This window comes from Candidatus Hydrogenedentota bacterium (assembly GCA_035450225.1).
Lineage (GTDB): Bacteria > Hydrogenedentota > Hydrogenedentia > Hydrogenedentales > SLHB01 > DSVR01.
In genome coordinates this window covers 1-93,090 of the sequence record DAOTMJ010000016.1, presented here as the reverse complement: position 1 = coordinate 93,090, position 93,090 = coordinate 1, and the positions used below count along the sequence as shown (strand labels likewise).

The 93,090-nt window shown below is 59.3% G+C and carries 75 protein-coding genes, 3 tRNA genes and 1 pseudogene; 40 read left to right on the top strand and 39 right to left on the bottom strand.

The genetic code is table 11. From position 1 onward, the window contains the following. Positions 1 to 169 precede the first annotated feature (169 nt). From P5540_10750 to P5540_10740, 3 genes are all read left to right on the top strand, one after another. The gene (locus P5540_10750) at positions 170 to 1,093 is read left to right on the top strand and encodes an NAD-dependent epimerase/dehydratase family protein (protein ID HRT65292.1); all 924 of its coding nucleotides are present in this window, start codon (positions 170 to 172) and stop codon (positions 1,091 to 1,093) included. A gap of 348 nt (positions 1,094 to 1,441) precedes the next feature. After that, entirely contained in the window at positions 1,442 to 2,437 is a 996-nt protein-coding gene (locus P5540_10745; GenBank protein HRT65291.1) for a prepilin-type N-terminal cleavage/methylation domain-containing protein, read from the top strand. A 31-nt stretch (positions 2,438 to 2,468) separates the two neighbouring features. Beyond that, positions 2,469 to 3,302, top strand: coding sequence for a DUF1460 domain-containing protein (locus P5540_10740; protein HRT65290.1), 834 nt, complete (start codon positions 2,469 to 2,471; stop codon positions 3,300 to 3,302). 15 nt (positions 3,303 to 3,317) lie between these two features. On the opposite strand, the gene P5540_10735 is transcribed toward P5540_10740, so the two are convergent. The 8 genes from P5540_10735 to P5540_10700 all read right to left on the bottom strand — a co-directional run bounded on the left by P5540_10735 (position 3,318) and on the right by P5540_10700 (position 8,639). Then, complete coding sequence (locus tag P5540_10735) at positions 3,318 to 4,193, bottom strand: phosphodiester glycosidase family protein (GenBank protein HRT65289.1); 876 nt, start codon at positions 4,191 to 4,193, stop codon at positions 3,318 to 3,320. A 43-nt stretch (positions 4,194 to 4,236) separates the two neighbouring features. Beyond that, on the bottom strand, positions 4,237 to 4,689 hold the full coding sequence (locus P5540_10730; GenBank protein HRT65288.1) for a MazG nucleotide pyrophosphohydrolase domain-containing protein: 453 nt from the start codon (positions 4,687 to 4,689) through the stop codon (positions 4,237 to 4,239). 7 nt (positions 4,690 to 4,696) lie between these two features. After that, on the bottom strand, positions 4,697 to 5,407 hold the full coding sequence (locus P5540_10725) for a C4-type zinc ribbon domain-containing protein (protein HRT65287.1): 711 nt from the start codon (positions 5,405 to 5,407) through the stop codon (positions 4,697 to 4,699). Positions 5,408 to 5,673: 266 nt separating this feature from the next. Continuing rightward, positions 5,674 to 6,150: an acetolactate synthase small subunit gene (ilvN, locus tag P5540_10720; GenBank protein ID HRT65286.1), complete on the bottom strand. Its 477-nt coding sequence runs from the start codon at positions 6,148 to 6,150 to the stop codon at positions 5,674 to 5,676. A gap of 15 nt (positions 6,151 to 6,165) precedes the next feature. Beyond that, the gene (gene pth, locus P5540_10715) at positions 6,166 to 6,714 is read right to left on the bottom strand and encodes an aminoacyl-tRNA hydrolase (protein ID HRT65285.1); all 549 of its coding nucleotides are present in this window, start codon (positions 6,712 to 6,714) and stop codon (positions 6,166 to 6,168) included. 85 nt (positions 6,715 to 6,799) lie between these two features. After that, positions 6,800 to 7,501: a 50S ribosomal protein L25 gene (locus P5540_10710; GenBank protein HRT65284.1), complete on the bottom strand. Its 702-nt coding sequence runs from the start codon at positions 7,499 to 7,501 to the stop codon at positions 6,800 to 6,802. A gap of 33 nt (positions 7,502 to 7,534) precedes the next feature. Continuing rightward, positions 7,535 to 8,482, bottom strand: coding sequence for a ribose-phosphate pyrophosphokinase (locus tag P5540_10705; GenBank protein HRT65283.1), 948 nt, complete (start codon positions 8,480 to 8,482; stop codon positions 7,535 to 7,537). Positions 8,483 to 8,563: 81 nt separating this feature from the next. Beyond that, positions 8,564 to 8,639, bottom strand: a tRNA-Gln gene (locus P5540_10700). Between the two features lie 213 nt (positions 8,640 to 8,852). Here P5540_10700 and P5540_10695 point away from each other — a divergent pair. The 5 genes from P5540_10695 to P5540_10675 all read left to right on the top strand — a co-directional run bounded on the left by P5540_10695 (position 8,853) and on the right by P5540_10675 (position 13,542). Beyond that, the gene (locus tag P5540_10695) at positions 8,853 to 9,602 is read left to right on the top strand and encodes an MBL fold metallo-hydrolase (GenBank protein ID HRT65282.1); all 750 of its coding nucleotides are present in this window, start codon (positions 8,853 to 8,855) and stop codon (positions 9,600 to 9,602) included. Between the two features lie 268 nt (positions 9,603 to 9,870). Continuing rightward, positions 9,871 to 9,959: transfer RNA gene (locus P5540_10690), tRNA-Leu, on the top strand. A 224-nt stretch (positions 9,960 to 10,183) separates the two neighbouring features. Next, a complete protein-coding gene (locus P5540_10685) occupies positions 10,184 to 11,131 on the top strand; it encodes a polysaccharide deacetylase family protein (protein HRT65281.1) in 948 nt (315 codons plus the stop codon). Positions 11,132 to 11,174: 43 nt separating this feature from the next. After that, entirely contained in the window at positions 11,175 to 12,407 is a 1,233-nt protein-coding gene (locus tag P5540_10680) for a mandelate racemase/muconate lactonizing enzyme family protein (GenBank protein ID HRT65280.1), read from the top strand. Between the two features lie 313 nt (positions 12,408 to 12,720). Then, positions 12,721 to 13,542 (top strand): flagellin, encoded by an 822-nt coding sequence (locus tag P5540_10675; GenBank protein ID HRT65279.1) that lies wholly within the window; start codon positions 12,721 to 12,723, stop codon positions 13,540 to 13,542. A gap of 239 nt (positions 13,543 to 13,781) precedes the next feature. Here the strand turns inward: P5540_10675 and P5540_10670 are convergent, their stop codons facing one another. The 4 genes from P5540_10670 to P5540_10655 are packed head-to-tail and all read right to left on the bottom strand — an operon-like array spanning position 13,782 to position 17,455. Next, a complete protein-coding gene (locus P5540_10670; protein ID HRT65278.1) occupies positions 13,782 to 14,516 on the bottom strand; it encodes an NAD-dependent deacylase in 735 nt (244 codons plus the stop codon). Beyond that, the gene (serS, locus tag P5540_10665; GenBank protein HRT65277.1) at positions 14,516 to 15,790 is read right to left on the bottom strand and encodes a serine--tRNA ligase; all 1,275 of its coding nucleotides are present in this window, start codon (positions 15,788 to 15,790) and stop codon (positions 14,516 to 14,518) included. The genes P5540_10670 and serS overlap by 1 nt, the downstream gene beginning before the upstream one ends. A gap of 23 nt (positions 15,791 to 15,813) precedes the next feature. Next, on the bottom strand, positions 15,814 to 16,704 hold the full coding sequence (locus P5540_10660) for a ParB/RepB/Spo0J family partition protein (GenBank protein HRT65276.1): 891 nt from the start codon (positions 16,702 to 16,704) through the stop codon (positions 15,814 to 15,816). Next, on the bottom strand, positions 16,697 to 17,455 hold the full coding sequence (locus P5540_10655; protein ID HRT65275.1) for an AAA family ATPase: 759 nt from the start codon (positions 17,453 to 17,455) through the stop codon (positions 16,697 to 16,699). The genes P5540_10660 and P5540_10655 overlap by 8 nt, the downstream gene beginning before the upstream one ends. 180 nt (positions 17,456 to 17,635) lie before the next feature. Here P5540_10655 and P5540_10650 point away from each other — a divergent pair, with 180 nt between their 5' ends. The 3 genes from P5540_10650 to coaBC all read left to right on the top strand — a co-directional run bounded on the left by P5540_10650 (position 17,636) and on the right by coaBC (position 22,166). After that, positions 17,636 to 20,551 (top strand): DUF1854 domain-containing protein, encoded by a 2,916-nt coding sequence (locus tag P5540_10650; protein ID HRT65274.1) that lies wholly within the window; start codon positions 17,636 to 17,638, stop codon positions 20,549 to 20,551. 204 nt (positions 20,552 to 20,755) lie between these two features. Then, on the top strand, positions 20,756 to 20,977 hold the full coding sequence (gene rpoZ / locus P5540_10645; GenBank protein ID HRT65273.1) for a DNA-directed RNA polymerase subunit omega: 222 nt from the start codon (positions 20,756 to 20,758) through the stop codon (positions 20,975 to 20,977). Beyond that, positions 20,955 to 22,166 carry a bifunctional phosphopantothenoylcysteine decarboxylase/phosphopantothenate--cysteine ligase CoaBC gene (gene coaBC, locus P5540_10640; protein HRT65272.1) on the top strand — a complete coding sequence of 404 codons (1,212 nt, stop codon included), beginning with the start codon at positions 20,955 to 20,957 and terminating at the stop codon, positions 22,164 to 22,166. The genes rpoZ and coaBC overlap by 23 nt, the downstream gene beginning before the upstream one ends. Before the next feature lie 278 nt (positions 22,167 to 22,444). Here coaBC and P5540_10635 read toward each other — a convergent pair whose 3' ends face one another. The 10 genes from P5540_10635 to P5540_10590 form a co-directional block, all read right to left on the bottom strand. Next, positions 22,445 to 23,812 carry an OFA family MFS transporter gene (locus P5540_10635; protein ID HRT65271.1) on the bottom strand — a complete coding sequence of 456 codons (1,368 nt, stop codon included), beginning with the start codon at positions 23,810 to 23,812 and terminating at the stop codon, positions 22,445 to 22,447. Between the two features lie 87 nt (positions 23,813 to 23,899). After that, positions 23,900 to 25,903, bottom strand: a complete 2,004-nt coding sequence (gene acs, locus P5540_10630; GenBank protein HRT65270.1) for an acetate--CoA ligase — start codon at positions 25,901 to 25,903, stop codon at positions 23,900 to 23,902. Between the two features lie 221 nt (positions 25,904 to 26,124). Continuing rightward, positions 26,125 to 27,291, bottom strand: coding sequence for a M20 family metallopeptidase (locus tag P5540_10625; GenBank protein ID HRT65269.1), 1,167 nt, complete (start codon positions 27,289 to 27,291; stop codon positions 26,125 to 26,127). Between the two features lie 66 nt (positions 27,292 to 27,357). After that, positions 27,358 to 29,790 (bottom strand): glycoside hydrolase family 38 C-terminal domain-containing protein, encoded by a 2,433-nt coding sequence (locus tag P5540_10620; GenBank protein ID HRT65268.1) that lies wholly within the window; start codon positions 29,788 to 29,790, stop codon positions 27,358 to 27,360. 120 nt (positions 29,791 to 29,910) lie between these two features. Further along, positions 29,911 to 30,642 carry a sugar isomerase domain-containing protein gene (locus P5540_10615; protein HRT65267.1) on the bottom strand — a complete coding sequence of 244 codons (732 nt, stop codon included), beginning with the start codon at positions 30,640 to 30,642 and terminating at the stop codon, positions 29,911 to 29,913. Between the two features lie 188 nt (positions 30,643 to 30,830). Further along, complete coding sequence (locus tag P5540_10610; protein ID HRT65266.1) at positions 30,831 to 31,751, bottom strand: BadF/BadG/BcrA/BcrD ATPase family protein; 921 nt, start codon at positions 31,749 to 31,751, stop codon at positions 30,831 to 30,833. Positions 31,752 to 31,760: 9 nt separating this feature from the next. Further along, positions 31,761 to 33,506 (bottom strand): trehalase family glycosidase, encoded by a 1,746-nt coding sequence (locus P5540_10605; GenBank protein ID HRT65265.1) that lies wholly within the window; start codon positions 33,504 to 33,506, stop codon positions 31,761 to 31,763. Between the two features lie 36 nt (positions 33,507 to 33,542). Then, complete coding sequence (locus P5540_10600) at positions 33,543 to 35,795, bottom strand: hypothetical protein (protein HRT65264.1); 2,253 nt, start codon at positions 35,793 to 35,795, stop codon at positions 33,543 to 33,545. A gap of 8 nt (positions 35,796 to 35,803) precedes the next feature. Beyond that, a complete protein-coding gene (locus P5540_10595) occupies positions 35,804 to 36,796 on the bottom strand; it encodes an ABC transporter permease (protein ID HRT65263.1) in 993 nt (330 codons plus the stop codon). A 129-nt stretch (positions 36,797 to 36,925) separates the two neighbouring features. After that, the gene (locus tag P5540_10590) at positions 36,926 to 37,927 is read right to left on the bottom strand and encodes a sugar-binding protein (GenBank protein ID HRT65262.1); all 1,002 of its coding nucleotides are present in this window, start codon (positions 37,925 to 37,927) and stop codon (positions 36,926 to 36,928) included. Positions 37,928 to 38,085: 158 nt separating this feature from the next. Here P5540_10590 and P5540_10585 point away from each other — a divergent pair, with 158 nt between their 5' ends. From P5540_10585 to P5540_10575, 3 genes are read left to right on the top strand one after another with little or no spacing between them, the layout of a single operon-like run. After that, positions 38,086 to 38,679: an HD domain-containing protein gene (locus tag P5540_10585; GenBank protein HRT65261.1), complete on the top strand. Its 594-nt coding sequence runs from the start codon at positions 38,086 to 38,088 to the stop codon at positions 38,677 to 38,679. A 6-nt stretch (positions 38,680 to 38,685) separates the two neighbouring features. Next, positions 38,686 to 40,140 carry a radical SAM protein gene (locus P5540_10580; protein HRT65260.1) on the top strand — a complete coding sequence of 485 codons (1,455 nt, stop codon included), beginning with the start codon at positions 38,686 to 38,688 and terminating at the stop codon, positions 40,138 to 40,140. Position 40,141: 1 nt separating this feature from the next. Further along, positions 40,142 to 40,375, top strand: coding sequence for a DUF2905 domain-containing protein (locus P5540_10575; protein ID HRT65259.1), 234 nt, complete (start codon positions 40,142 to 40,144; stop codon positions 40,373 to 40,375). Between the two features lie 9 nt (positions 40,376 to 40,384). Here the strand turns inward: P5540_10575 and aspS are convergent, their stop codons facing one another. Then, positions 40,385 to 42,169 (bottom strand): aspartate--tRNA ligase, encoded by a 1,785-nt coding sequence (gene aspS / locus P5540_10570; GenBank protein HRT65258.1) that lies wholly within the window; start codon positions 42,167 to 42,169, stop codon positions 40,385 to 40,387. 310 nt (positions 42,170 to 42,479) lie between these two features. Here aspS and P5540_10565 point away from each other — a divergent pair, with 310 nt between their 5' ends. The 3 genes from P5540_10565 (at position 42,480) to P5540_10555 (ending at position 44,581) form a co-directional block, all read left to right on the top strand. After that, positions 42,480 to 42,950, top strand: a complete 471-nt coding sequence (locus P5540_10565; GenBank protein ID HRT65257.1) for an HD domain-containing protein — start codon at positions 42,480 to 42,482, stop codon at positions 42,948 to 42,950. A gap of 142 nt (positions 42,951 to 43,092) precedes the next feature. Then, complete coding sequence (locus P5540_10560; protein ID HRT65256.1) at positions 43,093 to 43,677, top strand: flavodoxin family protein; 585 nt, start codon at positions 43,093 to 43,095, stop codon at positions 43,675 to 43,677. A 19-nt stretch (positions 43,678 to 43,696) separates the two neighbouring features. Next, positions 43,697 to 44,581, top strand: a complete 885-nt coding sequence (locus P5540_10555) for a radical SAM protein (protein ID HRT65255.1) — start codon at positions 43,697 to 43,699, stop codon at positions 44,579 to 44,581. Between the two features lie 65 nt (positions 44,582 to 44,646). On the opposite strand, the gene P5540_10550 is transcribed toward P5540_10555, so the two are convergent. Both P5540_10550 and P5540_10545 read right to left on the bottom strand, forming a co-directional pair. After that, positions 44,647 to 45,540, bottom strand: coding sequence for a DUF2817 domain-containing protein (locus P5540_10550; protein ID HRT65254.1), 894 nt, complete (start codon positions 45,538 to 45,540; stop codon positions 44,647 to 44,649). 24 nt (positions 45,541 to 45,564) lie between these two features. Beyond that, a complete protein-coding gene (locus P5540_10545) occupies positions 45,565 to 46,938 on the bottom strand; it encodes a hypothetical protein (GenBank protein HRT65253.1) in 1,374 nt (457 codons plus the stop codon). Between the two features lie 646 nt (positions 46,939 to 47,584). Between P5540_10545 and P5540_10540 the strand changes: the two genes are divergently transcribed. The 3 genes from P5540_10540 to P5540_10530 are packed head-to-tail and all read left to right on the top strand — an operon-like array spanning position 47,585 to position 49,952. Then, positions 47,585 to 48,295, top strand: coding sequence for a tetratricopeptide repeat protein (locus P5540_10540; protein ID HRT65252.1), 711 nt, complete (start codon positions 47,585 to 47,587; stop codon positions 48,293 to 48,295). Positions 48,296 to 48,323: 28 nt separating this feature from the next. Further along, on the top strand, positions 48,324 to 49,217 hold the full coding sequence (locus tag P5540_10535) for a dihydrodipicolinate synthase family protein (protein HRT65251.1): 894 nt from the start codon (positions 48,324 to 48,326) through the stop codon (positions 49,215 to 49,217). 18 nt (positions 49,218 to 49,235) lie between these two features. After that, positions 49,236 to 49,952, top strand: a complete 717-nt coding sequence (locus tag P5540_10530; protein ID HRT65250.1) for a glycosyltransferase family 2 protein — start codon at positions 49,236 to 49,238, stop codon at positions 49,950 to 49,952. A 9-nt stretch (positions 49,953 to 49,961) separates the two neighbouring features. Here the strand turns inward: P5540_10530 and P5540_10525 are convergent, their stop codons facing one another. Together P5540_10525 and P5540_10520 are read right to left on the bottom strand one after the other, a co-directional pair. Then, the gene (locus P5540_10525; protein ID HRT65249.1) at positions 49,962 to 51,020 is read right to left on the bottom strand and encodes a M42 family metallopeptidase; all 1,059 of its coding nucleotides are present in this window, start codon (positions 51,018 to 51,020) and stop codon (positions 49,962 to 49,964) included. A 2-nt stretch (positions 51,021 to 51,022) separates the two neighbouring features. Beyond that, positions 51,023 to 52,699, bottom strand: coding sequence for a ribulokinase (locus P5540_10520; GenBank protein ID HRT65248.1), 1,677 nt, complete (start codon positions 52,697 to 52,699; stop codon positions 51,023 to 51,025). 531 nt (positions 52,700 to 53,230) lie between these two features. Here P5540_10520 and P5540_10515 point away from each other — a divergent pair. The 3 genes from P5540_10515 (at position 53,231) to P5540_10505 (ending at position 55,774) form a co-directional block, all read left to right on the top strand. Beyond that, complete coding sequence (locus tag P5540_10515) at positions 53,231 to 54,205, top strand: prepilin-type N-terminal cleavage/methylation domain-containing protein (GenBank protein ID HRT65247.1); 975 nt, start codon at positions 53,231 to 53,233, stop codon at positions 54,203 to 54,205. Positions 54,206 to 54,429: 224 nt separating this feature from the next. Further along, complete coding sequence (locus tag P5540_10510) at positions 54,430 to 54,657, top strand: hypothetical protein (protein ID HRT65246.1); 228 nt, start codon at positions 54,430 to 54,432, stop codon at positions 54,655 to 54,657. Further along, the gene (locus P5540_10505) at positions 54,650 to 55,774 is read left to right on the top strand and encodes a TIGR04133 family radical SAM/SPASM protein (protein HRT65245.1); all 1,125 of its coding nucleotides are present in this window, start codon (positions 54,650 to 54,652) and stop codon (positions 55,772 to 55,774) included. Before P5540_10510 ends, P5540_10505 begins: the two co-directional genes overlap by 8 nt. Before the next feature lie 156 nt (positions 55,775 to 55,930). On the opposite strand, the gene P5540_10500 is transcribed toward P5540_10505, so the two are convergent. From P5540_10500 to P5540_10480, 5 genes are all read right to left on the bottom strand, one after another. Further along, positions 55,931 to 56,332, bottom strand: a complete 402-nt coding sequence (locus P5540_10500; protein ID HRT65244.1) for an RNA-binding protein — start codon at positions 56,330 to 56,332, stop codon at positions 55,931 to 55,933. 111 nt (positions 56,333 to 56,443) lie between these two features. Then, on the bottom strand, positions 56,444 to 56,674 hold the full coding sequence (locus P5540_10495) for a hypothetical protein (protein HRT65243.1): 231 nt from the start codon (positions 56,672 to 56,674) through the stop codon (positions 56,444 to 56,446). A 28-nt stretch (positions 56,675 to 56,702) separates the two neighbouring features. Beyond that, entirely contained in the window at positions 56,703 to 57,518 is an 816-nt protein-coding gene (locus tag P5540_10490) for a FadR/GntR family transcriptional regulator (protein ID HRT65242.1), read from the bottom strand. A 90-nt stretch (positions 57,519 to 57,608) separates the two neighbouring features. Continuing rightward, the gene (locus P5540_10485; GenBank protein HRT65241.1) at positions 57,609 to 58,286 is read right to left on the bottom strand and encodes a hypothetical protein; all 678 of its coding nucleotides are present in this window, start codon (positions 58,284 to 58,286) and stop codon (positions 57,609 to 57,611) included. Positions 58,287 to 58,547: 261 nt separating this feature from the next. Next, on the bottom strand, positions 58,548 to 60,215 hold the full coding sequence (locus P5540_10480; protein ID HRT65240.1) for an AarF/ABC1/UbiB kinase family protein: 1,668 nt from the start codon (positions 60,213 to 60,215) through the stop codon (positions 58,548 to 58,550). 207 nt (positions 60,216 to 60,422) lie between these two features. On the opposite strand from P5540_10480, the gene P5540_10475 reads away from it, so the two are divergent. The 5 genes from P5540_10475 to P5540_10455 all read left to right on the top strand — a co-directional run bounded on the left by P5540_10475 (position 60,423) and on the right by P5540_10455 (position 69,741). Then, the gene (locus P5540_10475; GenBank protein HRT65239.1) at positions 60,423 to 61,553 is read left to right on the top strand and encodes an aldose 1-epimerase family protein; all 1,131 of its coding nucleotides are present in this window, start codon (positions 60,423 to 60,425) and stop codon (positions 61,551 to 61,553) included. A 246-nt stretch (positions 61,554 to 61,799) separates the two neighbouring features. Further along, entirely contained in the window at positions 61,800 to 62,576 is a 777-nt protein-coding gene (locus P5540_10470) for a hypothetical protein (GenBank protein HRT65238.1), read from the top strand. A gap of 467 nt (positions 62,577 to 63,043) precedes the next feature. Further along, complete coding sequence (locus P5540_10465) at positions 63,044 to 66,487, top strand: S8 family serine peptidase (GenBank protein HRT65237.1); 3,444 nt, start codon at positions 63,044 to 63,046, stop codon at positions 66,485 to 66,487. A 940-nt stretch (positions 66,488 to 67,427) separates the two neighbouring features. Continuing rightward, the gene (locus tag P5540_10460; protein ID HRT65236.1) at positions 67,428 to 69,026 is read left to right on the top strand and encodes a hypothetical protein; all 1,599 of its coding nucleotides are present in this window, start codon (positions 67,428 to 67,430) and stop codon (positions 69,024 to 69,026) included. Between the two features lie 322 nt (positions 69,027 to 69,348). Continuing rightward, the gene (locus P5540_10455) at positions 69,349 to 69,741 is read left to right on the top strand and encodes a PilZ domain-containing protein (GenBank protein ID HRT65235.1); all 393 of its coding nucleotides are present in this window, start codon (positions 69,349 to 69,351) and stop codon (positions 69,739 to 69,741) included. 41 nt (positions 69,742 to 69,782) lie between these two features. Here the strand turns inward: P5540_10455 and P5540_10450 are convergent, their stop codons facing one another. Continuing rightward, positions 69,783 to 71,792 (bottom strand): alkaline phosphatase family protein, encoded by a 2,010-nt coding sequence (locus P5540_10450; GenBank protein HRT65234.1) that lies wholly within the window; start codon positions 71,790 to 71,792, stop codon positions 69,783 to 69,785. Positions 71,793 to 72,106: 314 nt separating this feature from the next. Between P5540_10450 and fliD the strand changes: the two genes are divergently transcribed. Beyond that, positions 72,107 to 73,822 carry a flagellar filament capping protein FliD gene (gene fliD, locus P5540_10445; protein HRT65233.1) on the top strand — a complete coding sequence of 572 codons (1,716 nt, stop codon included), beginning with the start codon at positions 72,107 to 72,109 and terminating at the stop codon, positions 73,820 to 73,822. 20 nt (positions 73,823 to 73,842) lie between these two features. Then, entirely contained in the window at positions 73,843 to 74,286 is a 444-nt protein-coding gene (fliS, locus tag P5540_10440; protein ID HRT65232.1) for a flagellar export chaperone FliS, read from the top strand. A 7-nt stretch (positions 74,287 to 74,293) separates the two neighbouring features. Here the strand turns inward: fliS and alr are convergent, their stop codons facing one another. From alr to P5540_10425, 3 genes are all read right to left on the bottom strand, one after another. Then, the gene (gene alr, locus P5540_10435; GenBank protein ID HRT65231.1) at positions 74,294 to 75,415 is read right to left on the bottom strand and encodes an alanine racemase; all 1,122 of its coding nucleotides are present in this window, start codon (positions 75,413 to 75,415) and stop codon (positions 74,294 to 74,296) included. Beyond that, positions 75,412 to 76,026: a CDP-diacylglycerol--glycerol-3-phosphate 3-phosphatidyltransferase gene (gene pgsA / locus P5540_10430; protein HRT65230.1), complete on the bottom strand. Its 615-nt coding sequence runs from the start codon at positions 76,024 to 76,026 to the stop codon at positions 75,412 to 75,414. Before pgsA ends, alr begins: the two co-directional genes overlap by 4 nt. A gap of 268 nt (positions 76,027 to 76,294) precedes the next feature. After that, entirely contained in the window at positions 76,295 to 78,208 is a 1,914-nt protein-coding gene (locus tag P5540_10425; GenBank protein ID HRT65229.1) for a tetratricopeptide repeat protein, read from the bottom strand. Between the two features lie 236 nt (positions 78,209 to 78,444). Here P5540_10425 and P5540_10420 point away from each other — a divergent pair, with 236 nt between their 5' ends. Genes P5540_10420 through P5540_10410 form a run of 3 tightly spaced genes read left to right on the top strand, consistent with a single transcriptional unit; the run spans position 78,445 to position 83,484 of the window. Then, complete coding sequence (locus P5540_10420) at positions 78,445 to 79,092, top strand: CerR family C-terminal domain-containing protein (protein ID HRT65228.1); 648 nt, start codon at positions 78,445 to 78,447, stop codon at positions 79,090 to 79,092. A gap of 7 nt (positions 79,093 to 79,099) precedes the next feature. Next, on the top strand, positions 79,100 to 80,374 hold the full coding sequence (locus P5540_10415) for an efflux RND transporter periplasmic adaptor subunit (GenBank protein ID HRT65227.1): 1,275 nt from the start codon (positions 79,100 to 79,102) through the stop codon (positions 80,372 to 80,374). Then, positions 80,374 to 83,484: an efflux RND transporter permease subunit gene (locus P5540_10410; protein HRT65226.1), complete on the top strand. Its 3,111-nt coding sequence runs from the start codon at positions 80,374 to 80,376 to the stop codon at positions 83,482 to 83,484. Before P5540_10415 ends, P5540_10410 begins: the two co-directional genes overlap by 1 nt. 21 nt (positions 83,485 to 83,505) lie before the next feature. Here P5540_10410 and P5540_10405 read toward each other — a convergent pair whose 3' ends face one another. Beyond that, the gene (locus P5540_10405; protein HRT65225.1) at positions 83,506 to 84,717 is read right to left on the bottom strand and encodes a M20/M25/M40 family metallo-hydrolase; all 1,212 of its coding nucleotides are present in this window, start codon (positions 84,715 to 84,717) and stop codon (positions 83,506 to 83,508) included. A gap of 134 nt (positions 84,718 to 84,851) precedes the next feature. On the opposite strand from P5540_10405, the gene P5540_10400 reads away from it, so the two are divergent. From P5540_10400 to P5540_10370, 7 genes and pseudogenes are all read left to right on the top strand, one after another. Next, positions 84,852 to 84,928 (top strand) — tRNA-Val (locus tag P5540_10400). Positions 84,929 to 85,078: 150 nt separating this feature from the next. Further along, positions 85,079 to 85,450, top strand: coding sequence for a response regulator (locus P5540_10395; GenBank protein HRT65224.1), 372 nt, complete (start codon positions 85,079 to 85,081; stop codon positions 85,448 to 85,450). Positions 85,451 to 85,480: 30 nt separating this feature from the next. Beyond that, positions 85,481 to 86,899: a hypothetical protein gene (locus P5540_10390; protein ID HRT65223.1), complete on the top strand. Its 1,419-nt coding sequence runs from the start codon at positions 85,481 to 85,483 to the stop codon at positions 86,897 to 86,899. A 110-nt stretch (positions 86,900 to 87,009) separates the two neighbouring features. Next, a complete protein-coding gene (locus tag P5540_10385) occupies positions 87,010 to 88,233 on the top strand; it encodes a glycosyltransferase family 4 protein (GenBank protein ID HRT65222.1) in 1,224 nt (407 codons plus the stop codon). Further along, complete coding sequence (locus P5540_10380) at positions 88,230 to 88,712, top strand: hypothetical protein (GenBank protein ID HRT65221.1); 483 nt, start codon at positions 88,230 to 88,232, stop codon at positions 88,710 to 88,712. The genes P5540_10385 and P5540_10380 overlap by 4 nt, the downstream gene beginning before the upstream one ends. Before the next feature lie 284 nt (positions 88,713 to 88,996). After that, positions 88,997 to 89,893, top strand: a pseudogene (locus P5540_10375) (extracellular solute-binding protein). Positions 89,894 to 90,325: 432 nt separating this feature from the next. Further along, positions 90,326 to 91,240 (top strand): sugar ABC transporter permease, encoded by a 915-nt coding sequence (locus P5540_10370; GenBank protein ID HRT65220.1) that lies wholly within the window; start codon positions 90,326 to 90,328, stop codon positions 91,238 to 91,240. 116 nt (positions 91,241 to 91,356) lie between these two features. Here the strand turns inward: P5540_10370 and P5540_10365 are convergent, their stop codons facing one another. Further along, on the bottom strand, positions 91,357 to 92,238 hold the full coding sequence (locus P5540_10365; GenBank protein HRT65219.1) for a hypothetical protein: 882 nt from the start codon (positions 92,236 to 92,238) through the stop codon (positions 91,357 to 91,359). A 67-nt stretch (positions 92,239 to 92,305) separates the two neighbouring features. After that, complete coding sequence (locus P5540_10360; protein ID HRT65218.1) at positions 92,306 to 93,034, bottom strand: WYL domain-containing protein; 729 nt, start codon at positions 93,032 to 93,034, stop codon at positions 92,306 to 92,308. Positions 93,035 to 93,090 lie beyond the last annotated feature (56 nt).

The window sequence follows — 93,090 nt, the reverse complement described above, 5'->3', positions numbered from 1 at the left end:
GTATGCCCGGTGGTGTGAGAGGGGGAGAGGGGCAACCCCCCCCCCTACTCGATTTCCGCCTGTTGAACCGCACGGCAGATGCACTCCGCATCCCGTTTCGGGTATGATCGTTTCGTACCTCGATATTCCTCGCGGGGAATGGTGTTTTGTTTTGACGGGAGAATTTTCAATGTCCAAGGTACTGGTAACGGGCGGCGCGGGCTTCATCGGTTCGCACGTTGTGGATGCGTTGATAGGGCTAGGTCATGCGGTCGTGGTTGTGGACGACCTGTCCGTGGGATCGCATGATTCCGTCCATGCGGCCGCGGAGTTGCATGTTGTGGATATCTGTTCGCCGGATCTGCGGGAGGTGTTCGCGAAGACGAAGCCTGAATGGGTCTTTCACCTGGCGGCGCACATAGATGTCCGCCGCAGCACGCAGGATCCGCTGTTCGACGCCCGCTCCAACGTTCTTGGCTCCATCAACCTGCTTGAGCAGTGCCGCGCGTTTGATGTGCGCAAAATTGTGTACGCCTCGACCGGCGGGGCGATTTACGGAAATCCGGACCTGCTGCCCGCCGACGAGTCGTGCCCGCCCAATCCCCTTTGCCCTTACGGTGTCAGCAAGTATGCGGCGGAGGAATATATCCGTCTGTACAGCCGCCTGTACGGGCTGCCTTACACCATCCTCCGGTTCCCCAATGTCTACGGGCCCCGGCAGGATCCCCATGGGGAAGCCGGGGTCTGCTCGATTTTGATTGACAAGATGCTGCGGGGCGAAACGCCGACTTTGTACGGGTTCGGCGAGCCGGTGCGGGATTATATCTATGTGGGCGACATCGCGCGCGCGTGCGTCCTTGCGGCCGATCGCGCGGACGGGGCAATCGTCAATTTGGGTTCGGGATCCGGAACGAGCGTCCGGGAACTCTTCGATACGATACGCCGGCTCATTGGCTTTTCCGGCGAGCCGCGCCTCGAACCGCTTCGCCCTGGCGAGGTTAGCCGCATCTATACGTCGGGGGAAAAGGCCGCCGCGCTTTTGGGCTGGACGCCTGCCGTTTCCCTGGAAGAAGGCTTGAAGAAGACCATCGCGCACATTCGGGCCGCCGGCTGATTGTGCAAGGAGCATTCTGTCGGCATAATGGATTCGGGATTCCTCCGCACGCAGGAAGGGCCGTACGCTTGCCAACGCGCCTGAAAGCCGACAAGGATGCCGCTTGCGGAGAGACGACAGTATCGAACGAGACCACGGAAAAGCGGCAAGATGCCGCTTCCGCGGTGGACACGGCATCCGTGCCATGCTCCTTGCGTGAGGATGGTCAAAGACTCTTGCGGTTTTTCAGGCAATATGACATACTACGGCCATGAGGACCCGATGTCTGCGGTTGCTGCATTATCGTAGTATTATCGAAGCGTTTTTTATATGGCGATTCAACAAAGGTTCTTGGGGAGGTCTTATCGCATGAACAGAAAAGGTTTTACACTGATTGAACTGTTGGTTGTGATAGCAATCATCGGCATTTTGGCGGCTATCCTGCTTCCGGCGCTGGCGCGTGCCCGGGAATCGGCCCGGCGCTCCAGTTGCCAGAACAATCTGAAACAGATGGGCATCATCTTCAAGATGTACGCGGGGGAAAACCGCAATTTGTTCCCGCGCGTCCATTCCGATCAAAGCTGGGGCCAGAACACGAATGCGCCGTACGCGGGCAATTGTGAGGGGGGGGTAGATAATCCTGTCGTCGCGCCGGATTCGCGTGCGCTGTATCCCGAATATCTGACGGATCCGAATGTGCTGCTTTGTCCATCCGATCCCGAAACGGCCAAGGCCAACATTCTGGGCATCGTTCAGGAAATTCCGGGCCATGATTGTCCCTATAAAGGCCAGATTTCGGATCCCAGCGTCAGTTACTTCTATACGGGATTTGTTCTGGACAAGGTGGAAGACACATCGCCGACGCTGGATGCGACGGGCGTGGCGCCGGGCGTTACCGGTCCCGTTCCTTCGCAGATCGGCTATGTTTTCCTGTGGATGCGTTACGATTCGGCGCTGAACCCCAACGGCGCCCTGGGCGATTTCGACGCATCCAACGACTGGAAACTCGACCAGGATATCACGGGCACGACTTCCGTGGCGTATCTGCTCATCAGCGCGGGTTCGCAGCCGACAGGTGAACCGTTCTGCAACGGCGACGGAACCACCATCTACCGTTTGCGGGAGGGCATCGAACGTTTTCTGATCACCGACATCAACAATCCGGCGGCCTCCGCATGGGCGCAAAGCACGCTGCCGATCATGTGGGATATCGTTTGCCAGGTTGTGGGCGGCAGCGGCATGCAGTTCAACCATATTCCCGGCGGGGCGAACACGCTGTACATGGACGGCCATGTCGAATTCAACCGGTATCCGGGCAATTTCCCCGCATCCAAGCACTTCGCCAACTTCGCCAGTTTCTTCTGATTCGAATCCTTGCGGACGAATCCGGCAACCCATGCGAAGCGGGCTTGTTTCGGCGATCGCGGTCACGATGCTTATGGCCGTTTCCCTTCAGGCCGGCGGCGAATCGCCGGGGCGCGCCGGTCTCATCGCGGAATTGGACCCGGCCGGCGTGGATGCCTACCTTCGCAATCTTCAGGCCCGCGAGCCGGATTTCGGCAAACGGATTATCGCGATTGCGCGAGACAGTCTCGGCACGCCTTACGCCAACGGCCCCTTGGGCGAGGGGCCGGGCGCTCCGTTCGACGCGGACCCGTTGATGGATCTTGCGCGGGTGGATTGCGTGACGTTTATCGAGCAAAGCATCGCGCTCGCGGCGTCGCATTCCCGGCAGGAAGCCCACGATCGCCTGCAGAAGATCCGTTACAAGGACGGAATCGTCGCGTTCGAGCATCGCAATCATTTCATGGAGGCCGACTGGGTTGTGAACAATCGGTTCTGCCGCGATGTTTCCCAAAAACTCAAAACCGCCACGGTGGACGCGACACGCATCATCGGACGCAAGAAATTCTTCGAATTGTCGAAGGCCCCGGATCTCGCCTCCAAAACGCCCAATCAAACGCTGACGCTGACGTATGTGCCGGCGGCGGAAGCCCGCAAGGCGGCCAAACGCCTGCCCAGCCCCGCGATCATTCTGTGCATCGGCAAGCAGGACTGGCTGTTTGTCCTGCATTGCGGGCTGTTCATCCGGGAAGCGGACGGGCGCCCCATGCTTTACCAGGCCAGTTCCACGGAGGGAAAGGTTGTGGCCTCCGACTTTGTGGACTTTTTCGCGAACAGCGGCCGTTATCTCGGGTTTACCGCATACGCCATCGGTAAACCGTCGTAAGTTTTCCCCGGGCGGTTATTTGGGCCGGCCTTTGCGAAGCATTTCGGCGAAGACGCCGAGGTTGTTGCCGTTGACGCGCTCCATGCCCGGGATGTTGTTGTGAATGGGGCGGTTGACGATGACGGGATTGCCTTGGCCGTCGTCGAGGACCATTTCGGTCGAGCCGCCCCCGTCAAGGTTGATGGCATTGAACGCGCCAAGTTGCCGCATCCATTCGGCGGTTTCCTGCGTCGTGGCGCCGACACTGTAACCAGGCTGGCGGCCGTCTATGACCAAGAGGTAGAGATAACGTCCATCCTGCGAGACGCCGGCGGCCGTTCGCGGATGCCGCGGTCCGCCCGATCCGGTATTGACGCCTTCCTTGAGCAGCATGCCGAAACCGCTCACCGCGTCGTACACGCCGGCCGTATCGTCCAGCGTTTCGACAAACGACACGACCTTCTCTTTCGAGATGAGCATCGCGCCATGCCCGCTGTGCGGCCGTGAATAGACATCACCCCGCGACGCCGACAAACCGAGGATGTCCTTGGGTTTTCCCTCGCCTTCCTCGACAGGCGAAAAAGGAGAGGCATTGATGGCCAGTTGACAATGAAATTGCCGTAGAAATGTGCTGGTCTTGCTTCCGTCGGTTTCCTTGGGATCCTCGCCGTTGGACGGCGTGACCAAAAACGAGACCTTGGGTTCCCGGAGCGAAATGCGCGCCGCATAGCATGCAAGGGGTTCCGGCGGCGGTATGCGTCCCTGGGCAAAATCAACGCCCTTGAAAAGGGGCTGCCATGCCGGGCGATAGTCTGCAATCCGGGCCGCGACCGTAATTTCCGGCAATTGATCCGCATGGGTAACACATCCGGACAGGGGAACAAAGGCCATCCCAATCAAGACGGCCGACATGCACAGGCAAGTTCCTTTGTTTATGCCGTTGGCACGACGCCTGCTATTGGGCGGATTTAGGCGCATGGCGCTGGGCTTTTTCCTCCGATTTGATGGCGGCCCACATTGCCGCCACTTCTTCCGGCGAGCCGGCCTCGCGTCCGCCGAAGATATGGGCATGGCGGCGAATCAACTTCTCATGTGCGCCGCGCATGGCTTCACCCACGTTCAGAACGCCTTCCTCTTCGGCGGCGGCGGCCACGGCCAACAACGTAAATAGGGTGTCGCCCCATTCCTCCGCCACGCATTCCGCGTCGCGGTTTTCCAGCGCCTCGATCAACTCTTCGGTTTCTCCGCGAACATATTCGGCAAAGCGGATGGCGGTTTGTTGGCGATCCCACGGGCAACCCTGCGGTCCACGAAGATGCCGGACCAGCGCGAGCAGCGCAGCAAACCACTCGCTTTCCGATTCCGGCCTTTTATGCAGCCCGGGAGGACGTTGGGACGATTCTTTCATGCCGGCGTCAGTTCTGTTGGAAATTGTCTTGGTGATACAACAGCCGCCCGCAATAGGCGCACGTATGCTGGCGCAGGTTGCCGAGCACCTCGTTGGCGATCTGCGGCGTAACTCTCATGTGGCATCCGGTGCAGGTCTCATTGACAAGCGCAACGACGGCGGGCCCCGTTTTTTTATTGGCCCGAATCCGCTTGTACTTGTTCAGCAAATCCGGGGGGACCTGCCCGGCCAGCGGCGCGCATTCCCGTTCCAGTTCCTGGCGTTCCCGAATGGCTTCGGCAAGTTCCGCGTCAATGGCGGCGCACTGGCGATCGATGTCTTCCAGTTCCGCCTTGATCCGCTTTTTATCCTCTTCAAGCCGCGCCTTGGCCTCATCCAATTCGACCATGATGGCGATGATGCGCTCTTCCTTGAGCCCGATGTGCTTTTTCAGCATGTCAATTTCATGGAGCAGCGCCTGGTATTCTTCGTTCTTTTTCACGGCAAGCAACTGCTGATCATATTTGCGGATCTGAGCTTGTTTTTGCTCGATTTCACCCTCGCATTCGCGCTGTTCAAGGGCCAGCGCCTTGCAAATCTTTTCGCGTCCGGCAATTTCATCCGCCAGCCGCTTGCGATGGATGTCAAATTTGCTCTTTTGTTTTGGGATTTCGATTTCGCGGGCCTTCAGCGCCTCGATGCGCAAATCCAATTCCTGCAACTGCAACAAATTCTTCAAGACTCGAACCTCCTTGTCCGCGGCGCCTGATTTCTTCCGGCGCGGCCGGTTGCGTCGAAAAACAAAAAAACGCCGCAGCCGAAGCTGCGGCGTCTGGGATAACCTTCCGGGTGAACCCGTCCGCGGCATGGCGCACGGCACACGGTCGCGGAGACCGGATGCCATCGCCGGATCCTTTTCGGACGGCGGCCGTCATGGAGCGGTACAAACTCATCTTGCCTTTTTCCAATGCTCAACTGTCCGGCGAGAGGGCGTTCGCCCGCGCGTCATGATGCGCGAGTAATGGCGATCTCGCCTGTTCGCACAATTTCCCGGATGCCGAAGGGGCGCAGCATGTCAATGAACGCCGATACTTTTCCCTCCGACCCCGTCACTTCCAAGATCATCGAATTTGCGCTGCAATCCACCACCTTGGCGCGGTAGATGGACGCGATTTCTACAACCTCGCTGCGTTGTTTGCTTCCCACGCCGACTTTGATCATCACGAGTTCGCGTTCCACAAAGTCCTCGGATGTCAAGTCGCGTACTTCGATGGTGTCCACCAGTTTGTTCAACTGTTTGATGATTTGTTCCAGTACGCGGTCGTCGCCCCGAACCACGACCGTCATGCGCGAGACGTCGGGCCGTTCGGTCTCACCCACGCAAAGGCTGTCAATATTGTAGCCGCGCGCGCTGAACAGGGCCGATACACGCGCCAGCACGCCAAAATGATTCTCGACCAATACGCTGATGGTATGTTTCATGGATCCTTCATTTCTTCAATTATACAACGCCATCGCCCTTGCGAGGCCCGATTCCAGGCAAACCTCCACGCCGTCGGCGGCCCGTGCCAGCATGGCCTCGCATGTCTCCCGCTCATCCGGCGCAAACGTACCCAACACATGCCCGGTTAGTTCGGCGGATTCGCTACGTCCGACACCCAAGCGCAACCGGGGAAATGCCGTGGTGCCCAGCGCCTGAATGATGGATTTCAATCCATTGTGGCCGCCATCGCGGCCCTCCGCGCGAAATCTTAACTTGCCCAGCGGGAGATTCACATCGTCTGTCACCACCAGCACCTCCGCGGGATCGCTGTTCGTGTACCGAACGGCCCGCGCCACACATTGGCCACTGAGGTTCATGAATGTCAACGGCTTTACCAACAGGACCGGACCGCCGTGTAGCGCAATGCGCGCAATCAATCCGCCGTATTTTTCACTATCAAAGGACACCGCCCGGCGCCGGGCCAGTTCATCCACTACCCGAAAGCCCACATTGTGCCGCGTAAAACGATATTCCGCGCCCGGATTTCCGAGTCCGACAACCATTTTCACGCTGCATGGGGCTCCATTTGTCGCCAATGCGTCTGCCCGGCGATGGTTCATCGTCAGGGCGCCGGCTGCCTTGGCCGACTTATTTCTTCTTGCTTTCCTTGGACTCCTTGGCGTCCTTGGCGTCCTTCTCTTCTTTTTCTTTCCGTTCGGTGATCACTTCGGGCGAGGCCGCTTCGCCCTCGGCGGCTTCACCGGCCTCGGCCGTTTCCTTCACGACCCGCGGCGGATGAACCGCCACGACCGGGCGCTCGGGATCCGAGATGATTTCGACGTCCGGCGGTACTTGCAAATCGGAAACGTGGAGGGAATCGTTCACATGAAGACCCGAAACGTCCACCACGACCTCGTCGGGAACGCTCAGCGCCAGACATTCGATTTCGAGTTCCCGCAACTGGTGATCGAGCACACCGCCCTCGGCGATCCCGGGCGCCTGCCCGACCAGCCGGATCGGGATGACCGTTGTGATTTTCTCGTCGAGCCGGATGCGCAGGAAATCGGCGTGTGTGGGGGTATTGCGCAGCGGGTGATGCTGCACCGCCTTGACGATTGCCGGGGTGTTGAGCGCGGCGTTATCCTCAACTTCAAGTTGAACGAGGGCGTGTTCGCCGCCTCGTGCATGATGGATAAGCGCCTCGAACGCGCGCAAATTCACCGAAAGCGACACCGGCTCCCGATCGCCGCCATACAATACGCCGGGCAACGAACCCGCCGCGCGCACTTTCCGCGCCTTTCCCTTGCCCTGCGACTGGCGCGTGGCTACCTTGAGAGTTTGCAATTCCATGTGTCACTACCTCCGGTTGACCAAGTCATAATCCTAGACGAATAAACTACTGACCGATTCTTCCTCGTGAATGCGGCGGATGGCCTCGCCGAGGTACGCCGCAAAAGACAACACGTTCAATTTGGGCTCGGCAAGGCCGGCCTCGGTCAAGGGAACCGTGTCGCCCACGAGCACTTCGTGCATGGCCGAATCGTGAAGACGCGCAATGGCTTCCCCGCTGAGAATGGGATGTGTCGCGCAGGCCATCACGTCAATGGCGCCGGCGTCCTTGATGGCTTTGGCGGCCTTGACCAGCGTGCCGGCCGTGTCTATCATGTCGTCGAAAATCAACGCATGCTTGCCTTCGACGCTGCCGATGATATTCATGACCTCGGCGACGTTTTCCTTGGGGCGGCGCTTATCCACGATCGCCAACGGGGCATCGAGCCGGTTGGCGAATTCGCGGGCCCGCATGACGCTGCCCGTGTCCGGCGAAACGACGACAAGGTTCTTGATCTTCCGCGCCGCCATGTAGGTCCCAAAGACCGCGTCGCCGCGCAGGTGATCCACGGGGATGTCGAAAAAGCCCTGAATCTGCCCGCAATGAAGGTCCACGGTCAGGAGACGGTTCGCGCCCGAAGCCACCATCAGGTTCGCCACCAGTTTCGCCGAAATCGGCACACGGGGCTTATCCTTGCGATCCTGCCGGGCATATCCGAAATACGGCATCACCGCCGTCACCCGATCCGCCGAGGCGCGCCGGGCCGCATCAATCAGGATGAGCATTTCCATCAGGTGATCATTGACCGGCGGCGAGGAACTGTTCACAATAAACACATCGGATCCCCGGACATTCTCGCCCAGCTGAACCTTGATTTCCCCATCGCTGAATCGTCCAACCGTGGCCTTGCCAAGCGTCAAATTCAGATGGGAACAAATCCCCTGCGCCAACGCAGAAGAGGCCGTTCCCGAAAAAATCTTGATATCTTTGCTATAAGGCATTCCGGTCACCCGTAATCTGGTTTCACACCTGCGGATACCGACGCTTCCACAACCCGCGATCCATTGCCTGCAGCCTGAAATTGGCTGGGGCGGAAGGATTCGAACCTCCGAATGCCGGGACCAAAACCCGGTGCCTTACCGACTTGGCGACGCCCCAAGATCGTTCAATGCAGGATTAGCCCCATGGCATAAACGGCCATCAAGGCGCCATTGAGTATATCAATCGTTCGCGAGCCAAGTCAATTTGGTTTCAATTGGATCCAAGTTCAAACATCAACATCAAACGCAGGTGCAAACTTTATGGGAGCGGTGTAAAATGAGTGAAAAGGGTGTCGAGCATGATGCAACGCAGCGGAAAGGAGCACGGCGCATGAGAGAAAACAGGGCGTTCTGCACGATACCGGCGCTGTTGGCGGCATCGTGGATAGCAGCGCTGGCGGGCGCCGCGCAGGGCGAGGCAACGGCGGACAATGGAAAAGGAGAAAAGGCGATGAAATCCTTTGCGGAATCCGACATACACTGGCTGGGGCATGACGGTTTCATGCTGGCCGGAGAGAAAACCATTTACATCGATCCGTACAAGATAGATGGCGGCGCCACCGCCGACATCATCCTTATCACGCACGATCATTTCGATCATTGTTCACCCGAAGACATCGCGAAAATCCAAGGTCCCCAGACCACGGTTGTCGCTCCGCGAGACTGCCTTGGCAAGATACCGGGCAACAAAAAAGCCATCAAGCCGGGGGAATTGCTGACTTTGGACACTATTGTGATCGAGGCCGTTCCCGCTTACAACATCAACAAGAATTTCCACCCCAAAGCCAACGGATGGGTCGGCTACGTGGTAACCATGAAAGGTTTCCGCATCTATCATGCCGGCGACACGGATCATATCCCGGAAATGAAAACCATCAAGGCCGACATTGCCCTGCTGCCCGTTTCCGGAACCTATGTCATGACCGCCGAAGAAGCCGTCCGCGCCGCTCTGGATATCAATCCGGCCATTGCCATTCCGATGCACTATGGAGCCATCGTCGGCCAGCCGGACGACGCCGTGCGCTTTCGGGATCTGCTGAAAGGCAAGGTGGACGTCGTCATCAAAAAGAAAGGAGCGTAGACAAGCCTGCCCCCGTTGTTTCCCGCGGGGTTGATACATCAAAGGCTTCTCAAAATGCCGTTTTGGGATTTCTTGTGCCGGCGGTTGGACTTGAAAAAGGCCGGGAGGACGGAAAGTTGAATCGCCGTCTGTACGGATTGGAGAGTGTGCGGGGAAAAACTGGCAATCCGCCGTTTTTTCGTGGACCCGACATTCGGGCGGCATCCCTTGTGTGTATAACTCGACCATTTGACAAGCCCCGCCCAATCCGGTAAGATTGTTGAATAGTGCCCGGGTGGTGAAATTGGCATACACGCTAGGCTAAGGACCTAGTACTCGTAAAAGGGTGTGCGGGTTCAAGTCCCGCCCCGGGCACCATTTCCGGTTCGTGGCGCGGGATCCCGTCTTTTCCTCTTTGGGCCTTGGGCGGCTTTTTCTCTTGTGAATCGGTAACAACGCAACCGTTTGCCGGTCGGAATGGTCCAATGGATTGCGGGTCGTTGTCGCTTTTTGCCTTTTCCGCGCCGGTAAAGAGTTGCAAACGGGTCGCGGCCTTTGATAATGGACGGACAGAGGAGATTGCGGCGATGAGGATTTGGGTCATGGCGGGGTTGTTGGCGGGTCTGGCTTGTTGGGCATCGGCGTCCGGGGAAGAACCGACGTTCGCGGAACGGCTGGGGTGGCCCGCGGGTTCACGTGTGGTCATTTTCCATGTGGACGATGCGGGCATGTCCCATGATTCGAACGTGGGCACGATCGAAGCCATGGAAAAGGGCGTGGCGACATCCACAAGCATCATGTTTCCGTGCCCGTGGGTGCCTGAATTCGCGCAGTATGCGAAAAAACATCCCGACTTGGATTATGGCGTGCATCTTACGCTGACCTCGGAATGGGGCAAGTACCGCTGGGGTCCGGTGGCGGGCAAGCCGGCGGTTCCCGGACTGGTGGACACGGAAGGATGCCTGCACCACGATGTGCCCTCGGTGATGTTCAAGGCGACGCCGGACGAGGTCGAGACCGAAATCCGGGCGCAAATCGAGAAATGCCTTGCCATGGGATTGAACCCGTCGCATCTCGATTCGCACATGGGCACGCTGTTTGCCAGTTTTCCGTTTTTCCAGCGGTACCTGAAAGTCGGCATCGAATACAAGATTCCGGTGCTGTTGCCGGCGGGGCATCTCACCTATGTCGCGCAAGACACGCCGATCATGGTGGCCACCGCGCGCGACATGGGTAAGCAGGCGTGGGACGCCGGCCTGCCCGTCATTGACGACGTACACCCCGGCGGCCTTGGATGCAAGAAGCCCGAAGACAAGAAGGCGCAGGTCATCGAATTCCTTCGCACGCTCAAGCCGGGCATCACCGAATTCATCGTCCATTGCACGCGACCGACGGAGGTGTTTCCGTTCATCACGGGGTCCGGTCCGATGCGGCTCGCCGAACTCGAAACGATGATTGATCCCGAGGTGCGCAAGGTTGTCGAGGAAGAAAAGATCATCCTCACGACATGGCGCGAACTCAAGCAGCGCCGCGATCAGATCAAGCCGTGACGCAGCAGGGCAATGGCCGCGCGCCGGCGGAGGAAGAACACGCATGAAGGTCGCCGCCATCGAGCTGTACCATGTGTCCGTTCCGCTCAGGCAGACGTTCTGGCCGACGTGGATCCCGGGCTATCCCCAGACCCACAACCGGTTCACGCTGATCAAGCTGATAACGGACGAGGGGATCGAGGGATATTCCGCCGGATCGGCGATGGGCCGTGAACGCGAGGGACTCGGCGAATTGTTGGGCGGCTATATCCTCGGAAGCGATCCGACCGATATCCCCCGCGTGCAATCGCTGCTCAAACAGGCCGGTTTCCTGGGATGGCGCAATTACTGGATCGAACCAGCTTGCTGGGACATCCTTGGCAAGGCGAAGGGCAAACCCGTCTACGAACTCCTCGGCGGCATGGCCCGGCCCATCGAGGCGTATTGCTCGACCGGCGAAATGCACGACCCGGAAAAACGCGTGGACGAATTGCTCGCCATGCGCGCACGGGGGTTCAGGACAGCCAAGCTTCGCGTCAAGAACCGCGAACTCAAGGACGACATCCGCCATATCGAGGTCGTATCCAGGGGACTTGACGGCAAAATGGTCCTCGGCGTGGACGCCAATCAGGGATGGCTCGTGTCCATTGTGGACCGCATTCCCGCCTGGGATCTCGCCCGCGCGAGGGAGTTTGCCGCGGCCTGTCACGCCAACGGCCTTCGTTGGCTTGAAGAGCCGCTCGATTCGCGCGACTACGACGGCAACGCGGCGTTGAAGCGGGTTTCCCCCATCCGGATTTCGGGCGCCGAACTCAACTACGGCTGGGATGAAATCAAAATCATGTTCGAGAAGGACTGTTTCCACGTCTATCAGCCCGACGCGACCTTTGCCGGCGGCATTGCGCAGGTGAAGCAGGTCATTGACGCCTGCCATGCGCACAACCGCGAATTCTCGCCCCACACATGGACCAACGGCATCGGGTTTTACATCAACTGGAACATGGTCCTTGCCGATCCGGACAACGCGCTTCCGCTCGAATATCCCCTCGAGGAACCGTCTTGGGTTCCGCAGGAACGGGAAGGCATCATCGAACCCATCCTGCCCGATCGAAACGGGATGCTTGCGCCGTTCACACGCCCCGGATTGGGATTCGAGATCGATCGCCGGCTGCTCCGAAAATACGGCAAGCGCTTCTATCGCATGACGGAGACGGGACTCAAGATCCGCGTCATCCGCGAAAAGGGTCTTCGGGCCGCCCTCGCAATCAAGCGGAAGAAAGACGCCGGAAATCCCTGATAGGCCAAGCGCCGTACGAAGAGGGACAAACCAACCATCCGATCTTTCATGAGCCGGGGCGGGCATTGTCTGTTCCGATTTTGGACTGACAGCCAGCCGATTGAATCTGCCGAATACTTTTTGGACGAAACGCCATGTCGCCACGGACTTCAGGATCCTGGCAGGGGGCGTGTTGGATGACGCCGCACGAGGCACGGGCTAAAGTTCCCTTCAAACCTGCCGATACATCCTGCGGAACGTCCGAATGGCGGGCGTCCCGGATGAAACCGATGCAAGGAAGCAAAGGCGACGGATATCAGGGAGGAATTACGTCATGGGTTTGAGAATCAACACGAACATCGCCGCGATCAATGCCTCGCGCATCCTGCGGGCATCCACGAGCGACCTCAACAAAAGCCTCGAACGCTTGTCCAGCGGCCTGCGCATCAACCGGGCCGCGGACGATGCCGCAGGGCTGGCAATTGCGGAGACGCTGCGTTCGCAGATCCTGGGCACCCAGGTGGCGCAGCGCAATTCGCAAGACGGCATCAGCATGGTGCAGACGGCGGAAGGCGCCTTGACCGAAACGACCAACGCGCTTCAGCGCATGCGCGAACTGGCGGTGCAGGCGGCCAACGGCACGCAGGGAACGAGCAACCGCCTTGCGCTTCATGCCGAAGTGGCACAGTTGCTGGCCCAAATTGACAGCATCGCGATCGACACAGATTTCAATGGCATTCGGATGCTGAGCGCCGCGCAGACCGTGACGCTGCAGTCGGGCGCGATGACGAGTCAAACGCTGACCATCGTGTTGTCGGGCGCGAAGACGACGGATCTGCGCATCAGCCAGGTGGCCATTTCGACGGTGGCGACCGCCGTTTCGGCCCTCAGCACGATCGACCAGGCGCTGCAAAGCGTGAACAGCCTGCGCGCCCTGCTCGGCGCCACGCAGAACCGCCTCGAATTCACCATCAACACACTGGCCATCCAAGAGGAAAACTCGTCGGCGTCCGAAAGCGCCATCCGCGACGCGGACATCGCCAAGGAAACCATCCGGTTTACGCGCAACCAGATTCTGGTCAGCGCGGGTACGTCGGTGCTGGCCCAGGCCAATATCATTCCGCAGACGGCCCTGCAATTGCTCGGCGGACGGTAACTGGCGGGCTGGAAATGGGCCAAGCCCCCCGAGCCGGCCTCTCACGTGGTTGAATAGAACCGTTGCCTTGACACGAACCAAAATTGACGAGCGCCGCGCCCCGCGCGGCGCCTTTGATTTTTTCGCGCATCTGGCGTCAGGAGATGATGATCCACGGCGTGTCCTGCGAACGATGTGACTTTATGGACGAGACGGAACCTGCATCACCGCCCACAAAATCCACCTTGCCCACCGCGAAACTATGTCTTCACGCACTCGATCAATTTGGGAAGGGTTTCGCCGGCGGGTCCCCTGAGAAAAACATGGGTTACGGAAGTCGTGAAATCGGTTTCCTCGATATTGGCCTCGATGATGAATGCGCCGCTTTGCCGTGCCAGCACCGGCAGTCGGGCCGCGGGATACACTTGCGCGGAGGTGCCCACGACGATCAGCACGTTGCAGGTTTCGGCAAGACGGGCCGAATCCACGAGCGCCTGGCTGGGGATGGCCTCGCCGAACATGACGACATCGGGTTTCATCAGGGTGCCGCAAAAACAATACGGGGGTGAATCCGTTTGCTGTGACAAGTCGAGCGGATCCCGGTGGCGGCAGCGCGGACAAACAAGCCAATGCGCGTTGCCATGGTATTCGATGACGTTTTTGCTGCCGGCGGCCTGGTGGAGGTTGTCTATGTTTTGAGTGATGATCGCTTCGAGTTTCCCCATGGCTTCAAGTTCGGCGAGGGCGTGGTGCGCGGGATTCGGGCGGCTGCCACCCAATTTTGCGCCGAGTTCCAGCCAGAATTTCCAGACCTTGTCGGGATTGGCGTTATAGGCATCAATGGTGGCGTATTCGTTCGGCGGATACTTCAGCCAGATGCCGTCGTCTCCGCGAAAAGTCGGGATGCCGCTTTCGGCGGAAATGCCGGCGCCTGTCACGGCCACGGTTAGCCCGGAACTCTTGATGGCCTCGGCGGCCAGATGAAAAGGATCCATTACCGGATGGCCTCCAGACGGTCCATGCCGTTCATGTAGGGGCGCAACGCGGGCGGCACGACGACCGTCCCGTCCGCCTGCTGATAATTTTCGAGAATGGCGACAACGGTTCGCCCCACCGCCAGTCCCGACCCGTTGAGGGTGTGCGCGAATTCCGGTTTCTTGCCGCGGCGGAAGCGGATGTTCGCGCGGCGTGCCTGGAAGTCCGTGAAATTCGAGCAGGAACTGATTTCCCGGTAATTGTTCTGCCCCGGCAGCCAAACTTCGATATCGTAGGTCTTGGCCGCGGAGAAACCGAGATCGCCGGTGGAAAGCGAAACGACACGGTAGGCGAGGCCGAGTTTTTGAAGGATGCCCTCGGCGTTGGCGGTCAGGCTTTCGAGTTCATTCCATGATTGTTCCGGTGTGGTGAATTTCACCAGTTCGACTTTGTTGAATTGGTGCTGTCGAATCATGCCGCGGGTGTCTTTTCCATACGAACCGGCTTCGCTGCGAAAACAGGGGGTGTAGGCGCAATACTTAATGGGCAGCCGTTCCATGTCGAGGATTTCATCGCGGTGAATGTTTGTAACGGGCACTTCGGCGGTTGGAATAAGCCAGAGATCGAACCCTTCAAGCCGGAACAGGTCGGCGGCGAATTTGGGCAACTGGCCTGTCCCGCGCATCGAGTCGCTGTTGACGGCGAACGGCGGGAGGATTTCGGTGTAGCCGTTTTCGCGCGTATGGGTGTCAAGCATCAGGTTGATGATTGCGCGTTCGAGCAGCGCCCCTGGCCCTTTTGACAAGGAGAACCGCGCGCCGGACAATTTCGCCGCGCAATCGAAATCAAAAATGCCCAAGCCCTGACCGATGTCCACATGATCCTTCGGTTCAAAATCGAATACCGGTGGATCGCCCCAGATACGTTCGACGCGGTTGGCGGATTCATCCTTTCCAATCGGCACGCTTGTGTCCGGGATATTGGGAATCAGCAACAATTGTTCTTCGAGATCGGCTTCAGCCTGACGGGCCTGTTCATCGAGTTGCCGCGCGCGATCGGCGACGGCTTTCATTTGTTCGATGACTTCCGAAGCGTCCTGTTTGGCTTTCTTGAGCCGCGCGATTTCCTCCGAGGCGCGATTCTGTTCGGCGCGCAACTGTTCAAAATCGTGGAGTAGTTGCCGGCGGCGGGCGTCCAGTTGGAGGATGGGTTCGAGATCGAGGGGATTGTTCCGGTTCTTTAGCGCTTCACGCACGAGATCGGGCGTTTCCCGAAGCAGTTTCAGGTCAAGCATGACAAGTCTTCCTTTCCGTGCGGCTACCGCTTGCCGCGGATAATTCCCATGATCCGGTCGAAATCGTCCAAGGAGTAATACTCGATTTCGATGGAGCCGCGATTTTTCTTCCGGGTGCGAATCGTTACCTTGGTGCCCAAAATGCGCTGAAATTCCTCTTCGATTCCGGCGACGTTTGGATCCTTGGCCCGGGGGATTTTTTTCGGTTTTGGTTCCGCCGCCGAGGCAAGGCGTTCCGCTTCACGGACTGACAGGCCCAGTGTAATGATCTTGCGCGCCGCGGCGCGTTGCGCCTCGGCGGTCGGCAACGACAGGATCGCCCGTGCATGGCCCATCGAAAGATGGCCGTCCACCAGATGTTGCTGGAGATCGGGCGGAAGATTCAGGAGTCGCAAAATGTTGGTGACCGTGACTCGTTTTTTCCCGACTTCTTCGGCCAGTTGTTCCTGTGTCCAGTGAAATTCGGCAATCAGCGCCTGAAATCCCTGCGCCAGTTCGATGGGGTTGAGATCCTCGCGTTGGATGTTTTCGATCAACCCCAGCTTGAGCATGTCCGTATCGGACACGTCGCGCCGAATGGCGGGGATCTTGTCAAGGCCGGCCATGATGCACGCGCGGACGCGCCGCTCGCCGCTGACCAGTTCGTAGCCGTCCTCGCCCTTGCGCACAATAACCGGCTCTTGGACGCCGTCACGCTTGATCGAAGCCGCCAGTTCTTCGAGCGCTTCCTCACGGAACGCCTTGCGGGGCTGTTTGGGATTGGGCTTGAGGGTTGTCGGGTCGAGGTGCAACACCCTGTCGCCGTCGCCTGATTCGCCCCTCTGCGGGGCTTCCGCCGTCGCCGGCTCCTCCGGCCGAACCGATATCAGCGCGGTCAGACCGCGTCCAAGCGCTTTTTTCTTGCCTTCAGCCACGTGCCGCCACCTCCGCTGCCAACGCAATGTACGCGCGCGCCCCCGGCGATTTGGCATCATACAGGATGACCGGCTTTCCGAAACTCGGAGCCTCGCTCAAGGTTACATTGCGCGGGATTACCGTTTCATAGACCTTCTGACCAAGGTGTGCGCGCACATCCGCGACCACCTGGTTCGACAGGTTCGTGTGTTGGAACATCGTCAGCAGAACCCCTTGCAATTTGAGTTGCGGGTTCAGGCCATCGCGCACCAGGACGATGGTATGCAACAGTTCGCTCAGGCCTTCCAAGGCATAATACTCGCATTGCAGTGTGATCAAGACGCCGTCGGCGGCCACCAGTCCGTTCAGCGTCAACAAACCCAGCGATGGCGGGCAATCTATGAAAATATACTCGTATTTGTCGCGAATCGCCTCGATTTGCCGGCGTAGACGGAACTCGCGTCCCTCGGCATTGACCAGTTCGACCTCCGCGCCCACGAGATCTTTCGTCGAGGGCGCCACGGAAAGAAACTCCACGGGACCCGGTGTCACGACCTCACACAGGGCGACGCCGTCCACAAGCACGTCGTACACGGTTCGCTCCAATGTCGTCCGATCAATACCGACACCGCTCGACGCGTTGCCCTGCGGATCGAGATCCACCAGCAGCGTCGAACGTCCGGCCGCCGCCATGCAGGCGGCCAGATTGACGGCGGTCGTCGTCTTGCCGACCCCGCCTTTTTGATTTGCGACGACAATAACGCGTCCCATGCAGTTGTTCGATCCCCATTCCAATTCAAGCGCCAAGATGGATAATGATAAGGCCCAAATCCGTCTAAGTCAACCGGCCCATGGTGGGAAAAAGGAACTATCCCGGCACTTTGTGGCATAATAGGGACACAGGAGAAGGTTACACCGGCAACCGTGCGGCAGTGAGGATTTTTTCGGTACATGCGAGAAGTTGAAACGGCGCAGGTCAGGCGCCCTGTGCCGCCCTTGATTCGCAAAGCGCTCGAAGATCGGGGCATCAAGGAAGACGACGTCATCGTCGCGACCAATACCGATCTGGACATCGCCGGCGAGTATTCGGAGCGATGGCTGATCGTCACCCGCGAGCATGTCCTCATCTACATGCTCGAGGAGGAAGAGGGGGAAGGCGAGGCGCTGCTCATTCGCGAGGTCCCCATTGCCAAGATCGAAACGGCCCGCACGGACAGCCGCGTCGGTTCGGGATTCCTCGAGGCCAAAACCAGCGACAACGTCTACGAGGAATTGATCCGGTTTTCGAACAAGAACGCAGAGAAATTCTCGAAGGTCGCCAACAAAATCCGTTCGCTGGCCCAAGGCAAGCAGGTCGTCGTCCGTCCGGAGGAAGAAGAGGAACTGGTCCAGGGACGCTGCCAGAAGTGCGGCATCCGCCTTCCGGATCGCAGCATGACGATTTGCCCGAAATGCATGAAACGCGGGCTTGTCTTTTTGCGTTTCCTGGGTCGGACCAAGGAATACTGGCCACTGGCGACGCTTGGCATGGTCTTGGTTGTCTTGTCCATCCTGATTTCGCTGGTGCCGCCGGCCCTGACGCAGGTGCTGGTGGACAACGTATTCGCCGAAGACAAGCCCAGCGACATGGCAGGTTGGTTCCGGTGGCTGACGCGCCTGCTGGGGATAACGGATCACCAGCACTGGTTGTATCTGGTCGTGGGCGGGCTGATTGTCACGACGGCGTTGAGTTGCATCGTAGGCTGGCTGCGCGAACGGCTTGCCGCATGGGTAAACAACCGCCTCGGTTACGATCTGCGGCGCGATGTGTTCCAAAAAATGGAAGATCTGGCCGTCCGTTACCACGACAAGCACCCCGTCGGCCAACTCATGACCCGGTGCACGCAAGACGTGGAAACCCTCCAGAGTTTCATCAACCAGATAACGAGCGGTTTCGGTTATCAGATTATCCACGTCGTGGTGATTTCCGCCGTGATGTTCACGATGAACTGGAAACTGGCGCTGATTGCATGCTTGCCCGCGCCGGTCGTCATGACCTGTACGGTCTTTTTCTACAAGTACGTCGTGCCGGCGTGGAACAAGTACTGGACCACACGCTCGGATTTGTCAAATGTCCTGCACGCGTCGTTGTCCGGCGTGCGCGTGGTCAAAGCCTTCGCGCAGGAGAAGCACGAGGGGGAACGGTTCAAGAGTTACAGCGGGAAGTTCCGCGACGCGGGCCTGTACGTCGGATATGCGCAGGCGTGGTTCTACCCGCTGATGAGCTTCGTGTTCCAATTGGGCGGTTTTGTGGTTTGGCTTTACGGCGGCCACTTGGTGCTCGGGGCATCCATGAGTCTTGGGAAACTCCTGCAATTCCTCGGTTACTTGGGTATGTTTTACGGGCCGTTGAACTCGCTGACGCAGATGTCGAACTGGTTTACGTCGTTCACGACGCAGGCCCACCGTGTGTTTGAGGTGCTCGATCACGAACCGGAAATAACCGACAGTGCGGATTCCGTGGATATGCAAATCCAAGGGGCGATTTCGTTTAAAGGCGTGACTTTCGGCTACGATCCGCACATTCCCATCCTCCACAACGTCAATTTTGACATCAAGCCCGGCGAGATGATTGGCGTCGTCGGCCATAGTGGCAGCGGCAAATCCACCATGGTCAATCTCATCATGCGCTTTTATGAAGTCAACGACGGCGTCGTGACGATTGACAACATTGACATCCGCCGCATCCGAAAGACCTGTTTGCGCCGTCAGATCGGACTCGTTCCGCAGGATCCGTACCTTTTCGGGGGAACGGTGGCCGAGAACATATCGTATGGCAATCCGTCGGTCGCGCCGGAACTGATTCTGGACGCGGCGCTGGCCGCGAACGCGCACATGTTCATCACACGCATCCACGACGGCTACGACACGCGACTTGGCGAGCGCGGGTCGGGCTTGTCCGGCGGCGAACGCCAGCGCGTCGCCATCGCGCGGGCCCTCCTGTACAACCCGCGCATTTTGATTCTCGACGAGGCCACATCAAGCGTGGACACCATCGCGGAACGCGAAATTCAAAAGGCGTTGGAATCCCTCAGCCTTGGCCGGACGACCATCGCTGTCGCCCATCGTCTTTCGACGCTGCGCAACTGCGACCGCATCCTGGTCTTCGAGGAGGGCGTCATTCGCGAGCAAGGCACCCACGAGGAATTGCTGGAACTCAAGGGCATCTACAAGAAATTGGTGGATATTCAAACCCAGTTGACCAGCGATCGCGACACGTCGTTCGACAACCTGAGTTCGATTAACGAACTCGAAACCGTTGCCGAAAAGAAAGAAATCGAACCGAAGACTAAAAAAGAACGATCCGCGCCGGGACCCGTCCCGCGCATCCGCTATCTCGACACGAAGAAACTCCACATCCATCTGCTCGACGAAGGCGGCATGCACGTTACCTACGGCGACGAAGACTACGATTACGTGCATGCGTATCGTTGTTTCCCCGTTTCGCAACCCAGCGAATTCGTGGCCTTGTGGACGGGTGCATCGGCGCTTGAACACCGCGAGGTCGGCATGATCCGCCGCCTCCGCGAACTTTCGCCCAGTTCCCTGATGGCCGTCCAGCATGAATTGGCCAAGCGCTATTTCATCCATTACATCTCCAAGATCAACGACATCGAAGAGGATCTTGGATTCCTGTCCTGGAACGTCGAAACCGACAAGGGCCACATGGAATTCATGACCCGCCGTTGGGATCGCTACACCGTGGCGCAGGGCGGCCGCAACGGCCGCATTATCCTCGACGTGGATTACAACCGCTACGAAATCGAGGATCTCGACGATCTGGATTCCGCGAGCCGGGCCGTTTTCTTCAAATATATTTATTGGTAGGGCGGACTATTTCCCCCCGTGTTTGAAGGAAGGGCTGAATTGGTGAACACGGCTGGCCTTGTGAGGCAGGGAAACGGCGCCCGGAAGGCATGACGCATTTTGATCCATCGTCTACGGTGGGTTGAAATTTGATGTTTCGCGCCATATCGGTCATAATTGCAATTTCGCAAAACAATAAATGTCCAAGAAGGAAATGTATACCGCATGAGAAATTACTCGGTTGAAGATTTTTCCGGCAAGATTGACAGCCTGTACCGTCTGGTCATCCTCGCGGCGCGGCGCGCCAGCCAGATCAGCCGCACGGATTCGAGGCCGCTGGTTTCCGCGCATTCAAAAAAGCCCACGATCATCGCCCTGGAGGAGATCCTGGACGGCAAGGTGTCGCATACCACGGATGCGGGCGATGCGGAGGCATATCTCGAATAAAGAGATCGTTCTGGCCGTAACCGGATCGATTGCAGCATATAAGGCGTGCGAAATTGCCTCGCGTCTTGTCGAGTGGGGGGGGCATGTGACGCCGGTATTGACGCGGTCGGCATGCGAACTGGTTTGTCCGGCCACGCTGGAAGCCATCACGAACCGCCGCGCCATCACGGCGCTTTTTGAACCCTACGCCAACCCCGAAATCGAGCACATTGCCGTCGCGACACGCGCCCATCTGTTTCTCGTCGCCCCCGCCACGGCCAACATCCTTGCGAAGGCCGCCCACGGTATTGCGGACGACTGGCTCAGCACAACCCTGCTGGCCACGCGGGCGCCGATTTTGTTTGCGCCCGCGATGAACGCCAATATGTACAGTCATCCCGCGACGCAGGCGAATATCGAAATTCTGCGTACACGCGGTTGCCGGTTCATCGAACCGGAAACGGGCCGGTTGGCGTGCGGCACGACGGGCCAAGGCCGGCTGGCCAATCCGCTGTCCATCATCGAAGCGGCACTGCCCCTTGTTTCGTGCGACAAATCGCTGGAGGGCCGAAAGGTCCTCATTACCAGCGGCGGAACCCGAGAGCCCCTGGATCCCGTTCGCTACATCGGCAATCGTTCGTCCGGCAAGATGGGGCGGGCGCTCGCTGTCGAGGCGCTTGCCCGCGGCGCGCGGGTTACGGTCGTGACCGGGCCCTGCGAGACCGCGTTGCCTCATGGCGCCGAAGTCGTCGAAGTCGAAACGGCGCTCCAGATGGAGGAACAAACCCTGGCGCGCGCGAAAGAGGCTGACATTATCGTGTGCGCCGCTGCCGTGGCGGACTACCGCCCCGGGCAGTCTTTCGGGAAAAAACACAAGCGCACCGGGGCATCGCTTTCGATTACACTGGTTGAAAATCCCGACATTCTCGCCCAAATCGGCGCTTCCAAACGCGAAGGGCAGGTACTCGTGGGATTTGCCGCCGAAACCGAAGACCTTGCCGCCAACGCGGACCGCAAACTCGTGAAGAAAAATCTCGATCTAATCGTGGCGAACCAGGTCGGCGTTCCCGATTCCGGTTTTGGCATGGATACGCTGAATGCCCTTTTGCTTGGGCGCGACGGATTGAAGATGGAATGGCCGAACATGGCCAAGGAAGATCTCGCGCAACACCTGTTCGACGCCATCCTCGCAACACCTGATCGTTGCTGATCCGGCGTGAATCTTTCCGCTGTGCGTTTTGTCGTCGGTCGGGGCAGGGAAGAGTCTCTGGATGAAAAGGGCCGGAAGGACGCAAGCGATATCAACGACTTCATGGGACATCTGATAGTCCTTGCCGCACCCTGCACCTTTATGACCTGAAAAGTCGGGTCATGGGTGCGGGATTTCTTTGGCGGCAAATACCACCGAGCGGGGTGAGGGAGTCATTGTGTGGAAGAAAAAAACCGGAGGAGGATGCGAGCATCCTCCCCCGGTGATTTTCAATCCGATCAGGCCTTGGCCTTGGGCGGTTTGACCAAGGCGGACAAAACAGCGCCCGCGAAGCAGCCCGCGGCCGCAATGAGCATGGGCATTTTCCACGCCGCCAGTTTGGCCGCGAGCGCCAGTTCCGGCGAAGCCGCGGCTGCCGCGGCCGCTTTGGCCGCATCGGTGAAATAGCCCGCAATAAACGGACCGCAGATGCCGGCAACGCCATAGGCGAGGAACACCCAGCCGTAATTCAGGCCGACGTTCTTGTTGCCGAAGAAGTCCGCGGTCGCCGCCGGGAACAGGGCGAAATTCCCGCCGAAATTGAATCCGATGATGCAGGCGCCGGCGATTAGGCCCATTGTGCTGCCGCCAATCTTGTAGAAAGCGAGCATGATGACGCCCTGCAGAAGACACATCAGGAAGATGGAGGGTTTGCGTCCAATTTTGTCGGACACCGAACCCCAGATGATGCGGCCCATGCCGTTGAAGATGGCAAGGAGCGCCATCGCCGTGCCGGTAATCACGGCGACCTGATCCTTGTCGGCGGCGCCGCTGGCCAGCAGGGCGTCGGTGCCGAACAACGAGATGCAGCCAATCACCATGAGACCGGCCATGGCCGAACCCATGAATGTCAACCACAACAAGTAAAACTGCGGGGTTCCGAGCATTTCACCACTGGTCATGTCGAGCGCGCCGCTGGCGGCGGCCGTGGCCGGAGGCGGTGTCCAACCCTTGGGCTTGTAGCCGGCCGGGGGGTTGATCATGACGAGGCTGCCCAAAACGACACAGACGAGAAAAACGATACCGTACAGCAGGAAAACGCTCTGAACGCCGGGCAGGCCCATGAGGCTGGTCGTCTTGATCAAACCGGCATAATTCGCAGGGACAAGCCACAGGATGGTCTTGAATCCACCGGCGAGTTTCACCCACAGCGTCGCGCCAAAACCGAATCCGGCCACGGACAATCCGGTAATGAGGCCTTTTTTGTCCGGGAACCACTTGACGCCGACCGCAATCGGAACGACGTAGCCGAGGCCGATGCCCGCGCCGCCGATAAAGCCGATGCAGATGAGCTGCGCCAGATAGGTCTTGCCGAAAAGGCCGCCGAGGATGTAGCCGATGCCGAGCACGATGCCGCCTAGCATGGCAATCGGCCGCGGTCCGGTCTTCGCCTGAAGGCGTCCGGCGATAACCATGACGACGGCGAATACCGCCAAACCGGCGGAAAAAATGATTTGGGTTTGGGTGTTGGTGAAACCGTAGCCGCCGTCGGGCGCGCTGAGCGGCTTGGCGAACACGCTCCAGGCATAGATGGCGCCCAGGCACAATTGGATAAGGATCGCGCCGGCGACGACGATCCAGCGATTCATGGCAGGTTGTTCGGACATCTCATAATCCTCCCTAAAAAAACCGATGGGCCGGGCGTCCCACCACGGTACACCCGGCCCATCATGGTTACATGTTCCTCGATTGCCTTATTTCTTCGCTTGCAGTTTGTCGTGATCCTTGACCAGTGCCTCGACTACATGCGGATCGGCGAGCGTGGTCGTGTCGCCGATCTGGTCGGTCGCGTTTTCGGCGATCTTGCGCAGAATGCGGCGCATGATTTTGCCCGAACGCGTCTTGGGAAGCGCGGGCGCGAACTGGACCACGTCCGGCGCGGCAATCGGCCCGATTTCCTTGCGGACGTGTCCCACAAGTTCCTTGCGGAGTTCTTCGCTTTCCTCGACCCCGGCCTTGAGCGTCACGAAGGCGTAGAGACCCTGTCCCTTGATCTCGTGCGGCATGGGCGCCACAGCGGCCTCGGCGACTTTGGGATGGCTGACGAGCGCGCTTTCGACCTCGGCGGTTCCGATGCGGTGTCCGGACACGTTGACGACGTCGTCAATGCGGCCCATGAGCCAATAATCGCCGTCCGGGTCCTTGCGGGCGCCGTCGCCGGTGAAATACAGGTTCTTGTACATGGTGAAATAGGTTTCAATGAAGCGGTCGTGGTCACCCCACATGGTGCGCATCATGCCGGGCCACGGCTTCTTGATGCAGAGTTTGCCGCCTTCGTTGGCTTCGGCTTCGCTGCCGTCATCGCGCAACACCACCGGCTCAACGCCGAAGAACGGGCGCGTGGCGCTGCCGGGCTTCAGGGTGATCGCACCGGGGAACGGCGAAATCAGGATGCCGCCGGTCTCGGTCTGCCACCATGTGTCCACGATCGGGCAACGGCTGCCGCCGATGTGCTCGTAGTACCACATCCAGACTTCGGGATTGATCGGCTCGCCGACGGTGCCGAGCAGGCGGAGCGTGCTGAGATCGTATTTCTGCGGCCACTCGACGCCCTTGACGATGAGCGAACGGATCGCGGTCGGGGCGGTGTAGAAGATCGTGACCTTGTATTTTTCGCAGACTTGCCAGAAGCGCCCGGCGTCCGGGTAGGTGGGAACGCCCTCGAACATGAGCGAGGTCGCACCATTCGCGAGCGGACCGTACACGATGTAACTATGACCGGTCACCCAACCGATGTCGGCCGTGCACCAGTAGATGTCGTCCGGCTGAATGTCGAACAGGTATTTGTGCGTGAGCGCCGCATGCAGCAGATAGCCGGCAGTCGTGTGAACGACGCCCTTCGGCTTGCCGGTCGAACCGGATGTGTAGAGAATGAAAAGGGGATCTTCGGCATTCATCGGCTCCGGCGGGCAGTCCGCGCTGGCTTTTTCCATCAACTCTTCCGCCCACAGGTCCCGGCCTTCGACCATGTTGACTTCGGTATTGTCGCGCTTGAACACGATGACTTTCTCGATGCTCGGCGCGTTTTTGAGCGCTTCGTCGGAGATGCCCTTCAACGGGATATGCTTGCCGGCGCGCAGCGAAACATTCGTCGTCACGAGGATCTTGCAGGACGAGTCGTTGATGCGATCCTTGAGGGAGTCCGCGCTGAAACCGCCGAACACGATCGAGTGAATGGCGCCGATGCGCGTGCAGGCCAGCATTACGATTGGCAATTCGAGGATCATCGGCAGGTAGATGCAGACGCGATCGCCCTTTTTGACGCCCAGCGATTTCAGGATATTCGCGAACTTGCAGACTTCGCGATGCAATTCTTCATAGGTCAGCGTCTTGCTGTCCTCTTCGGGTTCGCCCTGCCATACCAGCGCCGCTTTCTTCGCGTTGGGGCCGTTCAGGTGGCGATCAAGGCAGTTGTAGGACACGTTCAGCACGCCATCGGCGAACCACGTATGCTTGATTACGCGCCCGTCGGTATTCCAAGTGTACTCGCGGCTTTTGGTCGGAGCCTTTACCCAGTCGAGTTGCTTGGCCTGTTCAAGCCAGAAACCGTCGGGGTCGTTGATCGATTGATCGTACATCGCCTGGTATTGCTCCAATGACTTGATATGCGCCTTTGCAGCGAAATCCGCCGGGGGGGCAAAGGTGCGATTCTCCGTCATGAGCGATTTCATGGAACTGCTCGTTGCATCACTGGCCATACTTCGTCATCCTCCATTGCTTGTTGTTGAAGCCATTCCTAAGCGCACGTTTCCCACCGCGACGTCCCGCGCAAGACATGGCTTTCGCCTTGGGCATTACACCCGCCATGTTTTCCCGCGCAAGACTTTTGCCGCGCACGAGCACTGCGAATTGTGTGATACGACCGCACATGCGCTCGATATTGGGGAATATATCATGCGGATAGTGCATATTCAAATTTTTACTTTTCCAATGCCCTCAACACGATTTTTGACAATACCCGCACGGCCGGTTCAATGGCGTCGTCATTGAAATCAAAGTGGGGGCTGTGCAGGGGCGGATTTTCCCGGCCCGGACGTCCCGTGCCCAGCCAGATCATCGCACCGGGAACCCGCTGCAAATAGTAGGCGAAATCCTCCGCGCCCATGGAAGGATGATCGATTTCCACCAACGCGTTCGGTCCCAAGGTTTCCTGGATGGTTTTTCGGGCCAGTTCCGTCATGGCGGTATCATTGGTTAATACCGGATAGGAATCGCCGAAGGCCACTTGGGCGGTTGCGCGGAATGCCGCGGCGACGCCCCGCGCAATGCGATCGATCGCGGATTGAACGGTGTCGCGCACCGCGGGCTTGAACGTGCGAAACGTCCCCTCGATGAACGCCGTTTCGGGAATGATGTTCTGCGCAACCCCACCCACGATCCGGCCCACAGTCACGACGGCGGGATCGGTCGGCGCAACCTCGCGGCTTACGATGCTTTGCAGGGCCGTCGTGATATGCGCCGCCACCACCAGCGAGTCCACGCCCTCGTCGGGATGGGCGCCGTGGCAGCCTTTTCCAATGACGTCAATGCGAAACCAGTCCGCGCTCGCCATGATCGTCCCTTCGCGGACGCCAAAGCGGCCGGCTGGAATCTCCGGCCATGCATGCTGCGCAAACACCGCCTTCACGCCGTCCAGCGCCCCTTCCTCCACCATCCGCCGCCCGCCGCCCTCGCGTTCCTCGGCGGGTTGAAAGATCAGTTTCACATTGCCGTTCAATTCCCTGCGGTGCAGGGATAAGGCCTTGGCCACGCCGCACAGGCAGGCTATATGGCCGTCGTGCCCACAGGCGTGCATTCGATGGGGTGTCTTGGATGCATAGATGCGGGGATCCGCTTCGTCCAACTCCAACGCGTCCATATCAGTCCGCAGAGCAACGGTATCGGTTCCTTGGCCTTCCAACCGGGCGACGATGCCCGTGCCCCCGGCATACCCCCGGGTGTAGGGAACGCCGATTTCGTCGAGAAAGGCCGCGATTCGGTCCGACGTCCAATGTTCCTCGAAACGAATCTCCGGATGGGCGTGAAAGTCGCGCCGCAAGGCAATCAGTTCCGGAACCATTGCTGCAATGGTGTCTTCAATCGCCATGTCTGTTTTCCCGGCGCGCGGAAAGCGAGGACCGATTTCCCGCGCGCCCGATTCTTCCAACCGTCTCTATTCTTCCAGCAGGTTCACTTCCTGCAAGGTCCACTTGCGCGGATTGATCCGCAAGGTCTTGATTTCATGCGGACCGAACGCGACATGAAAAGTTTTCTTCTTGAAGGGAAAATGCAGCGTGGTCGAAACAGGGCGTCCCGCCGTTTCATACCCGCGCACAATCAGGTCGTTCCCGTCTTCGCTCTTCTTGATCACCGATAGCAGGACATTGTCGGCCTCGGTGCCGACGAGGCTCGCACTCATGCGGCGGCGCCCCTTATGGGCCGATTCGATGTGGGCAAACGCCGGTTCGTTGAGTTCCCACGCCTTCTTGGGCACGCGTGCGTCTTCCCAGGGTCCTGCATGGGGAACGAGCCGTATTTTTACGGTCTGCCAGCCTTGATCCATGATGGCGTACGGCAGCGAGGAATCGTACCGCGCGCGGTCGTGATGGGCGTAGGCCGGGCTTCGCAGCATCGTCACGCGCATGACGTTGCCGCAAACGTCGAAACCATATTTCGAGTCGTTCAGGACCGCGAATCCATACGGTTCGCCCGCCACCGACCCCGTCAGGTCGAACCATTGCTGGCCGGGTTCCTCGAAACCGTGCGTATTGCGGAGTTGCACGCCGTAAGCCGTGTCGTATGCGGCCTGTCCGTCTTCGACGCAGGTTTCATAGGCCAGTTTCAGCATCGTGTATCGTTGCTGCCAGTTGATGCGAAACACACAGTCGATCGTGTCCACGTCGCGATACAGGGTAATGAATTGTTCCGCGGTTGATTTGTCGAACGTTGACGTTACGCGGATGGTCGCGAGCACGTCGCCGATTTCGAGGAGTTCAAGGCGGGCGTTTCCGAAGCGTCCGGCCTCGACGCGGAATTCCTCGTAGCCGTGGCTCCATGTGTCCGAGGAATCCACCATACAAGCAAGCACGTTACCTTTCCGAAGGACTTCACAATGGTTGTTTTTATCGTACAAGCGGCAGATGTGGCCGTCATACGGATCGAACTCAATCCGCCACCAGTCGTTTTCCAGCGAACTCCGATCACCGGCCAGCATGCGCGCATGATGAATGTTCCGTGCGCCGGACCGCGCGTGAAAGCAACGGTAGCCCATTGCGGGCAGTTCTGCCGTGAACGCATAACCGGTGCTTCCGATGCGCTCGGTGAGGACCGCCTGGCAGGCCACGGGTTGCTCTGTGTCGTCCACGAAATGGATCGGCTCCTCGAGCAACCGGTCCACGATGGGCGCGACACGGATGGTCTGCGTGACGGGCCACGGGAGCGGGTTGATCGCCACCACCGTGTTTCCCTCGGCGGTCGTGTCGATCGTGCGCGCCACACACTGAATGGCTTCGTTCGCGATGACATCGGCGCGATGGCGCGCGGCGCCAAGTTGATCGCGTGTGTCCTCGTAGGCGCTCTGGAGGCTTGTGCCCGCCAGCACATCGTGAAACTGGTTGTACAGCACATCCTTCCATGCGTATTCGAATTGCTGTTCCGGATAGGGATGCCCGTCGAGCAACCATGCGGCGGTCGCAAAGCGTTCCGCGGCCATCAATGCGTGCTCGCATTGGCGGTTGAGCCTCTTGATTTCGCTGTGCGCCGAATAGCACCCGCGCGCGTGATGCTGGAGATCCGTCGCAATCGTCGGTATATCGGACTTCTTCGTCGTTTTGAGAAACGCGTCGAAGAACTCGCGCAATGTTGAAAAGAGGACCTTCGGCAGTGTTCGGTCGCTTTTTGCCTGGATGATCTGTGCGATGGCCTTCCGGGTCGGCCCTCCACCGTGGTTGCCGACGCCGTAGAATCCAAGGATATGCGTCTGGCCGGGATTCAAGTGGGGGTTCATGGGCAGGCGCTTGATGCGTCCCAAGACTTCGTCGTGGGCGCCGTAACTTTCCTGAAGATTGCATGCCAGGATGACGCTGCCGTCGTTGGCCCGCCACCAGAACGTCGTCCCGTTCGGATAATCCATTTCATAAACCGGGCATGGTCTCATGTAAACGTAATAATCAATGCCAAGTTTCTTGTAAATCTGCGGAAGCGTGCCCGCGTGGCCGAAACTGTCGGGATTGAATCCCACGGTCGCCCGTGCCCCGAACTCCTTCTGAAAGAATCGTTGCGAATAGAGGCCATGGCGCACGAACGCCTCGCCACACGGGATGTTGCAGTCGGGTTCGACCCACCAACCGCCCGCCAGTTCCCAACGGCCTTCCCTGACGCGCGCTCGGATTTCCTCGAACATTTCCGGATCGGACGCTTTCACCCACGCATAGAAACAGGCGCTGCTGGCGGTGAATTTGAACGCGGGGGTTTCATTCATGCGATCGAGGGCGCTGCGAAACGTCGCGCGCACCTCCTCGTATCCTTCGGTCCATCGCCAGAGCCACGTGGGGTCAATATGACCGTGGCCAACCATGTGAACGGTACAATCGGTCGTCTTCGCCATGCGTCTTACTCCTTCTCGAGTCACGCTCCCATCCATGGGAGGGCCGGCGTCCCCGCCGGCCTGCCATCATCACTTCCGGCGCGCGAGGACGCGCGCCCGCCCTGCCGTGGCGCTTGCTTCTCAGATGCCTTTTGCCAGGAATTGTTTGCGCTGTTCTTCAATATATTCGTGGCCGCCGACATGAACGCTGCGGTAGATCGAGGGATTGATTCCCATTGCCTGGAGGCGTTCAACGGCTTCCGCATGGATCGCCCAGAAAACATACGCGGACGCGATGCCGCTGCCCGGACACATCCGTTCGTTGTCCTTCACGTCCACAAGGGCGTCGCCATGCGGTGAGCCATTATCAATACAGAGGTCCGCAACGTCAATCAGCTTGCCGGCTGGATGGACTGCCGCACACCGTTCCATTTGCCCGAAAGAGGCAATTCCTATGGTTGCAATGCCCCGTTCCCGGCACTGAATGGCTACTTCGATCACATTTGACGTGCGCCCCGAATTTGAATTGACGATCAACACATCGCCGCGTTTCATCTTGCTCGAATCCAAAGCGAGTCCCACGGTGCGCCGTTCGAGTTCGGCCATTTCTTCCGTGGCGCGCTCCGTCTTCCGGTGCTCCATCGTGTTGTCCACGTTGAGCGTGTAGGCGAATGGGGCAATGACCAGCATTCCTCCTGCCCGGCACAGTGCTTCATGGCGAAGCATGTGCCCCGTGTCCATCACGGCCAAGGCGCCGCCGTGCGCCAGACGGTCCGCGATCATCGCGCCTGCCTGTTCAATGCGCGCACGTTGTGTGCCGCGCACCTTGGCCAGAACCGCGTCCATTGCCTCGAAATACCTATCCAGATACATCGTTTTCCCTTTCTTTGAAACGGCCGTGGTATGTGGCAAAAGCCCTTCAACGCCTCTTCCGGCGTTTTTCATCCATGGGTCCCAAAACATTCAACCTAAGGCGGCTCAGCCGCAATGCATCAATCAAGGACATGATTTCTTTGTCCGCAACTTCTGGGCATCACACACAGAAGTTGCGGACAAAGAAACTATCCGCCACGATGTTTGTTGCATAGAATATTCACCAGACCCTCCGCGGGTTCGCACACCGGCGGATAACGCGTGAATGGGACAGGGACCTGACGGAACGATGCGGCGAACGGGGCCGTGATGAGACGTTTGCCGTTGAACACGCCGCCAGCCAAAACCAGGGGAATCCGGGCGCTTTTCCACGATACCCGGCATACCGTGTCGCAAACGAGGCGCGCGAGATGCCGGCCGGCAAGCCGGCATATCCTGCTTGAAGTCGGTTCGCCATGGCGCGCCAACTCGAAGACGACCGGCACGCAGGCCGCCACCCGCGGACCCGACACATGGCCGCTGCCCCGTTCCACGAGGTTCAGTACATCCCAAATCCGCGACACACTGTAGAACGCGCACAACCGATCGGCAAGCGCGGTTTTTTCAAGGCGTCCATCCGCCATGCGCATGGCCGCCGCAATCGCTTCGCGCCCGATCCAATACCCGCTGCCTTCGTCGCCGAACTGCGGACCGCAACCGCCGCAGGAGGCTTCTTGGCCGCTTTCATTGACCGCCGTGCAACTGGCGCCGGTCCCCGCAATCAACGCAACACCCCATCCCAGTCCGTATACTGCGAGGGCGATTTGGCGTTCTCCCACGCGTGTAATCGGCGCGGATCCAAACATATCCCTGGCCACGGACTCGAAAAGGGAAACGTCCATGGGCCCGCCCATTCCAATTCGGACAATGCGGCCGTTCAACCCCTCCACACGCTTGCGAACCGGTTCGAGCAGCGCACGGAACGCCTTGGCGCCGTCCACAGGCCGTGTGTAAAGGCCGCTGGCAGGCCCGCCAATCCAGCGTTCAAGGATGTCGCCTGTTTCCTTGGCCAACAAGACCCTTGTTTTGGTTCCGCCCCCCTCGATGGCGAGCAACAAACGTGCTTTCATTCAATAGTTTTATCCCAATTCGTTTGACAGATGGACATACACGGCCGCGGTCCAATGCAAATCCGCCACGACGCCGAATCCCACGCCGCCCTGTTCGCCTACCCCACCCTTGCGCGGCAATTCCGGCGGGGGCAGCGTTCCCGTCGAATCGTAATATTCGTAAAAACAACCCGTGCGCGCATACCAATGCGAGATTTCCCGCAGCGTGGCCCGGCCCAACGCCCGCGCTTCCTGGAAAAAGCCGTACGCCATCAACCCGTAATAGACCAGCAGGTTGACGTTTGGCCACATGGGACCGCGCCACATGTCTTGGCAGAAATCGCGTTCGTCCTGCGACACGCTCGCGAGCGGGGCGGCCGACCAGAATTCCTTGGGATTCGTCAGGTGCATCCGCAACGCTTCCGCGCGGTCGCGATCGGGAATCTCGGCCAGCAGAGGCATAAAACCCGCCGTCGTCTTTACAGGAACAAAATCGTCCTGCTCATCCAAGTCGTAATAAAACTGATCTTCGTCGTCCCACAACAACGCGTTGACGCGCCTGGCAATCTCGATATGTCGCCGCCGCCATTCCGCGACATCTTCGGTCCGGCCCAGGCACTGCGCCAATTTGCCCATGCAGCGGTATTCGGACGCCATGTAACAGGACAGGTCCACGGCGGTCATGCCGGCGATCCGGTCGAAACGGGGGCTATTGTCCATCCCGCTTTCGCCGCCGCGGGCGCCCCGCACCGGATCGGCGTCCACCCGTACGCGCCAGCCGTACAATCCATGGCCGTTTTTCCGGTTGTGTTCGAACCATTCAAGATACCGCACAACGGCGGGATACAGTTCCTGCAGGCATTCGGTTCTTCCGTTGCGTTCGTTCTGATGGCACAACGACCACGCGACAATGGGCGGTTGCGTATCCTCTTCCTCGCGATTGGGCTGCCCCGGCTGGACGGCCAACAGCAGTTTGCCGTCCGGGCGCTGTTTCACGAACAACGCGCGCATGGCCTCGTCGGCGATTTCGGCGTCCAGATACTGCAATCCCAATCCGTGAAAAGCGGTGTCCCACATCCACATGTGCCGGTGCGGCATGCGATCCGGTGTGGTCCATCGGTATGGCATGTCCATCTGGGGACTTTCGATATTGACTTTCTGAATGGAAACCGCCTTGAAAAAGGCCCGCCGCGCGGTATCGGACAACGATTCGGGAATGGCCGCCTCTTCGTAAAAACGCAGGCGGTCACGCACAATCGAATCCAGATCGGTGTCCAGCGCCGCGGATGCGTGCGCCAAAGCGTCGTCCGCGTCCGCGTAGGATATGGCAAGGCCAAACTGGTCATGCAGGCCCGTGCGGCGTTGGCGGACAGCCAGCCACCAACCATTTCCCGCAATCAACCGTCCCGTGTCCATTTCACGTGGCGCCGGATCTAAAAGCAACTGGACATCCATTCCCGTATCACTCGTCCCGATACGGAGCAACAGAGTCTGCCGATCAACGAAGGCGCCGTCCACCCGAATATCGGGAAAATCCGCCACCGCACAATGCCAGCAGTCCGACAGGCAATAGCCATCCGGTGTCTTGCGCGGCAAAAGCGGCGATCCGTTTACCGTCAATCTCGCCGTAACCCGGGGGGTCAGGTAAAAATACCATCCCAGCGTATCGGCAAGTCCGGCGGCCACAAACGGTTCGGCGTGGCGAGTTTCCCCGTCAACGCCGGAAAAGGCGAATAGGCCGCTTTGCGGCCAGACATTGGCCAGTTCATTTATCATGTGTCATTTTAAAGGGGTATGTGATCCCGTTTTTTTTCATGCCAAGGCGCGGATTTCGGCCAAAACTTCGCTGGCCCGGACGGCCAGCGCCTCGCATTGTCCGAGAATTTCCGCGCCGCGTCCCCGGCGCAATTCGAGGCGAAGGTTTGTGAATTCGCGGGCAAGCGGCACGACCTTGAAACCCCACTGGCGGGCAAGATCGCTTTTGCCCTTGGCGAGAAGACGGCAGAGACTGCCGTCGCATGCACAGACCGCGGCGCTGGCTTTGATGATTTGTGTGCGCGCCTCGTAGATGGCGGGCGAATCGTACACCAGATTGATCATGGCGTCCCGCGCGCGACGCATGATGTCGAGATCGTCGTAGCCTGCATCCGGTGTGAGTCCCGAGACCAGGTCCTCGATCCCGCTTGTATCAATCCCATGGGAACGGGCAAGAACCATGTCGAAGAAAAGCTGCTGCCGGTCGCTCGCAATCATGCGGGCGGCGATGACATCGCGCCAATGCCAGCAGACTTCGGGGGACGCCACCAAAATGACATGCATTTGGGCCGGAAACATTTCGAGGTGACGCTTGGGTTCCATGGGCGCCCACCGCCGGGTACGGACATAATCACTTAGATCATAGAGCATCTGCCCCCGGATGGCGTCGGAACCGATGTCGAGGTATACACTCGCCATTTCGCGCACGTCGTTGCTGACAATGCAAAAGACCTCGAAATCGTCCCCCAGAAAACGCGTGATCAGGCAGGGGGGCACGCCTTCCGGCAATTGCGCGTTTGTATGGGAAACGCTGTCGGCGTTGAACCAGGACGGCAAGTTCTCGTCGGGGCGGGCGCCGAGAAAGATTGGCGCCAACGCGCCGAGGTTTTCGGCCCGCAATCCCAGTTCCGACCACAGGTCGCTGAAGGCCAGAAAAGGCCCCGTAAGGGTTCGCTGGGTGCTGCCGCGCGTCCAGATCGGGTCATTGTGATAGGAAAAGGTGAACCATCCCCGCGCGCCGTTGGCGAAGGCATGGTTCATCATGAGGCGCATTTCGGGACACGTGTGCCATTCGGGCGTGTCGGTGGCGTAGACAAAGGCCGGCGCGATGGCCCATAATTGCTGGCCGGCGCACAGCGGCAGGTGTGCGCGGATCATTTCCCCCATCCGCCAAGGCTCATGCGATCCGTAATTGGCAATGCCGAGGGCGGGCAGCAGGGGCGCGACCAGCGGAACTTGGTTGGGCGATCGCAACAATAGCGACATCGGATGGACGGGATCGGCCTCTTCGACAAGACGCCGTCCGTCCAGCAGTTCCGCAAACGCGCGTTCGGGCGGCTCATGGTAGAAATTCCAGGCAAACACACTGGGCGAGTTTATGTGCGGCGCGACATGGGTGTGAATGAATTCCCGCCGGTAGATATAGGGTGTATCGAGGGGAAGCGGGCGCACGACGATGAATTTCACGCCGAACGGTTCAGCCAGCGCGAGTAGTTCGCGCCACTCGTCTTCCGTAAGGCGATCCACATCCTCCAACACGACGCAATTGTGGTGATGTTTGACCATGTCTTCGAGGGCCAGCGCCCAGTATTCCTGAAAAGCGATTCCGAGCATGGCCGCCAGACGCTTGGAGGCCCCGCCGCTCATGTAACATCCGATCGGCATGAAGGTGTCCAGCAGGGGATACCGCTTCGGCGGGCCGGCCGCCGCGACGCGGGCGGCATTTTCCCGGCACGCATGGGCTTCCTGCTCGCTCATGGCTCGGAACCGGATTTCCTCCACTTCGAACGATTCCGTCGCACGGACCGTTGCATACAGCCGAAGAATGACCGCTTCGATCGCTTCGGGAAATCCGTTGTGTTGGACGCACCGGGCAATGGTCCGCCATTCCCGCGACGGCGCGAGGCCGTCGAAATACACGCCGCCGGGATAGGTCCACTGCCATGCGGGAAACGCGTTGGCCGATGTGCAGCGATAGGTGATTTCGGCAACCGGATACTTGGAAACGTCTATGGGCAGCCTCGGATCGTTCCAGCCCAACGTGCTCAACGGCGCCCAGATGCTCGGGTCGTCCGCGGCCAGATTGTCAATCTGGCGGATATCCATGAAATGGCCCTCGATCCGCAGCGCGGTGTCCACCCGCCGGCAATTCGACGGTACATGACGCCATTCGGGTTCCGATTCGGCGTCTACGGGTGTCCATTGCGCAATGTCATCGGCCGTGAAACGGATGCTGGGAAGACTGTCCCGAATGACCGGATCGGGGCGATCGAGGATGGTTTTCAGGTATCCTGAATATTCGTAAATCATACAGGTTCCTAGGCCGCCGTCCGAATGCCGGCCTGCCGTCGCGAAAACATCTCGTCGGCGAATACACCGGCCAATATCGCGCCGCCGATGACAACGTACTCCAATTGGCTCGGAATTTCCAGAATGTTCACCAGATTTTTCAATACCACGATGAGCGAAGCCCCGACCACGACGCCGGCCACGTTGCCGGAACCGCCGCGGAGACTGCATCCGCCCAAGACCGCGCCGGCAATGGCGTAGAGTTCGTAGAAACTGCCGAAATCCGTCGGGCCGAGCGAATTGACGTTGAACGCGATCAGCAGACCACCGAATCCGCTTAAAAGCCCGCAAAGAGCGTAGGCTGTTATCTTCAGCCGGGTGATGGGGATGCCGCTGAATCGGGCGGCGTCTTCGTTGGCGCCCAGCGCGAAGAGATGGCGCCCTTGGGCGCTGAAATGGAGATAGGCGCCCTCCAAAACCGCAAGCATCATCAGGATGACAAAAGGAACCGAAACCAGACTGGAACCATCATCCGGAATGAAACCGCTGCCCAGCCACGTCAGATTGGGGAAGGCGGTGCCAAAGCCGCGTGTTGTGTCGCCGGTGATGAGCCGTGCAATGCCCCGATAGAAAAAAAGACCGCATAACGTCACGACAAACGGTTGCATTCGGGCCTTTGTAACCAGCAGACCATGCCACGCGCCGACCGCTATCGCGACACCCAGACTGGCGGGAATCGCCGCCGCGACCGGCCAGCCAAAGTCGCGCAGCAATACCGCGCAGATTATACCCACCAGCGCCACGACACTGCCGACGGACAAGTCTATGCCGCCCGTGATGATAACCAGCGCTTCGCCGAGGCTCAGAATGCCGAAAAGCCCTATCCACGGCAGAAGGTTGCGCAGGTTCTGCGGGGTTAAAAAGCGAATGGCGCCATGGGCATGCCGCTCCCACAGGCACGTCAGCACAATGAGACTCGCCAATAGAACGACAAGACCCAATACTTTTCTCAATTTAACCAAATTGTCGTGCTCCGTGCGGGCGGCCGAAAACCTTGCCAATACCTTTGTTTACGGCAGCCCGTGCGCCATAGGCGGATGTCGTTAGGCCGGAAATCTCAGGCTGGGCCGAGACGTCGCGGCGGGGCCGCCTCATCGTTTTCCCGTCAACTGTTTTAATTCCGACCAGAAAGCGTCAACATTCTCTTTCGTGATGACCTTTACGGGGATGATAATCTGTTTGCTGGAAGGGATGACAGATTTGTCGCCCTTGGCCAACGCGGTCAAGACCTTGACGGATTGATAACCGAACTCAAAGGGTTGCTGGACAATCGTTCCGGCGATATAACCGTCCTTGACCCCCTGCAACGCTTCTTCTTCCTCGTCGAAACAAACTATTTTAACCTGTCCGAGTTTGCCCGAATCGCGGACGCCGCTGAGAATACTGGGGCCGTTGTAACTCCACAATCCCACCAGGCAGGCCAGATCGCGATGCGTCACGAGCGCGTCCTGCGTGTTTCGCTTGGCCTTGACGCGATCCGTTTCATCCGTTCGCGTATCCACGATAACGATACCGGATCCCTTGATGGCGTCTTCAATGCCCCGCTTGCGGTCCACGGCGTTCTGGGCGTCGAGCGTGCCGACAAACAGCATGATTTTGCCGCCATTGGGCAGCGTCTTCTTGAGAAATTCACCCGCGGCGACACCCGCCTGATAATTGTCCGTTCCGATATAGCACATGCGATTGCTTTCGGGTGCGTCGGAATCCTGCGTTACGAGGTTCACCGCGGCGGCCGCCTTGTTCAACATCGCGGTCTGATTTGCCGGATCCTTCGGGCTGATTGCAATGCCCGACACACCGACGGTAATCAGGTCCTGCACGATGACCTGCTGTTCCTGCGCCGTGCCGGTCGAGGGAATACGGAACACGACTTCGGTTCCAAATTCCTTCGCGGCCTTTTCTGTGCCGGCCTTGGCTATTTTCCAGAAGTCCGAGGCGTTGTTCGTGACAAACGCCACTTTCGGAGCCGACTTGGCCGACTTGGCCGAAACCGGTTTAGACGAATCCGGGCCGGTCTTTTCCGGTTTCGAGGATTGGCCGCAGCCGAATGCCAATAAAGCCACAATCGTTATCGTCCATAGTGTCCGAATCATTGTTTCCTCTCCAGTTGATCCAATCCGACAACGTGAAACATCGCAACCGCCGTCTGTAGTCTATCCTGTGGAGAACCTCCGCCTCAATCTCGCGATCGTTCAGGGTCAGGCATGTCCGCCGAATAATATGTTATCTTATATACCGGAGCGGACGATTGATGAACACAAGAAAGAGCGGTGCATGCATTCGGGAAGCGGAAGCGTTCGCGGCGGAACATGACCCCGATCCGGCCCATGCGAGCCAAGTCTGCCGGAACGCGCTGGCGCTGTTTGATTCGTTGCGCGATTTTCATGGAATGGGGCCGGGCGATCGCGTCCTGTTGCATGCCGCCGCGCTGATGCACGACACCGGCTATGGCGCCGGTGTCGCAAAGCACAACAAGGCCTCGCGGGACCGCATCCTCAGCCAAAAACTGACGGGCCTGTCTATTCGCGAACTCATGATGATTGCCTGCATCGCACGCTATCACACCGGCCCCGAACCGGATCCGGATCACAAGGTCTACCGCGACCTGAAGCCCCGGGAACAGGAAAAGGTCGCGCGATTGGCCGCGATGTTGCGCATTGCGGACGGCCTCGACCGATCCCATGCGCAATCGGCCGAGGCGCTGCATGTTGATTGTGACGGTGCGACTGTCCGCATTCATGTTGTCCAGCCGGCCGCCTATCCGGGCGATATTGCCGCCGCGGTCCGCAAGGGCCGGCTCTTCGAAAAAGTGTTTGGCGTAACGCTGGAAATAAGCGCGGAGTAACCGCTCATGCGCCGTATCCTGTTGGTCAATCCAAACCGCATGTTGCCGCCCATAGCGCCCATCGGCCTCGAATATGTCGCCGCAAACCTACGCGAACACGGCTTCGATCCGGTCCTCTGCGACCTGGCCTTCGCCCAGGACTGGAAGGCGTGTCTGAAATCGTCGCTGGACGGCGTGTCGCCCGATGCGGTCGGCGTCAGCATTCGCAATCTCGACGACGCCTATTTCGCGAGCCAGGATTTCATCCTTGAAAAAATGGTTGAAATTATCCGCCACATTCGGACATTGACGGACAAGCCGATCATTCTCGGTGGTGTGGGATTTTCGATTGCGCCCCGTGAAATCCTGCGCTTTTCCGGGGCGGATTACGGCATCGCGGGCGACGGCGAATGGGCGTTTCCACAACTGCTCGAATGTCTTTCCACAGGCCGGATTCCGGACGACGTGCCCGGCGTGGTCTATTGGGCCGGCTCCGGCCTCGTTCGCGAAGTCGCGCCCAAACGCCGCGATATCCTACGCATGCCCGCTCCCGCGCGACGCCTGGCCGACAATGCCCGCTATTTTGCCGAGGGCGGCCAGGCGGGCATCGAAACCCGGCGCGGCTGCACGCAGAACTGCCTCTATTGCGTGGACACGCTCGCGAAGGGAATCGTGGCGCGCGCGCGCGGCACGTCTTCGTTGATCGCTGAAATCGAGGATTTGCTGGAACAGGGCATTGACGTGCTTCATCTTTGCGACAGCGAATGCAACGTTCCGCCGGAACCGTTGCTCAGACTGTGCGATGCCCTCGTGCAGCGGGGACTCGGCCATCGCATCCGCTGGTACGCCTACGCCGCGCCTGTGCCGTTCGATGCCCGGCTGGCGCGGCACATGGCCAAAGCCGGCTGCCGCGGCATCAACTTTGGCGTGGATCACGGCGTTCCGGAAATGTTGTGCCGCCTGGGCCGCATCCATTCGCCGGACGATGCCCGGAATGCGGCGCGGATCTGCCGTGAAACCGGCATCGCCTGCATGTTCGACATGTTGTTCGGCGGCCCCGGCGAGACGCCGGAAACCCTGAAACAGGCCATCGCGTTCGCGCGGGAGGCCGATCCCGATTGCGTCGGTCTTTCCTGCGGCATCCGCGTCTATCCGCACACCGGCCTGGCGCGCCAGATACGCGCCCAAGGGCCGCTCCACGCCAACCGCAACCTGCACGGCGCGGTGCGCGACAATCCGGAGCTGTTGCGCCCAATCTTCTACGTCAATGCGGCCATTGGAGAGAACATTCACGAACAGGTGGCCGCCCTAGTTGATGGCGATGCGCGTTTTTTTCATGCCGTTCCGTCGCAACTCGGGGCAAATTACAATTACAACAATAACTCGGTTCTTGCGAAAGCCATCCGCGACGGCGCCCGTGGCGCCTACTGGGACATCCTGCGGCAGTCACTTTCCAAGTCGCCGGATCCTATGGATAGATGACATGGACTTGGCCGGTTTGGGGAAATGGATGGTTCTTGTCGGTTTTGGGCTGGTGATATCGGGTGCTGTAATGTGGCTGGCTGGACGGTTTGGCCTTCCGTTTGGCCGCCTGCCGGGCGACATCGCCGTCGAACGCGGACGATTTTCCCTTTATTTGCCGATCGCTTCCTGCCTTGTGGCCAGTATTGTGTTGACCCTGCTGGTCAATCTGATCCTGCGTATCCTGCAAAAGTAGGGCGCGCCCTTATTTTTCGGATTTTGGCGGATATTTGATTTGAAGATGTAGTTCATTCAACTGTTTCGGCGTGACCTCGCTCGGCGCGCCCATGAGTAGATCCTGCGCTTTTTGAGTCAGCGGAAACGCGATCACTTCGCGGATATTCGGCTCGTCGGCGAGCAGCATCACGATGCGATCCAGGCCCGGCGCAATGCCTCCGTGGGGCGGCGCCCCGTAATGAAACGCTTTCCACAGCGCCGGGAACTTGGTGGTGACGACTTCTTCGGGGTATCCGGCAATCTCGAATGCCTTGAGCATGATGTCGGGGCGGTGGTTGCGGATCGCGCCGGACGACAATTCGATCCCATTGCAAACGATGTCGTATTGATACGCAAGCACCTCGAGCGGATCTTGGTTCAACAACGCATCGAGGCCGCCCTGCGGCATCGAGAACGGATTGTGCGAAAAGTCTATCTTCTTTTCTTCCTCGTTGTACTCGAACATCGGGAAATCCACGATCCAGCAAAAGGCGGCAAGGTTCGGATCAATCAGACCGAGCGCATTGCCGAGATATACACGCACCTTGCCCATGATGGCGTTTGTCGCGGCCCGGTCGCCCGCGCCGAAGAACAACGCATCGCCCTCCTTCGCCCCGGTCGCTTCGAGCAGCGCCTTTTTTTCGTCCTCCCTGAAAAATTTGACGATCGGCCCTTTCAGGTCGCCCTCGCGCAACGCGATCCATGCAAGGCCTTTCGCGCCTTCCGCCTTTGCGAACGCCTCGGCGTCGTCGAAGAATTTGCGCGGCTGTGCCGCTGCGCCCGGCGCCAGAATCGCTTTCACCGCCCCCTTCGGGTTGCGGGCCGATGAAGCGAATACCTTGAGGTCCGATTCGGCAAAGATGCCCGTGACGTCAATCATTTCAAGGCCAAACCGCAGATCGGGCTTGTCCATGCCGTATTTTTCCATGGCCGTCCGGTAGGGAATCCGCGGGAACGTTTCCGACTGGATCCGCTTCGTGCCGAGTTCCTTGAACACGCGACACATGAGCAGTTCCAGTTCCGCGAAAAGATCGTCCTGCGTGATGAACGACATCTCGATATCAATCTGGTAAAACTCGCCCGGACTCCGGTCCGCGCGCGAATCCTCGTCGCGGAAACACGGCGCGATCTGGAAATACCGGTCGAACCCCGAAATCATGAGCAACTGCTTGAACTGCTGCGGCGCCTGCGGCAAGGCATAGAACTGGCCCGGATACAGGCGGCTCGGCACGAGGTAGTCGCGCGCGCCTTCCGGCGACGAACTGGTCAGGATCGGCGTGTGGAATTCCGTGAATCCGCGCGAGGTCAAATGCTCGCGAACGAGATGGGCCGTCCGCGAACGCAGCATGATGTTGCGGTGCATGTGTTCGCGGCGCAAGTCGAGAAAGCGGTATTGCAACCGCGTGTCTTCCGGGCATTCGAGATCTTGATTGACCGGAAACGGCAGCGTGTCGCAACCCGATTCGACCACGAGCGCCTCGGCGACCAGTTCGATCTCGCCCGTGCCGATGTTCGGATTGACCGTGTCGGGCGTGCGCATGACCACCTTGCCGGTCACGGTCAAGACGCTCTCGAATCGCACCTGCTCCGCCGCGGAGAAGAACGGCCGGTCCGGATTCACCACGATCTGTGTTATGCCGTAATGATCGCGCAAATCTATGAAGATGACGCCTCCGTGATCGCGCTTGCGATGTACCCAGCCCGACAGTCGGACTTCCTGCCCGGCATCCGCCGCGCGCAACGCCCCGCATGTGTGGGTCCTGAATGGATGCATGAAAAACATCTCCGTGATGATAGTTCGTGTCCGTGCTCGCAATGACGTTCGTCGTCGAGAACTCGAGCGCGTAACCGCCGGGTTCCATGAGTAGAGTGGGCCGCCCGTGGCGCGCTTCCAGGGTCAATCTCCCGGATGCTCGAAACGAGTATGATGGCAAGCACGAACGCCGCCGGTTATGCCGTATTTCTCTGACTGTGGTATGGTATCGGGAATCGCGGGATTCGTTCAAATCCACCGTTGTTCTGCGTGTTGTTCTGTAAACGAAATCACCGGCATGAATCCGGTTCATGATGAAAAGGATCTTTCGATGTCCGATGAATCTTGGTGCGATTGGGAAGCGTTGATGCAACGGGTGCTCCGGCATTATCACGGGGCCGAAGACTCGATCCATGGCCCCGAACACTGGCGGCGCGTCGAACGCTTCGGACTGGACATAGCGGAACATACGGGCGCCGATCGCATGGTTGTGCGGCTTTTTGCATGGTTTCATGACGCCGGGCGCGTCAATCAACATACCGACCCGGGCCATGGGAGGCGCGGAGCGGAACTGGCGCGTTTGCTGAAAGGCGAATTGTTCGACTTGCCGGCCCCGGCCTTTGACACGCTTGTCTATGCCTGCACCTGGCACACGGATGAACGGTTCAACGACGATCCCACCATCGGCGCCTGCTGGGATGCGGACCGGCTCGACCTTGGCCGGGTGGGCATCACGCCCTCGCCGCGTTTCATGAATTCGGACTATGCCAAAAGGCTCGCCCAAAAACGGGAGAACGGGTGAACCGGTGAAACGCGTTTCCTGCCCGTTCACCGGGCTTGCACAAATGGACACACGACAAGGCCGTGTGGTATTTGTACAGGAAGTAGGATATGAAAAACATGCGTCTTAGCCGCGAAGCAATCTTCGCCGGGGAGGAAGTGCCATGAAAATCGTTGCCGTGCTGGGAAGTCCCCGATCGAACGGGAACAGCGCCGCCATCGCCGGGCGTTTTCTTGAAACCGCCGCGAAACATGGGGCGGAAATACGGTCGTTCATCTTGAACGACCTGACCTATCGGGGCTGCCAGGCCTGCATGGCCTGCAAGAAAACCTCGGAGACCTGCATCCTGCAAGACGACCTGTCCGGTGTGCTGCAGGCGGTGCGGGAAGCGGATGTCGTCGTCCTTGCCTCGCCCGTCTACTACGGGGACGTCACGGGACAGATGAAACTCTTCATAGACCGCACCTATTGTTTTCTCACCCCCGATTTTCATTCCAACCCGAAGCGATCGCGACTCGCGCCGGGAAAGATCGCGGTCTTTGTGCAAACGCAAGGACTCGCGGACGATTCCATCTTTGCCGATGTTTTTCCCCGCTACCAAGCGATGCTGGCGTTCATCGGCATCGAAGAAGCGCACCTGCTGCGTGGCTGCGGCCTCGCGAAACGCGACGACGTCCGCAACCGCGCCGATGTGCTCGAACAGGCCGAAGAACTTGCCGTTCGACTCCTGAAGCAAAACGATCGTTGAAGAAGGATCTGTTCGGAAAATGCGATTTGAAGGGCGCATTTACCGGCCGCCCAGCGAGGCCCGGAGCCTGCTGATTCAACTCACGGTGGGATGCAGCCACAACCGGTGTTCGTTCTGCGCGATGTACCGGGACAAGCAATACCGGGTTCGGCCTCTCGCGGAGGTCTGCGACGACGTGGATTGGGCGGCGAGGGCCATGCCCAACGTCCGGCGCGTTTTCATCTGCGACGGCGACGCCCTGAGCGCCGGATTTGAAACCTTCGCGGCCCTGTGCCGCCATATTGGAACCCGCTTCCCGCAACTGGAACGGATTTCCTGTTATGTCAATGCGCGGGATATCCTGCGCCTTTCCGAGGACGAATTGCGGACACTGCGAAGCCTTGGATTTTCGCTCGGCTATCTCGGATTGGAGAGCGGAAGCCTCGCCGTTCTGCGAGCCATTCACAAAGGCGCCACGCCCGCCGACATGGTCGAAATGGCCGGCAAGGCCCGCGACGCCGGCATTGCGTTGTCGGTCATCGTGCTTCTGGGCGCCGGCGGGCGCGCGCTGTCCGAAGACCACGTGCGCGGCTCCGTCGAAATCGTGAACAAGATACAACCCCGGTATCTGTCGTTCCTCACCGCCATGATCGTGCCCACGACGCCCCTGATGGACGACACGCGGCAGGGCCGTTTTCAACCCTTGACGGATCGGGCCATTCTCCGGGAGGCACGGGACATGCTCGCGGGACTTGCGCTGGCCGACACCCTCTTTCGGATGAATCACGTCTCCAATCTAATCGCGATCGGCGGCCGGCTCCCCACCGACCAGGCGGCCCTGCTCCGGCAACTGGACTCGCTCCTCCCCATGGCCCAGGAAACGGTATCCTGCGTCTGCACCGGGGCAGACGCCCTCATGCTTTGACGATACCCATTGAACACATGCGCCATCGCATATCCAACCTTTTTGGTGTCGGCTGAAACGAACCGTTACCACGCGGTGGCCAGGAAATGGTCCAGCGCCGTTTGGTCCATGCGCACGCGTTGTTCGAGCGGCAGGCGCGACGGGGTTTCAATCGTATAGACGCGGGGTGCGTTGAAAAGGCGGAGATAATTTCCGATGCTCAGTTTCCGCGCCAGTTGCACGCACCGCAGGGTCCACATCGGCGCGCGGATAAGGCCGTCGCGCACTTTGAGGATCGCCATGGACGCGTCCCGATCGATGGGCGTGCCGCCGGCGCGCAGCGTTTCCAGCAATGCGCGGACGGCGGCCGTGTCTTTTTCCGCGTATTGATAGAGGTAAAATCCCGTCGCGCCGCCGTCTTCGTGAAAATCCAGCGCAAGGTCATGGCGCTTGCCGTCAAGAACGTCGCGGACGAACCGCGTTTCCTGTCCCCGGCACGATGAAAAGTCGCGGTTCAGGTCGAATCCATCGCCATTTCTTCGCCGGTTGTGCGCCCATCCCCACGGATTGGCGAGGGGGATGATATCGAAGGCGGTATCCGGATACAGGCGTTCATCGGCGGCGAGCCGTTCGATAAAACGCAGCAGGCATTCGACGCCCGCCGGTTCGTTGCCGTGAATCGTGCCCAGCAAAAAACAACGCCGCTTGACGGCCTCCCCCGGTTCGCGAACGACCAGCCAAAACGGCGCGGCAAAGCCGTCGTAAGTCACGGTTCCCAATTCGCGAACGACGACGCGGCCCGAGGCCGCCGCCGCGGCGAGACGGCTCTCCACGTCGGCAATATCCCGTACCTGCGGCGCGTTCCGGTATGCCGGCGACGGCCGCATATACGCAAAATAGCCGGCGGACACGGCCGTGGCCGCAATCAGGACGCATAATCCGGCGATGGGCCATCGCCTGCCCTTGCCGAAGATTCCCATGACCGGTTTTCCTCCTCGGGCGATTTACCGGGAAATCGCGGTACGGATCATTCGGATGACGGCATCACCCATTTCCTGTTCGACTTCGGGCGCCCACCGCACGGGGCAGGCGTATTGAATCTGGATGACCTGGCCCTGGTAGATGTTCGCCTCGACAAGCGATCGCGTGGGAATGTAGAGGTTATGCTCGCCCATGTAGGCGAAAACCATGATCGGGCGATCGTTTCGAAATTCATTTTTCACCCGGAGACCGATAGGCGCGCAGACTTCGCCCTGCATGGCCACGAAAACGAGAGGGCCGATCGTCGCCACGATGGTTTCCTCGTAGCGGCAGGGGAATTCGCGGGCTTCCGGCAACCGGTCCACAAGGAAAGCGTCGTCGGTGCAAACCATGTCGGTGGTTTTCACGGGAAACGGCAGCCCTTCCCTGTATCTTCGCAGCAATTCGCGCAGCCAGTTGGTATGGCGGTGCCGTTGGGGGTAGGGCACGAGACCGATGTCGAGCGGCGCGCCCATGACGGCGGCCAGGCGCTCGGCCTCCTCGCGCGGCATGGGCGGCGCGAGCGGCAGCGGGATCACCGCCATTTCCGAACGAATCGAACCGGTGACATCCTGCATGGGACCGTTCAGAACGGACATGGCGGCGTCGGCCAATGCCCTGCCGAGCCGCTGGACGCGCGGAATACCGTGGCCAAACGGCATGACGGCGAACTGGTTGCCCCCGCATGCGTCGGCATACAAGGGCAAGCATCCCGGCAGGCGCGCCTCGAGTTCGTCGAGTGCGTACCCGCAATGGCCGACGCCGATATGATCCTCCGTGGCCTGAATCGGATGCGCGGGATGGTTGAAAAGAACCGCGACGGGCGCGTCGCCCTTGACCACTTTCAGGACCTGGATTTCCTTGTCAATCACTTCCGCGCCCATGCGGATGACAAAATCGCCCTCGCCGGAACCGAAAAAGAGCCTTACGGGGCCTTGTTCGTTCTCGATGGCTTTCTGGACGAGATCGAAGATCCGGTCCGCGAGCCAGCGGCCGTACGCGAAATTGTCCGGCACGATCTGAATGGGCGCCTCGTGATTGTGCGTGGCGAGAAGAATGAGACGTTCCGGCGGAATACCGAGTTCATCCCGGCACCGGACCCGCAGGATGGGCGTGGCCACGTCGAGACAATTCAAATCGTACGTCACGACGACCATGCGCGCCGTGCCGTCGTTCAACACCAGCGCGCGGGCGTACAGATCGTGGTCCACGGCAACATGCTTCTTACCGGTGACAAGGACGCGCGGCACATCGTCCCTCGGCGTAATGACGGCCTTCGCCGTGCCGGCGGTCATCTCGATTCCGCAAACCGCACTTGCGGCCGACATGCACAAACATGCGAATACGACAATTCTCATGGCAAGCACCTCCGGCGTTTCCTGGCAACCAACGCTATTGTACGCAATTGCCGGCGATCAAAATAAGACGCAATGAAAAGAACCGGATTGACGAAGCACCGCCAATATCCGGCGCCCGCCTTTTTGCTTTGCGTCAAGATTCTTTTGGACAGCAATCACTCTTCCTCTTGCTCTTGCTCTTGCTCTTGCTCTTGCTCTTGCTCTTGCTCTTGCTCGTACTTGCAAGCGTCATCATAATCGAACAAAACCGTTTGCCTAAGGGGACAAACTGTCTTTTCCCCATACTCTCTCTCGATAACGAGTACGAGTACGAGCAAGATCACGAGAGCACGAGAGCACGAGGGGGGGAGGAGACACGGCGGAGGTCTCTACCATCGGATATCACGCTCTTCCGCACAATTAGAGCGAGTACGGAAAGGGCGTGGGACAGACTGTCCAGTCTGTCGATCCTTGTAAATTTTCCAGTACCAGGATGACAGGCTGGACATCCTGTCCTACGTTCCGTGCCCAAGGGACTTTCCGTACACGCTCTTAGATGGGTCTTCCCTGTTCGCATCCGTTCGCGAGTTGGACATGGGAGCGCGAACGGGTTAGTATGTGTCTCGGTCGTTTGCGGTCATGAAAGATGGAGGAGGTCACTGCGCTCGTGTCGGATTTGTATGCGCTCGAGTTGGGCGGCAAACTGCTGACCGGCGCGGCGTTTGTCCCGTATCTGGCATGGGGTGTCTATGCGCTGCGGCGCCGCTATCGTTTTCATGAGGACATTCCGCGCCGGATCGAAGCCGTTACCTTGATAGGGCTGGTCCTTTTCGTAGCCCTTGAGACCTATCTCCTCCACCGTTTCATGCGGGACAGTCCGGGCTATTTTTTCTTTGCGGTGCTTGGGCTGCTGGTGTCGGCCATGGCGTTGTACGGTCCGATGCTGATCTCGCTGTCCTCGCAGATTATCGTGGACATGGTCATGCCGTCCGAGCGATCGAAGACGCACGAGCCCGGCTACGGTCCGGCGGAGGCGCTCGAACGGGCGGGCGATTTCGAGGGTGCGTTGCAGGAGTATCTGATCATTGCGCGAATGTTCCCCCGCGAACCGGCGGTGTTGCTGCGCATCGCGGAGTGCTGCCTGCGTCTGAATCGAACAGCGGAAGCGGCGGGATGGTTCGAGCGGGCCGCGAATTATCTCGATTCGGCCGAGCGGTGTCTGCAGGTGGCAAACCGGCTTTGCGAACTGTACAATCGGCAATTGAACCGTCCCGAAGAAGCGGTTCGTGTATTGGAGGCCTATCTGGACCGGTATCCGGACGCGGAATATGCCGAATCGGTCCGGCAGCGCCTGAAACGATACGGCACGAAGGCGTGAGCGCGTGCCCCATTGGAAGGAAACGATCATGAAATTCCGGCTCGAAGGCGTCATCCCCGCCATGCTTACCCCCTTTACAAGCCGGGGCGAACGGGTGGATTACGATAAGGCGTGCGCGCTGGCGGTCCGGCTGGCCGGCCAAGGCGTGCACGGCGTGTTTCCCTGCGGCACGACGGGCGAAGGGCTGTTGATGACGCTCGACGAGCGCAAGCGGCTGATTGCGGAGGTGGTGAAAGCGGTGCGCGGCCGCATCAAGGTCGTCGCGCACACCGGTTGTTTCGACACGACCTCGACCATCGAACTGACGTGTCATGCGTTCGAGGCGGGCGCGGACGCGGCCGGCGTGGTGACGCCGGGGTTCTACGGCTATGACAACGTTTCGCTGTCGGCTCATTTCGGCGCGGTGGCCAAGGCCGCCCACGGCAAGCCGATCCTGCTCTACAACATTCCCGGCTGCGCACGAAATGTGCTCACGCCGAAACTGGTCGTGGAACTGGCCAACCGGCATGAAAACATCGTGGGCATGAAAGACAGCAGCGGGAACATGTCGGCGTTGACGCAGATCCTGGCGCACGCGCCGCGCGGCTTCACGGTGATCAACGGCGTGGACGAATACTCCTACCAGGCGCTGCTGGCCGGCGCCAAGGGGTGCGTCTCCAGCACGGCGAACGTCGTGCCGGAGTTGTTCTTGGCCGTATTCGACAACGTGCGGGCCGGCAACCTCAAGAAAGCATGGAACGCGCAAATCAAATTGTCGGATGCGTGCGGATTCTTTCATTACGGCTCCTATGTAGCGTATTACAAGGAAGGACTTCGTTTGCGCGGATTCGACCCGGGCGCGGTGCGCCCGCCCCAGCGCGAACTCGGCGCCGCGGAACGAAAGGCGTTCGCCAAATCGCTCAAGGAATCCGGTATTTTATAACAACGCAGTGAGGTCATCGTGGCGGTCCGGCTGTCGCTTATAATTCCCGCCTACAATGAGGCAAAGCGCATCGGCCCGACTTTGCACGATGCCGAGACGTACCTTGCCCGGCAGCCGTTTGCGTCGGAAATCATCGTCGTGGACGACGGCAGCCTCGACAGTACCGCGCAGGTTGTCCGCCACTCGTTTCCCGGCGTGAAACTAATCAGTTACCACCCCAATTGCGGAAAGGGGCATGCCGTGAAAGTGGGCATGCAGTTTGCCGACGGCGATTACCGCGTCTTTTCCGATGCCGACGGATCGACACCCATCCAAGAATTGGAAAAATTCTGGCCCTGTTTCGATGCCGGCGCCGACATCGTTATCGGATCGCGTTCGATGCCCAAATCCAATGTCGAAGTCCGGCAGCATTTGCTACGTGAAACCATGGGACGCATCTTCAACCTGTTCGTCAAGGCCCTTGTTGTCGGCGGTTATGTGGACACCCAATGCGGATTCAAGGGATTCACCCAGCGCGCTGCCGGAATCGTTTTCCCGCGCCAGCGGCTCGACGGGTTCAGTTTCGACACCGAATTGCTGTTTATTGCACGGCGCCACGGCCTGCGCGTTGAACAGGTCCCCATTCGATGGCGAAATTCCGCACGAAGCCGCGTCAGCATCTTTTCGGATTCGCCGCGCATGTTCCGCGACCTTTTCCGTATACGCCTCAACGACTGGCTGGGCCGCTACAAATAAACGCGCGGCCTATGGAATAAAACTCACGGTGCTTTTGAGGCTCGCAATCCATTCGGCCATGAGTTTGGCGGCGTTTTCGGCGTCGCGAAGCGAGATCAGTTCGACAGGCGAGTGCATATACCGGTTCGGGATGCTCACCAGTCCCGCCGCGACGCCGCCCCGGCTGAGTTGGATCGCGTTGGCGTCGGTGCCGGTTCCTCGCGGTTCGGCGGCCACTTGGTACGGAATCTTCTTGCTTTTGGCCACTGCGATGAGTTGCCGATAAACGATCGGGTTGATATTGGGCCCCCGGGCGATGATGGGCCCGCTGTGGATCTTCCCCTCACCGTAACGCTTGACGTCCGCGCTCGGGTAATCCGTCGCGTGGCCGACGTCCACGGCGATGCCCGCATGCGGATGGCAGCCATAACTGCTCGTAATCGCCCCACGCAGGCCGATCTCCTCGGCGACCGTGGTCACGCAGTACACGGCGCAGTCAATCTTGCGCTTTTCGAGCAGCCGCATCGCCTCGATGATCACGAACGCGCCGATGCGGTCGTCGAACCCGCGCGCCACGACCTTGTCGTCCTGCAACGCGACGAATCCGGCATCGGTCGTGATGGGATCGCCGATCGCGACAAGTTTTTCGGCGTCCTTCTTGTTCTTTGCGCCGATGTCCACCCACATTTGGTGCATCTTGAGCGCCTTGCCGCGGTCTTCCTGGTCCATCATGTGAATCGCGGTGCGCCCGATGACGCCCTGCACCGGTCCCTTCGCCCCGTGAATCGTCACGCGCTGTCCTGCGAGCACTGCCGGATCGATCCCGCCGATCGGCACGAACGCGATGAACCCCTTGTCGTCAATGTTGTTGACCATGAGGCCGATCTCGTCAACATGTCCCGCGAGCATCACGCGCAACGCGGCATCGGGATTGCGCACGGCGTACTGATTGCCGTGGACGTCCTTGTAGACCTTGTCCACGTACGGTTCGACATAGGCCTTGCAGACCTCCTGCACCTTTTCTTCAAAGCCGGACGGACTCGCGGTCGTTACCAGCCGTTTCAGGAATTCGAGCGATTCGGCACGCATGATCAGGCTCCTCCGCCGCGCACAGCGGCTTTGATGGCTTTCAGGTTCTTCATGGCGCGGTCGCCGCCGCGTCCAAACAGGTCGTGCAGGCGTTCGTACTCCGCGAACAGTTTCATGTACATTGCATGGTTCCCGGCATTGGGCGTGTAGACCGTGTCGCGCACGCCGGCCATCTTCGCGGCCGCGGCCTCGATGTTCTCGTGGCCGCCCGCGGCCTTGCCTGCCGCGACCGCGCCCCACATCGCCGCGCCCAGCGCCACCGTCTGCGGACTTGCCGCAATCTTGATGACCCGGTTCGTCACGTCCGAGAAGATTTGCATGAGCAGCGGATTGCGTTCCGGCAGCCCGCCGCACGCGTACAGTTCCTCGATGGGCACGCCGCTTTCCTCGAACTGCTTGATGATTTTGTACGTGCCGAACGCGGTGCTTTCGAGGAGCGCCCGGTACATCTCGGCGGGCGTCGTGGTCAGCGTCATCCCCATCATCAGACCGGTCAGGTCCGCATCCACGAGGATCGATCGGTTGCCGTTCCACCAATCAAGGCACAGCAAGCCCGATTCGCCGACTTTCAGCGCCGCCGCCTGTTCGCTCAGATAACCATGGACGTTCGTGCCGGCCTTCTTCGCCTCGGCTTCGATGGATGCCGGAACACAATTCTCGACAAACCACGCGAAGATGTCGCCCACGGCCGTCTGGCCCGCCTCGAAACCGTAGAAGCCCGGCAGGATGCCTTCCTTGACCACGCCGCACTGGCCGTCCACGACTTTCTTCGCCGTGCCGTTGACCATGTGGCACACGCTCGTGCCCATGATCATGACCATCTTGCCCGCCGTCGTGACCGTCGCCGCCGGAACCGCGACATGCGCGTCCACGCCGCCCGTCGCCACGGCCGTGCCCGGTTTGAGGCCCGTCTTCGCTGCAATTTCAGGCAGCAATCCACCCGCGCGCACCCCTGCCGGATAGATGTCCTCGCTCATTTTCTCCGCGACGACATTCTCGAACCGTGGATGCAGCGCCTTGAAAAAATCCTTCGACGGATAGCCTTCATCCCAGATCGCCTTGTAGCCCGCCGCGCACGAGTTGCGCTTTTCCTCGCCGCAAAGTTGCAGCACGATCCAGTCGCCCGCTTCCATCAAGCGGTCCGCGGCCTCATAAATTTCCGGCGCTTCGTTCAGGATTTGCAGCGCCTTCGGAAAGAACCACTCGCTCGAAATTTTGCCGCCGTACCGCGCGAGGAAATCCTCGCCGCGCGCACGCGCTGTTTCATTGATCAGATCCGCCTCCGGCTGCGCTGCGTGGTGTTTCCACAGTTTCACCCACGCGTGCGGATGGTCCGCAAACTCCGGTTTCATGCACAGCGGCGTGCCGGCCTTGTCCGTCGGAAGCATCGTGCAGGCCGTGAAGTCTGTCCCGATGCCGATCACGTCCTCGCCGCTCACGCCCGATTCTTTTAGGACCTTGGGGATCGTCGTTTCGAGGACGTGAAGATAATCGCGCGGATTCTGCAACGCCCAGTCCGGTTCGAGCCGCTGGCCCGATCCCGGCAGCGCCACGTCAATCACGCCGTCCGGATACGGCTCGACCGCCGTCGCTACCTCTTCCCCCGTATCCACCGCGACCAGCAAGGCCCGCCCCGATTCCGTGCCATAATCCAACCCCAACACGTATTTCCGTTTCATGTCAACCGTTCCTTTCCGCACGAAAAACAAACCAACCCGCCACCATGCTAGCAATACGCGGGCCGGACTGTCCAGTCTGCCGAAAAACATGGGGCAGACAGTCCAGTCCGTCATTATGGCCGACAGGCTCGACTGCCTGTCCCACGAAGGGCCATGCATTCTATCGGCAATAACGGGCAGTCATGCCTTCCGCTCTTGTAATCGGCGCCTTGCACCGTCCAAGGGACATGGCATTTGAGGGAATTGGGCGCAATAAGACGGATCCTTGAATACCCCCCCAAGGGAAATGGACGGACAAAAGGGGCTGTTTTCAAACTGAAGAACAAAACAGCCGTCCCTCCAAGGCATATTGGTCCAATCAATTTTTTCTTGACAATTACATACGGGCGTGGTATAGGCTAGTCAAGATCGTAGTGATTTCAACTGGCTTTACAACCCGGATGTTACCAACTCGAACACGGAGGTATAGGCTAGTCAAGATCGTAGTGATTTCAACTGGAGTCGTGCAAAACAGCAAAGGAGTAATACCTCATGAACAGAAAAGGATTTACACTTATCGAGTTGCTGGTGGTCATTGCCATCATCGGTATTCTGGCGGCCATTCTGCTGCCGGCCCTTGCGCGCGCGCGCGAATCGGCCCGCCGGTCGAGCTGTCAGAATAATCTGAAACAGTGGGGCATCATCTACAAGATGTACGCCAACGAGTCGGGCGCCAACAAGTTTCCGACAGTGCAGGCAGGGATCTTTCCCAGTTATCCGGACAGGGTCATAGACACCATGTATTTCGATCTGGGGCCGAATTCCTTCGCAATGTATCCGGAATATCTGACAGATCCGAAGATCACGTTCTGCCCGTCGGATTCTAACTACGGTACCCTGATGAAGAACATCATCGGCGACGACGGCAACATCTGTTTCGGCATGGCCCGATCGCCGGATAAATGTTCGAGCGCCATTGACGGCAGTTACACATACATCGGCTGGGTTTTCGACCAAGTGGGGTACAAGGAACCCGGATCCGACATGACCCTGATCGTCACGTTCATGAACAGTATCGGCCAAGGGAGTGTTTCAACAGCGCCCCCCGGCAATGGACTGGATCAATTGGTGGCCGGATTGAATGCCCTCTTCCAGCCTGAACTCGTTGCCGCCGTGCTCAACAAGGACGGCGCAAAAGTGGCCCAGTACATTGACGGCGATATCAAAGTAGCCGAAGGACTGGGCAATGGCGGCGGCACGACCATCTACCGCCTGCGTGAAGGCGTCGAACGTTTCCTTGTCACGGATATCAACAATCCGGCGGCAACGGCCCAGGCCCAAAGCGCCCTGCCCATCATGTTCGACCATATCGCTACCTCCACGAGCATGTTCAACCACATACCGGGCGGTTCCAATGTCTTGTATCTCGACGGACACGTGGCGTTTGTGCGCTATGACCAGAAAGGCAACGATATTTGCAACGAGCAAGTGGCCAATGCCTTGACGGCCCTCTCAGCGGCGTTGTAATCGCGGCGTTCAATAAGGCAGCGAGCGGTAGGCGCATTTTCAAGCAAAACGGACGGTTTGACAGGAAAAATCGAGCCGTCCGTTTTCCTTTTTTTATGTTCCGCGCGTGGTAACCTGTAATGCCTGCAAGACATGATTGTAAAATGACCAAAGGCAATCATTGACGAGTGAAACCGAAACGATTACGATGGCGGCAGGCTCGTGAAAGCGAGGAGGATCGCGTTATGAAGACGTTGATGATAATGGCCGGACGTTTCGCCTTGAAGGGGTACAGTCTTGTCCTTCTCCTTGTATTGTGGCTGATGAGCATCGGCGGGGGGGCGACGGGCGACACGCTTGAGCCGGAATACGGCGTAATTGCAATGTACGGCGCGCCATGGCCGTATTATTGCTGTACCGGTTCGTGGGACAAGGCGCATGATGCGCCCATAGACGAACGTGGGCATGAGTGATCGGCGCATCCCATGGCGGACACGTCTGGCGTTGCGCACGTTCCGGCGATACCGGCACGCACAGGCCGCTTTGCATGAATTGACCTACCTGTTTTGGGAATGCACCCTCCGGTGCAACCTGAATTGTCTTCATTGTGGAAGCGATTGTACCCGCGAGGCCGCGGCGTCCGACATGCCGCTCGGCGATTTTCTGCGGGTGCTCGACGATATCCGCGCCCGGCACAATCCCGCGAAAATAGCCGTCGTCCTTACGGGCGGCGAACCGTTGTTGCGGCCGGATCTTGAAACGGCGGGCCGTGCGTTCCGTGAACGCGGATTTCCATGGGGTATGGTGTCGAACGGCTACGGGCTGAATGAGGACCGTTTTCAACGTCTGATCGAAAGCGGACTGGGCAGCCTGACGATCAGCCTCGACGGATTGGAGCACGCGCACAACTGGCTGCGGGGGCGGCCGGATTCCTTTGCGCGCGCCGTGGAGGCCATTCGGCGGGCGGCCGCCGTGCCCGGCCTTGCGTTTGATGTGGTCACTTGCGTGAACCAGCGTAATTTCGATTCGCTTGGGGATGTGGAGGCGCTGTTGATCGGGCTGGGGGTGAAGCGGTGGCGCCTGTTCACGATTTTCCCGAAAGGTCGCGCGCGGGGTGACGCGGCCTTCGACCTGTCGCCAGGACAATTCCGTTCCCTGCTCGATTATATCGAAGCCGCGCGAAAGGCCGGACGCATTTTAGCCAGTTATGGCTGCGAGGGCTTTCTGGGATCATACGAGGGGCGGGTGCGCAACGGTCTGTTCTGGTGCCGCGCCGGCATCAATATCGGGTCCGTGCTGGCCGATGGATCCATCTCGGCGTGTCCGAGCCTCCGCGACGATTACGTTCAGGGCAATATCTACCGGGATCGTTTTCTGGACTGCTGGGAAGACCGGTTTCAGGTCATGCGCAACCGATCATGGACGCGGACCGGAACATGCGCCGAATGCGATGTGTTTCCGTGGTGCGAAGGAAACGGACTGCATCTTCGCGATGCCCAGTCGGGGCGTCTGTTGCGCTGCCACTATCACTGGCTGACGGATGCGCCGCAAAAAGTCCTTGCGCATAGTTCAGATCCGGAATCCGAATAAAAGCGGGGAAAAACACGGCCGCCTGAACCTGCGGACAAGATGGGCATGGAAAGATTCCCAAAATTACATGAACCGCCTCGTCCCACCCAAGAACCGCCCGCCCGGCCGGTTCCTGAATGGAGCGCGCACAAAGACAAGGTTGAGGGGCCGCTTGGATTAGTAACGGCGTCCGCCGCCGCGTGAACCGCCGCCGCCAAATCCGCCGCCTCCGCCATAACCACCGCCGCCGCGCGAACCCCCGCGTGAACCGCCACCGCCATAACCACCGCCGCCGCGACGGGGCCCGCCGCCGCGCGAACCGCCTGAACCACGATCCTCGCGCGGACGCGCCTCGTTAACGTTGAGCTTGCGCCCACCCAGTTCAGTGCCATTGAGACCGGATATGGCCGCCTGTGCCTCGGCCTGTTCGGGCATTTCCACGAACCCAAAACCGCGGGATTCACCCGTAAACTTATCCTTGACGACCGTGGCGGACTGAACCTGCCCATAGGCTTCGAATGCCTGTCGAAGCTCCGCATCGGTGGTTTGGTGCGCGATATTGCCCACGTAAATGTTCATTCCTGTCTGATCTCCTTTAGATTCACCCGTCTGCAACAGCCGTCATCGGCCGATCTATCCAGCCCTCGAACAACCTGTACTGACACCACGCTACCGCCGTTTCGGTTCTTTTCACGGCGTTTTCACCACTCCGGAAACGCTTTCGGAACTCGTCCGATCCGCAGCGTCCGCTACTTTTGCCTTGCCGTCTTTCGATATGCCTTCACATAACTTGACCCACGCTTCGTCCGTCAGCCCGTCGAACTTGCCGGATTCAAGTGCTTCCAGACAAAAACTCTGTTCGCGGCGGTCAAAATGCGACTGAATGTGTCCCGCCGCGCCTTGTGACATTCGTTTGCTCATGCGTTATCCTACCACGAATGCCCGTGCGCTACAACCTTTCTTTCAGGGTTTCCGGAAGGTTCGCGCGCCATGCCGCTTCCCCGGATGCGCCCAATTCAAGGATGCCGGTGGTTTTCTCTTCGAAACCAAGCGTTTTCCGAAGCGCGTCCATATAGCGAATAATGAGCAATTCGGCCATGGCGTCGTCTTGGTGTTCGAATGCGTCCAAGAGCCGTTCGAAAAGAACCTGCGTCTGGTCAAATCCCAGCAGCGGCGTGTCGTAAAGGCCGCGCAGTTTTACGTAAATCCGGCCCATTGTGTTGAAAACAAGGCGATAGACCTGGTTGTGCGCGGCTTCGGCGATGGCGCGGAACAGGTCGAGGTTCAGTTCGTCAATCCGTTCGAGATCGTCGGGGCGTTGTCGCCGTTTGTGTACCATTTCACGGATGGCGGCGAGTTCTTCCGGGGTCCTTCGGACCGCGGCAAGCCGCACGATAATCCGCACCATATGCCCCCGGAATTCGAGCACATCGCGCAGAAATCTCAAATTGACCGATCCATCCTCGTTCGCGAGCAGCACATCGAAAAGTTCGATGCCGCTGGTCAGTTGAAAATCTTCCACATAGATGCCCGATCCCTGCAGAATCCGCACCAACCCCAGCGCCTCGAGCCGTTTCAGCGCCTCGCGCACGGTCGTGCGTGTCGCACTGAACGACTCGGCCAATTCGCGTTCCGTGGGCAGGCGCGAACCGCTTGGATACGTCCCCTCAAGGATGCTGCGCGTCAGTTGTCCGGCCAGTTCGCGCGCGCGTGTCAGCGGCGCCAGGGAATTCCTTGGGCACTTGCCAAACCTCTTGGGAGACACGTCATTCTCCTTGTTGTTTCCGGCGCGGGCCGCCGCAGTTTTGAAACGATTATCGCGGTCTGGATCTTCGCTGTCAATATCCCGCCGCGATCAGGGGCGTTTGCCCCAAATGCGAATATCGTCCACATTCCCCGTGTCGTCGAAGGATCCAAAGCCGATGCCGCCCGACGGAAAAGTCTTGTCTTCCGCCGTCATGATGGGCTTGGACATGTCGTCGCGGAAAACGTGGATCAATCCGGCGCCGGTGTCGCGCACGATGCGGACCGTGTGATACGTGTCGTCCCATGCCGTTCCGTTCGTTCGATCCTTGGCGATGGAAACGCGCGGCGCGCCGTTCACGAGGAAAATCGAGTTGGCGTGATCATCCGCCTTTGTCGCCATGTGGACGTAATAAAAATGGGACGGGTCGTTTCCGCCGAGAAAAACGCAGAAATCCCGGTGGCCGTATTCCCGGCCGGTCTGCTTGATTTTCGCCTCCAGAACGAAATCCGTCAGTTTGAGGTCCTTTATCCATGCGATATTTTTGGGGGAACGCACCGGCGGCTGATAGTTGCTCTGTTGAAAAAGGCTGTAGACGTGGTTGCCGTTTTCCTCCACGATTTTCCATGCGTTCGCGTCGGTTGGCGCCCATCGCTCGCATCCTTTTTCAAAATCCTCGGTGAACACCAGCGGCAAACCGTTGAATTCCTTGGCCGGTTCCGTCTTGTCCGCGCCGAACGCCGCGAAAGCCGCCATTATGAGTCCCCATGCCATTGTCTTTCCAAACATCGTTTTTACCTCCCGTATGTTTTCTGCCATGCGGCTGTCCTGTTTTTTCGACGGTGGCGCGGTGGCCGGACCGTATCAGTACCTTAAAATCTGGCTTCTACAAAAAGCAACAAGAAAGTTTTGGATAACTTGCGCAATCAATTGAAGTTCAATAATTGGGCGAGTGCGAAAATCGCGGGGTTTTGAGAGCGATTACGATTACGAGCACGATTACATGCACGAGCGCGAGCGCGAGAAAATGGGTTATGGGCGATACCCACGTCAATAGTTTTTCGATCGGAGAATGGAAACGAGCAGGGCAATCCCAAGGATTCCCGCCCCAAGATAGCCCGCCAGTCCGAGATGGCTGACGCCGGCGCCCATGCGTATCAGCAAACTCGATCCCACGATGAGGGCGGCCGTAATGAGGCCGAACGCGATGCGGTTGCTGCCGCGATCCAGCGCGCCCGCGATGGGCTCGACCCCCTCATGGCGGATCTGTGCGCGAAAGTGTCCCTTGCGCAAAAGCCCGATCAACTCTTTCAGGTCGGCCGGCAGTTCCCGCGAAAGGCGGATCATGGCGGTGAGACCGCTTTCCGCGTCGCGCATCATGCGGGCGGGCGAATAGCGCTGCGCGACGAGCCGTTCGACGTGCGGCTGGATCACGGGCACCATGTCCATTTTGGGATCGAGGAGGTGGCCGACCGATTCGACGGTGGCCAGCGCTTTCAGCAGCAACGAGAAACGCGGCGCCAACTGAAGCCGGTTGTTGCGAAGGATGTCCACCATCCGCTTGATGCCCTCGCCGACGTTTCCACCGCTGACGACCGCCCGCGCCTCGAAGGCGAGAAAGTCGGCGATCTCGTGGTGAAGCCGTGCGCGGTTCTCGCATTCGCCGGTCATCGTCAACGGCAGCATCGCGTTGATGCAGGCGTCGGCGTCTTCCCGGAAAATGGCCAGCAGGAGTTCCGCGAACGCGATCCCGTCGGTATGTTCGACGTGCCCGGCCATGCCGTAATCGAGAAACGCGATTTGATTGTCGTGGGTCACGAAAATGTTGCCGGGATGCGGATCGGCATGGAACAGATGATGATCGAACACCTGCCGGCACAACATTTCGCAGCAAATGTTGGCGACGGCCTTGGGCGTGCAATGGCGTTCGGGGTAGGATTCAAGGGCGTCTATCCGCACCCCGTCCACCCATTCCATTGTCAGCACGCGCCGCGCCGACAAGTCCTCGTATACGCGCGGCACGAAGATCTCGTCGGTTCCCGCGAAATTGGCGCGGAATCGCTCGATGACCCGGCCTTCGATGGTGAAATCAAGTTCCCGCGTGATCGAACGCGCGAATTCGTCCACGACACCCACGGGATCCGTCCAGGCGATTTCCTCGACATGGGCCGCCACCCATTCCGCGATGCGACGCATGAGACTCAGATCGGACTCGATGACGCGCTCGATGCCCGGCCGCTGGACTTTCACAGCGACAGCCGTTCCATCCTTGAGAGCCGCCCGGTGCACCTGGCTCAGCGAGGCCGCCGCCACCGGCGTCCGCTCGAAGCGGGCAAACAGCGAGGAGGGCTGCTTGCCCAACTCGTCCACAATCACCTGCTCGATGGCGTCGAACGGCGCGGCTATCACGCGGTCCTGCAAGTCCTGCAACGATTCGCTGACGGCGTTGCCGACCAGATCGGGCCGCGTGCTGAGGATTTGCCCGAATTTCACGAACGTCGGCCCGAGTTCCATCAGCGCCGCGCACAGGCGCTTGCCCTGGGTTTCCGGTTCGCCCGAAGGTGTTTCGAGAATATGCATACCGCGCAACAGCCGCGCGGGAATCCCCTCGTGGAGTTGAGCGCGGTGGACCACGTTGGCGAAACCGTGCTTGATCAACACCTGCACGACTTCCGCCAGGCGAACCACATTGCCGACGCGCTTGCCCAATGCCAGCACGCTGAACTACCCTCCAAAACATTCTTTTCCTTGGCGCGCCTGCATGCTATCAGGTTCCCGGCCGGCGCCGCCACTTCACGGCCATTCCCACATTTGTTTCGTTCCCGCGCGATCAATTACAAGACGATCGTTTTTCCTTGACAATACGCCGTGTTCGGCGCGTATGCTATTCGCACGAGGATCTAAACGGAACCGGGAGATCGTGCGATGATAGAACTCTATGGCAAGAAATACCGGGTGGCCGATTTGCGCCGCCGTGTCGGCAACATGGATCAAATCGCGGGCATCCGCACGGTACAACTGGACGACGGCAATGAACGCCCGGCGCGCGCCGCCATCCTGCATACCGGCACGGGGCTTGAATTGACGGTCCTGCTCGACCGCTGCCTGGATATTTCCGCCGCCTCGCACAACCAACGCGCCATGGGGTGGCGATCGGCCACGGGCGACGTTGCGCCACAGTATTTCGAGGCGGAAGGGCTTCGGTGGCTCCGAAGTTATTTCGGCGGACTGGTCACCACCTGCGGCCTGACGCATGTCGGCGCGCCGCGTCCGGAAAGCGCGCTGCTCGGCAACGGCCTCCATGGCCGCATCGGCCACACCCCCGCGCGAAACATCAAAATCGTCCAGGAGTGGCAGGGCGGCGAGTTCGTCATGAGCGTCACGGGCACGATGCGCGAAACGGTGGTCTTCGGCGAAAACCTGACGCTGACCCGCACCGTTTCGACGAAACTCGGCGAACGCCGGTTCTGGATTCACGATGTCGTCGCGAACGAGGGGTTCAACGACACGAAATACATGCTGCTGTACCATTGCAACATCGGCTGGCCGGCGGTGGACGCCGGCTCCGAAATGATCGCGCCGAGCCGTTTTGTCGCGCCGCGCGACGCCGTGGCCGAAGACGGCAAGGAAAACTGGCACAAGATGGACCCGCCGACCCATCAATACAAGGAAAAGTGCTACTATCACGACATGGTTCCCGCTCCGGACGGCAGCGTCACCGTCGCCATGGCGAACGACGGGTTCGCGCGCGGGGAGGGTTTCGGCGTTTATGTGAAATACAACAAGGACGAGTTGCCCCGCTTCGTCGAGTGGAAGCAGATGGGCGAACAGGACTACGTGATTGGATTCGAGCCGTGCAACTGCGGCGTGGAAGGCCGCCAGGTGGACGAGGAACTGGGCCTGCTTCACACCCTGAAAGCCGGGGAAAGCAAGCGGGTCTCGCTTGAATTTGGCGTGATTTTGTCGGAAAAAGAACTGAAGGCGATCAAGACGCGAAGCGCCAAAATCAAACCACAAATCGTCAAAAGCTACAAGGAATTCGTGAAAAAGCCGTAGGACCGCGTTCCGGTCCCTTGGCAAACGACCGCATGATAGCCGCTACCTTGGCGGTTTACCTGCTTCCCTCGGAACGGCGAAAAGGTTCTGAAAGGCCCCGTCCGTACCATCTGTACCCCCCCCCCGTAAAGTATGTGCAATAGCCCTATTGACAAACCGCGCCGGTTGTGCCATACTGGGTTTCGGGAAAAGGGTGTTTGTCGGCGTCCGTACAGGAACAGTCAATGGACGATGGGAGGATGCGCAATGAAGAAAGTCTTTCTTGGCGTGCCGGGAGCAGGATTGGCGATACTGTGTATTGGAGCCGTTGTGGAAGGGGGATCGGAAAACACGCTATTGCCGGAAGGCATGACGTTTCCAAATCCCATGCGCAACATCATCCTCCGCGGACAGAGCGTTGAATCGGATTCCATCGGCGCCCAGCCGGAAATGGACGGCATGGACGAATCGAAGTGCGGCATTTCGACCGATTATCTTTCCATAACCAATGGGGAAGACGATGGGGAAGGCGAAGGAGAAGGATGTGGAAACGAGCAAGCCGCGCTTTATTTGAATGGCCCGCACTCGGCGCTCTTGGACGCGCACGACGGGTCGGCGCTTCTCATGGGCAGAACGGGCGTCGTGGCGGTGGGCAGTACGGAAAATTGCAATTTTACACCCGGCGTGGCGTTGTTGGCCTATCCGGAAAGCAGCACGGCCTATCCGGAACCGGCTCAAGCCGGCCTCCTGCTATCCACGTGTCCAAACACAAAAATATCATTGGCTTGGCTGGCAGCCATGAGAGAAGGTGTTACTCCGAGTGCTTCCCTCATCATGATGTACTCGAGCGCCACGGATTCTTCGAGTACCTTTATGCTGTCGGACTCGATTTCCATGTCGAATAACGATGTGGCGGGTATAAACATACGTTACGATAACTGGGTATCTGTTTATGGGGAAACAGTCAACATACAGAATCAAAACGCCGGTGTTTTGATCGAACCAAACGGAAGCATAACGATCCGGCTTGGTTCGTCGGAATAGAAATCGAAAGATGGAAAGGCTGTTTCCAAGAGCGTGTACGGAAAGTCCCTTGGGCGCGAAATGCGGGGCAGACTGTCCAGTCTGTCATTCCTGGAACGCAATACGTACAAAGCCAGACAGACTGGACAGTCTGTCCTACGCGCTTTCCGTACGGGTTTTTGGATAATATCATAGTATTAGTCTAGTTGTGTTTAATAGCATTATATTGTGACGTATGACTGAGGGGAGGACCCGGCCTGATGTCGAGGTTGTCTGTTTCGTTGGGGGTGATTTGTCTAATGGGCATTATTCCGAACGCATGGGCGGCCAAGCCCGGTGGCGATGAGATTCCGGAGGTATACTACAGCAAGGGTGGCATCCCTGTTCGCATCCGGATGTCCACGGAGAAAGTCGGCGTTCGATTCAAGAAAAATGTTGCGAAATCCAACCTGAATGGTATAATTAGAAGGCAGTCGGAAGCCGAAGAAATGGATTCGGTTCAGTTGGAGGCGCTTGATCGGCATCGTAACCGTGCGGCAGTGATCCGTGTCAAACCCGGCAAGGCCAAGCGCGAGGTGCGCAACATGCTCCACAATCTGCGCAAAATGCCCGAGGTGGAGGATGCCCGGCCGGTGTATGAAGTCGCGCCGGACGCCGAGGAACTCGAAACCGAATACCTGTATGCCAGTTTTCCGGTTGCGACGCCCGAATCCGAAGTCCAGACGCTCGCCGCCGAATACGATATCGAAATTCTCGAAAAGATCGACTATTCCGCGATAGGCAAAACCGGATACCGTTTCCGGGTTCCTTCCCGCAATCCGGCCAGCACCGTCGCCATCGCGAATCGGCTGCAAGAGAGCGGCAAGCCCATCGAGGCGGCGCCCTCTTTTTCGCATTTGTATGAAACATGGGCGTCGGTCGAGGACGACGGCCATCCAAACGATCCGCTGTACGGTTCCACGCCCCATAATCTTTCCCCGCACCGCCAGTACACCCTTTTCAACAACGGCTACTCCGTTCAGTGTAACGACGACCCGTGCGAGGACGATTGCCAGAATCACGAGTGCGAGCCTGGAACGCCCGGCTATTGCGGAACTTTCGACAAGGGCCATATCAACGCGCCGGGCGCATGGAAAATCCTCTATGAATCCAACCCGGAATACGGATTCAATCTGAAACCGCCTTTCGACACGCACCCGGACGTGGTCGTCGCGGGCATAGACAACGGCGTCATGCTCGATTACATCACTTCGCCCAAAGCGGGAATCTCCGATTCGGAATGTCCCCATTGCACGGCGGAAGACAAGGATGAAAACAGATACCGGGGCCATCCGGACTTCTATGCATCGGATATCGTGGGCGAAGGGGAAGGCGAGGGCGAGGAAATCCACGGCATCAGGCCGGACGACTATGCGAAGAGCAACCAATGGATCAACTGGCAGGAAGTGAACAACGTCATCGAACACGGCCCCGGAAACTACGACGGCAACAGCAGGGCAAACGACTTTTTCGGCTGGGACTTCGCAGGCAACGCGGACACGACCGGATATCCCGCATGGGATGGGGGCGACCCTTGGCCCTATCCCGTGGACGATCCCCTGTTGTGGGGGATTGCGCACGGCAACGAAGGCATCAGCGAGGTGGCCGCGCGCGGCAACAATGGCTACGGAATGGCCGGTATTTGCTGGCACGCGAAGGTCATGCCCATTCGTTATACCAGCTTTTATATGTCCGTCGGGCTTGGCGGCGACACGCTATACGATAAAAACATGGCCGATGCCGTGAAGTATGCCGCCGATTCCGGTGCGCACGTGATCGCTTTGTTGGCCCTTACACGGTCTTATTATCCCGAGAGTTACGATGCGATATGTTACGCGCGCAAAAAAGGATGCGTTGTGGTCGTTCCGGCCAGCAATATCAATCAGGACATCGGCGATCCGGCCAATCCGAATGTCGTTTATCCCGCCGTTCTGCCCGAAGTCATTACGGTCGGCGCCGTGAACTATGCCGGCCAGCGCTGCAACAACATCGATTTTGGCGGGGTTCGTGGAAGCAACTACGGGTGGATGCTCGACGTCATGGCGCCTTCCGGCAGCAAGAAGATTCCCGGCCATGCGTGCTGCATGAAAAACGATTATGTTACGCCGAACTCAGATAATCTCTGCCCCAAAATGTCGACGGGGCCGTGGGCGCTCTTTTTTCCCAATGCGGGGGCAAACGAGACCGGCGCTCCCGAGATGTACTTCACCTATCAGGGCACGTCGGCGGCCTATCCGCATGCGGCGGGCTTGGCGGCCCTGCTCCTGACCGTAAACATCAACCTCTCGCAATCGGAAGTGCAGGCCATCATGCAGTGGACCGCGAAAGACCTGTGCTATGAAGACGACTATGGCTACAAGCCGTACTGCCAAGACAAGGAGCACTACAACGAACTCCAACTCCTCCATCCCGCCACCGGTTGCACGGTTGACGGCAAACGGGACAAGGAGACGGGATGGGGAATTCTTGACTGCGAAGCCGCGGTGAAGAAAGCCATGAAAACGCGGTTCGCGGTCACGGCGCCGCCGTTCAGCCGGCACAACCACGCGACGGATGCGACGGAGAATATCGAGTTCTACAAGGACGCCTTCTCGATCGACGAGGATGGCGATTTCGCCATCGAAGGCATGGTCAAACCGTCGGCCAGCGAACTGGATCTCACCGTGGCCGAGGACACCCCGCAGTTCGTGCTGCGAAATGCCGAAGGCGATGTGGTCGTGCGTTTCGATCCGGAATGGACATGGAGTTCGAGCCGGACGGAAGACCAATGGCCGACGCTCTACCTCGCCGGGGATTTCATCCATCACGATTGGATTGTCGCGAGTGAAGGGGAAGGCGAGGGCGAAGGAGATCCGCCCGTTCTCGAACCGCCCAATGGTTCGCTGATTGTCAAGGATCACGAAGGAACGGTGGTGGGGTATTTCAGCGCGGTGGACGACGTGGTGAACGATATTCCCGCCGGCAGCCTCGTCGTGCGCGGGCGGGCGTTCCAGGGCGGCGATCCCGACCCGCAGATGTTCAAGACCGAACTGCTCGTCTGGGACAACTTCGAAGACCAGGAGTTGACCGTGCCAACGGTGTATTCAGAAGACTACTATGCAAGTCTGCCGCCGTGGGACCCGGTCAGCGGCATGAACGACTGGATTATCGCCGACGACTCGCCCAATCCGGAACATCTCGTCTTAAAGAGTAACGGCGCGTGGAGCCAGAACCATTCCAAGGATGTCATTCGGATACTGCTGCCGCCCGCGACTGAGGCAAATCCGAATCCGGGCGACCTGGACCTGACGCTGGATTTTGAGTATACAGGGTCCGCTTACTCGACGCGCGGATACTCGCGGTTCGTATTTCGCCGAAATCCTGAAGACATGGTCTACGTCGAATTGCGCGATCCGGAGAACACCGGAACTATTACGCATATCGATTTGCAGAAGGATGAGCAGACCCTGCTGTATGATGGATCAACCCCGCTTGAGGACATACCCCTCAGCCACATCTTCTATCACGCGCCCGATGGCACGAACATGGACGGCCGGGATTCGAATCATCCAGAGACCCGACTCGGGCCGCTTGTGCCTGGAACCTGGTACGAAATGCATATCCAAGCGCAAGGAGAGGTGGTCCGGGTGTGGATGCGCGAGCGGGACTCGTCCGACAAAGCCCGTCGTGCCTGGGCCGAGGTCATTCCCTTCCATGACATTTTTGATCCACAGGATCCGCTCTATCCGCACAAGGCGGCTTATGCGAATTGTCACTTTCCCGGCGCCGTTACGGAAGATCCTGCCATCCACGTAGGGATGATCGTAGCGCACACTCCTACGGACCTGCGCGAATGGAGCTTCGACGACATATCTATCGTGAAGTCCACCGTTTCGCAGCCTCCATGCGAATGAGGAAATAGCCATGTTCAAGTCCAACATGATTCGCCGCGCTTTCCCGCACGTTTTGATATTTCTTGTGGTTCTGCTTGCGGAGCCAGGCGCCGCGGGTGAAGCCGGGAAAGACTGGACCATGGTTCTTGATCGTGCTTCAGATGTTCGCCCCAGGCTATACCAATTCAATACCGTTTCGTTGTCAGACCGTTTCCTTGTGTTCGCCAGAAACCAGCGATACACAACATGCGATGGCACCAACTGGACGGCCGAAACGAGTAGTGTACCATGGCCTAATAGTTATGGCGTACAGTACATGGCGGTTCTTGGAGATCGTATTTGGGCCTTGTTTGGGAAAGAGATCTACTCGAACGACCAAACGCACTACATAGAACAGTTATGGTCGTCTGATGACGGGACTGACTGGTTAAAGATTCTCGATGGCACACCTTGGGCGCCTTCGTTGATCTGCACGTTCTTTTCCTTTCAGGGAAGACTATGGGTGATCAGCCTGGACTTTGATTTTGTTGCGTGTACTGGACATAACGTAATCTGGAGTTCCGCGGATGGCGTAGAATGGAGGCGAGACTTGGACCTCGCACCTTGGAGTGGGCGAGACCGCTTCGCTGTCGTCGAATGGGACGGGACACTGTATTTGTCTGGTGGGCATGATTTTTGTGGCGGAACAGCAGGAACTCGCTATGGCGATGTTTGGTGTTCATCAGATGGCCTGCAATGGTCTCTGCTTGTCGAGCACGCCGCATGGGAGGGACGCAGTGAGCATGCTTGCGCCGTATTTGGTGGGAACCTGTGGATCCTTGGCGGATGCACCTTGTCAGGGCGCGTGAACGATGTCTGGTCATCGTCCGATGGCGTCAATTGGGATCTGGCGGTCGAACACGGGCCTTGGGCACCAACGTCGAGCTTTGCCGCGCCGGTACTCGACGGGAAGCTCTGGGCAATGCAAGGCACCGATCAACGCGTTGATGCCTGGTTTACGACGGACGGCGTGGATTGGAAGCGGCCATTTCGTCCTGGTTTCGACGCGACGGAGTTGCAGGCCGGGGTGGTGTTCGACAATCGGATGTGGATACGTGCGCAAACGGCGTCGGATCACGCATGGCACACGGTGACCTCGACGGACGGCGCGAACTGGACGCCGACCGGCAGCGACGGCCATTTCCCCGAATTCGTGCTGCAAGACAGACTATGGGCCGTCGGCGACAAGACGTATAGTTCGGCGGACGGCCTGACTTGGACGCTCGAGGGCGGGCCGCTCCCGATCAAACCATGGGAAAAACAGGAGCACGCCTTTTTCACGCTGAACGACAGGGCGTACTATTCTGGCCTTACCGGAAGCTGGGCGGATGCGGAAGTCGGGCTTGCTCACTATTATGGGGACGAGCTGCAATTGACCGATGATGGCACATGGTCCAGTACGGGCCGGGGATCCAACTGGACCGCGGCTTATGCGACGTTCGCCGGGAAAATCTGGTCGCTTGGGGGATGCAGCGAGTACGCGTGGTGCGTTTACAATGATGTGTGGAACCGGAATCCCGATGGCAAGTGGACGAAAGTGGCGGCGTCATCACCGTGGAGAGCGAGATGGTTCCATTCGGCGATAGCGGCGGGAGGCAAGCTGTGGATACTCGGCGGGGTGACAACTGAGTACGTGGACGGCGAGACGAAGTACACGGAGTTGAACGACGTGTGGTACACGGAAGACGGGATTGAATGGACGCAGGCGACGGATGCCGCGCCGTGGTCGCCGCGCGTCCGGCCGACGGTGCTCGTGTACGACAACAAACTGTGGGTCATCGGCGGCGCGCCCAACGGCTGGGATGGCCCCCTTTCCATTACCTCCGGCACTGGGGATGTATGGTACACGGAACTCGGCGAACCGGGCGGTGTGCTTGCGGCAACGCCATACGCCGGTGCGACGATCGAGAAAACCGCGGGCAAGTCTTCGGAGGTGTTTGAGGCGGTGTACACGCTCGAAAACACCGGGACGGCGCACTTGGAACTGACCGTGACGCACACGGCGGACTGGTCGGCGTTGCGATTCGACGACGGCCGCTGGGCAAAGCGCCGACTGCAGGGCGGCCTATTGAAACAGCAGCAGATGGCGCTGTCCATCTACCTGACCGACGCCGCCAACGCGCTCGGACCGGGCGTCTATACCGACACTGTCGAAATCGCCGACACGACCGCCAGCAAAACTACAACCCGCCTGATCACGCTCAATGTTATTGCCGGCGAAGGCGAGGGTGAGGGTGAGGGCGAAGGCGAGGGCGAGGGTGAAGGCGAGGGCGAGGGTGAAGGCGAGGGCGAAGGTGAAGGCGAAGGTGAAGGCGAGGGCGAAGGCGAAGGCGAAGGCGAAGGCGAAGGTGAAGGGGAAGGTGAAGGCGAGGGCGAGGGCGAAGGCGAAGGCGAAGGCGAAGGCGAAGGTGAAGGCGAAGGTGAAGGAGAAGGTGAAGGCGAAGGTGAAGGCGAAGGTGAAGGGGAAGGGGAAGGGGAAGGCGAAACACCCCCGCCCGGTTGTTTTGGAAGGCTGATCTGATGGCCTTGCCGTCCGGAACCATTTGAATCACGAAGGAACGACATCGCAAAGCGTCTTGTGATCGCGGGAAAAGCAATGCTTGAAACCATCGTTGTCCAAACAATTTCTTGCGCCAAGGCAGCGTGTTTGTAGTGCGGGTTTCAGCCCGTTGGCCAGTCCGGCCTGCGACGCCCTGAAGGGATCGCCTACACGCCGCAATTCCGCAAGGAGTCGGATTTTTCCGGATTTTGGGATTTTCTCTCGTCTTTACGTTGAATTCTTTTTGTGCTACTATGAACAGGTATGTGGCCTGGCCGACAACGTTCGATGGAGAGACGGTCCGATGACCGGCAAGTATGACGAAAACCGGCGCGAATCCGATCGCATGAAGGTTCGTTTCAAGGTTTCCGTGTCCATTGATGAACCGGCGCACGGGCGCACATTGATTGCCCCCGCCATCGTTCACGACATTTCGCGTGGCGGCCTGCTCATTGAGACGCGGCAGACTCTCTCTCCGGGCCAGCGCGTTTCCGTGTCCATTCCTACGGAGATTTGCCCCGATCGTTTGTCGCTTCCGCGGGCCTTGAGCGGGCATGCGGACGTGGTGCATGCGCGGCATGGCGCCGGGCATCGTTCGCACGCGGGATTGCGCTTTGGCGAGTCGTTGCGGCATTTGCCCGAATTCGCGGCTTTTCTCGATTATCTGAGCATGTCGCCCGAGCCGCTTCTTGCCTGAGTTCCGCGTTTTGTCGCCCACAGCGGAACGGAAGCATAGGCTTATTTGATCAGCGGTTTCCCTTCGAAATCGTCCGGCGGTTTCACGTTGAGAAACGCAAGCGCGGTCACGCCGAGATCGATGATGGCGGCATTGGGTTCCATGGGACGGTTGGCGAAAAGGATGCCGGGCGTGTCCGCCACATCCGACGCGGCATGCTCGCCGCTCCACTTGTCGTCGTTGGGCGAGAACAGGTCTTTCGGCGCGGCTCCCGCCGCCGACGCCTTGTCTGTCTGGTAGCCGTCCGCATAGCCGACTTGCAGATCCGGCGCGTCGGCCTCCGCGGCCCCTTTGTACACATCGGCCTTTATGTACACCGCGCGAAACACGCTGTCGCCCGTTTCGTGATCCTTGACGTCCAGAAGTTTTTGGCGGATTTCGGCGAGCAGCGCCGCGGATTCCTCTGGAGCGACAATGCCCTGTCCCTCGCGTCCCTTGAGATTGAGGAAAATGCTGCCGAGGCCCAGCCCGTAGGACTTGCTGCGCGACCAGTCGAAGGCTTCGAGATATTTGGCGTTCGTGAAGGCCGTCGCCGCGTCCGACTGATCCTTGACGGCGAGATACCCGTTGCGGATTAGCCAGGTATTGATGCTGAATCCTTTGCGGAAACTATGGAATCCGTGGTCGGACATGACCATCAGCAAATCGTCCGGGCCGAGTTTCGCCGAGACCTTTCCCACGATGTCGTCCATCTTGGCATAGGTTTCCTCGACGGCCCCGCCGTATTTTTTCGCGCCTTCCTCGTTGTAAAGCGGATGTTTCGGATCGCGGTAGCGCCAGAACATGTGCGCGACGCGGTCGGTGGCGGTCCATGCGGAAACCATCAGCCGGAACGGGCTGATCGTTATCTCATCCAGGGTGAGCGTTTCCTGCCATGCCATGGTCTGCCGCGCGTCTTCCAGGAACACGTCTTCCGTCATATCGTCCTGTTGCAGGCTTTTTGTGTCGAAGCGCCATCCGACCGTCTTGTACAGGCCGTAACGGTCCGCCAGTTGCCCGGCATAATCATCGGGATTGCTGATGGGCGCCAGCGGCGCGCGCGGGTGCATTTGAAGGCAGGTCATGTAGAGGCGCACATGTTCGCCGGCTTCGAGCACGTGCAGTCGGCTGATCGCGCGCACGCTGAATTGCGGGGACAACTCGAACGTCCATTCCAGCCATTCGGACCATGTATTCTCGGCTAGTTTCGCCGTCGTTCCGGCCAGATCGAACGCAACCGCCCGGCTTTCGCGGTCGTGCATGAGTTTGAGCGGGACTTCGACGAATTGCCGGGTCGCGGGATTGCGAATACCGGGGACCATGACCGTTGCCGCGCCACCCTCGAACTTGATAGGGAGCCGCACGCCGCCGGGAACACTCTCCACGTGCTCGAAACGATCCGACATGGCGAAATAGGTGCTTTGCGTGCCGCGAATGTCCGGAACATCGAGACCGCAAAGCATCGTTCCGCCGGCAATGCGTTCAACGGGATAGGCAAACGGCACGACCAGCAATTTGGTCGCAAGCCCCGCCGCGCCGGCCACCGCCCAGAACGTCTCGCCTTTGCGGTAATTGGTGAATGCGGCCGGCGACGCCAGCGATCCGTCCGGCGCGAGTTCCGGCTGTTTCATGGCGCCAAATCCCAGACCCGGCAGATAATTGTTGGGATTGCGCCGCAGAAAATCGTAGACACCGTGATTCCCGGGATTTTTACACGTGGCAAACGACGACCACGCCGTCGGCGATTGGGGGGGATTGCTGGACGCCAGCCGCTGGTAGGAGCCGCCGTTGTCGAGCAATTTCGCCAGATTCGGCAGTTTCCCCGCCGACAACATCGCATCCACGATGGACGGCTCGACGCCATCGAATCCGAGAATCACGACCCGGCCGCCATTGGACGCCGACACCTGTTCCGCGCCTTGTGCCAAGACGGGAAGAAAGGGGCCATTGGACCCTTTGAAAAACAGGCTGGCGCTTACCGCAACCGCGATGGCCAACCAAGCCAACATCACAAGGCTGATACGTCGTGCCATTTTTTCACTTTCTTTCCTTCGGCGCTTGACCACGGTCCCTATTGTATCGCCAAAAGGATTTCGTATCAATTTTATGGCGATCCTCGGCACAATGCTTGCATAAAATGAAGAATAATGCGTAAAAAAGGTATTTGAGGCATAAAACAAAGATTCTTTGCCCCATTGATTAAAGTTCAGGCTTCGGAAACCGATAAACGGAGCGATGAATAATTGAGACAGGTTAGGCCGATTGCGGCATGCCGGCTGTGGAGAATGGACGCAGACGGCGGGGTTGCCGGGCAGACGCCGGACCGCAAGCGGCGGGAGGATCGAGTATGTCGAGTTCGTTCAGTGTCGGCGGCCTCATGACGGGGTTGGACACAGGCAGTATTGTCAGCCAGCTTATGGCCATTGAGCGCCAGCCCGTGACCCGTCTACAGAATCAAATCAAAGCCCTCAATTCCCAGAAAAGCGCCATCGGAGAACTGCGCACGCAACTCCAGACCTTGCGCGCGAAAATTCAGGATTTCCGTCTTCTGGGTGTATTTTCGCAATATACGGCGACTACAAGCGACAACAAAGTGCTTACGGCCTCCATATCGGGGCCCAACCCCGTCGTCGGATCCTATGCCGTGAACGTGACGCAAATGGCCAGCGCCACCGTCGCGACCGGCAGCAGCGCGATGGGGCAAGCCATCAATCCCGGCGCGGTCCTGTCGTCGAGCGGAATGACCACGGCGGTGACGGCCGGAACCTTCACCATCAACGGCGTTTCCATTACGGTCGATCCCGCGACGCAGACGCTCAATCAAGTGTTGACGGCCATCAATGCCAGCGGCGCGGGCGTTACGGCTTCCTACAACGCGCTCACGGACAAAATTACTTTTGAAAACAGCACGCCGGGTAACACGGCAATCATCAATTTCGGGGCCGACGACGACACCAGCAACTTCCTCTCGGCCATCCATGTGACGGAAGCCACTCAGAGCACAAGCGGCGGCGGTTCGACGGTCGCGACGAGCACACGGAACCTTGGGGCTATTGATAGTGCAAAATTGCTGAACCAGGTTTCCTTCGCCAACGGCGCGATCACAGCGGGCACATTCAAAATCAACGGTGTAACAATTTCGGTGGATCCCGCCGCCGACACCATGCTCGATGTTGTGCAGCGCATTAACGATTCCGGCGCGCAAGTGAGCGCAAGTTACGACGGCACAACGGATTCGCTGCGATTCGTGGCCAAGACGCTGGGTAGCCGCACCATCAGTTTCACGGCGGGAACGAGCAATTTCCTGTCGGTAACGAACCTCGTTTCGCCGACGCAAACGGCGGGCAGCGACGTCCAGTTTACCATCAACGGCGGGCCCGTGCAGACCCGAAACACCAACGAGGTGTCGGACGCCATCGGCGGCGTGACGCTTAGGCTGCTGAGCACGGGTACGAGCACAGTGACGATTGCGGCGGACGACGACAAAATCGTCGAAAGCGTCAATTCGTTCATCACGTCGTTCAACGAGTCCGTGGACAAGATTGTGGCGTTGACGGCCAAGGACGGCACGCTGGCCAACGACGCGACCATCAAAGAAATCAAGGCCACGCTGCAAACACTGGTTTTTGGATCGGTGTCGGGCATCAGCGGTTCGTACAAGTCCCTGATTGACCTGGGCATCACGACCGGCGACACGTTCGACGCGGGCACGACGTCGCATCTGCAACTGAAGGAGGACACCCTGCGCGAGGCATTGCGCACCGCGCGGCTCAACGTGCAGAATGTGTTCTACAACACCGGAACGACGGGTGTCGCCGACCAGTTGTATGCCTATCTGGACAGCATCACCAAAGTGGGTGGATTCCTGAACGACCGGGCGAAATCCAACGGAAGCATTGACCGGCAAGTCCAGGACATCAATGCCCGAATAGATCGTTTGAACGCATCCATCGCGAAGAAGGAAACGCGATTGAAAAAACAGTTTGCGGCGCTCGAACAATTCTCCTCGCAAATGCAATCGCAAAGCACGGCAATTACCGCCTTGTCGAAATACGATTGGTGAAGACGGATAAGGAGTTGCACATGGCCACGTCAACAGCCGGATATGGCGTATACAAGAAAGTGGATGTTGAAACGGCTTCGCAAGGCAAGCTGATCGTGATGATGTTCAACGGGGCCATCCAGCGCGCCGAAGAGGCCCGGCGGCAGTTGGATCGCGGCAGCGTCGAGGGCGTTCACAACAACCTCATACGCGCCCAGGACATCCTCGGCGAGCTGCGCGGCGCGCTAAATATGAACGCGGGGGAACTGGCCCGGAATCTCGACCGGCTCTACGAATATTTTCAGCACCTTCTGATTATGGCCAACATCCGCAAGCAGACGGCGCCCATCGAGGAATGCATCCAGCACATGACCGCGATGCGCGACACATGGAAGGAACTCTTCGAGACAATCGCCAAGGAGGAAAAGCCCGCCGCGCCGCAGATCAACCCGCACGGGGCGGCCGTGATGAACATTCAGGGGTGATGGCGCCTTATTCGATGTATTTTCGCTGGACGCGCGTGCCGATGCCGGCAAGAATGTCGTAGGGGATGCTCTGGGCGTGCCGCGCGAGTTCCTCGACGGTAATGGTTTCGTCGCCGTCCGTGCCAATCAGGGTGGCGGTATCGCCGGCCTCGACATGCTTGAGCGCGGACACGTCGGCCACAATTTGATCCATGCAAACACTTCCGCGGACCGGGCAGCGCTTGCCGCGGATAAGGACATCGGCCTTGTTCGACAAACTGTGCTTGTAGCCGTCGGCGTATCCGACAGGCAGAATGGCGACGCGCGAGGCTTCCGGGGCCGTGTAGGTTCGGCCGTACCCGACGCTTGCGCCGGCTTCGAGTTCCTTCACGAGAATGACCTGCGTTTCCCATCTCAGGACAGGTTTGAGCGGTGAGGAAGCGGGCGGTGTTTCGCCCGGCCACGCCCCGTAGGTCATCAATCCCGGCCGCACCATGCCGAACGCGCTGGAAGGGTAATTCAGAATGGCCGCGCTGTTGGCGGCATGGGCGATTTCGTAGGGGATGCCTTCTTTGTCGAGTTGCCGCAGCACCTGCTTGAATTGCCGGATTTGGTTCAGGGTGAAGGGATTGTCCGGCAGGTCGGCCACGGGAAAATGCGTCGCCACGCCCTCGATGTCTATGTTCGGCACACGGGTTAAAAACAGCATGTTGCGCACGGCCTCGTCGAGTTCGAAGCCCTGGCGGCCCATGCCGGAATCCACCTTGCAGTGGACGGGGATCATTTTGTTGGCTTTGCGCGCGAGTTCGCCGAGCCGTTCGGCGGCCCGCACGTCGGACAACATCGGGCGCAGGTTGTATTCGATGAGGGCCGGAAGCGCATCTTCGGGCGGCTGCACCAACACGAGAATCGGCGCCTTTATGCCGTTTTCGCGCAACACGATCGCCTCGTCCACCATGGCCACGCCCAGCATGGATGCGCCTTCCGCGATGGCGCGGTGGGCGAGGGGAACCGCGCCGTGGCCGTAGGCGTTGGCTTTCATGATGGCCATGATCTGGCAATCCGCCGGAATAATCTGGCGGACAAGCCTCAGGTTATGCGCGTAGGCGCCAAGGTCCACTATGGCCCGCGATGACGATGTGTCGCTCATGATTGCCCTCCCCCTTGAATGGCGCGCCAATTGGCGTACAGGAATTGCGCGCCGGAATAGATGGTTATGCAGGCCACCAGCACGATCGCGCACAGCGAGGCGTAACGAACCGCGGCAAGGTATGTGTCTAGATAGCGCGTGGCCGGCGCCAGCGCCGCCTCGTACCGTTCCCATACCTGCGCGACAATCGCAAGGAACAAAAATATGAACACGAAGACCAGTTGGGTGACGGTTTTGGTCTTGCCCCACCAATTCGCCCCGATGACCAATCCGTCGCTGGCCGCCAGCGCACGCGCGCCGGTGATGAGAAATTCGCGCGCGATTATCGCCACGACAGTCCAGCCCGGAATCCACAGGCACGGAACGTCCATCAACATGATGAGCGCCCCGACGACCAGCACCTTGTCCGCCACCGGGTCCAGCAATTTGCCGAAATTCGTTATCAGCCCGCGTGCCCGAGCGATTTTACCGTCGTAATAATCCGTTATCGCCGCCGCGGTAAACACCACATAGGCAGCCAGAAAAGTGTAATAGTGATGCAGCGACATCAGGGCCACGAACCCCAACGCCATCACGAAACGCGCCAATGTCAACCGGTTGGGAAGATTCATCGTGCGGTTATTGTAGCAGAAGATATTCCGATGCGCATCCTGGATGCGCAGACCCAAAAGCGCGGCGCGAAACCGGGTAGGAATCGCGCTACCGACAGTATGAACCCCGCATGTCCGCCCCTTCCCATGGACGACATGGTCTCAACGCCATAGACATTGCAGACGTTACCTGCCAAGCAACACACGCATCTAGGCCTTAATGCCCGTTATGCGGGAAAACAGATCCGCGTTCGTTTACCGATCCCCGATCGGCGAAAAGGTCCGCGGTTTACTGCGTCATAGTCTGTTTGATTCGCATTTCCTTGGTGAGTTGCACGCCCTCTTCCTTCTTGACCACTTTGCAGATGGCGTATTCGTCTTCCACGCTGGTGACTTCCAGCATGGCGACCTTTGCCTCGCGATGCGCGATAACCTTTCCGCCGGCCTCGATGGGTTCGCCTTCCTTGACGACCATGAATTTTTGGCCCGGCTTTGCGCCGTGCGCCTTGCCGAGGTTGATAATCACCGCATCGTCGGCCGACGCATCCGCAATCAACCCCTGCATCTGACGATCCTCGGCGGCTTTCTTGACAATCTCCTGCACGACGCCGTCCACCAGAGCGTCGAGATTCGATAGGTCCTTCACGCTGCGCTTGATTTGCGCCGCGATCGAAGTGGTCTCCGTGTCAATTAGACGGATATACATGATTGTGTCGGCGCCCAGCGTCGCAAAATCAATAAAACCGAGCATGCGGGCCGACATGACCTTGCCGAGTTGCAATTGGGTATCCTGTTTCGCCAGATCCGATGAGCCCAGGTTCAATTCTTGGAGAAGTTTGTCAAGGACGGCGCGTTCGACGAGTTTCACGCGGCCGTCGGCCTGCACCCTTGCCTCAATTTCACGCTGCAGGACAACATCTGTGCCGGCGCGATCGAAGAAGGCGGTTTGCTCGGACGTTGACGGCAGGAACGCCAGCACCATCGGGCGCGTGGACCACTCATCGAGGGGCTTTTCCTTTCCGGACGCCTTGAGCGCCTCGTAGCGTGCCTTGAGATCGTTGATCTGCGATCGAATCAGTTCACCGCGCTTGACGTCGTTGGCTTCCTTCATTTCTTTTTGTATTTGTTGCAGCATGGCCTTGACCATGCCGTCGTCCCGAATTTCCTGCGCTTTCGAGAGCACTTCCTCGGCCTTCTTGAGATCGCCTTTCTGGCGATATGCGGCGCCCTCGTTGCTCAGCGCCACCACGTTGTAGGGATCCAAGGCGACCGATTCCTGGTACTTTTTAATGGCGGTGTCCACATCGCCCTTTTCCTGCGCGATGCGTCCCGCGCCGTTGACCGCTTCGGCCTTCTGCCAATCCTCGGCAGGTTTGGCCGCCGCCGCGTTAAAGGCCGCTTGGGCCTCGTCCAGTTTGCCGGTCCGCATCAGCGCCGTGCCTTTGACGGTTTCGGCGTAGGCGTTGCCGGGGTCCGCGGCGCTGGCCAATTCGATGGCTTTGGCCGCATCGCCTTTTTCCAGCGCAACCATGGCGAGTCCTTCTTTCGAGTCAATCTGGCCGAATTCCGCCTGGGCTTCATCCAGTTTGCCTTCGGCAGCCAGCGCAAACCCCTTTACGTTGCGCGCAACCTTGGGATCTTCGCCGGCCTCGATGGCGACTTCGGCCACGGCCTTGGCTTGTTCGGTCTTGCGTTGCTGGAAATAGACATTCGCCACGTCGCTGATGACGTCCGCCTCCGCCTTGCCGCTGCCGACCAGCGATTTCAACACCACCTTCTTATTCGTCAAAATGAACGTCAGCGGCAGCGTGGTGAATGGCCCGAAATTCTTTTCTGATCCGAGTTCCGGAGTGTCTTTGATGATGTAATAGTCAATGGCCAGATCGTCGGCGAATTTTTTCAGGGCGGGTTCGTCTTCTTTCCAGCCGATGGCGACAATCCGCAGTTTCTCCTTGTAAAGCGCATCCAGGCGGCGCAACTTCACGGCAATTTCTTCCCCCGTGCTGGTCGTGAAAAAGAACAAAATGACCAGATCGGGCTTGTTCCCCATTATGGTGTCCAAATCCACTTCCTGGCCCCGAATGTCCAGCGCCCTAAAACTCGGCACCTGTTCGCCCTTTGCCGGCACCGCCGCCGCCACAACCGAAAACAGCATGGCGAACACGGCCGCCATTCCCAACGCCCATACTTTTATGCTTGGCATATCCGTTCCTCCCGAAATAAAGCATTCGTCGAGTTTACTGCCGTCTGCTATCCGTACACAATACCCGTCTTGAACGTAATGTTCAACACCCCCGCCAAGCGGAGAAATTTCCGCGGGAAGTTATTCTGATTATACCACACTTTATACCACACTTTTTGACTTGACAAAAAGTCATGAAAATGATATAGTATTTTCAAATTGCTATTTGAAAACTTTATTTTGAAAGCGATTTAGAGATGAGTCATTACCTTACCGGCAATGAAACCAAGGCCCGGCTGCTGGAAGCGGCTGGAGAAGTCTTTGCCGAGTATGGGTTTAGACATGCAAAAGTCCAGGATATTTGCCATCGTGCCGGGGCCAACGTGGCGGCAATCAATTATCATTTCGGGGGAAAAGAACAACTTTACCAAGCGGTGATTCTTCATGCCATTGATGCCGATGAAACTTTTTTGCAAAGTCTGGCCGGGACGCCCGGAACTCCTCCGGATGTTCGCCTGCGGCAATTCATCGGCTCGTTTCTCATGGCCACGCTGAGTTCCGAAAATCCGGCTTGGCATGGGAAATTGCTTTCGCACGAGTTGTCGGATCCCACACCGGCAATCGAGTTGGTGATCGAACATCTGGTGCGTCCCATTCACAACACGTTATTCGCAATTATCAATGAATTGCTTGGCGCGAAAGCGAATCCCGAGGATGCGGAGTTTCTCACCGTAAGCGTGCTGGGCCAGTGCGTGATTTACCACCACGCGAAAGAAGTCGTCGTCCGGATGAATCCGGAACTTCGGTTTGATGCGGCGTCGCTGGATGCATTGGCCGGACGCATTGCCCGGTTTTCCCTGAATGCCATACGCAGTTATGCGGCGTCGGCGACGGATAAGGAGTAACGCGGGTATGAGACACAGAGTATTGATCGCGCTGGTTGCCCTTGCGGCGCTTGGCGCCGGCGCGGTTTTCGTGCGATCCACGCTGGCGGGTTCGGAAAGCGGCGCGTTGTTGTTTGGATTGTCGGCTGAAAAAGCGGAACTGGGCATGGAAAAAACACCGGGACCGGACAGCGGCGAGGCCAAGGCGCCGATTGCGATCGTGCCGGTCGAAATCGTCGAGGCGGACAATGTGTTGCGGATTACAGGGACATTGACGGCGGATGAAAAGGCCGAGGTGGCGAGCACCGCCAACGGGATCGTCGAGGAGGTCTATGTCGAGCGCGGCAGCCTTGTCGAGAAGGGGGCCGTGCTAGTGAAGGTGGATCCGACCGATGTTGAGAACGGTCTTCGCGAGGCTCGGGCCGGCATCGAGGAATTGAAGGCGGCGCTGGGATGGGACGAGAACCGCGACAGCAAGGGATACAACGTGGAGAACCAGCCGGGCGTGCAGATGGCGAAGGCGGCACTCGATCTTGCGGCGGTAAACAACGATCGCATCACGAAATTGTTCGAACAGGGCGCCGTATCGAAGGCCCAATACGACCAGTCCAACACCGAATACGAATCGGCCCGGCAACGCCATCAGCAGGCGCTGTACCAAGCGCGGCAACTTTACCAAAGTTATAAGACCGCCTGCACCAAACTCAAGACGCTCGAAAAGATTCTGGACGACACGACGATCGAGGCGCCCTTTACAGGCTGGGTGACGCAACGGTACGTGTCGAAAGGCGAGCGCGTTTCGACCAATCCGATGGGGGCGGGGGCCAATGTCGCCTCGATGGTAAAAGTGGATCCGTTGCGCTTGTTGCTCATGGTGCCTCAGCAGGACATCGCGCATGTGCAGCCCGGCGGCGCGGTCCGGTTTCAGGTGGACAGTTTTCCCGGCCGGATTTTCACCGGCGAGGTGCGCTACGTCAGTCCGAGTGTGGAAAACATGACACGGTCCATGTCGGTGGAGGCCCTCGTGCCCAATCCCGATCACGTTCTACGCCCGGGCTTTTTCGTCACGGCCGAACTGGTGCTGCCTGAAAAGCGCAAGGACTGCTTCGTGCCGGAATCGGCCGTCGTGCGCGAAAACGACGTGGCCCGGGTCTTTGTCGTGCGCGACGGAAAAGCGCTTGCGCAGGTCGTATCCACCGGCGAAACCCGGGAAGGGCGCGTGCGGATAGTGACGGGCCTTGCCGAAGGGGATAGGGTGATTGCCGAGCCGGACAAGGTCAAAGACGGGGACGCCGTTCAGTAATGCATAAACTGGCCGAGATTTGCGTGCGCCGCCCGGTCTTCGCGACCGTTCTGATCCTTGTCCTCGTCGTGTTTGGCGTTTTCGGCTACTCGAAACTGGGCGTGGACTGGTTCCCGAAAGTGGATTTCCCCATCATTACCATCACCGCCATTCTGCCCGGCGCCGCGCCGGAGGAAATGGAGACCGAAGTCGCCGAAAAAATCGAGGAGGCCGTCAATACCGTCAGCGGCATAGACGAACTTCGATCCATTTCCGCCGAAGGCGTATCGCAGATCATCGTCGTATTTGACCTTGAAAAAGACATTGATGTGGCGTCGCAGGAAGTGCGCGACAAACTCAACCGTGTCTTGCCGGATCTGCCGAAGGACCTCGAACAGCCCACGGTCGAAAAGATGGATCCGGATGCGTCGCCCGTGCTTACGCTGGCGCTGAGCGGACCGTTTCCCATCCGGGAACTCACGGAATACGGCGACAAGGTGCTTCGGCGGCAACTCGAATCGGTGGCGGGCGTCGGCCAAGCCTCGCTGATCGGGGGACAAAAGCGTCAAATCCATGTCCGGCTCGAACCCGCGAAACTGCGCGCATACGGATTGACCATATCGAATGTGGCGGTGGCATTGCAGACGCAGAATATCCAGGTGCCCGGCGGGACCGTGAAAGAAGGCGCAAAGGAATTGACGTTGCGCACGCTGGGCCGGGTCAATGCCGTCGAGGATTTGGGCAATATTCCCGTGGTCAACATCGCGGGACGCGTGGTCCGCATCAACGATCTGGGCGTGGTCGAGGACGGTTCCGAAGAACCGAAAAGCCTTGCCCAATTGAACGACACTCCGGCGGTGCTGCTCAATGTGCGGAAGCAATCGGGCACGAATACGGTCGAAGTGATCCGCAACGTCAAGGAACGGCTCGATACCCTTTTGAAGACGATTCCCAAGGGATACGAGGTGCAGATTGTGCGCGACCAGTCGGTCTTCATCGAAAGTTCGGTGAACACCGTGAAAGAGCATTTGGTCATCGGCAGCATTCTGGCCGCGGTGGTGGTGCTGATATTCCTGGCCAATGCACGGACGACCGTGATTAGCGCGCTGGCGATTCCGACGTCCATCGTCAGCACCTTTGCGGTCATGTACTATATGGGGTTTACCCTGAACGTGCTGTCGCTGCTGGCGCTGACGTTGTCCGTGGGCATCGTGATTGACGACGCGGTGGTCGTGCTTGAAAACATCTTCCGCTATATCGAGGAAAAGGGATGCTCTCCAATCGAGGCGGCCAAGGCCGCGACCCGTGAAATCGGCATGGCGGTGCTGTCTATCACGCTGTCGCTGGTGGCCGTGTTCCTGCCGATCGCCTTCATGGAAGGCATCATCGGACGCTTTATGGTGTCGTTTGGCATCACGATGGCGTCGGCGATCGTCATCAGCATGATCGTCAGTTTCTCCTTGACGCCCATGCTGGCGTCGCGCTGGCTGCGACGCCCGGACAACGGTAATTCGGACGCGGAACACGCCCCGAAATCGAAGAGCCGCGGATTCTACCATGCCATCGAAAGCGGCTACCTCGGATTGCTGAATTTCTGCCTGCATCACCGCTGGCTGGTCGTGCTGATTTGCATTGCGCTGCTCGCGACGGTTCCCTATCAACTCACGCATTTGCGCAAGAACTTCATGGCGGACGAGGATCAGTCGGAATTCCAACTGACGGTCCGGACGCCGGAAGGCACTTCGCTTGAAGCCACCCAGGTATTGATGGGCCGAATCGCGCGCGACATCCGCCGGCTCGAGGGCGTCAACTATACCGTGGCCAGTACGGCCGACACCGAACAGCGCACGCCGAATCTCGGTACGATTTACGTCCGTCTTGCGGATATGCACCTGCGCAAGTTCTCCCAAATGGCCTTCATGGACTACCTTCGGAACAATCTCCTGCCCCGGTATGCCGCCGAAAACCTGCGGGTCAGCGTTGAACCCGTGGCGGCCATCTCCGGCGGCGGACGTTACCAGACGATCCAGTATGTCATTGCCGGGCCGGACATGAAACAGTTGGCGGCCTACGGCCAAACCGTCATGGAAAAACTCAAGGAAGTGCCCGGCGCCGTTGACATTGATTCGAATCTTATCGTGGGGAAACCGCAATACGGCGTCATCGTGGATCGCGAGAAGGCGGCGGATCTCGGCGTGTCGGTGGCGAACATCGCGCAAACCCTGCGGCTGCTGGTGGCCGGCGACAACGTTTCGACCTACAACGAGGGCGGGGAACAATACGAGGTGTTTTTGCGGGCGGGCGCGGCCTACCGCAACAGCCTCGACGAACTGGCGCTGGTCACGGTCCCGTCGCTCACGCGAGGCGCCGTGCCGCTCGGCGACGTCGTGCGGTTCGAGGAAGGCACCGGTCCCTCGCAGATCAACCGGCTGAACCGCATGCGCGAAGTGACCATCTACGGCAATCTCGGCCCGGGCGCGTCGCAGCAGGGCATCATTGACGCGCTCAACGCCATCGTGGCGGATCTCCACATGCCGCCCGAATACAAGACCGAGCTTTCGGGGCAGTCGAAGGAACTGGGCCGCGCCTTCTCGGCGTTCATCATGGTGTTCATCATGGCGTTCATCTTCATCTACCTGGTGCTGGCGGCGCAGTTCGAGTCGTGGCTTCATCCGATCACGATCCTGCTCGCCTTGCCGCTGACGTTTCCCTTCGCGCTGGCCTCCCTGTTTATTTTCAACCAATCGCTGAACATCCTGTCTATCCTCGGCATCCTGGTCCTGTTCGCCGTTGTGAAAAAGAACTCGATCCTTCAGATCGATCACACGAACCAGTTGCGCGCCGAAGGCATGGACCGCCACAAAGCCATCATGCTCGCAAATAAAGACCGCTTGCGCCCCATTTTAATGACGACGGTGGCGTTTGTGTCCGGCATGCTTCCGCTGCTGATTTCGAGCGGGACCGGCGCGGCGGCCAACCGTACCATCAGCAGCGTCGTCATCGGCGGCCAGTCGCTGTCGCTGCTGTTGACGCTCTTGGCGACGCCCGTGGCCTATTCGCTTTTCGACGATATCGCCCATGCGCGGCTCTGGCGGCGGTTGGGACTGAAACGCGGCGCCGAAAACGATTGATCGCGCTTGTGGCAATTCCCTTCAAACGGGAGCCCGGTCGTATCGTTCGACCGCGGCCAGCGCGACGGCCAAACTGCGCCGGATGCATTCCGGATCCATGTTGTCCCAATGATCGAGGCGTGTGTGGTAGTACCTTGGCGGCGACGGGTCCATCGCGACCAGCGCCGTCGCCGCGATGCCGGCCTGCGTGAAGGCCGCCGCATCCGTGGCGCCGATGCGGATTGTCCCGGCGGGAAGGTCGAAACCGCAGTCTTTTCCCGCCTCCTGCACCAGCGCGCTGAAGGCCGCGTCGTTGCGCACCGTGCCGTTGAGATCGCCTGTGTATACCATGAAGTGTTCCGTGTCGTGGAAGGTGTCCAGCGCGAGAAAGGCCGTGGGGATTTCCTTCAACTCCCGATTGTGCGCCGCGGCGAACGCCTTGGCGCCGCGCAGGCCGGCCTCTTCGGAGCCGGTCACCAGGCAGCAGACTTCCGTGTGGTCGAAACGGACGTTCATGGCATGCAGATGCCTGAGCACGGCAACGGCCGCGAACGTGCCGGTCAGATTGTCGTTCGCGCCGGGCGCCACGACGGAGAAACGCGAATAGAAAATGGCCAGAACACAGGCCGGCGCGAACGCGAATCGCGCCCATTCCAAACCATGCCAGCCGGGGAAGGACAACCACGGCGCCACGGGTTGCAAGAGGTGCAGGAAATTGAGGAGCGACACAAAACAAACGCCGGCGATGGTCCAATAAATGACGCCCAACAGGACGCCGCGTCCCATGAGGTTGTAGCGCCATTCATAGGCCGCGTCGGCATGGCCGCCCAGAATGATCCGCCGCCGGCAATCGTCCGAGGCGCGCCGGACCGCGTACACATTGTGCGAGGTGCGTTTTGGGAAAAAGGGATCGAGCACGCGCCAGTATCGCCTGAATTGCAAGGCGACAATCCCCACACCCAGCACGCAGGCGGCGTTGGCGGCTAACGGAAACGACTCGTATGCGAAAATGCCCACGAGAAACAGGAGGCCCGACACCGGCAGAAATCCCATGAGCGCCTTCGGCGACACGCAAAATGGCTCGATGCGAACCTCGTCGGCGCAGGCGATCAGTTCATCCCGGACAAATTCCTGCGCGTGGCGTTCGCCCTCGCTGCCCGGATCGCGCGCCCCGAACGTTTCGATGACGTGCCGCGCGCAATCGATCACATAACCAGCCGCGCCGTGCGGCCATGGCTCACCCGTAGCCGGCATAATGAGTATTCCTCCGCCGTTCCCAACGCACGGGCGTCATTAGACTATGCCGCCGCCCGTGAAAGCAAGATCCGCGCCTGCCGCATCGAGGCATTTGACCGTTATTGCGCCCTTGTGTTAGCATTTTGGGCATTGGGCGACTAGCTCAGGTGGTTAGAGCGCCGTCTTCACACGGCGGAGGTCCACAGTTCGAGCCTGTGGTCGCCCACCAATGAATTTCACAACGGCCGCCGGAACGCGGGAAGCGTTTGGGCGGCCGTTGTCGTTTCGGTCCGCGGCCGCCGGGTTTGCGGCCTGTCTTGCCCCTGTGACATAATCACCCCGGATTTATGACGGGTTTTTTCCCGGGGAGTGAAGCGCCATGGCGGAATGCAAGACCATCCTCGTAGTTGACGACGATCCCGATATCCGTTTTTTCTGCACGACGGTACTGGGGGGCGCGGGATACAATGTCATTACCGCAGACAGCGGTGAAACCGGCTTGGAAATGGCCCGGACGGAAAACCCGGACCTGATCATTCTCGACATCATCATGGAGCGTTTGGATTCGGGGTATCGCGTGGCGGACGCACTGGCCGGGACAATCCCCATCATTCTTCTTTCGTCCATTCTGAACGAGTCGGATCAAATCTTCGATCCGAAAGATCTGCCGGTTGCCGCCGTGCTCAGCAAGCCGATTTCGCCCAAGATGCTGCGCGATACCGTGTCTCAGGTCTTGAACGCCGGAGTCTAGGCGCCGGACCCCAATTGAGGCTGTCGCGGCATGAAAAAGCCCAAAATAGGCCTTTTGTTTCTGGCAGGCGATTCGTGGTGGGACGCGGGTGTCTGCGACGCCAAGGAAGGCCCGTATGCCGGGTTCCTGGACCTCGTCCGCCGGGATTGCCGCGCCGCCGCTGCCGCGCTTTCCGAAACAGCCGATGTGGTCGCGACGGATCTGTTGCACACTGTCGAGGAAACGATCGCGGCGGCACGGTTTTTCAATGCCCAGGATCTCGACGCAATCCTGTTCTGTCCGATCATTTGGACGAACGACCGGCCTGTCGTCGCCTTCATCCAGGAAGCCCGCCGCGTGCCGGTGATGCTGTGGGCCCACGATCCGTATGGACGTCTCCTGCCGCACTACCACATCGAAGAATGGCTGCGCGCAAGCGGCCCGGTGAGCGTCCAGCAATGCTCGAACATCTTCCGCCGCTTTGGCTGGGCTTACGAAAGCGTCTTCGGAAGCGAAAAAGACCCGCGTACCCTGCGCCGCATCCATGCGTTTGCCGCCGCCGCCGCGGTTCGCAGCGGACTGCGCGGCACACGGATTGCCGTACTGCCGGCGCCCTGCCAGATGGTGATGTCCACATGGGCCGACGCGTTTCATTTGCTCGAACGTTTCGGCGTCGAACTGCTGCACGTTTCGGTCGAAGAATATGCGCGTCTCGTGGACGGCATATCCGACAACGACGTGGACGAATACGAGGCGTATCTGCGCGCGTTGTGTCCCATTACGGGCGTGACGGACGACGAACTCCGCGCTTCCGCGCGGCACGCGCTGGCCATGGTGCGACTAACCGAAGAAAACGGCCTGTCCGGTATCGCCATCGAGGATTTCCATCCCGAATTTTACCGTCGTTTTGGATTTCGCCCGCACCTTGCCCATCCGAAATTGGGCGAATTCGGTTGTATCGTGGGCATGGAAGCCGACGTGCCTGGAATTCTGTCAGCATTGATTGCAAGCCGTCTCGCGAATCGTCCGGGCATGTTCAACGAGTTCTTCACGATCGATCGCGACGCCGGCGCGATTCTCATGGGCCATCCTGGTTACGGCGAACCCGCCTTCGGGGATCCCGCGACGTTCATGGTGACGCGCGATCTCGAATTCGATCCGTCGCAACCGGCGGGCGCGTGGCTTTCCTACCGCGCCAAGCCCGGCCCCATGACATTCTTCAACCTTACGCCGGAATGCGGCAACCTCAAAGCGACGGCGTTTCGCGGCGTCGAGGAGGGCGGCCCGCGTCTGATGGACGGTTACGCCCACATGCTTGTGCGCATTTCGGGCCGCGTGGAGCGGCTGTTCGAACGAATCGTGCAGCGGGGGCTGATTCAGCATTGGGGAACCGTTCACGGCGACGTCATGCCCGAACTCGAATGCTTCGCACGAATGACGGGATTGGATCTCGTTGTCCTCGACGAATAATTCCATCGGAAAGAGAAATGAGCTGGACAGCCTGTCGCACGTCGTTTTCGTACACGTTTTGCCTGTTTTTTTCGTTGTGTTTCGCGGCGCAGATGTGTTGAAATGCACCCATGCGCATCGCATTTGTAGACTTGCTTTTTTCATGGCCGCCGCAGGGCGGGGCCGATGCGGACGTATTCCATACCTGCGCGGGCATTCAGGCGCTCGGACACGACGTGCATTTGTTCGCGGCGCGCCACGTTGAATCGCGCGAACGAACCGGCTTTGAACCGGCCGCTCTGCCTTTTCCCGCGACCCGGCTGGATTTCGACGAGGCCGCCATGAACCGGAAACGCGTTCCGGCGCGGTTTCGCGAGGCGGTGGACGCCTGGCGCCCCGACGCGGTGTTTTTCACCTTCGGGTATTTCTTGAAACCGTATGTGATGGAGGCGTTGGCCCATTATCCGTCCATCGCGCGTTTCTATGCGTACGAACCGTTTTGCCCGCGCGATTTGCGACGCTTCAAGGACGGCGCTCCATGCCCCTACGACTATCTGCGCACGCCTGACATATGCCGCCGGTGCGCCCTGAAGTCGCTTGCGCCGGAAATCAGGTCGTGGCGTTTCCTCGCATGGGGGCGCGACTACTGGGCCGCGCGCGCGTTTATGCCCGGTTATCATGCGCGGCTCGCCGCCGCCTTGCGAAACTGCCGGGCCGTTGTCGTCTACAACGAAATGACCCGGCGCCTCTTCGGTGGATTCAACGAAAACGTGTTTGTCGTTCCCGGCGGCGTGGAGGTGGGAAAATATACGGTATGCAACAAGCCTGAAAACCGTCCGATGGTGGCGTTGATGACCGGCCGCGTCGAAGATCCGGTCAAAGGCCTGGGCTGCCTCATGCGCGCGGCGGTTCGCCTGAGACGGCATCGCGACGACTTCGAGGTTTGGGTCACGCGCCCGGACTGGCCCGATGCGCCGCCGGGGTTCAAGGCGACCGGCTGGCTGGCGCCCGAAGCCCTGCGGGATCTTTACGGCCGGGCCGATATCTGCATTGTCCCGTCGGCGTGGGACGAACCGTTCGGCATGGCCGCGGCGGAAGCCATGGCTGCGGGGCGTCCGGTTTGCGCAAGCCGAGTCGGGGGGCTTCAGGACATTGTCGTGGATGGCGAGACCGGTTTTCTTTTCGACCGGGAAGACGATGCGGGGCTGGCCGAATGCATGGGCCGGCTTTTCGACGATGCGGCCTTGCGGACAAGGATGGGCGCGGCGGGACGTGTCCGCGCCGAATCGGAGTACGATTGGCCGCGCATTGTCGCGAGGCATTACCCGCGCATTTTGGAGCGGTTGGCTTCATGAACAAAGCGCGCCGCATAGCCGTGTATTGGAGTCCGGGCCGATCGCTGGAATCGGCGCTTGAAGCCATGGCCGCGACCGAACCGGACGCCCGCCTGTGCGCCATTGTCCCACAGGGATACCCGTTGAACGATTCGGAACGAACTTTGGCGCGGGACGTTATCCAGGCCGGCGAGGCTCATTACACGCTACGCAATCCGTGGCCGTTGTTGCAATGGATTCGGCGTCTACGGCGCGAACGGTTCGACCTGCTGATCGTGCTGTTTGACAGTCCCCGGCTGATGGCCATGGCCGGGGCGGCGCGCCCGTGCAAGGCCGCCTGCCTGCTTCCAAACCGCGTTTTGCTTCCTATGCCGGCCTCGTTCCCCGCCGCGATGGCGCTGCTCCTTGCAAGGCGCCTGAGGGGGAGCTGCGTCCATGCTTTTCTCTGGCTGTTGGTCCGGTTATCCAAAACGCGGGGCGAACGCACATCAGACCGGTAGGCGACCGGCCGCTTTTCACTGAATCCCGGCCGATTTTGGCCTGCCTGTGGCGGATGACGGAACGGAACGAACATGGTATGCTGTCCGCCGGCTTGGGAGTTTCATTTTTGAAGACAATCGTCTTTGTTGTGGCGTTCATGGCGGCGGCCTGTGCGGCCCATGCCGTCGAACCGGTGACTTTGTATTACTGGGGCACGGACAACGATGTCCTGGCGCTGGACCTGATCCAGGAATTCGAGCAGCGTCACAATGGTTCGGACGGCGGCACGCCGATTCGGGTGATTATGGGCCAGACGGCATCGCTGGATCGGACGGGGGATCCGCAGCGGCTCCTCTGCTCGATTACGGGAGGCGATCCGCCCGATGTGGTCTGGTTCCCGCGATTCGCCGTCATCGCTTGGGTGCAGATGGGTGCGCTCGAATCCTTGCAACCCTACCTGGATCGCGATTTGGCCGAGCGTCCGAGCGACCCGTTGACCTTGCGCAAGGACCTGTTTTATCGCGCATGCTGGGACGAGTCCGAGTATGACGGCCAGGTCTATGCCATCACCGCGACGGCGGACAACCGCATCCTCTACTACAACCAGGATATCTTGGACAAGTATGCCGGGGCGCTCAAGGCCGCCGGATGCGTCGCGCCCGGCGATCCGTCCAGACCTGGCCCGCCGCAGACTTGGGAACAACTAAAAAAATGCGTTTCCATTCTCACGCAATTCGATGCGCAGGGCCGGTTGAGCCAGGTCGGCTTCATCCCCAATTACGGCAACGCATGGCTCTATCTCTACGGCTGGCTGAACGGCGGCGAATTCATCAGTCCGGACGGCCGCACCTGCACGCTCGATGCCCCGGAGATCGTGGACGCGCTCGTCTTCATGACGGAACTCTACGACCTGATGGGCGGAATCGAGGCGGTCAGCGCCTTCGAAACCTCGCTGCCCAGCACCGGCATGGACCCGTTCATGTCGGGCAAGGTCGCAATGAAAATTGACTGCGAACCGTTTATCGGATACATCGCCTCGTCCCGCCGCGATCTGCGTTTCGGCGTTACGCTGCCGCCCGCGCCGGAAGGCAAGCCGCGCATGGGCTGGTCGGGCGGCTGGTCGTGGGTAATTCCGAAAGGCGCCAAGCATCCCGTCGAGGCATGGGAATTCATCAAGTTCATGGCGTCGAAACGGGCGTTTCAGATCCGGGCCGACGCGCAACGCCAATTCGCCCGCGCCAGCGGGACGGTATATGTTCCTTATTTGTGCGGCCGTCCCGACATCAATCTATGGGCCGCCGAACATTATGTCTACAGCGACGCCACCATCGAACAGCGATTCAAGGACGCCCAGCGCGTCGCCGTCGAAACGCTTCCCATTGCGAAGTACCGCCCGCGCACGCCTGCAAGCCAACTGTTGTGGAACGAGCACGTCCGCGCGATGGAGAACGGATTGTACAAGCGTTTCGACCCCAACGATCTGCGGCGCAACGCCCGGCTTGCCCTTGAAAGCGGCGCGAAAGTCGTTCAGGCCGAATTGGACAACATATTCAATCCGCCGCCGTATCCGGTCCTTTCCTGGAGGCCGGTCGTCGTCGCGTACATTGTCCTGCTCGTATTCGCCGGCGTGTTGATGTACTGGCATTTCGGGCGATCGATTCGCGCGCGCGGGTATTTTCGCCGCGAATACCACGCGGGCTATCTGTTTGCGGCGCCGTGGTTCATCGGCTTCGCCGTATTCGGCGGCGGACCGATCCTGTTTTCGCTGCTCATGAGTTTCTGCCAATACGACGTGTTCACGCCGCCGAAATTCGTGGGGCTCAAAAATTACGCCGACATGGCCTTCCACGATCCCCTGTTCTACAAATCGCTGTGGAACACGCTGTACATGACCTTGGGCATCCCGCTCGGCATGGGCCTGAGCCTCGCCATCGCCATGTTGCTCAATCACGAAATCAAGGGCATGGCGGTGTACCGCACCTTCTTCTACCTTCCCGCGATTATGCCCGCTGTTGCCGCGTCCATACTCTGGATTTGGATTTTCAATCCACACGAGGGAATCCTGAACGCCCTGCTGGCCCAATTCGGCATCGCGGGACCGGCATGGCTGCAGAATCAGCACTGGGCGAAGCCCGGCCTGATCGTCATGGGATTGTGGGGCGCGGGCGGGGGCATGATCGTGTGGCTCGCCGGATTGAAGGGCATTCCCGCGCATTTGTACGAGGCGGCCCGCATGGACGGCGCGGGACCGCTGCGTTGTTTTTGGAATATCACCCTCCCCATGCTGAGTCCCTATATTTTGTTCAATCTGATCATGGGACTCATCGGAACATTCCAAATCTTCACGCAGGCCTATGTGATGACGCAGGGCGGACCGGTGGATTCGACGTTGTTCTACGCGTACAACCTGTTCAACCACGCTTTCCGTTATCTGAAGATGGGCTACGCGTCCGCCATGGCATGGGTCCTGTTCGGCATCGTGCTGGCCTTGACCGTGCTGCAAATCCGCCTGTCGAAAACCTGGGTCCACTACGAATCGGGCGATTGACGGCTTTTTCGCGCTTTCCGCGATGGATCGCCGCGGCCGGCGCCACATGCAAGGCATCGTTGACGGATTGTTCTCCCACGATCTGTTCGCACAGGTACGGCACAAAGCGCGGGGCGTCATTCCTTGCCTTCGATAAGGGCATGGAACGACTTGAGCACGTCCCGTTTGCTTCCCCATGCCCGGCGGACATTGCCGGGATCCAACAGCCGGCAAGTCCGCGTCAGCACGTTGCGCTGGACGCGCCATCCCTTGAAGACGACCAGATCGGCCCACCAGAACCGTCCGCCCAGCGTCGGCATGCTCAGATTGGGCATCCCGCCCATTTTCGCGGCAGAAGGAATTGCGTCTTCCCACTCAGGAGAGCCCGCCGGACCCTTCGCGCCGGTCTTTTTCGGAGCGCCGCCTGTTTGCGAACCGGTCAGAAACGCCACGACTGTGTCCACGACACACGGATTCCGCGTAATGAATGTGTGCGAGTCATAGACCTCCAAGGGACTGTCCAACCCCGGAAGCCGCGTTTCCGCCACGGAAACGGTCCCGTCGTTGGGCAATGCCAACCGGCCCCGGCTAACCCACGACGTGGGATTTTTCCAATCGAATGATTTCGTGCCGGCAATAATCAGCGTATCCGCGCGGGGAATCGCGCATATCGCATCGAGGCGCCCCTTCGACATGAGTTCCTGTCCCGCCGGTCCGAACAGCCATTTCAGCGGCGTGTCGTCAAGGAGCATCCTCGCCACGGCCGACCCCTGGTTCGGCGGCGCGATCATCGCAATCCGGCCCAGTTTCGGCGTGTCGTGGCTCTTTATCATGCTTCGCACCACGATCCCGCCCAGGCTGTGCGTCACGAAGTGGATCCTTGCGTTGAGTTTCTCATTCAGCAGATAACACTCGTGCAGCGCCTGGGCGGACTCCTCGATCGTCTGCCGCGTGCTCAAGTAGTCCCAGTTCACGACGTTGAAGCCTTGGAGCTTCAAGGCGTCTTCTATCGGATGCATGGAACTCTTCCGCCGTCCCAATCCGTGGATCAATATCGCGCATTCGGCGGCCATGCTCCGTGACTCCTCAGTTCTTTGTCGTTGCCGGAGGGTCATAACGGGCGGTCATGAGCGACAAGGTTTCTTTCAGGCGGTCCCGCGTGTCGGCCGGTTCGAGCAGTTCCGCGTGCGCGCCGAAACTCAGCACCCATGCAAAGAGTTCCAGTTCGTTGCCCGCCGACAACCTCAGTTCCACGCTCCCGTCGGCGCGCCGCGTAATCTTCTGGTCCGCGCTCCACGTCCGCTCGGACACGTACTCCGCCACGTCGGGCGAAAACCGAATACGCACCGGAAACGGCTGCTTCACGATGAACCCGAACACCTCCGGCGCGGATTCGTGCTCGCCTTCGGGCGGTTTGAATGTCTCGTTCGTCATCGTTACCGACTCGATGCGATGCACCGCGAGAACCATCGGTTCCTTGTACGGTTCCTGGCCCGGCTTCGGGATCAACTGGCATTTCAGATACAACGCGTCGCGATAACCCACAAACCGCAGCGGTCCGACCCGGTACTCCTTCGTCGCGTGCCGCGACACCGCGTGATAGACCACCGTGCAGATCTTCCGTTTCCGCATCGCGTTTAGAACGATCTGGATGTGCGCCTGCTGCCGCGAATAGTCAATCCGTCCCTTCGGCAGCGACTCGGCCAGCCCGTCCGACACCCCGCCGCGCTGATCGAAATCCGTCAACAGCGCCGTCGCATGCCGCACCGTTGCACCCGCCTCCTCGCGCAAATCCTTCGGCAACAGATGGCACACCACCGTAATCCCCGGCTAAGGAAGCGATTGGGGCGGGTCATGTCAAATTGAGTCGG

What these genes read in the sequence shown, in the direction of transcription:
- P5540_10655 (HRT65275.1), bottom strand. Translation starts at nt 17,455, where the DNA reads ATGGGACGCGTTATTGTCGTCGCAAATCAAAAAGGCGGGGTCGGCAAG.
- P5540_10575 (HRT65259.1), top strand. Translation starts at nt 40,142, where the DNA reads ATGGACTTGGCCGGTTTGGGGAAATGGATGGTTCTTGTCGGTTTTGGG.
- P5540_10380 (HRT65221.1), top strand. Translation starts at nt 88,230, where the DNA reads ATGAACAAAGCGCGCCGCATAGCCGTGTATTGGAGTCCGGGCCGATCG.
- P5540_10370 (HRT65220.1), top strand. Translation starts at nt 90,326, where the DNA reads ATGTACTGGCATTTCGGGCGATCGATTCGCGCGCGCGGGTATTTTCGC.
- P5540_10485 (HRT65241.1), bottom strand. Translation starts at nt 58,286, where the DNA reads ATGTTTGGAAAGACAATGGCATGGGGACTCATAATGGCGGCTTTCGCG.
- P5540_10745 (HRT65291.1), top strand. Translation starts at nt 1,442, where the DNA reads ATGAACAGAAAAGGTTTTACACTGATTGAACTGTTGGTTGTGATAGCA.
- P5540_10535 (HRT65251.1), top strand. Translation starts at nt 48,324, where the DNA reads ATGAAATTCCGGCTCGAAGGCGTCATCCCCGCCATGCTTACCCCCTTT.
- P5540_10385 (HRT65222.1), top strand. Translation starts at nt 87,010, where the DNA reads ATGCGCATCGCATTTGTAGACTTGCTTTTTTCATGGCCGCCGCAGGGC.
- alr (HRT65231.1), bottom strand. Translation starts at nt 75,415, where the DNA reads ATGAGCGACACATCGTCATCGCGGGCCATAGTGGACCTTGGCGCCTAC.
- P5540_10580 (HRT65260.1), top strand. Translation starts at nt 38,686, where the DNA reads ATGCGCCGTATCCTGTTGGTCAATCCAAACCGCATGTTGCCGCCCATA.
- P5540_10415 (HRT65227.1), top strand. Translation starts at nt 79,100, where the DNA reads ATGAGACACAGAGTATTGATCGCGCTGGTTGCCCTTGCGGCGCTTGGC.
- pgsA (HRT65230.1), bottom strand. Translation starts at nt 76,026, where the DNA reads ATGAATCTTCCCAACCGGTTGACATTGGCGCGTTTCGTGATGGCGTTG.
- aspS (HRT65258.1), bottom strand. Translation starts at nt 42,169, where the DNA reads ATGCATCCATTCAGGACCCACACATGCGGGGCGTTGCGCGCGGCGGAT.
- P5540_10605 (HRT65265.1), bottom strand. Translation starts at nt 33,506, where the DNA reads ATGATAAATGAACTGGCCAATGTCTGGCCGCAAAGCGGCCTATTCGCC.
- ilvN (HRT65286.1), bottom strand. Translation starts at nt 6,150, where the DNA reads ATGAAACATACCATCAGCGTATTGGTCGAGAATCATTTTGGCGTGCTG.
- P5540_10600 (HRT65264.1), bottom strand. Translation starts at nt 35,795, where the DNA reads ATGATTTACGAATATTCAGGATACCTGAAAACCATCCTCGATCGCCCC.
- P5540_10465 (HRT65237.1), top strand. Translation starts at nt 63,044, where the DNA reads ATGGATTCGGTTCAGTTGGAGGCGCTTGATCGGCATCGTAACCGTGCG.
- P5540_10730 (HRT65288.1), bottom strand. Translation starts at nt 4,689, where the DNA reads ATGAAAGAATCGTCCCAACGTCCTCCCGGGCTGCATAAAAGGCCGGAA.
- P5540_10740 (HRT65290.1), top strand. Translation starts at nt 2,469, where the DNA reads ATGCGAAGCGGGCTTGTTTCGGCGATCGCGGTCACGATGCTTATGGCC.
- fliS (HRT65232.1), top strand. Translation starts at nt 73,843, where the DNA reads ATGGCCACGTCAACAGCCGGATATGGCGTATACAAGAAAGTGGATGTT.
- P5540_10685 (HRT65281.1), top strand. Translation starts at nt 10,184, where the DNA reads ATGGCGGGGTTGTTGGCGGGTCTGGCTTGTTGGGCATCGGCGTCCGGG.
- P5540_10615 (HRT65267.1), bottom strand. Translation starts at nt 30,642, where the DNA reads ATGTATCTGGATAGGTATTTCGAGGCAATGGACGCGGTTCTGGCCAAG.
- P5540_10500 (HRT65244.1), bottom strand. Translation starts at nt 56,332, where the DNA reads ATGAACATTTACGTGGGCAATATCGCGCACCAAACCACCGATGCGGAG.
- P5540_10410 (HRT65226.1), top strand. Translation starts at nt 80,374, where the DNA reads ATGCATAAACTGGCCGAGATTTGCGTGCGCCGCCCGGTCTTCGCGACC.
- P5540_10505 (HRT65245.1), top strand. Translation starts at nt 54,650, where the DNA reads ATGAGTGATCGGCGCATCCCATGGCGGACACGTCTGGCGTTGCGCACG.
- pth (HRT65285.1), bottom strand. Translation starts at nt 6,714, where the DNA reads ATGGTTGTCGGACTCGGAAATCCGGGCGCGGAATATCGTTTTACGCGG.
- P5540_10420 (HRT65228.1), top strand. Translation starts at nt 78,445, where the DNA reads ATGAGTCATTACCTTACCGGCAATGAAACCAAGGCCCGGCTGCTGGAA.
- P5540_10705 (HRT65283.1), bottom strand. Translation starts at nt 8,482, where the DNA reads ATGCCTTATAGCAAAGATATCAAGATTTTTTCGGGAACGGCCTCTTCT.
- P5540_10590 (HRT65262.1), bottom strand. Translation starts at nt 37,927, where the DNA reads ATGATTCGGACACTATGGACGATAACGATTGTGGCTTTATTGGCATTC.
- P5540_10460 (HRT65236.1), top strand. Translation starts at nt 67,428, where the DNA reads ATGCAAGGCACCGATCAACGCGTTGATGCCTGGTTTACGACGGACGGC.
- rpoZ (HRT65273.1), top strand. Translation starts at nt 20,756, where the DNA reads ATGAGAAATTACTCGGTTGAAGATTTTTCCGGCAAGATTGACAGCCTG.
- P5540_10470 (HRT65238.1), top strand. Translation starts at nt 61,800, where the DNA reads ATGAAGAAAGTCTTTCTTGGCGTGCCGGGAGCAGGATTGGCGATACTG.
- P5540_10515 (HRT65247.1), top strand. Translation starts at nt 53,231, where the DNA reads ATGAACAGAAAAGGATTTACACTTATCGAGTTGCTGGTGGTCATTGCC.
- P5540_10455 (HRT65235.1), top strand. Translation starts at nt 69,349, where the DNA reads ATGACCGGCAAGTATGACGAAAACCGGCGCGAATCCGATCGCATGAAG.
- P5540_10405 (HRT65225.1), bottom strand. Translation starts at nt 84,717, where the DNA reads ATGCCGGCTACGGGTGAGCCATGGCCGCACGGCGCGGCTGGTTATGTG.
- P5540_10555 (HRT65255.1), top strand. Translation starts at nt 43,697, where the DNA reads ATGCGATTTGAAGGGCGCATTTACCGGCCGCCCAGCGAGGCCCGGAGC.
- P5540_10670 (HRT65278.1), bottom strand. Translation starts at nt 14,516, where the DNA reads ATGGATCCTTTTCATCTGGCCGCCGAGGCCATCAAGAGTTCCGGGCTA.
- P5540_10710 (HRT65284.1), bottom strand. Translation starts at nt 7,501, where the DNA reads ATGGAATTGCAAACTCTCAAGGTAGCCACGCGCCAGTCGCAGGGCAAG.
- P5540_10545 (HRT65253.1), bottom strand. Translation starts at nt 46,938, where the DNA reads ATGAGAATTGTCGTATTCGCATGTTTGTGCATGTCGGCCGCAAGTGCG.
- P5540_10365 (HRT65219.1), bottom strand. Translation starts at nt 92,238, where the DNA reads ATGCATCCGATAGAAGACGCCTTGAAGCTCCAAGGCTTCAACGTCGTG.
- P5540_10550 (HRT65254.1), bottom strand. Translation starts at nt 45,540, where the DNA reads ATGGGAATCTTCGGCAAGGGCAGGCGATGGCCCATCGCCGGATTATGC.
- P5540_10395 (HRT65224.1), top strand. Translation starts at nt 85,079, where the DNA reads ATGGCGGAATGCAAGACCATCCTCGTAGTTGACGACGATCCCGATATC.
- P5540_10390 (HRT65223.1), top strand. Translation starts at nt 85,481, where the DNA reads ATGAAAAAGCCCAAAATAGGCCTTTTGTTTCTGGCAGGCGATTCGTGG.
- P5540_10650 (HRT65274.1), top strand. Translation starts at nt 17,636, where the DNA reads ATGCGAGAAGTTGAAACGGCGCAGGTCAGGCGCCCTGTGCCGCCCTTG.
- P5540_10735 (HRT65289.1), bottom strand. Translation starts at nt 4,193, where the DNA reads ATGTCGGCCGTCTTGATTGGGATGGCCTTTGTTCCCCTGTCCGGATGT.
- P5540_10695 (HRT65282.1), top strand. Translation starts at nt 8,853, where the DNA reads ATGAGAGAAAACAGGGCGTTCTGCACGATACCGGCGCTGTTGGCGGCA.
- P5540_10450 (HRT65234.1), bottom strand. Translation starts at nt 71,792, where the DNA reads ATGGCACGACGTATCAGCCTTGTGATGTTGGCTTGGTTGGCCATCGCG.
- P5540_10475 (HRT65239.1), top strand. Translation starts at nt 60,423, where the DNA reads ATGATAGAACTCTATGGCAAGAAATACCGGGTGGCCGATTTGCGCCGC.
- P5540_10625 (HRT65269.1), bottom strand. Translation starts at nt 27,291, where the DNA reads ATGGCGATTGAAGACACCATTGCAGCAATGGTTCCGGAACTGATTGCC.
- P5540_10680 (HRT65280.1), top strand. Translation starts at nt 11,175, where the DNA reads ATGAAGGTCGCCGCCATCGAGCTGTACCATGTGTCCGTTCCGCTCAGG.
- P5540_10495 (HRT65243.1), bottom strand. Translation starts at nt 56,674, where the DNA reads ATGAGCAAACGAATGTCACAAGGCGCGGCGGGACACATTCAGTCGCAT.
- P5540_10675 (HRT65279.1), top strand. Translation starts at nt 12,721, where the DNA reads ATGGGTTTGAGAATCAACACGAACATCGCCGCGATCAATGCCTCGCGC.
- serS (HRT65277.1), bottom strand. Translation starts at nt 15,790, where the DNA reads ATGCTTGACCTGAAACTGCTTCGGGAAACGCCCGATCTCGTGCGTGAA.
- P5540_10620 (HRT65268.1), bottom strand. Translation starts at nt 29,790, where the DNA reads ATGGCGAAGACGACCGATTGTACCGTTCACATGGTTGGCCACGGTCAT.
- P5540_10520 (HRT65248.1), bottom strand. Translation starts at nt 52,699, where the DNA reads ATGAAACGGAAATACGTGTTGGGGTTGGATTATGGCACGGAATCGGGG.
- P5540_10560 (HRT65256.1), top strand. Translation starts at nt 43,093, where the DNA reads ATGAAAATCGTTGCCGTGCTGGGAAGTCCCCGATCGAACGGGAACAGC.
- P5540_10425 (HRT65229.1), bottom strand. Translation starts at nt 78,208, where the DNA reads ATGCCAAGCATAAAAGTATGGGCGTTGGGAATGGCGGCCGTGTTCGCC.
- coaBC (HRT65272.1), top strand. Translation starts at nt 20,955, where the DNA reads ATGCGGAGGCATATCTCGAATAAAGAGATCGTTCTGGCCGTAACCGGA.
- P5540_10750 (HRT65292.1), top strand. Translation starts at nt 170, where the DNA reads ATGTCCAAGGTACTGGTAACGGGCGGCGCGGGCTTCATCGGTTCGCAC.
- P5540_10610 (HRT65266.1), bottom strand. Translation starts at nt 31,751, where the DNA reads ATGAAAGCACGTTTGTTGCTCGCCATCGAGGGGGGCGGAACCAAAACA.
- P5540_10525 (HRT65249.1), bottom strand. Translation starts at nt 51,020, where the DNA reads ATGCGTGCCGAATCGCTCGAATTCCTGAAACGGCTGGTAACGACCGCG.
- fliD (HRT65233.1), top strand. Translation starts at nt 72,107, where the DNA reads ATGTCGAGTTCGTTCAGTGTCGGCGGCCTCATGACGGGGTTGGACACA.
- P5540_10510 (HRT65246.1), top strand. Translation starts at nt 54,430, where the DNA reads ATGAAGACGTTGATGATAATGGCCGGACGTTTCGCCTTGAAGGGGTAC.
- acs (HRT65270.1), bottom strand. Translation starts at nt 25,903, where the DNA reads ATGGCCAGTGATGCAACGAGCAGTTCCATGAAATCGCTCATGACGGAG.
- P5540_10585 (HRT65261.1), top strand. Translation starts at nt 38,086, where the DNA reads ATGAACACAAGAAAGAGCGGTGCATGCATTCGGGAAGCGGAAGCGTTC.
- P5540_10565 (HRT65257.1), top strand. Translation starts at nt 42,480, where the DNA reads ATGTCCGATGAATCTTGGTGCGATTGGGAAGCGTTGATGCAACGGGTG.
- P5540_10635 (HRT65271.1), bottom strand. Translation starts at nt 23,812, where the DNA reads ATGTCCGAACAACCTGCCATGAATCGCTGGATCGTCGTCGCCGGCGCG.